Annotated in this window: 94 protein-coding genes; 54 read left to right on the top strand and 40 right to left on the bottom strand. The window is 66.7% G+C overall.

All coding sequences use genetic code 11. The features are described from left to right. Nucleotides 1-138: 138 nt before the first annotated feature. From glk to QRN34_RS07235, 3 genes are all read left to right on the top strand, one after another. Nucleotides 139-1,164 (top strand): glucokinase, encoded by a 1,026-nt coding sequence (gene glk, locus QRN34_RS07245; RefSeq protein ID WP_285403347.1) that lies wholly within the window; start codon nucleotides 139-141, stop codon nucleotides 1,162-1,164. A gap of 117 nt (nucleotides 1,165-1,281) precedes the next feature. Then, entirely contained in the window at nucleotides 1,282-4,014 is a 2,733-nt protein-coding gene (locus QRN34_RS07240) for a TonB-dependent receptor (protein WP_285403346.1), read from the top strand. A gap of 190 nt (nucleotides 4,015-4,204) precedes the next feature. Further along, a complete protein-coding gene (locus QRN34_RS07235) occupies nucleotides 4,205-6,481 on the top strand; it encodes a family 20 glycosylhydrolase (RefSeq protein WP_285403345.1) in 2,277 nt (758 codons plus the stop codon). A gap of 192 nt (nucleotides 6,482-6,673) precedes the next feature. On the opposite strand, the gene QRN34_RS07230 is transcribed toward QRN34_RS07235, so the two are convergent. Next, nucleotides 6,674-10,975 (bottom strand): DEAD/DEAH box helicase, encoded by a 4,302-nt coding sequence (locus QRN34_RS07230; protein WP_285403344.1) that lies wholly within the window; start codon nucleotides 10,973-10,975, stop codon nucleotides 6,674-6,676. 131 nt (nucleotides 10,976-11,106) lie between these two features. Between QRN34_RS07230 and QRN34_RS07225 the strand changes: the two genes are divergently transcribed. Beyond that, the gene (locus QRN34_RS07225) at nucleotides 11,107-13,326 is read left to right on the top strand and encodes a glycoside hydrolase family 3 C-terminal domain-containing protein (RefSeq protein ID WP_285403343.1); all 2,220 of its coding nucleotides are present in this window, start codon (nucleotides 11,107-11,109) and stop codon (nucleotides 13,324-13,326) included. Between the two features lie 47 nt (nucleotides 13,327-13,373). Here QRN34_RS07225 and QRN34_RS07220 read toward each other — a convergent pair whose 3' ends face one another. Both QRN34_RS07220 and QRN34_RS07215 read right to left on the bottom strand, forming a co-directional pair. Next, on the bottom strand, nucleotides 13,374-14,228 hold the full coding sequence (locus QRN34_RS07220; RefSeq protein ID WP_285403342.1) for a hypothetical protein: 855 nt from the start codon (nucleotides 14,226-14,228) through the stop codon (nucleotides 13,374-13,376). Then, the gene (locus QRN34_RS07215; RefSeq protein ID WP_285403341.1) at nucleotides 14,191-14,373 is read right to left on the bottom strand and encodes a hypothetical protein; all 183 of its coding nucleotides are present in this window, start codon (nucleotides 14,371-14,373) and stop codon (nucleotides 14,191-14,193) included. Before QRN34_RS07215 ends, QRN34_RS07220 begins: the two co-directional genes overlap by 38 nt. A 201-nt stretch (nucleotides 14,374-14,574) precedes the next feature. Here QRN34_RS07215 and QRN34_RS07210 point away from each other — a divergent pair, with 201 nt between their 5' ends. The 8 genes from QRN34_RS07210 (at nucleotide 14,575) to QRN34_RS07175 (ending at nucleotide 18,782) form a co-directional block, all read left to right on the top strand. Then, nucleotides 14,575-15,348, top strand: coding sequence for a transporter (locus tag QRN34_RS07210; RefSeq protein WP_285403340.1), 774 nt, complete (start codon nucleotides 14,575-14,577; stop codon nucleotides 15,346-15,348). A gap of 100 nt (nucleotides 15,349-15,448) precedes the next feature. Then, the gene (locus tag QRN34_RS07205; RefSeq protein ID WP_285403339.1) at nucleotides 15,449-15,829 is read left to right on the top strand and encodes a hypothetical protein; all 381 of its coding nucleotides are present in this window, start codon (nucleotides 15,449-15,451) and stop codon (nucleotides 15,827-15,829) included. Between the two features lie 154 nt (nucleotides 15,830-15,983). After that, nucleotides 15,984-16,397 carry an SMI1/KNR4 family protein gene (locus tag QRN34_RS07200; protein WP_285403338.1) on the top strand — a complete coding sequence of 138 codons (414 nt, stop codon included), beginning with the start codon at nucleotides 15,984-15,986 and terminating at the stop codon, nucleotides 16,395-16,397. Nucleotides 16,398-16,552: 155 nt separating this feature from the next. Next, nucleotides 16,553-16,741, top strand: coding sequence for a hypothetical protein (locus QRN34_RS07195; RefSeq protein WP_185754237.1), 189 nt, complete (start codon nucleotides 16,553-16,555; stop codon nucleotides 16,739-16,741). Nucleotides 16,742-16,819: 78 nt separating this feature from the next. Further along, entirely contained in the window at nucleotides 16,820-17,065 is a 246-nt protein-coding gene (locus tag QRN34_RS07190; protein ID WP_285403336.1) for a hypothetical protein, read from the top strand. Between the two features lie 57 nt (nucleotides 17,066-17,122). Continuing rightward, a complete protein-coding gene (locus QRN34_RS07185; RefSeq protein ID WP_285403335.1) occupies nucleotides 17,123-17,431 on the top strand; it encodes a hypothetical protein in 309 nt (102 codons plus the stop codon). A gap of 612 nt (nucleotides 17,432-18,043) precedes the next feature. Continuing rightward, a complete protein-coding gene (locus QRN34_RS07180) occupies nucleotides 18,044-18,397 on the top strand; it encodes a hypothetical protein (protein WP_285403333.1) in 354 nt (117 codons plus the stop codon). Between the two features lie 82 nt (nucleotides 18,398-18,479). Next, nucleotides 18,480-18,782, top strand: coding sequence for a hypothetical protein (locus QRN34_RS07175; protein ID WP_285403332.1), 303 nt, complete (start codon nucleotides 18,480-18,482; stop codon nucleotides 18,780-18,782). A 61-nt stretch (nucleotides 18,783-18,843) separates the two neighbouring features. On the opposite strand, the gene QRN34_RS07170 is transcribed toward QRN34_RS07175, so the two are convergent. The 3 genes from QRN34_RS07170 to mprF form a co-directional block, all read right to left on the bottom strand. Beyond that, nucleotides 18,844-19,011: a hypothetical protein gene (locus QRN34_RS07170; RefSeq protein WP_285403330.1), complete on the bottom strand. Its 168-nt coding sequence runs from the start codon at nucleotides 19,009-19,011 to the stop codon at nucleotides 18,844-18,846. Between the two features lie 627 nt (nucleotides 19,012-19,638). Beyond that, nucleotides 19,639-20,415 (bottom strand): AcvB/VirJ family lysyl-phosphatidylglycerol hydrolase, encoded by a 777-nt coding sequence (locus QRN34_RS07165; protein WP_285403328.1) that lies wholly within the window; start codon nucleotides 20,413-20,415, stop codon nucleotides 19,639-19,641. Nucleotides 20,416-20,435: 20 nt separating this feature from the next. After that, nucleotides 20,436-23,018, bottom strand: a complete 2,583-nt coding sequence (mprF, locus tag QRN34_RS07160) for a bifunctional lysylphosphatidylglycerol flippase/synthetase MprF (protein WP_285403326.1) — start codon at nucleotides 23,016-23,018, stop codon at nucleotides 20,436-20,438. Nucleotides 23,019-23,264: 246 nt separating this feature from the next. On the opposite strand from mprF, the gene QRN34_RS07155 reads away from it, so the two are divergent. Beyond that, on the top strand, nucleotides 23,265-25,226 hold the full coding sequence (locus QRN34_RS07155) for an alkaline phosphatase family protein (RefSeq protein ID WP_285403324.1): 1,962 nt from the start codon (nucleotides 23,265-23,267) through the stop codon (nucleotides 25,224-25,226). Nucleotides 25,227-25,296: 70 nt separating this feature from the next. Here the strand turns inward: QRN34_RS07155 and QRN34_RS07150 are convergent, their stop codons facing one another. Next, a complete protein-coding gene (locus QRN34_RS07150; RefSeq protein ID WP_285403322.1) occupies nucleotides 25,297-25,998 on the bottom strand; it encodes a pirin family protein in 702 nt (233 codons plus the stop codon). Nucleotides 25,999-26,191: 193 nt separating this feature from the next. Here QRN34_RS07150 and QRN34_RS07145 point away from each other — a divergent pair, with 193 nt between their 5' ends. Both QRN34_RS07145 and QRN34_RS07140 read left to right on the top strand, forming a co-directional pair. Continuing rightward, nucleotides 26,192-27,199, top strand: coding sequence for an LLM class flavin-dependent oxidoreductase (locus QRN34_RS07145; RefSeq protein WP_285403321.1), 1,008 nt, complete (start codon nucleotides 26,192-26,194; stop codon nucleotides 27,197-27,199). Between the two features lie 4 nt (nucleotides 27,200-27,203). After that, the gene (locus QRN34_RS07140; RefSeq protein WP_285403320.1) at nucleotides 27,204-27,656 is read left to right on the top strand and encodes a putative toxin-antitoxin system toxin component, PIN family; all 453 of its coding nucleotides are present in this window, start codon (nucleotides 27,204-27,206) and stop codon (nucleotides 27,654-27,656) included. Here the strand turns inward: QRN34_RS07140 and QRN34_RS07135 are convergent. From QRN34_RS07135 to QRN34_RS07125, 3 genes are read right to left on the bottom strand one after another with little or no spacing between them, the layout of a single operon-like run. Further along, nucleotides 27,631-28,278, bottom strand: coding sequence for a DUF6348 family protein (locus tag QRN34_RS07135; RefSeq protein ID WP_285403319.1), 648 nt, complete (start codon nucleotides 28,276-28,278; stop codon nucleotides 27,631-27,633). The genes QRN34_RS07140 and QRN34_RS07135 overlap by 26 nt on opposite strands. 27 nt (nucleotides 28,279-28,305) lie before the next feature. Beyond that, nucleotides 28,306-29,136, bottom strand: a complete 831-nt coding sequence (locus QRN34_RS07130) for a DUF72 domain-containing protein (RefSeq protein ID WP_285403317.1) — start codon at nucleotides 29,134-29,136, stop codon at nucleotides 28,306-28,308. A 20-nt stretch (nucleotides 29,137-29,156) separates the two neighbouring features. After that, a complete protein-coding gene (locus QRN34_RS07125) occupies nucleotides 29,157-29,654 on the bottom strand; it encodes a hypothetical protein (RefSeq protein ID WP_036138928.1) in 498 nt (165 codons plus the stop codon). 162 nt (nucleotides 29,655-29,816) lie between these two features. Between QRN34_RS07125 and QRN34_RS07120 the strand changes: the two genes are divergently transcribed. Then, the gene (locus QRN34_RS07120) at nucleotides 29,817-30,902 is read left to right on the top strand and encodes a PepSY-associated TM helix domain-containing protein (RefSeq protein WP_285403314.1); all 1,086 of its coding nucleotides are present in this window, start codon (nucleotides 29,817-29,819) and stop codon (nucleotides 30,900-30,902) included. A gap of 27 nt (nucleotides 30,903-30,929) precedes the next feature. Here the strand turns inward: QRN34_RS07120 and QRN34_RS07115 are convergent, their stop codons facing one another. Beyond that, nucleotides 30,930-31,826, bottom strand: a complete 897-nt coding sequence (locus QRN34_RS07115) for an acyltransferase (RefSeq protein ID WP_285403312.1) — start codon at nucleotides 31,824-31,826, stop codon at nucleotides 30,930-30,932. 80 nt (nucleotides 31,827-31,906) lie between these two features. Then, the gene (gene ligD, locus QRN34_RS07110) at nucleotides 31,907-34,531 is read right to left on the bottom strand and encodes a DNA ligase D (RefSeq protein WP_285403310.1); all 2,625 of its coding nucleotides are present in this window, start codon (nucleotides 34,529-34,531) and stop codon (nucleotides 31,907-31,909) included. 138 nt (nucleotides 34,532-34,669) lie between these two features. Here ligD and QRN34_RS07105 point away from each other — a divergent pair, with 138 nt between their 5' ends. The 7 genes from QRN34_RS07105 to QRN34_RS07075 all read left to right on the top strand — a co-directional run bounded on the left by QRN34_RS07105 (nucleotide 34,670) and on the right by QRN34_RS07075 (nucleotide 50,461). Next, nucleotides 34,670-35,638 (top strand): fimbrial protein, encoded by a 969-nt coding sequence (locus tag QRN34_RS07105; protein ID WP_285403308.1) that lies wholly within the window; start codon nucleotides 34,670-34,672, stop codon nucleotides 35,636-35,638. Nucleotides 35,639-35,730: 92 nt separating this feature from the next. Beyond that, entirely contained in the window at nucleotides 35,731-37,419 is a 1,689-nt protein-coding gene (locus tag QRN34_RS07100; RefSeq protein ID WP_285403306.1) for a copper resistance system multicopper oxidase, read from the top strand. Next, nucleotides 37,416-38,234: a copper resistance protein B gene (locus tag QRN34_RS07095; RefSeq protein ID WP_285403304.1), complete on the top strand. Its 819-nt coding sequence runs from the start codon at nucleotides 37,416-37,418 to the stop codon at nucleotides 38,232-38,234. The genes QRN34_RS07100 and QRN34_RS07095 overlap by 4 nt, the downstream gene beginning before the upstream one ends. 210 nt (nucleotides 38,235-38,444) lie before the next feature. After that, on the top strand, nucleotides 38,445-48,257 hold the full coding sequence (locus tag QRN34_RS07090; RefSeq protein ID WP_285403302.1) for a YDG domain-containing protein: 9,813 nt from the start codon (nucleotides 38,445-38,447) through the stop codon (nucleotides 48,255-48,257). 53 nt (nucleotides 48,258-48,310) lie between these two features. After that, nucleotides 48,311-49,993, top strand: a complete 1,683-nt coding sequence (locus QRN34_RS07085) for a ShlB/FhaC/HecB family hemolysin secretion/activation protein (protein WP_285403300.1) — start codon at nucleotides 48,311-48,313, stop codon at nucleotides 49,991-49,993. Nucleotides 49,994-50,058: 65 nt separating this feature from the next. Further along, nucleotides 50,059-50,217: a hypothetical protein gene (locus tag QRN34_RS07080; protein ID WP_285403298.1), complete on the top strand. Its 159-nt coding sequence runs from the start codon at nucleotides 50,059-50,061 to the stop codon at nucleotides 50,215-50,217. Next, nucleotides 50,195-50,461, top strand: coding sequence for a DksA/TraR family C4-type zinc finger protein (locus tag QRN34_RS07075; protein ID WP_285403296.1), 267 nt, complete (start codon nucleotides 50,195-50,197; stop codon nucleotides 50,459-50,461). Before QRN34_RS07080 ends, QRN34_RS07075 begins: the two co-directional genes overlap by 23 nt. Before the next feature lie 76 nt (nucleotides 50,462-50,537). On the opposite strand, the gene QRN34_RS07070 is transcribed toward QRN34_RS07075, so the two are convergent. Then, complete coding sequence (locus QRN34_RS07070) at nucleotides 50,538-51,305, bottom strand: DNA/RNA non-specific endonuclease (protein ID WP_285403294.1); 768 nt, start codon at nucleotides 51,303-51,305, stop codon at nucleotides 50,538-50,540. Between the two features lie 255 nt (nucleotides 51,306-51,560). On the opposite strand from QRN34_RS07070, the gene paoA reads away from it, so the two are divergent. From paoA to QRN34_RS07050, 4 genes are read left to right on the top strand one after another with little or no spacing between them, the layout of a single operon-like run. Then, nucleotides 51,561-52,193 carry an aldehyde dehydrogenase iron-sulfur subunit PaoA gene (gene paoA, locus QRN34_RS07065; RefSeq protein WP_285403487.1) on the top strand — a complete coding sequence of 211 codons (633 nt, stop codon included), beginning with the start codon at nucleotides 51,561-51,563 and terminating at the stop codon, nucleotides 52,191-52,193. After that, nucleotides 52,190-53,140, top strand: coding sequence for a xanthine dehydrogenase family protein subunit M (locus QRN34_RS07060; RefSeq protein WP_285403292.1), 951 nt, complete (start codon nucleotides 52,190-52,192; stop codon nucleotides 53,138-53,140). The genes paoA and QRN34_RS07060 overlap by 4 nt, the downstream gene beginning before the upstream one ends. A gap of 3 nt (nucleotides 53,141-53,143) precedes the next feature. Continuing rightward, a complete protein-coding gene (gene paoC / locus QRN34_RS07055) occupies nucleotides 53,144-55,342 on the top strand; it encodes an aldehyde oxidoreductase molybdenum-binding subunit PaoC (protein ID WP_285403289.1) in 2,199 nt (732 codons plus the stop codon). A 6-nt stretch (nucleotides 55,343-55,348) separates the two neighbouring features. Further along, entirely contained in the window at nucleotides 55,349-56,128 is a 780-nt protein-coding gene (locus QRN34_RS07050; RefSeq protein WP_285403287.1) for a YkgJ family cysteine cluster protein, read from the top strand. On the opposite strand, the gene QRN34_RS07045 is transcribed toward QRN34_RS07050, so the two are convergent. The 4 genes from QRN34_RS07045 to QRN34_RS07030 form a co-directional block, all read right to left on the bottom strand. Further along, nucleotides 56,091-57,872, bottom strand: coding sequence for a GGDEF domain-containing protein (locus QRN34_RS07045; RefSeq protein ID WP_285403286.1), 1,782 nt, complete (start codon nucleotides 57,870-57,872; stop codon nucleotides 56,091-56,093). The genes QRN34_RS07050 and QRN34_RS07045 overlap by 38 nt on opposite strands. Further along, nucleotides 57,869-58,471 (bottom strand): GGDEF domain-containing protein, encoded by a 603-nt coding sequence (locus QRN34_RS07040; protein WP_285403485.1) that lies wholly within the window; start codon nucleotides 58,469-58,471, stop codon nucleotides 57,869-57,871. Before QRN34_RS07040 ends, QRN34_RS07045 begins: the two co-directional genes overlap by 4 nt. 1,237 nt (nucleotides 58,472-59,708) lie before the next feature. Beyond that, entirely contained in the window at nucleotides 59,709-60,065 is a 357-nt protein-coding gene (locus QRN34_RS07035; RefSeq protein WP_285403284.1) for a hypothetical protein, read from the bottom strand. Nucleotides 60,066-60,144: 79 nt separating this feature from the next. Beyond that, on the bottom strand, nucleotides 60,145-61,011 hold the full coding sequence (locus tag QRN34_RS07030; RefSeq protein ID WP_285403483.1) for an SAM-dependent methyltransferase: 867 nt from the start codon (nucleotides 61,009-61,011) through the stop codon (nucleotides 60,145-60,147). Nucleotides 61,012-61,432: 421 nt separating this feature from the next. Between QRN34_RS07030 and QRN34_RS07025 the strand changes: the two genes are divergently transcribed. From QRN34_RS07025 to QRN34_RS07010, 4 genes are all read left to right on the top strand, one after another. Further along, on the top strand, nucleotides 61,433-63,802 hold the full coding sequence (locus QRN34_RS07025; protein ID WP_285403281.1) for a DNA polymerase II: 2,370 nt from the start codon (nucleotides 61,433-61,435) through the stop codon (nucleotides 63,800-63,802). Nucleotides 63,803-63,897: 95 nt separating this feature from the next. Next, nucleotides 63,898-64,032 carry a hypothetical protein gene (locus tag QRN34_RS07020; protein ID WP_255349632.1) on the top strand — a complete coding sequence of 45 codons (135 nt, stop codon included), beginning with the start codon at nucleotides 63,898-63,900 and terminating at the stop codon, nucleotides 64,030-64,032. Nucleotides 64,033-64,048: 16 nt separating this feature from the next. Further along, nucleotides 64,049-64,204 (top strand): hypothetical protein, encoded by a 156-nt coding sequence (locus tag QRN34_RS07015; protein WP_285403280.1) that lies wholly within the window; start codon nucleotides 64,049-64,051, stop codon nucleotides 64,202-64,204. A 76-nt stretch (nucleotides 64,205-64,280) separates the two neighbouring features. Next, nucleotides 64,281-64,928: a TetR/AcrR family transcriptional regulator gene (locus QRN34_RS07010; RefSeq protein WP_285403278.1), complete on the top strand. Its 648-nt coding sequence runs from the start codon at nucleotides 64,281-64,283 to the stop codon at nucleotides 64,926-64,928. Nucleotides 64,929-65,025: 97 nt separating this feature from the next. Here the strand turns inward: QRN34_RS07010 and QRN34_RS07005 are convergent, their stop codons facing one another. Both QRN34_RS07005 and QRN34_RS07000 read right to left on the bottom strand, forming a co-directional pair. Then, on the bottom strand, nucleotides 65,026-66,057 hold the full coding sequence (locus QRN34_RS07005; RefSeq protein ID WP_285403276.1) for an alpha/beta hydrolase: 1,032 nt from the start codon (nucleotides 66,055-66,057) through the stop codon (nucleotides 65,026-65,028). Nucleotides 66,058-66,383: 326 nt separating this feature from the next. Further along, nucleotides 66,384-67,262, bottom strand: coding sequence for a LysR family transcriptional regulator (locus QRN34_RS07000; RefSeq protein ID WP_285403274.1), 879 nt, complete (start codon nucleotides 67,260-67,262; stop codon nucleotides 66,384-66,386). A 122-nt stretch (nucleotides 67,263-67,384) separates the two neighbouring features. Here QRN34_RS07000 and QRN34_RS06995 point away from each other — a divergent pair, with 122 nt between their 5' ends. Continuing rightward, complete coding sequence (locus QRN34_RS06995) at nucleotides 67,385-68,260, top strand: NmrA/HSCARG family protein (protein ID WP_285403272.1); 876 nt, start codon at nucleotides 67,385-67,387, stop codon at nucleotides 68,258-68,260. Between the two features lie 93 nt (nucleotides 68,261-68,353). Here QRN34_RS06995 and QRN34_RS06990 read toward each other — a convergent pair whose 3' ends face one another. The 3 genes from QRN34_RS06990 to QRN34_RS06980 all read right to left on the bottom strand — a co-directional run bounded on the left by QRN34_RS06990 (nucleotide 68,354) and on the right by QRN34_RS06980 (nucleotide 70,853). Continuing rightward, nucleotides 68,354-69,034, bottom strand: a complete 681-nt coding sequence (locus QRN34_RS06990) for a type 1 glutamine amidotransferase domain-containing protein (protein ID WP_285403270.1) — start codon at nucleotides 69,032-69,034, stop codon at nucleotides 68,354-68,356. Between the two features lie 103 nt (nucleotides 69,035-69,137). Beyond that, on the bottom strand, nucleotides 69,138-69,749 hold the full coding sequence (locus tag QRN34_RS06985) for a TetR/AcrR family transcriptional regulator (protein ID WP_285403268.1): 612 nt from the start codon (nucleotides 69,747-69,749) through the stop codon (nucleotides 69,138-69,140). 84 nt (nucleotides 69,750-69,833) lie between these two features. Next, nucleotides 69,834-70,853 carry a zinc-binding alcohol dehydrogenase family protein gene (locus tag QRN34_RS06980; protein WP_285403266.1) on the bottom strand — a complete coding sequence of 340 codons (1,020 nt, stop codon included), beginning with the start codon at nucleotides 70,851-70,853 and terminating at the stop codon, nucleotides 69,834-69,836. A gap of 174 nt (nucleotides 70,854-71,027) precedes the next feature. On the opposite strand from QRN34_RS06980, the gene QRN34_RS06975 reads away from it, so the two are divergent. Together QRN34_RS06975 and QRN34_RS06970 are read left to right on the top strand one after the other, a co-directional pair. After that, nucleotides 71,028-71,726 (top strand): AraC family transcriptional regulator, encoded by a 699-nt coding sequence (locus QRN34_RS06975; protein ID WP_285403264.1) that lies wholly within the window; start codon nucleotides 71,028-71,030, stop codon nucleotides 71,724-71,726. Nucleotides 71,727-71,791: 65 nt separating this feature from the next. After that, nucleotides 71,792-72,733 carry a DMT family transporter gene (locus tag QRN34_RS06970; protein WP_285403262.1) on the top strand — a complete coding sequence of 314 codons (942 nt, stop codon included), beginning with the start codon at nucleotides 71,792-71,794 and terminating at the stop codon, nucleotides 72,731-72,733. A gap of 125 nt (nucleotides 72,734-72,858) precedes the next feature. Here QRN34_RS06970 and QRN34_RS06965 read toward each other — a convergent pair whose 3' ends face one another. Together QRN34_RS06965 and QRN34_RS06960 are read right to left on the bottom strand one after the other, a co-directional pair. Further along, nucleotides 72,859-73,932 carry an XVIPCD domain-containing protein gene (locus QRN34_RS06965; RefSeq protein WP_285403260.1) on the bottom strand — a complete coding sequence of 358 codons (1,074 nt, stop codon included), beginning with the start codon at nucleotides 73,930-73,932 and terminating at the stop codon, nucleotides 72,859-72,861. A 145-nt stretch (nucleotides 73,933-74,077) separates the two neighbouring features. Continuing rightward, the gene (locus tag QRN34_RS06960) at nucleotides 74,078-74,416 is read right to left on the bottom strand and encodes a hypothetical protein (protein ID WP_285403258.1); all 339 of its coding nucleotides are present in this window, start codon (nucleotides 74,414-74,416) and stop codon (nucleotides 74,078-74,080) included. A gap of 235 nt (nucleotides 74,417-74,651) precedes the next feature. On the opposite strand from QRN34_RS06960, the gene QRN34_RS06955 reads away from it, so the two are divergent. Genes QRN34_RS06955 through QRN34_RS06940 form a run of 4 tightly spaced genes read left to right on the top strand, consistent with a single transcriptional unit; the run spans nucleotide 74,652 to nucleotide 78,414 of the window. Beyond that, the gene (locus QRN34_RS06955) at nucleotides 74,652-75,506 is read left to right on the top strand and encodes a PA4780 family RIO1-like protein kinase (RefSeq protein WP_285403256.1); all 855 of its coding nucleotides are present in this window, start codon (nucleotides 74,652-74,654) and stop codon (nucleotides 75,504-75,506) included. A gap of 49 nt (nucleotides 75,507-75,555) precedes the next feature. Further along, complete coding sequence (locus QRN34_RS06950; RefSeq protein ID WP_285403254.1) at nucleotides 75,556-76,575, top strand: ATP-binding protein; 1,020 nt, start codon at nucleotides 75,556-75,558, stop codon at nucleotides 76,573-76,575. Further along, entirely contained in the window at nucleotides 76,568-77,962 is a 1,395-nt protein-coding gene (gene ntrC / locus QRN34_RS06945) for a nitrogen regulation protein NR(I) (RefSeq protein ID WP_285403252.1), read from the top strand. Before QRN34_RS06950 ends, ntrC begins: the two co-directional genes overlap by 8 nt. Next, entirely contained in the window at nucleotides 77,959-78,414 is a 456-nt protein-coding gene (locus tag QRN34_RS06940; RefSeq protein ID WP_285403250.1) for a GNAT family N-acetyltransferase, read from the top strand. The genes ntrC and QRN34_RS06940 overlap by 4 nt, the downstream gene beginning before the upstream one ends. Here QRN34_RS06940 and QRN34_RS06935 read toward each other — a convergent pair whose 3' ends face one another. Then, a complete protein-coding gene (locus QRN34_RS06935) occupies nucleotides 78,415-80,880 on the bottom strand; it encodes a GGDEF and EAL domain-containing protein (protein WP_285403249.1) in 2,466 nt (821 codons plus the stop codon). 75 nt (nucleotides 80,881-80,955) lie between these two features. Next, nucleotides 80,956-82,083 (bottom strand): hypothetical protein, encoded by a 1,128-nt coding sequence (locus QRN34_RS06930; RefSeq protein ID WP_285403247.1) that lies wholly within the window; start codon nucleotides 82,081-82,083, stop codon nucleotides 80,956-80,958. Between the two features lie 157 nt (nucleotides 82,084-82,240). Between QRN34_RS06930 and QRN34_RS06925 the strand changes: the two genes are divergently transcribed. Further along, nucleotides 82,241-83,527, top strand: coding sequence for an acetyl-CoA C-acetyltransferase (locus tag QRN34_RS06925; RefSeq protein ID WP_285403245.1), 1,287 nt, complete (start codon nucleotides 82,241-82,243; stop codon nucleotides 83,525-83,527). 22 nt (nucleotides 83,528-83,549) lie between these two features. After that, nucleotides 83,550-84,113: an energy transducer TonB gene (locus tag QRN34_RS06920; RefSeq protein ID WP_285403243.1), complete on the top strand. Its 564-nt coding sequence runs from the start codon at nucleotides 83,550-83,552 to the stop codon at nucleotides 84,111-84,113. Between the two features lie 17 nt (nucleotides 84,114-84,130). On the opposite strand, the gene QRN34_RS06915 is transcribed toward QRN34_RS06920, so the two are convergent. From QRN34_RS06915 to QRN34_RS06895, 5 genes are all read right to left on the bottom strand, one after another. Beyond that, nucleotides 84,131-86,071: a phospholipase D family protein gene (locus tag QRN34_RS06915; protein ID WP_285403240.1), complete on the bottom strand. Its 1,941-nt coding sequence runs from the start codon at nucleotides 86,069-86,071 to the stop codon at nucleotides 84,131-84,133. Between the two features lie 45 nt (nucleotides 86,072-86,116). Next, nucleotides 86,117-86,671 (bottom strand): YceI family protein, encoded by a 555-nt coding sequence (locus QRN34_RS06910; RefSeq protein WP_285403238.1) that lies wholly within the window; start codon nucleotides 86,669-86,671, stop codon nucleotides 86,117-86,119. Nucleotides 86,672-86,680: 9 nt separating this feature from the next. Then, complete coding sequence (locus QRN34_RS06905; RefSeq protein ID WP_285403236.1) at nucleotides 86,681-87,148, bottom strand: histidine phosphatase family protein; 468 nt, start codon at nucleotides 87,146-87,148, stop codon at nucleotides 86,681-86,683. Between the two features lie 57 nt (nucleotides 87,149-87,205). Beyond that, complete coding sequence (locus QRN34_RS06900) at nucleotides 87,206-87,838, bottom strand: ParA family protein (protein ID WP_285403234.1); 633 nt, start codon at nucleotides 87,836-87,838, stop codon at nucleotides 87,206-87,208. Between the two features lie 63 nt (nucleotides 87,839-87,901). Beyond that, complete coding sequence (locus tag QRN34_RS06895; protein ID WP_036139016.1) at nucleotides 87,902-88,099, bottom strand: hypothetical protein; 198 nt, start codon at nucleotides 88,097-88,099, stop codon at nucleotides 87,902-87,904. Nucleotides 88,100-88,274: 175 nt separating this feature from the next. Between QRN34_RS06895 and QRN34_RS06890 the strand changes: the two genes are divergently transcribed. Beyond that, the gene (locus QRN34_RS06890; protein WP_285403231.1) at nucleotides 88,275-89,318 is read left to right on the top strand and encodes a hypothetical protein; all 1,044 of its coding nucleotides are present in this window, start codon (nucleotides 88,275-88,277) and stop codon (nucleotides 89,316-89,318) included. 232 nt (nucleotides 89,319-89,550) lie between these two features. On the opposite strand, the gene speE is transcribed toward QRN34_RS06890, so the two are convergent. Continuing rightward, entirely contained in the window at nucleotides 89,551-90,408 is an 858-nt protein-coding gene (gene speE / locus QRN34_RS06885; protein WP_036139019.1) for a polyamine aminopropyltransferase, read from the bottom strand. Between the two features lie 296 nt (nucleotides 90,409-90,704). On the opposite strand from speE, the gene speA reads away from it, so the two are divergent. Continuing rightward, nucleotides 90,705-92,606: an arginine decarboxylase gene (gene speA / locus QRN34_RS06880; RefSeq protein ID WP_285403228.1), complete on the top strand. Its 1,902-nt coding sequence runs from the start codon at nucleotides 90,705-90,707 to the stop codon at nucleotides 92,604-92,606. A gap of 29 nt (nucleotides 92,607-92,635) precedes the next feature. Here the strand turns inward: speA and QRN34_RS06875 are convergent, their stop codons facing one another. The 3 genes from QRN34_RS06875 to radC form a co-directional block, all read right to left on the bottom strand. After that, on the bottom strand, nucleotides 92,636-93,385 hold the full coding sequence (locus tag QRN34_RS06875; protein WP_285403226.1) for an SPOR domain-containing protein: 750 nt from the start codon (nucleotides 93,383-93,385) through the stop codon (nucleotides 92,636-92,638). Beyond that, nucleotides 93,385-95,073 carry an arginine--tRNA ligase gene (argS, locus tag QRN34_RS06870; RefSeq protein ID WP_285403224.1) on the bottom strand — a complete coding sequence of 563 codons (1,689 nt, stop codon included), beginning with the start codon at nucleotides 95,071-95,073 and terminating at the stop codon, nucleotides 93,385-93,387. The genes QRN34_RS06875 and argS overlap by 1 nt, the downstream gene beginning before the upstream one ends. Nucleotides 95,074-95,541: 468 nt before the next feature. After that, a complete protein-coding gene (gene radC, locus QRN34_RS06865; RefSeq protein ID WP_285403480.1) occupies nucleotides 95,542-96,213 on the bottom strand; it encodes a DNA repair protein RadC in 672 nt (223 codons plus the stop codon). Between the two features lie 307 nt (nucleotides 96,214-96,520). Between radC and QRN34_RS06860 the strand changes: the two genes are divergently transcribed. The 8 genes from QRN34_RS06860 to QRN34_RS06825 all read left to right on the top strand — a co-directional run bounded on the left by QRN34_RS06860 (nucleotide 96,521) and on the right by QRN34_RS06825 (nucleotide 106,704). Beyond that, a complete protein-coding gene (locus tag QRN34_RS06860; protein ID WP_285403222.1) occupies nucleotides 96,521-97,006 on the top strand; it encodes a hypothetical protein in 486 nt (161 codons plus the stop codon). 116 nt (nucleotides 97,007-97,122) lie between these two features. Next, entirely contained in the window at nucleotides 97,123-97,629 is a 507-nt protein-coding gene (locus tag QRN34_RS06855) for a sigma-70 family RNA polymerase sigma factor (RefSeq protein WP_285403220.1), read from the top strand. After that, the gene (locus tag QRN34_RS06850; RefSeq protein ID WP_285403218.1) at nucleotides 97,622-98,731 is read left to right on the top strand and encodes a FecR domain-containing protein; all 1,110 of its coding nucleotides are present in this window, start codon (nucleotides 97,622-97,624) and stop codon (nucleotides 98,729-98,731) included. The genes QRN34_RS06855 and QRN34_RS06850 overlap by 8 nt, the downstream gene beginning before the upstream one ends. Nucleotides 98,732-98,831: 100 nt before the next feature. Then, nucleotides 98,832-101,318 (top strand): TonB-dependent receptor, encoded by a 2,487-nt coding sequence (locus QRN34_RS06845; RefSeq protein ID WP_285403216.1) that lies wholly within the window; start codon nucleotides 98,832-98,834, stop codon nucleotides 101,316-101,318. Between the two features lie 11 nt (nucleotides 101,319-101,329). Continuing rightward, on the top strand, nucleotides 101,330-102,568 hold the full coding sequence (locus tag QRN34_RS06840) for a histidine-type phosphatase (RefSeq protein ID WP_285403214.1): 1,239 nt from the start codon (nucleotides 101,330-101,332) through the stop codon (nucleotides 102,566-102,568). Between the two features lie 89 nt (nucleotides 102,569-102,657). After that, a complete protein-coding gene (coaBC, locus tag QRN34_RS06835; RefSeq protein ID WP_285403212.1) occupies nucleotides 102,658-103,869 on the top strand; it encodes a bifunctional phosphopantothenoylcysteine decarboxylase/phosphopantothenate--cysteine ligase CoaBC in 1,212 nt (403 codons plus the stop codon). Beyond that, nucleotides 103,866-104,321, top strand: a complete 456-nt coding sequence (dut, locus tag QRN34_RS06830) for a dUTP diphosphatase (protein WP_285403210.1) — start codon at nucleotides 103,866-103,868, stop codon at nucleotides 104,319-104,321. The genes coaBC and dut overlap by 4 nt, the downstream gene beginning before the upstream one ends. A gap of 25 nt (nucleotides 104,322-104,346) precedes the next feature. Then, nucleotides 104,347-106,704, top strand: a complete 2,358-nt coding sequence (locus QRN34_RS06825; protein ID WP_285403208.1) for a phosphomannomutase/phosphoglucomutase — start codon at nucleotides 104,347-104,349, stop codon at nucleotides 106,702-106,704. Nucleotides 106,705-106,729: 25 nt separating this feature from the next. On the opposite strand, the gene QRN34_RS06820 is transcribed toward QRN34_RS06825, so the two are convergent. From QRN34_RS06820 to QRN34_RS06810, 3 genes are all read right to left on the bottom strand, one after another. Beyond that, nucleotides 106,730-107,380 carry a DUF4124 domain-containing protein gene (locus QRN34_RS06820; RefSeq protein ID WP_285403205.1) on the bottom strand — a complete coding sequence of 217 codons (651 nt, stop codon included), beginning with the start codon at nucleotides 107,378-107,380 and terminating at the stop codon, nucleotides 106,730-106,732. A gap of 99 nt (nucleotides 107,381-107,479) precedes the next feature. After that, entirely contained in the window at nucleotides 107,480-108,127 is a 648-nt protein-coding gene (gene pyrE, locus QRN34_RS06815) for an orotate phosphoribosyltransferase (protein ID WP_285403203.1), read from the bottom strand. 11 nt (nucleotides 108,128-108,138) lie between these two features. Then, entirely contained in the window at nucleotides 108,139-108,639 is a 501-nt protein-coding gene (locus tag QRN34_RS06810; protein ID WP_285403201.1) for an N-acetyltransferase, read from the bottom strand. 58 nt (nucleotides 108,640-108,697) lie between these two features. Here QRN34_RS06810 and QRN34_RS06805 point away from each other — a divergent pair, with 58 nt between their 5' ends. The 3 genes from QRN34_RS06805 (at nucleotide 108,698) to QRN34_RS06795 (ending at nucleotide 111,162) form a co-directional block, all read left to right on the top strand. Next, a complete protein-coding gene (locus QRN34_RS06805; protein WP_285403478.1) occupies nucleotides 108,698-109,468 on the top strand; it encodes an exodeoxyribonuclease III in 771 nt (256 codons plus the stop codon). Further along, a complete protein-coding gene (locus QRN34_RS06800) occupies nucleotides 109,465-110,769 on the top strand; it encodes an MFS transporter (protein WP_285403200.1) in 1,305 nt (434 codons plus the stop codon). The genes QRN34_RS06805 and QRN34_RS06800 overlap by 4 nt, the downstream gene beginning before the upstream one ends. Nucleotides 110,770-110,850: 81 nt before the next feature. Then, nucleotides 110,851-111,162, top strand: coding sequence for a hypothetical protein (locus tag QRN34_RS06795; protein WP_285403187.1), 312 nt, complete (start codon nucleotides 110,851-110,853; stop codon nucleotides 111,160-111,162). On the opposite strand, the gene QRN34_RS06790 is transcribed toward QRN34_RS06795, so the two are convergent. Both QRN34_RS06790 and QRN34_RS06785 read right to left on the bottom strand, forming a co-directional pair. After that, entirely contained in the window at nucleotides 111,159-112,295 is a 1,137-nt protein-coding gene (locus QRN34_RS06790; protein WP_285403185.1) for an anhydro-N-acetylmuramic acid kinase, read from the bottom strand. The genes QRN34_RS06795 and QRN34_RS06790 overlap by 4 nt on opposite strands. A gap of 3 nt (nucleotides 112,296-112,298) precedes the next feature. After that, nucleotides 112,299-113,777, bottom strand: a complete 1,479-nt coding sequence (locus QRN34_RS06785) for a peptidoglycan DD-metalloendopeptidase family protein (protein ID WP_285403183.1) — start codon at nucleotides 113,775-113,777, stop codon at nucleotides 112,299-112,301. Between the two features lie 181 nt (nucleotides 113,778-113,958). On the opposite strand from QRN34_RS06785, the gene tyrS reads away from it, so the two are divergent. Beyond that, entirely contained in the window at nucleotides 113,959-115,164 is a 1,206-nt protein-coding gene (gene tyrS / locus QRN34_RS06780; RefSeq protein ID WP_285403181.1) for a tyrosine--tRNA ligase, read from the top strand. The last annotated feature ends 179 nt before the right edge of the window (nucleotides 115,165-115,343 follow it).

Raw genomic sequence — 115,343 nt, 5'->3', positions numbered from 1 at the left:
TACAGCCGCCCTGCGGCGCGGATCGTTCCTGTTGCAGCGCGTTATGGATTCCGCGTTGTCCTAGCCATTTGTCCTGTTGACAACGTTGTCATTTCACTCACAGACTCATGGCGAATCAGGGGCACCAAGGGGCACGGCGTGGGCGAATCGGCCAACCAGCGGGACATCGTGCGTGCGTCGCGTACCGGGGCGTTCATCGCCGCCGACGTGGGCGGAACGCATGCCCGCATCGGCCTGGTCCACCGGCCGCCGGGCGCGGCGACCATCGACGTACTGCATTACGAGCGTTATGCCTGTGCCGACTGGCCCAGCCTGACCGCGGTGCTGCAGGATTTCATCGGCCGTCTGGACGCCCGCGACGTCATCGAGCACTGCGCGGTCGCCAGCGCCGGCTACGTACTGGGCGATGCCATCGTCAACGAGAACCTGCCCTGGCCGGTGTCCATCGGCGATATCCGCGACACGCTGGGCCTGCACGGGCTGGCCGTGGTCAACGACTTCGAAGCGGTGGCCTACGCCTGCCAGTTCCTGCGCAGCCACGAGACCACGCCGATCATCCATACCGCCGCCGAGCCCACCGTGGGCCCGATCCTGGTCATGGGGCCGGGCACGGGCCTGGGCTCCGCAGTACTCCTGCCGGGATCGCCGCACGCGACCGTGCTGGCGACGGAAGCCGGACAGATCTCATTCGCGCCGGGTAACCCGCGCGAGGTGGCCATCCTCGGTGAGCTCGCCCGGGGCCGTGACTACGTGTCGTACGAAACCGCGCTGTCCGGCCCGGGCCTGGTCAATCTGTACCGCGCGACGTCGGCGCTGCGCGGATCGGTCGCGACGTTGACGACGCCGGCGGCCGTCACCGCTGCCGCGCTCGATGGCAGCGATGCCGCCGCGGTCGAGGCACTGGACGTGTTCTGCGGCGTGCTGGGCAGTTTCGCCGGCGATCTGGCCATGCTTTACGGCGCGCGCGGCGGTGTGTTCCTGGCCGGGGGCATCCTTCCCCGCATCCGCGACCACCTGATCGCCAGCCGTTTCGCCAACAGGTTTTTCAACAAGGGCGTCATGCGTCCCTTTCTCCAGCAGGTGCCGGTACGGCTGATGGACCACGGGCAGTTGGGCGTGATCGGTGCCGCCGGTCTCTACCTGCATGGTTCGAGCGTCCAGTGAAGGGTGGGAAAGGCAAGCAGGCTCGGCAAACCACGGGGTCGCAAGACCCTTCGATAGCAACGAAGCACGGCGCGGTCGCGAAACCCGTCGACGCTATTCCTCTGAGGGGAGGACACCATGTCGCATCGTAGAAACCTGCTCACGGCGAGCATCATCGCCGGATTGTGTTGTTTCACGGGTATGGCCGCCGCGCAGGACGCGCCGGCCCCGCCTGCGAAACCGCAGACCGCCCAGGAAAAAGCGGACGCCGAGAAGGCGGCGCAGCTCGAGGGCATCACCGTCACCGGCATCCGGGCCAGCCTCGAGAAGTCGCTGGACACCAAGCGCAACGCGGACGCCATCGTCGAGGCGGTCACCGCCGAAGACATCGGCAAGTTCCCCAATACCAATGTCGCCGAGGCGATGACGCAGATTCCCGGCGTCACCATCGACCGTCAGTTCGGCCAGGGCGACCGTGTGTCGATCGACGGCACCGACCCCAGCCTCAACCTCACCTTCCTCAACGGGCAGCCGGTGTCGCAGACGCCGTGGCAGTACGGCGCGCAGCCGAACCGCGGCTTCGACTTCACCATGCTCGCTCCGGAAATCGTCGGCCGCCTGGAAGTGTACAAGTCGCCCGAGGCCCGCCTGACCGAAGGCAGCCTGGGCGGCACCGTGCTGCTGCACACGCTCAAGCCGCTGGACCTGCCCGCCAACACGGTGCGCGGTTCGTTCGGCCTCAACTACAACGACCAGGGCACGCCGGGCACGCGCCCGAACGGCTCGGCGCTGTACAGCTGGAAGAACGATGCCAACACCTTCGGCATGGTCACCTCCATCCAGCATTACGAGGAGAAGATCGACCGCCAGGGCTTCGAGATCTTCAGCTACAGCCCGGTGTCCAAGTGGGCGGCCAGCCCGGCGGTCGCCGCCGGCATCGCCAACGGCTCGCTCGATCCCAACGCCAAGGTGCCCGACGAGATCAACTCGGCGTGGTTCCAGCAGAAGCGCAAGCGCGACACCGCCACGCTCGGCTTCCAGATCCGTCCGACGGACAACTGGGACATCGACATCAACAACCTGTTCGTGCGCGAGAACTTCGACAACTGGAACCAGTCGCTGTATCCGTTCACCGGCGCCACGCCGGGTAACGTGACCAGCTTCAACCAGGGCCCGAACGGCGTCGTCACCGGCGGCCATGTCTGCGGCAACGACGATCCGGCCTGCCCGGCCATTGCGCAGAACACCTTCGACAGCAACATCCGCAAGTCGGTGGTCCGCACCGTGGCCCACGACCTGAAGTCCACCTTCCACGGGGATGGCTGGCAGCTGGCGGGCGCGGCGGGTTACAGCAAGGCGCGCAACGACAACATCTCCCAGGCGGTGATGGAGCCGGTCTACGCGGGCGGCTACACCTGGGACATCAACAAGGGCTTCAACTTCGACAGCCCGGCCGCGGCGCGCAACCCGGCCAACTGGCACATGGGCGACGTGCCCGGCCTGGGCGGCTGGCCCGGCAACTACGGCGACTACTCGGCGCAGTCGCGTGACACGTACGGCCAGCTGGACTTCTCGAAGTACTTCGACGGCTTCTTCAACGAAGTGGCCGTGGGCTACCGCTGGAACCGTCACGAAGAAGGCATGCAGGCGCATGTCTACGGTGGCAACGCACCGACCAACCTCCAGGACCTCGGCTTCGGCGGCTACACCGACACGCTGGATGCGCTGGGTGGCCTGGACGGCTCCGCCAGCCACGTGATGCCCGACCGCAACGCCCAGTACGCCTGGGTGCGCAACACCAACGGCGGCAACGAGGACCCGGGCACGTACCTCAACGGCACGTACAAGCTGCTGGAGAAGACCAACGCGGCCTATGTGCAGGGCAACTTCGCCGGCGGCGGCTTCCACGGCAATATCGGTATCCGCTACGTGGACACCAAGACCGATGGCACCGGCTTCAACTACAGCGGCGCACCCGTGCTGCCGGCCCCGGCCGGTTCGTGGCAGACCTCGTCGCGCACGTCGAAGAACTGGCTGCCCAGCCTCAACGTGGCCTACGACCTCACCGACGAAGTGGTGCTGCGTGCCGCGGCGGCTAAGGTCATCGCCCGCCCGCCGTACAACATGCAGGTGAACAACCTGTTCCTCAACGACTCGGTGCTGACCGGCTCGGGCGGCAACCCGGACCTGAAGGATTACAAGTCGAAGAACTACTCGCTGTCCGCGGAGTGGTATTTCGCGCCGCAGTCGTATGTCGCGGTCACCGGCTTCCTCAAGCAGATCGACAACTACACCGTGGTCGATTCGGCCAACGAGCGGCAGTTCAACTCGGGCCTGGTCAACGATCCGACCACGTTCGCCCGCCAGGTGGCGCAGGGCCTGTGCACGGCCGACGGCTTCTGCACGTACTCCATCAGCCGGCCGCGCAACACCGGCTCGGGCAAGGTGCGCGGCGGCAGCATCAGCTACCAGCAGGCGTTCGGCGACACCGGTTTCGGCACGACGGCCAGCTACACCTACGCCAAGGGCACGCTCGATTCCGGCGGATCGCTGCCGTACAACTCGAAGAACGCGTACTCGCTCAGCCCGTACTACGAGATGGGTCCGTTCAGTGCCCGTGTCACGTACAACTGGCGCAGCAAGTACCTCGCCGGCGGCTACATCGCCGGTGCGCCGCCGGCCACGACGGCCGACTACGGCGACCTGGGCGCGACGCTGGGCTGGAAGCTCAACAAGAACGTGTCGTTCACCCTGGCCGGCATGAACCTGACCAACGAGACGTACAAGCAGTACCTCACGGTCACGTCGTTGCCGGTTGCCAAGTACACCACGGGCCGCCGCTACATGGCTTCGGTGCACTTCGACCTCTGATCGGCGGTAAATCTTCCGCGGCCATGGATGGCCGCCACCCTGATGCTTCATTCCCCTTCGGGCCCGACGACGCGACGTATCGGGCCCGTTTTTTTGGGTGACGTTTCCCCGAGGCTCGCCTCCACTTTCCACCGGCATCGGCGTTCGCCACAATCGACGATGCCGTTTCCCGCACCTTTCGGAGTCATCGATGCGCCGTACCCTCCTGCTCGTCCTGGTCGCCGGCCTCAGCGCCTGTGCCCAGCAGCCACCCAAGCACAATGTGGGCCCCATCGACGACACGCCGCTTTCCCTCATCCCGCAGCCCGCGCAGATGCAGCGGCTGCCGGGGCGCTACACGCTCGATCCGAAGGCCGCCATTACGGTGGCGCCGGGCGATACCGCGGCACGGCACGTGGCCGCCCAGTTGCAGGGGTGGGTGCGCCAGGCGCGTGGCATCACGCTCGCCATCGTCGAAGGCAAGCCGCGCGGCGGCGGCATCGTGCTGGCCACCAGCGCGGCGATCAAGGGCCGCGAAGCCTACACGCTGGATGTGGACGGCAGCGGTGTGCGCATCGCCGCCAACGACGAGACCGGTCTTTACTACGGCGCGGTGACCTATGCGCAACTGCTGACCGACCCCGCCGCCCAGGCCGGCGTGCCGGGCCTGCATATCGTCGATGCGCCGCGCTTCGAATGGCGCGGCCTGATGCTCGACTCCAGCCGACACTTCCAGTCGGTGAGCGAGATCGAGCACCTGCTCGACCAGATGGCGATGCACAAGCTCAACACGTTCCACTGGCACCTCACCGACGACCAGGGCTGGCGGCTGCAGATCACCAAATACCCGAAGCTGACCGAGATCGGTGCCTGCCGCAAGACGGTCGGCCCCGATATCGCGCTGACCGGTAGTGCCGATACACCGTACTGCGGCTTCTACACGCAGGACGAAGCGAAGCAGATCGTCGCCTATGCGGCCGAGCGACACATCACCGTCGTACCGGAAATCGAGATGCCCGGCCATGCGCAGGCCGCTGTCGCTGCGTATCCGAAGCTGGGCAACGGCAAGAAGCTGACCGTGTCGTCCGACTGGGGCGTCAACACCGCGCTGTTCAACACCGACGACGCCACCTTCGTGGTCCTGCAAGACGTGCTGGATGAGGTGATGGCGATCTTCCCGTCCACGTATATCCATGTCGGTGGCGACGAGGCGGCCAAGGACGAGTGGGAGCACTCGAAATCCGTGCAGGCACGGATGAAGACCCTGGGCATCACCGATGAAGAGAAAATGCAGGGCTGGTTCGTCGCGCGCATCGGCGACTACCTGGAAACGCACGGCCGTCGTCTGATCGGCTGGGACGAGATCCTCGACGGCAAGGTGCCGGCCAGCGCCACCGTCATGTCGTGGCGCGGTACCGCCGGCGCGATCAAGGCTGCCAATGCCGGGCACGACGTGGTCATGGCGCCGTCGCCCACGCTGTACCTGGATCGCCTGCAGTCCACGCTGCCCGACGAACCGGCAGGGCGTCCTTCGGGACAGACGCTAAAAACCATCTACGACTTCGACCCCGTGCCCGCTGGCATCGCGCCGGACAAGGCGCAGCACGTGCTCGGCGAGCAGGTCACCGTGTTCACCGAATACCTGCCGGACTGGTACAGCACGCAGCATGCGATCTTTCCGCGCATGGCGGCGGTGGCCGAGCGCACCTGGTCGCCCAAGGCCGACTGGAACAGCTTCATCGCGCGCCTGCCCGCACAGATGGCGCGCTACCGCGCGGCGGGCATCGTGCCGGCCGACGGCGTGTTCGCCGTGGCGATCGCCAGCGAAGCCACGGCCGACGGCAAGGCACGCGTCACTTTGTCCAACCAGAGCGGCTACGGCACGATTCGCTACACCACGGACGGCACCGCACCCACCTCGCAGTCCACCGCGTACACCGCGCCGTTCGATGTGGCGTTGCCGACGACCGTGCGCGCCAATACGTTCCAGAACGGCTTTGGCCTGGCCGGCCCACGCGACCGCAGCATCGACGCGGCGTCGCTCCTGCATCGCACCAGCGACGGACTCGACACCTGCACCGACAAGCTGGCGCTGCGGCTATCCGCGGTCAACGCGGTGGACGGTGTGCGCCCGGTCTACAAGGTGGACATCATGGACACCTGCTGGATGTGGAAAGGCGTGAACCTCGACGGTCGCTATGGCATCGACATCACGGTCGACCGCCTGCCCTACAACTACGCCCTGTGGAAGGACGCCGCCGGCATCGTTGCGCGCAAGGCGCGCTCGGCGGCCGGCGAGATCGAGGTCCACCAGGACACCTGCACGGGCCCGAAACTCGCCACGCTGCCGTTGGCCAAGGCGAAGGACGGCCGCGCCACCCTGCAAGGCACCCTGCCCAAGCGCGACGGTACGCACGACCTCTGCTTCGTCATCACCGGCAAGCCCGGCCCGAAGCTATGGGTGATCGGGGATGTACAACTGCGTTAAGAAGCAAGCATCCATGTAGGAGCGCACGATGTGCGCGATAGCCGTGCCGCACCGTCGAGCGATGAAGCGCGCCGTCGAACGATGAGGTTGAACGGTGGGGTCGCCCGATGGGGGGTTCCGCGTCGCCGCGTTGTTGGTTTTTCGCGCACATCGTGCGCTCCTACCTACGGCGGTAGGTAGGCGGTGGGCGGATCAGGCGTAGGCGGCGGGGAATGTCGCATGGCGTTGCAGGGCCTTGCGGGCGTCGCGCTCGTCGTCGCCTTCCAGCGGCGTGAGCGCGACGAACTTGCCGGCCATCATGGCGGCCAGCGGCACGCCGTCGCGGATGGCGATGCGGTTGCCGATCACCCCGGGCACCTTGGCGCCGGCGATGATGGCGCCGACCAGGTTGGCCGGGTCCGTGCCGGCGATGCAGACGATCTCGCCGTCGTGGTCGCGATGGCGGATCTGGCGAAGTGCCGGCAGGGCCTCGGGCAGGGCGAACTGCTCGCCGACCAGGCCGTCGACGAAGCGGCCGCCGCGGATCTCGCCGCGGGCTTCCAGGCGGTGGTACACGCGCCGCAACTCGCGCCACGACGGCAGCCAGCTGGCCTCGCGCTCCAGGATCTTCCAGCTGACCACGCCGTAACGCCGAAGCAGCGTGCGGGCGATGTGCTCCAGGCCGTCGGCGTCGTTGCGCTCGTCACGAGGGCGCCGCGCGAGCGCCCAGCGCCCGGCATCCTCGATGCCGCTGAGCATGTGCCGGCGGCTGCGTCGCTGGCGGCTGCCGTTACGCTTGGCGGCGGGCAGCAACAGCGCGCGCAGGCCGGCGAAGCTGTCGGCGGTGACGCGTCCGGCCGCCACCAGTTCGCCCAGCGCGTCTTCCAGTTCCGTGCGTAGCAGGCGGGTGGTCGTGGCGATCTCGTCGAAGAACAGGGCGCCGTCGTCGCGCAGTGCGTCGGCCACGGCCTGCGCACGCGACGACAGCGCGGTTTCGCCCTCGGCAAACGGCACGGCGGCGGACCAGATCGGCAACTGCCGCCGCGGCAGCAGCACGATGGGCGTGGCGCGTACCGGCCCGCCGCTGCCCGTGCCCCGGCGCAGCCGGCTCCACACCACGCGTCCGGCGCGGCACAGGTCATCCAGCCAGCCGATGCCGTAGTCGCCCACGCGCGCAGGCAGCAGTTCCGCTTCCCAGGCACCCGCGGCGGCTTCGAAACCCTCCAACTGCGCGATGACGCCGGCCAGCGCATCGGGGCCGGCCACCTGCGTGGCGCGGGTCAGGTGCTGCCAGTCGAGCAGGAAGCGCAGGTAGTCGCGTGGCGCGACCGGCTCGATCTCGCGTCGCAGCCGGCCGATCGTGTAGCGGTGGATACGGGCCAGCAGGTGGCGCTCGCACCATTCCGTCCCGGCGACACCGGGCGAGAACGGCCCGCGCATGACATAGCCCTCGGTTTCGAGCGAGGTCAGCGCGGCCTCCACGTCGCCCACGGCGACGCCCAGCGACGTCGCCAGCACGGCGGCCGGCACCGGGCCGAGCCCACCCAGGCGTCCGCGCACCAGGTCGATCAGCGCCGCGTCGGCCGTCCAGGCCTGGGCCGCGTAGTCCGCCGGCGCCACGATGGCCGGCATCAGCGTGGCCTGTGGATGCACCGCCTGCCACGCGGGCAAACGCTCCGCAGCGATCCACAGCGTCGTGCCGCCGATCGTCATCGCGGTGGCGCGGGCATCCTTCGCCAGGGCGGACAACAGCTTTTTCCAGCCCGGCTCGCGCGCGGCTTCGTCGGCCGTGACTGCGCCGAGCTGCACCAGCGCCTCATGCATTTCGTCCGCGCTGCGTGCTTCCGGCCAGGCTTCCTCGCGCACCGACGCGATGGCCTCGGCATCCAGCCGGCCCAGGTCGTCCGCCGTTTCGGCGGTGTTCCAGCGGCGCGACTGCACGGCCTGCGTCCGCCGTTCTTCCAGCGGCGCATCGTCGAGGAACGCGTACGGCGCGGCACTGAGTACTTCCGCCGCGAGTGGCGAGGGCGTGGCCAGGTCACGCGCGACCATGGCGATGGTGCCCGCTTCCAGGCCACGCAGGATGGTGAGCAGGCCTTCGCTGTCCATCGCCTCGTGCAGGCAGTCTTCCAGCGTCTGTTTGACCAGCGGGTGGTCGGGCACCTCGCGCTCGCCGACGAGGTTTTCGGCGCAGGCCACCTGGTCCGGGAACACGGTGGCCAGCAGATCCTCGCTCTTCATGCGCTGCAACTGCGGCGCGACCTTGCGGCCGCCGGTGAACCGCGGCAGTGCCAGCGCCGTCGTCGCGTTCCAGCGCCAGCGCACGCCGAACAGCGGCGCATCCAGCAAGGCCTGGATCAGCACATGCTCGGCCGAGTTCGAATGCAGGTAGCGGGCCACTTCGTCCAGCGGAAAACTGTGGCTGGTGGACAGCGACAGCACGATAGCGTCTTCCGTTGCGGCTGCCTGCAATTCGAAGTTGAACTTCCGGCAGAACCGCTTGCGCAAGGCCAGACCCCAGGCGCGGTTGATGCGGCTGCCGTAGGGCGTGTGGATGATCAGCTGGGTGCCGCCGGATTCGTCGAAGAACCGTTCCATCACCAGCGTCTCGCGCGTGGGCAGCGCGCCCAGTGCCGCGCGTGCACGGAACAGGTAGTCGACGATCTGCTCGGCCGCAGCTCGCGACAGGCCCAGGTCGTCCATCAGCCAGCGCAGCGCGCCGTCACGGCCGCCCTCGTCGAACTCCGCCGAGATATCCGTGCGCAACCGCGACACGCCGATCGAGAGTTCGTCCGTGCGCCCGGGCGCCTCGCCCAGCCAGAAAGGAATGTTCGGCGGCTGGCCCTGCGCGTCTTCCACGCGCAGGCGGCCCATCTCCACGCGCATGATGCGATAGGAGCGGTTACCCAGCTGGAACACGTCACCGGCCAGGCTCTCGACTGCGAAGTCCTCGTTGACGGTACCGACCACGGTGGACTGCGGCTCCAGCACGACGTTGTAGTCGCCCGTCTCGGGAATGGTGCCGCCGGAGGTCACGGCGGTGAGTCGCGCGCCGCGTCGTTCGCGAAGGCGCTTGTTGACCGCATCGCGATGGATATACGAGCCGCGTGGCCCGACCCGCGTGGTGAAACCGTCGGCCAGCATGCGCACGGTGTCGTCGAACGTCGCGCGTGGCAGGTCGCGGAACGGATACGCGCGGCGGAACAGGTCGAACAGCGCGTCCTCGTCCCATTCCTGGCACGACACCTCGGCGACGATCTGTTGCGCCAGCACGTCCAGCGGCTGGTGCGGCATGATCAGCGCGTCCAGTTCGCCACGGCGCACGCAGTCCAGCAGCGCGGTGCATTCCACCAGATCGTCGCGGGAGGTCGGGAACAGCCGTGCCTTCGGCGTACCGCCCACGGCATGGCCGGCCCGTCCGGCCCGTTGCAGGAAGGCAGCGATGGAGCGCGGCGAGGCGATCTGGCAGACCAGGTCGATGTCGCCGATGTCGATGCCCAGCTCCAGCGACGCGGTGGCCACCAGCGCGCGCAGCTGGCCCGCCTTCAGGCGTTGCTCGGCATCCAGGCGCTGCTCGCGCGACAGGCTGCCGTGGTGCGCCGTCACCGCGTCGCGACCCAGCCGCTCCGACAGGTGGCGCGACAGCCGCTCGGCCATGCGCCGCGTGTTGACGAAGATCAGCGTGGTGCGATGTTGCTCGATCAGGTTGGCCAGCCGGTTGTAGACCAGCTCCCACATGTCGTTGGACATGACGGCCTCGAGCGGCACGGGCGGCACCTCCAGTGCCAGGTCGCGCCGACGCGCGTGGCCGATGTCGACGATGGCGCAGTCGTCCGTGGCGCCGCCGGTAAGGAAGGCGGCCACCTTCTCGATCGGTTTCTGCGTGGCGGACAAGCCGATGCGCGTGATGCGTCGCTGGGCCAGCGCTTCCAGCCGTTCCAGCGACACCGCCATGTGGCTGCCGCGCTTGCTCGCCGCCATGGCGTGGATCTCGTCGACGATCACCTCGCGCACATGGCTCAGCATGGCGCGGCCCGAGGCCGAGCCGAGCAACACGTAAAGCGACTCGGGCGTGGTGACCAGGATGTGTGGCGGTCGCCGTTTCATCCGCTCGCGTTCGGACGACGGGGTATCCCCCGTGCGCACGGCGGTGCGGATCTCCAGGTCGGGCAGGCCCTGCTGGCGTAGTTGCTCGCGGATGCCGGCCAGCGGCGCCTCGAGGTTGATCCGGATGTCGTTCGACAAGGCCTTGAGCGGGGATACATAGAGGATGACGGTGCGGTCGCTCAGCCCGCCGTCGCGCACCCCTTCACGCACCAGCATATCGATGGCGGAAAGGAAGGCGGTCAGGGTCTTGCCTGAGCCCGTCGGCGCGGCCACCAGGGTGTGCCGCCCGGAGCGGATCGCCGGCCACGCGGCCACCTGCGCCTCGGTGGGCGCCGGAAAGGTCTGCGCGAACCAGCCGGCGACGGCGGGATGGAACGCGGCGAGCGGCGTCGACTTTTGTGAATTCATTGAACCACTTAAGTGGGGTCGCGAGGCAGGACGGTCAAGGTTTCAGCTTACGCCGTACGGGTCTCGTGGGTTGCGATGAAACCGTTACTTGGCGATGGTGTAGGCCTGTCCCCCGGATCGAATGGAAGATCATGTCCGCTACCCTGCGCCGCTCCGCCCTCGCCTTTGCCGTCGCCGCGGGCCTCACCGCCTCCGTTGGCGCGGCCACGCCGCCTGCCCGCCCCTGGATGGATCGCTCGCTGTCGCCGGATCGCCGCGCTGAGTTGCTGGTGGCCGCGATGAACGACGATGAGAAGTTCCGTATTATCCGCTCGGACTTCGGCCTGGCCAGCGACAAGCACGGCGTGCCCGAGGGCGCGGTGGGTGGCGCGGGCTATGTGCCTGCCCTGCCCCGGCTCGGGCTGCCTGCCATCAACGAGACCGACGCTGGCCTGGGCGTCAACAAGCCCGGCATCGACGGCAAGGGTGCGATTTCATTGCCGGCCGGCCTGGCGACCGCAGCAAGCTTCGATACCACGGTGGCCCACGCCGGCGGCCGGATGATCGGCGGCGAGGCGCGCGGCAAGGGTTACGGCGTGCTGCTGTCTGGTGGCGTCAATCTGGTACGCGACCCCCGCAACGGCCGCAACTTCGAATATGCCAGCGAAGATCCGGTGCTGGCCGGCACGATCGTGGGCGCCGCGATAAAAGGCATCCAGGAAGCGAAGATCGTCGCCACGGTGAAGCATTTCGCCATGAACGACCTGGAGACCGGCCGCAACACGCACAGCGCCGAGATCGACCCGGTCGCCATGCGCGAGTCCGACCTGCTGGCTTTCCAGATCGCCATCGGCCACGGCAACCCGGGCTCCGTCATGTCCGCGTACAACCGCATCAACGGCACCTACGCCGGTGAGGACGACTGGCTGCTCAACCAGGTGCTGAAGCAGGAATGGGGCTTTAAGGGCTTCGTCATGTCCGACTGGGGTGGCGTGCATAGCGCCGGCAAGGCGGCACTGGCCGGCATGGACCAGGAGTCGGCGGGCGAGGTGTTCGACAAGGAGTTGTACTTCGACCAGCCGCTGCGCAAGGCCATCGCCTCGGGCGAAGTGCCTAAAACGCGCCTGGACGATATGGCGAAGCGGATCATGCGCAGCCTGTTCGCCCACGGCGTCATCGACGATCCCATTCCGACCAAGGTCGTGACCCCGGTGCCCTACGTCGCCGACCGCCGCATCGCACGTGACACCCTGGAGGCCGGTGCCGTGTTGCTGCGAAACGAAGGCGGCCTGCTGCCGCTGTCGCGCAAGGGCCAGTCGGTGGTGGTCATCGGTGCGCATGCCGACAAGGGCGTGCTCGCCGGTGGCGGTTCCTCCACCGTCACCGACGAAGGCGGCGACCCGGTACCGGGTCTCGAGCCGACCGGTTGGCCCGGCCCCGTGCGCTACCACGCGTCGGCACCGCTCACCTTCATGAAGCAGCTGGGTGACAAGGTCAGCTTCGATGCCGGCACGGACCCGGCCGCCGCTGCCAAGGCCGCCGCGGCTGCCGACGTGGCGGTGGTCTTCGTGTCCAAATGGGCCGCCGAATCGTACGACGCACCGGACATGTCGCTGGCGCCCGCAGATGATGCGCTCGTCGCCGCCGTCGCCAAGGCCAACCCGCACACGGTGGTGGTGCTGGAAACCAACGGCGCGGTGAAGATGCCCTGGCTTAACCAGGTCGGCGGCGTCTTGCAGGCATGGTTCCCCGGCTCCGGCGGTGGCGATGCCATCGCGCGCCTGCTCTACGGCGAAGTCTCGCCATCGGGCCGCCTGCCGGTCACGTGGCCCAAGGACGAGTCGCAGCTGCCGCGCCCGACGATCCAGGCGGCCGGCCTGGCCAACAAGGACGCGCCCGCCGACACCATCGACTACAACATCGAAGGCGCCGACGTCGGCTACCGTTGGTTCGAGAAGACCCACCGCGAGCCGCTGTTCGCCTTCGGCTACGGCCTGACCTACTCGCGCTTCGACTACAGCGACTTCGCGGTGGACAAGGACGCCAAGGGCCAGCCGGTCGCCCACGTCACGGTGAAGAACACCGGCAAGGTCGCCGCGGCCGACGTGCCGCAGATCTACGTGACTGCCCCCGGTGCGCCGACGAAGCGCCTCGCGGGCTGGAGCAAGGTGGCACTGGAGCCCGGTGCCAGCCGCCGTGTCGACATCCCGCTGGAGCCGCTGGCACTGGCGCGTTACGACGCGAACGGCAAGCGCTGGCGCGTGGCCCCCGGCAATTACACCGTGCGCCTGGGCCGCTCGGCTACCGACATCGCCGGCGAGAAGACGGTGACGGTGGCGGAGAGCTTCCCGGTGCTTAAAGCGGCGAATTGAGATTTGGCGGGTGACAACGCGATGATGGGCGGCTGGGGTACGAATCTTCAGCGGATGCCAGGGCCTACCATCATCGCGGCGTCGTTGCGTTTTCTCGCTTGCGCCGCATCGACCGACTCGCACGGTCGAAAAATGGCCAGCGGCGTAATGCCATGGGCGCTGACAGGACGGCCGACGAGCTTCCGGAGTTCGTCAAAGATGGGGGCCATTGTCCCCATCAAGCCGGTATCGTCCAGCACAGGTCCGTAGCGCGGCCGGTCGGGCTCGGCATCCAGCACCCCAACGAGATGCCATTCCCCTTGGATCACCGAGCCATGCTTCAACCCCAGTGCATGGGTGTCGAGCGTCGAGTCGATATCGCCAAGAACGCCCCAAGCTTCGAGGCAATCGTGTGTTTGAAGGCTGAACTGCACAGCGGGCGGGAGTTGCTTCAAGGTTCGCCCCGCCATGTCCAGGCCTATCTGCTTGGCTTTGCGCTTGCCCGGCGGCTCATCGGCGACAAGCAGCCTTGCGAGGGGCGCCCACAACTGCTTCGCTAGTTCGATGTCCCGTATGGTCAGCTTGCCCTTGATGTGGACGATGCTGCCCAGCGGGGAGTTCAAACCCGCGTGCAGCATGCCCGACTCCTGCAAGACATGGAGCGCATTGCCGGGCAGAAGGCAGCGAGTGTCGAACGAGCGCTCCAGGGTCTCGGTAGCCGAGTCATTGGTCGTGCCGTCGACGCTGACGATAGCGGCAGCAAATTTTATCTTCCCTGCGTTGGAGCCCGTGTGCGATGACGTCTTTCGTGCCGCGATGACAACGCCATCGTCGCTTAGTTGAGCGAGCAGGGAACCGAGGCGGGCGTGGTCGACATAGACGAAATCAAAGACGGAAGCGTCCCTTCCCAGCTCTTGCGCCACGCTGTATGTCTCCCTTGATGCGCGTCATTTCCTTTTCGTGCTCGGCCATACGCTTGGCAATCGCGCTCACGGCCTCCGACAAAGTACTGCCGCCGGCCTTGGCGCCATTCTCATCAGCACTCGTATCGCCAACGATCTTCTCCATGTAGCTACTCATCTGACACCTCTCGTTCGACCCACTGCGGCTTAACGGACGGACAGTTTAAGTCACTGCACCAGGTCGCTCACATTTTGCCAGATGGGCGGCATCACCGATTTGGCGTAGGGGCACGGCTCGGCCGCCCCGCCATAAAGAGCGCAGGCGGTCGTCCACGCCGTAATGACGCTCCGCAGGCACAATGCCCGCATGAACCTACGCCCTGCCCTCACCGCCGCTTTACTCCTCGCCATCGCAGCGCCAGCTTTTGCCGATGCCCCCGACTTCGACCGCCCCGGTGCCGGCTTCGCCACCAGCGTGCTGCCCGCTGGCACACTGGCCCTGGAGCAAGGGCTGCCGTCGTACCAGCGGCAACGCCAGGACGGCTACCTCGATCGCACCTATACGGCCGACAGCGTCATCCGCATCGGTCTGGGTGGACCGGCGGAGTTGCAGGTGGCCGGCTCGGCCTGGAACCGGCTGGAAGAGCGCGGCATGGGCTCACGCCGGCACGCGGTGGGCCACGGCGACACCAGTGTCGGCCTCAAGATCGCCCCCGGTGGATCCAGCGATGCCGGTAACTTCAGCTGGGCGGCGCTGGGTAATATCACGTTCGCGAATGGCGACAAGGACTTCGGCAACGGCGCCCGAGAGGTCAGCCTCGGCGCCACCGGCCAGTGGCAGGTCGACGAGACCCATCAGAACACGCTGTATGCCAACGTGGACCGCCTGAAGGGTCGCAACAGCTGGACACTGGCACCCACCTTCGGGCGCAAGTTCGGTGAGAACTGGATGGCCTACCTGGAGGCGGATGCCATCCATGACGCCGAAGACGGCAACGAAGTGCAGGCGGGCGGTGGCGTGGCGTACACCATCGGTGACCATGCGCAGCTGGATGCCTATGCGTTGCACCGGATCGGTAGCCGTGGGCCTTCGGTGGTCGCGGGTCTGGGCGTGTCGGTGTACTTTGGCGGAAAGCGTTAACGTACACAGTCAAGCAGGAGTGCTGGCGGAACATCGCGAGATGAGAAACGCTCGCGCGTGCACGGAGGGCGAGTTCTTCGACTTTCGCTATGGAGCAGGAATGGAAAGTATCAGCTTGAGCGTAGATCACGGCATCCTCTTCGTTGTCGATCCAACGAACAGGGAAGCGATAGTCCCTGAATACGTAGAGGGTGAATTGGTTGCCGCGACGGATTCCTGTCTGTCGATCGCGGTCGACCCCTACGTCGATGGCGAGGTCGAGGTTTCATTGACGACAGAAGACGTGGTCACTACCGGGCTTCATCTGGCTGCGACCCATACCCTGGCCGTGCCGGGTGGAGTCGTAGCGATCGGTACTGCAGAAGTGGATCGCGCCCTCGAATATCGGCTGTCGCCCGGCAGCGTGGTCATTTCGGTTTGGGCGGATTCATTCGTGAGCGCCTCGCGGGTGGTCGTTGCCATAGCCGTGACGCGGCACTAGGAAGGCTCGATCCCTTCGGCAGCGCATCTGGATTGCATGAGTGATGCGTTGGTTGTGGCCATTTGTACTATTCGTCGTCTTGTTTTTTGATATGCGTCAAGCATGCCTGGATCGAAGTCCAGCTCTTGAGACGGTTGTTAGTGCGAGGTTTGTCATGGCCTTCGAGCGTTACCTTCATGAGTGGATCGATAAAGGTCCTTCCGAAAACGGCATTCCGGTGGAGTTGCTGAAAGCAGCGCCCGTTGGCCTGCCGGAAGACTATCTTTGCTTCATGGCGAAACGAAACGGCGGTGATGGATTCGTGGGGAAGAGTTACCTGGTGCTATGGCCGCTCGAGGAACTTGTTCCGTTCAACCGTGAGTATGAAGTTGCCACCTACGTACCCGGCCTTTTTCTCATTGGTTCCAATGGCGCGGGTGAAGGCTTTGGCTATGACCTTCGTCCGTCGTCTAAGCGGTCGTTGGTCATTGTTCCTTTCGTCGGGATGGACTGGAAGGAGGCGCTGCCGGTGGGTTCCAGTATGGCGGAGTTCCTCCGTGTGCTTTACAAGGGCAGGTTGTTTGAGTGAACCTTTCTTGAGGGCCAGCCTCGCCGTCTGTGCTCGCTGAACACGACGATCTGTAAGCTTTGTTCAAACGCTGTTTTTATAGCAACGAGAAGTAAAGGATGAGAGTGCGAATCAGCCAGAGGCAATACGAGCTTCTGAAGACGTCGGAAGAAACGATGACGTTACTTCCCTCATTCCTTGTCGCCGGCCCCGACCTCGTGTTGGAGGGAACAGGCTACGCCTTGTCCGAGTTTCGCGACGCATGCGAAGATGTTTTGATACGGCTTGGTCTGGACGAGAGCTATTATCCCAACAGCGATGGGGTCTTACTGGAAGACTTGATCGACAAGATGTTCGAAGGTTAGTCGAGCCATTCAGTCCATCGCAGCAGACTTATGGGTGGCCGCATACCGTCGGACATCCAAGGTGCCCGTACATCGATCATGAAGAATGTTCTACTGATCCTGCTGTGGCTTCCGATGATCGTGCTGGGTCACGTTCTGTCGGCACTGATCTTCAGGCAAGGGTCCTTGGTGAGCTATGTTTTCTTTATTGCGTGGCCAATTGCGAATTTCTGGGCTGCTTACAAGCTGTGTCGGAAGGGGTACGACATCCTGGTCATACGATTAGTATCCTTCTTCATGGTGGAGCTTGCGGCGCTAGTCGTCTTGCTCACCTATGCCGCATGAGGAGATCCGGTTTCGCTGGTTCGCTTGCGGTTCCGTTGAAGCGAGGACGTGTCAGTGATGAAATCCCAGCTCGTGCTCCGGTGGTGTGAACCGAACCTTCCGGACTTCGATCAGCTTATCGCCATCGAAGAGTCACTGATCGCTGTCATCGGTCAATATGGCGAGATTGACGGTCACGATGTTGGAGCGGCGGAGTGCGATATCTTCATCGAGACCCACGAACCGATGAATTGCTTCGACGCACTCCGGTTGGCATACGGTAGGGAGTCCTGGTTCGCTACGCTAACAGCGGGATATCGCCGCCTGGATGAGCGGGCTTACAAGCCTGTCTGGCCTGCCGGTATGGTCAGCTTCAAGTTGTCGTAGTCCATACGTACCCTCAATGTCTTTGCCGCATTCCATCGATTCGCTATGTCAAAAAACTTGATGTAAAAGAGCGCGGCCCTTTTCCATTTCACTCACCTCCATGAGTCTTCCTTGTTCACTGCACTGTTGTGGTATCGGTCATGAGTGCGCCTGACTACGGGGCATACGGAGTTTTTCTTGGAAGCGCACCTGGCATCGCTTACGGCTTATGGAACCTCTCTCGCGTTCAGCGGGTTGTGAGGGAAGCACAAAGGATCGCTCGCGATCACGGCGAGTGGTTGGATATCGATTCTTCCCCGTCGATTCGCTTCGACTACATATTCAGGCCTAAGCACTTCAGTCGCCCGGAAGACGGTGTTGGCGTTCGTCTGGCAAAGTCACGGCTGCTTTCGATTAGGCGCCAGGCGATGCGTCGCCATGTGGCCAGCGCGCTTTTCGCGGCCATCGGAGCCCTTTTGGGTGTCATGGCGGCTGTCGGCGTAGCATCCGGCCCATGAGGTAGATTATCTCCGGTCGCTCTCGCGATTCGTCAGATGCGCTGCGATGATACCCATCGACCATCGACCATCGAGGGAGCGGTCTGGCTTCAGATCACGAAGGATGTTTAAGGCAATGCAAATCCAAAGATTTCCATGGAAGGCCAGCCTGGCATTGGCAATCTCGTTCGTCGTTCACTACCTCGTCTACGCCTACCGATTCATGTGGTACTTGAGCTATCCGGATTTCGTCATGCTCATAGAGATCTACCTTGCCTTTATGGCGATTGTCGTCGCCGAATTCATCTTTGCTCCGACGTGGTGGCTCATGGGGTCTACAGCCTTTGCTTTAATGTTCATGCCAGCCGTCGCCCGTATCAACTACATACTTCCCGTCGGAATACTCTTTGGTGTAGTTGCGCTTGTATCGGCATGTCCATTCGTTGCAGTAGCTCTTTTGAGGAAGCGTAAACACACCGAAATTGTGTAGTCCTCCCCCGACAGACGTAAGCCAACCCCTCCTGAGAAAATAACCGTCGGCCCACCGGGCGGCCCCTGTCAGGAAGCGAACCGTGCATACGATGGATGAGATCGACTCAGGGGTCCTTACCCTCTTCGACGGTGGCCAGCCCGCTTGCCATGTCCTCCCGAGCAACCTCGTCGGCTGGACCAAGCAAGGCAACGCCCTGACGGTCATGTTGCGCGTAACCGGCGCGACGCGCGATATCGTCGAAGCGGTGCAAGTCTCCGTGGCCCCGGCCAACGCCGAGGCGCCTGCCGTGCTGGCATCGTGGATTCCGCCGGGCTCGCCCGATCAGCTTCGGCAGGCGCATGCCGAAGCGACCGTCGCCGCCCCAGGGTCGCGCCAGGCCTGACCGGCATCGTCAGCGTCGCTGACGAATCACTGAAACCCGGCAGGCATCGTGGACCCACGGCCTAGCCCGGTCGGTTCGCCCGCCGCATCGCGCGAATGACCAGCGCCGTGCCGGCCAATCCGATCACCAGACCCACGCCACCGCCCCAGAGCGAGCCGGGACGATCGTCGATGAGGTAGCCCAGCCCGAAGCCGAGCAGCGCGAAGAGGGGAATCGGTAGGCAACCCATCGAGCCATGCTACAAAAAAACATGGCCCTCGCGCTCACGCGGAGGGCCATGACGACCGTCCCTGGGTCGGGTGGTCAGACCACCAGGACGCGGCCCGGCGAAGCCGGCGCAGCGTCACCGCCGATGAAGGGGGGGATCGATCCTGATTCTAGGGACAGACGGCATCCTGCCGTCGGATCGGTCATCGGCGATACGTTGGCCCGCCGGTGTGGGCCGGTGGGCGTAACGCTATCTTCCTTGGCTGGTCCGATGACGGATATAGGAGGATTCTTAAAGTTGGCTGCTATTTTCCCTACAAGAGGGCCAGCTCAGACTTACGTAGAAGCGCGCTTACCGCGATTCTGCAGGCCCGGTGCAGCGACACGGCTGCCCTCCGGTCGATCCTTGTGCTTGCTGCCTGCGGGCCTCGCTTGGGGCGAGGAAGGCGGCAGACCGCGGCTGGCCAGGCTGCGCAGGTGGGCGCAGTCGGAGGAGCCGTAATCGCGTTTTCCCGGTGTGCGTCGCATAAACCTTCTCCAGTCGGACTCCCCGCCTTACGAGCAAGTTGCACCGAAAAGACGAAAGTTTGAGTGGCGTGCCGGTGAAGGTTCCGTGACAGCCGAAAACGTGCCAGACGCCTTAAAAAAGTTAAGGCGACGTGGAGGCCTTCGGCGGCATGCGCTGCAGTAGCTCGGTGGCTAGCGCTTCGTAGTTCTCGTCGAAGTGGTGCGAGCCCGGCTTCTTGTACACGGTGACGAACGACGGCAGTTTGGGATCGGTGCAGCCGCTGTCGTCCGCGTCCTCGGTGCCGTAGTAGCAGGCCATCGGTGGCCGGCCGCCCAGCGCCAGGATCGGCGGTATGGCGTCCGTGTGCACCACCGGGTTCAGCCACTGCAGGAAGTTGTGGGTGTGGGTGGTCCACCAGCCCTGCTGCATGTAGCCCTCGAGTTCGATCTCGAAATTCACGTCGCGGCTGGCCGACAACAGCACCAGCTGGGCCAGCTTCGCCCGGTTGTCGGGGCGTAGCCGGCCCACGATGGTCGGCAGCACGTCCGCACCGAACGAATAGCCGATCAGCAGCACGCGCTGCTTGTTCCACTGTTTGGTATAGCGATCCAGCAGGCCGTCCAGGTCGTGGGCGGATTCCTCCGGCGAGCGGTAACGCCAGAAATACTTGAAGGTGCTGACCCCGGCCACGGGAAGGCCCCGGCCGGTGAACACCGCGCCCAGGCGCTGGTCCAGATCCCACCAGCCGCCGTCGCCGGAATAGATGACCACCAGCAGGTCTTCCTGTCCGGCCGGCGCTGCGGCCAGTGCCGGCAGCTCCACGGTGGATTTCTCCATCGATGCGTGGGTCCAGGGGTGCCAGGCCAGCAGGGCCAGCACGATGGCACCGGCCACGCACGACAGCACGATACGCAGCACGTTCCTCTTCTTTGGCGTGCTCACCGGCGCACCACTCCACCCAGGCCACCGGAAATGAGGCTGGCCACGTTGGCCAGCGCCAGCGGCAGCGCGATGCCGCCGGGCACCGCGATATAGCGCGGCTCCCACTCGGGGTCGAACTTTTCCTTGTAGCGATGCAGGCCACGGAAGTTGTAGAAGCGCTCGCCGCGGCCGAACACCATGGCGCCGAAGCGGCTCCACAGGGGCGCGGTACGACGGTTCTGCAGGCCCGACAGGGGGGCCATGCCGAGGTTGAACCAGCGGTAGCCCTGGGCCTTGGACCAGGACATCAGCTCGATAAACAGGAAATCCATGATGCCGGAAGGGCCCTCGGGAAGGTGGCGCATGAGGTCGACGGACGCTTCTTCCATCGACGCGGTAAGGAACATGTTGGCGAAGGCTACCGGCTGGTCGCCCTGCCACACCACGGCCATCGGCGTGCGGGATAGATAGCGTTCATCGAACAGGCCCAGCGAGAAGCGCTTCTCGCGTACCTTCTTGTCGCCCATCCAGGCATCGGAGATGACCTTCAGGCGAGGCAGCAGCGCGGGCACGTCCTCCACGGGCACGATCTCCATGCGCAGGCCGTCGCGTTGCAGCTTGTTGACCGTGCCGCGCAGCGTCTTCTTCGACTTGCCGTCCAGGTTGAAGGTCTCCAGGCGGACGCGCGCTTCCTCGCCGATCTTAAGCAGGCTCATGCCCACGTCGAGGTAGAGGTCCAGGTCGGCCGGGCGCACCTGGTAGAACAGCGGCCAGCCGCCGGCTCGCTCGCATTCTTCGCGGAAGCTCCAGACCAGTTCGCGGCGGGCGTCTTCGTCGGTGCCTACGGGGTCGCCCATGGCCACCCAGCTGCGTCCTTCCACGTCGTACATGATGAAGGCACGGTCGTCCGGCGCGAAGCGCAGCATCTTGTCGCCGACCAGCGCCAGGTGGGCCTGGGCGGAGTCGAACGATTTGACCAGGGGCAGCACGCGGGCCAGTTCGGCGTCGCCGGGGCGCGTGCGGCGGGCGCGGGCCGGGCGGATCAGGTTGGCCAGGCCGAACAGCAGCAGCGCGGCGGTAGCGCCGACCAGCGCACGCAGCGCGCGGGGCGCGCCGCCATGGTGGAAGCTGAACTCCCACCAGAGGTTATTGCTGTATTCGACGTGCTTGAAGCTGAAGAACACCAGCCAGGTGGAGCAGGCCAACACCGCACCGATGGCCAGCACCCAGCCCGGCGAGAAGCTGGCACGGAACAGCGAGGCCCGGCGATAGAAGTGCCGGTGGGCCGGCGCCAGGGCCAGGGCCAGCAGCGACAGCAGGGTGGCTTCCTCGTAGTCGATGCCTTTGAGCATCGAAAGGATGGCGCCGAGCAGTAGCAGCACCAGCGTCAGCACGTAGGCGGCGTCCAGCCGTCGTTGCAGGCCGCGGGCCAGGATCAGCAGCATCATGCCGACCACGCTGGAGAGGAAGTGCGATACCTCCACCAGCGGCAGCGGCACGAACCCCCGCAGGATCTCCATGCGGCCCGGAATGGCCAGCGTGGCGCCGGAGAACAGCAGCACCGCGCCGGCGACCAGGGTCAGGCCGGCGAAGAACGGCGGCAGCAACCCGCTGAACCAGGGGGCGATCATGGCTGCGTGGCGCAGTGCGCGTATCTCGCGCCAGATCACCAGCACGGTGGCCACGCCCAGCGGAAGCAGGTAATAGACCGCGCGGAACGCCGCCAGCGAGCCGAGGATGGGCGCTTCCAGCCCGTGGTTGCCGGTGGCGCCAAAGCCGGCCAGCATCACCGCCTCGAATACGCCCAGGCCGCCGGGTACGTGGCTGATCAGGCCCGCCATCTGGGCCAGCACGAAGATGGCCAGGAAGTGGCCGAAGCCGCCGGAGATCGCCTCCGGCATCAGCACGTAGAGCACTCCCGAGGCGAGGCCCCAGTCCAGCGCGCCGATCAGGATCTGCCGCGCGGCCATGGCGGGCGTGGGCGTGGCGATCTCCCAGCGCCACAGGCGGATGGGCCGGCGCACGGTGAGCGACACCACGAACCACGCCAGCGGCACCAGCGACAGCACGATCGCCAGCGGAATCCGCAGGCCCGACAGGGGCACATCGGGCGGGATCGGCACGAGCAGCAGGGTGACGCCCGTGATCGCCGCCAGGCCCAGCCAGAAGCTGAGGGTGGTGTAGAGCACCACGCGGGCGATCTCGCCGGGGGTCAGCCCGGCCTGCACATAGAAGCGGTAGCGGATGGACCCGGACACCAGCAGCGACATGCCCAGCGCATTTGAGAAGGCATAGCTGATGAAGGAGATCAGGCCGACCCGGGTGGCCGGCAGCCGCTTGCCCACGCTGGCCAGGCCGAACCAGTCGTAGAGCGTCATCACCGCGAACCCGGCGCCGGTCAGCAGGATGGCAAGGGCGATGTCGCTGTTGGGCAGCGCATGCACATAGCCGCCGATCTGGCGATAGGTCACCTCGCTGGCCATGGCCTTGAGCGCCCACAGCGCCAGGCACAGCAGCACGACGGACAGCAGGGGACCGCCAGCGCGACGGAACAGGGTCACATAGAGCGCAGGCTTGCCGGCTAGCGGCTGGTCGTTCATCGGGAGCTCCGCCCTCGTTTCTTCTCCCACGGTGCCGTGGCTCCCACAGATATGGATCGTAAGGCCGGGTAGGGTGCCACAAGGCGCGTTCGCGCGGCAGATCGGCTTTTCCTACGGGGCCACGATAGCCGACATTCGGGGCCGAAGCTCAATCTAAGCTTCGGGAAAGCCTTACGTAAGCCCACCTGCTTACCCTCGTGCTCGAACCCGGGCGTATAGGCGACCGGCCTTTTCCTGCGAGGCGTCATGACTTCTGTTTCGTCGGCCCCCGGTGCGCTGCGCCAGCGCTTCCGGCCGTTGGTCTGGTACGGCATCCTGTTCGTGGGCGTGGCGTTCCTCGTCCGTCTCATCCTGCTGGTCAAGACGGGGCACGAGATACCGCCGAGCCCGGGCAAGTGGCTTTACCTGTTCCTGGTCGGCTTCGGCTACGACGTGGTCGAGTACGTCTATTTTGCCTGGCCGATGCTGCTGGTGCTCTGGCTGCTGCCCCGGCGCGCCTATGTGTCCCGCTGGGGCCACCGCATCTTCCTCGGTTTCTGTTTCATTCTCGCGTTCGTCGTGCTTTACCTCGGCGCGGCGGAGCTGGTGTTCTGGGGCGAGTTCAGCGCGCGCTTCAACTTCATCGCCGTGGATTACCTGGTCTACACCCACGAGGTGGTCGGCAACATCCGCGAGTCGTACCCGATCGTCACCTGGTCGCTGATGCTGCTGGCCGCGACCGTCGCCGTGGTGTTCTTCAGCCGGCGCATGCTCGCCGCGCGTGACGATGGCTCGCGTTTCGGCGCGCGCAGCCTCGTGGTGGCCGTATGGCTGGTGCTTACCGTGGTGGTCAGTTTCGCCGTCGATGGCACCATGAAGGATCGCTCGGACAATAACTACGTGAACGAACTGGCCGGCAACGGCCCGTACCAGTTCGTCGCCGCGTTCCGCGAAAACGAGCTGGATTATGCGAAGTACTACCCGACCCTGCCGGATACGGCCATGTTCGCCAACCTGCGCAAGCAGCTGAAGACGCCGGACGCCACGTTCGCCAGCGACGATCCGATGGACATCACGCGGCGCATCGCCGGCGACGGTACGGAGCAGAAGCTCAACGTGGTGCTGATCAGCGTCGAAAGCCTGTCGGGCGATTACGTCGAGGGCCTGGATGTCAGCAAGCACAAGCACCTGACCCCCAACCTCGACGCCCTGGCGTCGAAAAGCCTGTTCTTCAGCCAGTTGTACGCCAACGGCACCCGCACGGTGCGCGGGCTGGAAGCGCTGGCGCTCTCGGTGCCGCCGACGCCCGGCGAATCCATCGTCAAGCGCCCGGACGACGAGAACCTCTGGTCGCTGGCCGACGTGTTCAACGGCAAGGGCTATACCTCCGAGTTCCTCTATGGGGGTTACGGCTACTTCGACAACATGAACCATTTCTTCGCCAACAACGGCTACACGGCGGTGGACCGCAACGCCATCGACAGCAAGGACATCCATACCGAGAACGTCTGGGGCGTGGCCGACGAGGACCTGTTCTCGTTGGTGATCAAACGCATGGACGCCTCCTACGCGAAGGGCAAGCCGTATTTCGGGCACGTGATGACCACGTCCAACCATCGCCCGTTCACCTTCCCCGAAGGGCGCGTGTCACTGCCGCAGGGGCGTCGCACCGCTGCGGTGGCGTACACCGACTGGGCGCTGGGCGATTTCCTGAAACGCGCGGCGACCAAGCCATGGTTCAAGGACACCGTGTTCGTCATCACCGCGGACCATTGCGCCACCAGCGCCGGCAAGACCAGCCTGCCCGTGGATCGTTACCACATCCCGCTGTACATCTACTCGCCCGCGCACATTGCGCCGGGGCGAGTGGACCGCCTGATGAGCCAGATCGACATCCCGCCGACCGTGCTGGGCCTGCTGCACTTCAGCTACACGTCGCGCTTCTACGGCTACAACCTGTTCAAGCTGGAGCCCGGGCGCGAGCGCGCCTTCATCAGCACCTACCAGGAGCTGGGCTACCTGCGCGGCGACACGCTGACCTCGCTGGTGCCGCGCCAGCCGGTGAAGCAGATGCTGCCGCAACGCGATACGGGCGATGCCACGCCCGTCACGTCCGTCAACCAGGCCGATGCGGACGCCGCGATCACCTATTACCAGTCGGCGGCCTATCTGTTCACCAAGGGCCTGATGAAGCACGGCGCGCCGCACCAGACGGCGGCCACGCCTTAGCCAGGCCAAGCCGCGGTACGGCTACGCATGCCGTGGGTCGTCACGATCCACGGCATGCCTGCCGAGCCGGTTACGCCGCCGTATCGACCAGCACCAGCTCCGCATCCGTCGTCGCCGTGATGCTCAGCCGCGTCTCGTCGCGGATCGCCGCGCCGTCGCCCTTGTCCAGCACCTGCCCGTTGACCTGCACCGAACCGAAGGCCGGCACCATGTACGCATAGCGGCCCTCGCCCAGGGCGTACTCGATGGTCTCACCCGCCTTGACGCTGGCGCCGAGCACGCGGGCATCGGTGCGGATCGGCAAGGCTTCGCCGTCGCCCGGCATGCCGCTGGCCAGCGTGATGAACTGGCCCGAGCGCTCTCCCTTCGGGAACGGACGGGTGCCCCAGGACGGTGCCTTGCGCTCGCCGTCGGGAATGATCCAGATCTGGAAGATGCGCGTTGTCTCGTTTTCCGCGTTGTATTCCGCGTGGCGGATGCCGGTGCCGGCGCTCATCACCTGCACGTCGCCCGCTTCGGTGCGGCCCTTGTTGCCCAGGCTGTCCTCGTGGGTGATGGCGCCTTCGCGCACATAGGTGATGATCTCCATGTCCGAGTGCGGGTGCGCCGGAAAGCCGGCGCCCGCGGCGATGGTGTCGTCGTTCCAGACGCGCAGCGCGCCCCAGCCCATGCGTGCCTCGTCGCGGTAGGACGCGAACGAGAAATGGTGCTTCGCATCGAGCCAGCCGTGGTTCGCGCCACCGAGTGTGGCAAAGCGGCGAATGTCGATCATGTCGTGCTCCCCCGGCAATACCGGACTGGATGAGTGGATGGGTGCATTTTCCTCCTCCGCGCGCGCCACGGCGCATCGCTGGCCGGAACGGACTGTTTCCGTGGTGAGCCCGTGGGTTGCAATCCGGGCGTCCGCCGCCCATCTGGAATCATCGGCGGTTCGTCCGCCCCCCTTATTGTCGAGGTGTGCTCGGATGATTCCGTTTTCGGTACTGGACCTTTCCCCCGTAGCGCGTGGTTCCACGCCGGGCGACTCGTTGCGCCACTCGCGCGACCTGGCCCGGCACGCGGAGTCGCTGGGCTTCCACCGTTACTGGCTGGCCGAGCACCACAACATGACCGGTATCGCCAGCGCGGCGACGGCCGTGGTGATCGGCTATATCGCCGAGGGCACGCACAGCATCCGCGTGGGCTCGGGTGGCATCATGCTGCCCAACCACTCACCGCTGGTGATCGCCGAGCAGTTCGGCACGCTGGCGTCGCTCTACCCGGGGCGGATCGACCTGGGCCTGGGCCGTGCACCCGGCACCGACCAGGGCACGGCACGCGCGCTGCGCCGCTCGATGGGCCCCAGTGACGACCGCTTCCCCGACGATGTGCAGGAACTGCAGATGTACCTCGGCCCGCAGCGGCCCGGGCAGACCGTGCGCGCCGTGCCCGGCATGGATACCAACGTGCCGCTGTGGCTGCTGGGCTCCAGCCTGTTCAGCGCCCAGCTGGCGGCGCACCTGGGGCTCCCCTTCGCCTTCGCCTCGCACTTCGCGCCGGACATGATGATGAAGGCGCTGGAAGTGTACCGGCACATGTTCCGGCCGTCCGAGGTGCTGGACAAGCCCTACGCGGCGCTCGGCATCAACGTGGTCGCCGCGGATACGGACGCGGAGGCCCGTCGCCTGTTCACGTCGCAGCAGCAGGCATTCTGGAACCTGCGCCGCGGCGCGCCGGGGCAGCTGCCGCCGCCGGTGAACTCGATGGACGGCGTGTGGACGTCCATGGAGAAGGCCCAGGTGGACCATGCGCTGTCCTGCGCCGTGGTCGGCTCGCCCGACACCGTGCGCGACGGCCTGGCCGCGTTCATCGCGCGCACCGGCGCCGACGAGCTGATCATCACGGCGCAGGTCTTCGATCACGAGGCGCGCAAGCGTTCGTACACCCTCGTGGCCGAGCAACGCGCCGCCCTGGCCGAACGCGCCGCGGCCTGAGCGCGTGCGCGTCGTGCTCGACACCAATGTGTGCCTGGATGCGTTCGTTTTTGCCGACCCGAACGCGGCGGCGCTGGTCGGGGCCATGGTGTCGGGCACGCTGCACGCCGTGACGCGTCCGGATTGCCGGGACGAGTGGCTGAAGGTGCTCGACTACCCTGCGTTGAAGCTGGACCCCCCACGCCGGGCCGCCGCAGCGGCCGCGTTCGATCGTCTGGTCACGCTGTTGCCGCATGAAGCCACGGCCACGCGGCTTCCGCGCTGCCGCGACCCGGACGACCAGAAGTTCCTGGAGCTGGCGTCGACCGCCGGCGCGGGCCTCCTGTTCTCGCGCGATGCGGAAGTGCTGAAGCTGGCACGACGCGCCGCGCGCGACAGCGGGTTCCGGATCCTGCGTCCGCAGGACTGGGCGCCGGAACCCCTGCCTGGCCTTAGTCCCGCGGAACCAGCGCGATGAGGTTGCGCAGGCTGTAGTAGTGGTCGTGCCGTGGCCAGTCCACGGAGGCGATGGCCTTGTGCCCCGCGGCCCACGGCTCGTTGTCCAGCAGCACCTCGATCTTGCTGCTGCCGTCGCCCACGTTGCCGTAGAACACGCGGATCCAGTGCACGTCGCCGGTCAGCGGGGCCGTGGCGATCGCGGCCTCCAGTGCGGAGAACCCCTCCTCGGGAATCTCCACCGGTGCGTCCTTCTCGCCGCGCACCGTGAAATCGCCCACGTAGAGGGTAAAGCGCTGCGTGCCGGCGGACACCTCGCGCACGTCCAGCTTGTCCTTGTCCACGGTGTGCCAGCAGGCCGCCAGCACCACGTAGAAATCGTTGCGCGCGAAGCTGTCCAGCGCGTCGCGGCAACCGGCCTTGCCGCCGCCGTTGCCACCGAAGCTTTCCTCGATGGTGCGTTCCTCGTCGAGGACGATATCGATGTCCAGGCGGCCCATGCCGCCCTCCTTGCCCTCGTGCCAGATGCCGCGCAGCGCCGGGTAATCGTCGCCTTCGGTAAGCAGCCAGTCCTCGTCGGGCTCGAGCGGGATCGCGTGTTCGGCAAAAAGGTCGATCAGGTGGTTCTGGATAAGACGGTCCATGGGTCGTCCGGTGGGGGAATGGGAGGATTATGCGTCTTCGACGCGCTTGCCGAGTGCGACAGCCGCAGCGGGGTTGCGTTCCTTCGCGGCGGAAATGAAATACACGAACACGTCGCGGCCTGGGCCGGGCGCCAGCGCCTCGCACACGTGTGGCAGGTCGGTCGGATCGCCGCCGGCTTGCCAGTCGCTCGCATGCGACGCCCATGCCTTCAGCTCCCTGGCGGGATAGCCGTTCGTCTCCTTCGCCCGGCTGCGCATCAGACGCGCGTACACGAAGGGCCCCGTGAGGTCGGCGAACGACGGATGGTCGGGCGAGTCGGTGAACACGGTGGCGACACCGCGCTGGCGCGCCAGGGCCAGCCAGGCCGGGTCCATGAAGCTGTCGTGGCGCACTTCCACGGCATGGCGCAGGGCCAGGCCGCCGTGGCGGTCGGGCAGGAGGTCGAGGAAGGCGGTCATGTCGTCGGGATCGAAACGCCGCGTCGGCAGGAACTGCCAGAGCACGGGGCCCAGTCGATCGCCCAGGCCCACCGCACCGTCGAGGAATCGGCCGATGCGCTCACCGGTGCCCGCCAGCGCGCGGCTCTGCACGATGTGCCGCGGCGCCTTCACCGAGAAGACGAACCCGTCAGGGGTCTCCGCCGCCCAGCGCCGGTAGATATCGATCCCGGGCGAGCGGTAGTAGGTGCCGTTGATCTCGATGGTGGACACCTGCCGACTGGCGTACTCCAGCTCGCGCTTTTGCACCAGCTCGTCGGGATAGAACAGCCCGCGCCAGGGCACGTAGGTCCAGCCACCCATGCCCGTGCGGACATGGCCGGAGGCCCGCGGCGTCGCGGGGGAACGTCGGGTCGCCATGGTCGGAGCCTCCGGGAGGGTCAGCTCAGCGCGGTGGGCTGCTCAAACGGCAGGTCGATGGCGCCGGTGGCGCGGATCTCGCGCTGCGACCGTTCCAGCGCATCGCCCTCGCCGTCCACCACCACGAGGATGCGGCCCGCCTCGATCTCGCCCTCGAATTTCTGGCGCACCGGGTCCGGTGCGGAGGCGCCCATCAGCGCACTGGTCCATGCGCCGACCAGGGCGCCCGCCGCACCCGCCGCCACCGCGCCGGCGATGGTCACGCCAAGCGGGGGGATCGCCATGGCGACCAGGCCGGCCAGGATGCCGGTGGCGCCACCTTCGGCCAGCCCACGCGCGGCAGCGGGGGCGAAGTCGGAGTGCTCGTCCTTGCGGTGCTCGGGAATGGCATCCAGCTCGATGTCGTGCCGCGCGATGAGCGACAGGTCCGCGTCCGGAATGCCCGCATCGCGGGCGGCGCGCATGGCTGCGCGCGCCTGATCCAGACCGGACGTGCTGTAAACGTGGCGGGTCTTCATCGCATGTTCCTCGGGCACGTGGGTTGGCCATCCTTCCGCCCGTGGGGTCGACCCGGTGTGATGGGAGGGTCAATCGCCGGGTTCCCGCGTGTTGGTGGTGTTTGATTCGAGAATCATTCGCACTTACGATGGCCGCCTTTCCCGCCCCGTCGGACCGACACCATGGCAGCTCACCCGCGCCGGCTACGCCGCTGGCTGAAGACGCTGCACCTGTGGCTGGGCCTCACGCTGGGGTTGCTCCTGGCGCTGGTGACCCTGTCGGGCAGCGTGCTGCTGTTCGAGCAACCGCTATTCGCGGCCACGCACCCCACCCTGGTGGCGCGTCCCCTGCCAGACCTGGCGACACAGGGCCACTCGCTGTCCGCGATGCTCGCCACGCCCGCCGCCAGGGGGTGGCGCGGGGTGTCGCTGCCCGATCATGACCTTCCCGTATGGCAGGCCCAGGAACGTGGCGGCAACCGTGCGTATTACGACGCCACCACCGGCGCGCTCCTGCTGCGGCGCCCGCAGGCCGGCGACCCCTTGCTGGTGCTGCTGGACTGGCATACGCACCTGCTCGGCGGTGAGCTGGGTGAAACGGTGCTCGGTGTGGTGGCCTGCACGGGGCTGTTCATGCTGTTTTCGGGCGTCTGGCTGTACTGGCCCGGCCGCCAGCGCGCGTTGCGGCACCTCCGGCCGCACACCCAGCCGCCGCTGCTGCGCTGGGCGAGCTTCCATCGCGCGGTGGGTGTGGTCGCCCTGCCCCTGCTGATCGTGATGATCGGTACCGGCACCACGATGGCGTACCGGGGCGCCGTGCGTAACGGGCTGGCGGCGGCCTTCGCCGAGCCGGCGCGCCCCCGGCCGCCGAAAACCGCGCCGGTGCAGGGGCCGGTGGACTGGGCGGCCGTGCTCGTGGCGGCCCAGGCCGCTGCGCCCGATGCGGCGATCACCCGGCTGATGCTGCCCTCGAAGGACAACGGCACGGTGGTGGCGCGCATCCGTCGCCCCGGCGAATGGAACCCCGCCGGGCGCAGCGCCCTGTGGATCGATCCGCGGACGGCCACGGTGATCGGGGGCGACGACGCCACGACGCTGGGCACCGGCAGCCGGCTGGCCAACGCCCTGTTTCCGATCCATTCCGCCGCTGTGGGTGGCCTGACATGGCGCATCGTGGCCTGTGTCGGCGGGCTGCTGCCCACCTTCCTGCTGGTTACCGGGGTGCTGTTCTGGCGCCGTCGGCTGAAACGCCCCGCCGCCACGGGTTGACCGCGGACGCCGCCGGTCGGCGCGCGATCAGCCTTGCGCGGCCAGCGTGGCCGCGATGCGTGCATCCTTCTCGGCCCACAGCGTGTTGATCCACGCCTGGAACTGCGCGCGGAACGCGGCGTCGCCCTCGTAGTCGCCGCGCATGGCGGCGGGAATGGGCAACCGGCGAATGTGCACGCGTACCTCGCGGATGCGGCCGGCGATCATGTCCATCATGGAGGTAGGGCCGTCCGGATAGACGATGGTCACGTCGAGGATCTGTCGGATCGCCTCGCCCATGGCATCGATGACGAACGCCACGCCGCCCGCCTTCGGGCGGAGCAGGTGCGTATAAGGCGAGCCCTGCGCATCGTGCTTGGTGCGGGTGAACCGGGTGCCCTCGGTGAAGTTCATGATCGCCACGGGCAGGTGACGGAATTTCTCGCAGGCGCGACGCGTGGCTTCACGATCCTTGCCGCGCAGTTCCGGACGCGCTTCGATCTCCTGGCGCGAGTGCCGCTTCATGAACGGAAAATCCAGCGCCCACCAGGCGGGCCCCAGCAGCGGCACCCAGATCAGCTGGCTCTTGAGGAAGAAACGCATGAACGGAATGCGCCGGTTGAACACCTTCTGCAGCGCGGGGATGTCCACCCAGCTCTGGTGGTTGCATACCACGAGGTAGTTCTCGCGCGGGCTGAGGTCCTGGTCGCCTTCCACGCGCCATTGCGTGCGGGTGAACACGCCGAACATCCAGCCGTTCACGCCCAGCCAGCTTTCCGCGATCCCCACCAGCACGCGCGACACGGCGTGACGGAACCCGCGCAGCGGCACGATGAGTCGGATCACCGTCAGCAGCAGCAACGGCGTGACGTGCAGCACCGTGTTGACGAGCAGCAGCAGGCAGGCGAGAGGAATGCGCAGGAAGGCGGGAAGCGAGGCGAGCATGAAGGGCCGGCTTGGTGAGGATGCCGCAGTTTACCCCGTGCACGCCCGTGGGTAAGTGACCCCGCGCAGGTCAGGGTGGGTCACTTGCCGGCGAGTTTGCGGCTGACGGCGGCGAGGTCCTGGCGAAGTGCGTCGATCCCATCCCAGGGGTCCTTCTTCAACCGGGCCAGGCGCTTGGGCACCGAGTGGATATCGAATGCCGCACCGGAGCGCACCTTGCCCAGTTCCTCCCAGCGTAGCGGCACGGCCACCGGCGCGCCGGGGCGGGACCGCAGCGAATAGGACGCCACGGCGGTGGCGCCCCGTCCGTTGCGCAGGTAATCGACGTAGATCCTGTCCTTCCGGAGCCGCTTGGCGGCGGTGGCGACGAACTCCAGCGGATGCGCCTCGGCCAGCGCGTCGGCGAAGCCCCGCGCGAACGCCTTGACCTCCTTCCAGCCCGCGCCGGGACGCAACGGCACCACCACGTGCAGGCCCTTGCCACCGGTGGTGCGTACGAACGAGGTGAGGCCCAGTTCGGCCAGGAAGCCCCGGGTCATGCGTGCCGCCGCCACGACGCGCGCCCAGGCCACGCCGTCGCCGGGGTCCAGGTCGAACACCACGCGGTCCGCGCGGTCGGCATCGTCCACGTGCGAGCCCCACGGGTGGAATTCCACGGCACCGAACTGCACCAGTTCGATCACGCCCGCCGCATCGCGCGGGTAGAGGTAATCCGCGGTGGCCCCGGTTTCTTCCTTCAGTCGCGCGACCCCGACGTGGTCCAGGCCGGCCATGACGTGCTTCTGGAAAAAGCAGGGTGAATCGATACCGCCGGGGCAACGGATGGTGGACGTGGGGCGATCGTGAATGCCCGGAAGCAGCCACGCCATCACGGCCTTGTAGTAATCCACGACGTCCTGCTTGGTCAGCCCGTCGGCAGGGAACACCTTCCGATCCGGATGCGTGATGACGACGGTATCGGTATCGGCGGCCGGAGGAGGGGCATGCCCGGTGCGTCGCTTCGCTGCCGGTTTCTCCGTCGCCCGCGTGGACGGCTTCGTGGCCTTCTTGGCGGTGGCCTTCTTTGCGGCGGCCTTCGTGCGGGTAGCTTTCGGCGCGGCACGATCGCTGTCGCGAAGGTCGTCGGGTGACTTGTCCATACGCAGTGTCCTCAAGCTGGGCTGGCGCAGCAGATCCTTGTTGCCGATGCCGCGGTAGTACACCTCGGCCACCACGGTGGGCGGTACCCACAGGGCGCCGCGGAGCATGGGATCCACCGCATCGATGCGGACCGTCGGTGTCTTCGACCCACCTTTGGCAAGGGTGTCGCCCAGTTCACGCAGCATCGCGTCGGTGAAGCCGGTGCCGACACGGCCCGCGTACGTCCAGCCGCCGTGCGGATCGGGGCGGGCCAGCAGCAGCGAACCGAATGACAGCCGCGATCCCTTGGCCGGGGTGTAGCCGACCACGGCGAATTCGTCGCTCTCCAGCCGCTTGATCTTCTGCCAGTCGTCGCCGCGACCGCCGCGATAGCCACCGTCGACGCGCTTGGCGACGATGCCTTCCAGCTTCTGTGCCATCGCCATGGCGAACACGTCGTCGCCGTGGCCCACGGTATGCGAACTGAGGTTGAGGTGGGCCGGCGCGTGGGCGAGCATGCGCGCGAGCAGCGCCTTGCGTTCGATCAGCGGCACGCGGCTGAGGTCATGGCCCTGCAGGTAAGGCAGGTCGAACACCATGTACACCAGCGGGGCATGCGCCTCGCCCGACAACGTGCGTTGCAGGGCGTTGAAATCGCTGCGGCCCTCGCTGTCCAGGGCGATCAGTTCGCCGTCCAGCCGCGCACTGTCCAGGCCCAGCGCATCGATCGCCTGGACGATCTCCGGCACGCGATCGTTCCACGGCAGGCCGTTGCGCGACCACAGGTGGGTGGCGCCGTCGGCCACGGCGGCCACGATGCGGTAGCCGTCCCATTTCACCTCGTGCAGCCACGCCTCGCCCTGCGGTGGGGATTCGCGCAGCCGGGCGAGTTGCGGGGGGAAGAAGTCGCCCGACGCCCTGGCCTTGCGCGCGCCGTCCAGCGCGGCCGCCGCCTTGGCAAGGGTGGCCACGGAGACGCGGCGCGTCGTGGGCGTGGCCTTCCGGCGCGCCGTGGAGCGGCTCGCGGCGGCACGGGTGGCGGGTGTCTTCGCCGCCCGCCGGGTGCTTTCGCGCATCGTGGCGTCGAGCAGGTCGTCGGCTTCCACCTCGCCGGCATAGGCGTCGTCAGCCTTGATCAGGAACCACGCCGGCTGGCGCTCCTTCCTGCCGCTGCGGACGAGGTGCCAGCGGCCCTTGAGGCGTTCGCCGAACAGTTCGAACTCCAGGTGGCCCTTGGCCAGCTGGGCTTCCGCATCGCCACGCGTGGCCCAGACGCCCTTGTCGAACAGGTCGACGTGGCCCTTGCCGTAACCTTCGTCGATGTCGCCCTCGAAGTCCGCGTACGACACCGGATGATCCTCGACTTCCACGGCCAGGCGCTTGACCTTCGGGTCGTAGCTGGGCCCCTTGGGCACCGCCCAGCTGCGCAGGGCGTCACCCACCTGCAGGCGGAAATCAAAATGCCGGTGCGATGCGTGATGCAGCTGCACCACGAAGATGGCACGGCCGCCGCGTGCCGAGTCTTCCGGCGCGGGTTCACGGGTGCGCCCGAAGTTCCGCTTGCGCTTGTACTCGTGCAGGCTCATGCCTGGATCATTGGTGAGCCCCGGTGAATGAGCCGTGCAGCGAGCGGAACGCCGACATCCCGATTTCAGAACCGTCGTATGGGGTGGCCCGGGGCACGCGAGCACAGTTACGGGAGCCCTCTTCCACGCGGTGCACCCATGTCGACCCGTCCTGCTCCTGCTTTCGTCCTCGCCCCTTTCGCTACCGTCTCCTTTGCCTTCGTCTGCCTCGTCGTCTCGCCGGAAGCTTTCGCGGGCTGCCTGTCGCATCCCTCGCAGGGCATCGCGCAGCCGTTGTCCTTCGGCACCGTGTCCGTCGCGGCGGATGCGCCCGTCGGCGCGGTGATCGCCGAACGAACCACGGCCGCCTGGAGTTCGCCCGCCTTCAAATGCGTCAAGCCGAGGCGAACGGGCAGCCTGGCCCTGTTCAACACGCCGGCCGCGGGGGGCGATAACGTCCACGCCACCAACCTTCCCGGCGTGGGCATCCGCGTCTACTTCTACAACAGCAACTATGGTGAGCGCGTACTGCCAGAGCGCGAATTCATTCCCTGGACCTTCAAGGCCCAGCTGACCAGCGCGCATTTCCGCGTGCAATTGATCAAGACGGGACCCATTCCCGACGGCGGCAGCCTCCTCTACGGCACGCTGGCCCACGCCGGCTACGACGACCAGGCGCAGGTCCGGGTCGACCTCGTTCAGGGCCGCGTCGAGCCGCAACGCCCCACCTGCGCCTTCGCCGCCAAGCGGCTGGTGTTCGCCCTGGGGAAGGTGGATGCGCGCGATCTCGCCGTGGCCGGCAGCAGCGCATGGGCTACGCAGTCGCTGGTGGTCACCGGCTGCACGGGTGCCACCCAGATACTGATGACCTTCCGTGGCACGCCCGATGCGCGGCAGGCGTCGCTGTTCCAGCTCGATGGGCCCGGGGCGGCGGGCGGGGTGGCGGTGGAACTGCGCAGTGTCGATCCCGATGTCCAGGCCATCCCCAACGATCCCGCGCCCCTGGTGTTGCCCGCACCGAGCGAGGGGCAGGCGTTCGGTTTCCGCGCCCGCTACCGCACCACGGGTGCCGCGCTGGTGCCAGGCACCGCCAACACTCGCATCACGGTCAACGTCGCCTACCGATAACCCCGCGGCGGCGCGCGGAGCCACGTCCAGAGTTGTCGCCACGCGCCCGCCGTGGCTAGGCTGGTCCTTCGATCGCCACGAAGCCCCCGCCCATGCGCCGTCCCGCTGCTCCCGCCGTGCACCTGCCCCGCCGCCGTTTCGTGCAGGGGCTGACCGTCGCCGGCATCGGTTTAGGTGCCGGCATCGTTCGGCCCGTATCCGCCACCCGCGCAATGGCACCGGTGGCGCCGCTACGCGGCAGCACGATGGATCTTGACGTGCGCGAGGCGGCGGTGGACTTCACCGGCCGCGCGCGTCGCGCCGTCACCGTCAATGGCGGCGTGCCCGGCCCTACCCTGTACTGGAAAGAAGGCGACACGGTGCAGCTGCGCGTGCACAACCGGCTGGACGTCGTGACGTCCATCCACTGGCACGGCCTGGTCGTGCCGGCCGACCAGGACGGCGTGCCGGGCCTGAGCTACGACGGCATTCCCGCGGGCGGCAGCTTCACCTACCGCTTTCCGCTGAAACAGTCGGGCACCTACTGGTACCACTCGCACAGCCGCTTCCAGGAACAGAGCGGACTGTACGGTGCCATCGTCATCGCACCCAGGGACGGCGAACGCCATGCGGCCGAGCGCGACCACGTCCTGCTGATCAGCGACTGGACCGACGAAGACCCGGAGCGGGTCTACGCGAAACTGCGCACGCGCAGCGACGTCTACAACACCGGTCGCCCCACGGTGGGCGACTTCCTGCGCGACGCGCGCGAGAAGGGTTTCGGCGATGCCATGGCCCTGCGCCGCATGTGGAACCGCATGCGCATGAACATGACGGACCTGGCGGATGTCTCCGGCGCCACCTACACCTACCTGATCAACGGTGCGCCGCCCGCCGCCAACTGGACCGGCCTGTTCACCCCCGGTGAGCGCGTGCGCCTGCGTGTCGTCAACGGGTCGTCCAACTCCATCTTCGACCTGCGCATCCCGGGGCTGCGCCTGCGCGTGGTCGCTGCCGACGGGCAAGACGTGGTGCCGGTCGAGGTGGACGAGCTGCGCCTCTCGGCGGCCGAGACCTATGATGTCATCGTCACGCCCACGGATGATCGCGCGTACACCATCGTGGCGCAGTCCATCGACCGCTCCGGCTACGCGCGCGCCACCCTGGCGCCGCGCCAGGGCATGATCGCACCGGTGCCGCCGCTGGACCCCCGGCCCCGGCTGGCCATGCGCGACATGATGGGCGCCATGGCGGACGACGCCGACCAGGGCGGCGACATGGTCATGGCCGAGCACGCGCGGTCCGAGTACGGCCCGGGTGTGGACATGCGGGTGGACATGCCGCGCACCAACCTCGACGATCCCGGTGTCGGCCTGCGCGAGCGTTCCCATCGCGTGCTGACCTATGCCGACCTGCATACGCTCGGTGGTGCGCTGGATACGCGCGAGCCCGGGCGCAGCATCGAGCTGCACCTTACCGGCAACATGGAACGCTACACGTGGTCGTTCGACGGGCTGCCGTACTCCGCGGCAAGGCCGGTGCACTTTCGCGCCGGCGAGCGACTGCGCGTCACGCTGGTCAACGACACGATGATGAATCACCCGATCCACCTGCACGGCATGTGGAGCGAGCTCGAATCGCCCTCGGGCACCTTCCAGGTGCGCAAGCACACCGTCAACGTGCAGCCGGCGCAACAGGTCAGCTATGCCGTCACGGCGGACAACCCGGGGCGCTGGGCGTTCCACTGCCACATGCTTTACCACATGGAGGCGGGCATGTTCCGCGAGGTGGTGGTCTCGTGACGCGGTGGATCGTGGGGTCGCTGCTCGCCCTCGCCCCGTGCCTGGTCCAGGCGCAATCGAGCATGGGCGACATGTCGATGGGCTCGATGCAGGGCGGTAGCGCGCCGGCCACCGCGCGTAGCGGCGACTGGTCCGACGAGGTAGCGCCGATGTCCGCGCATGGCATGTCGATGATGGACATGGACGATAACGCGTCCGCGGGCACGCTGCTGCTGGACCGCCTGGAATCGTTCGCGGGCCAGGGCGCGCATGGGCAGTCGTGGGAGGCCCAGGGCTGGTACGGCAACGACCGCGACAAGCTGGCCTTTCGCAGCGAGGGCGATCGCGCCGACGGTTCCACCAGCGGCGACGCCACGCTCGCGTGGAGCCACGCGGTAGCCGCCTTCTGGGATGCCCAACTGGGCGTCCGTCACGATATCGGGGCGGGACCGGAGCGTAACTGGCTGGCTGCGGGTGTGCAGGGACTCGCCCCGTACTGGTTCGAGATCGAGGCCACCGCCTACGCGGGCCCCGGCGGGCGCACGGCCGCACGCTTACGCGCGGAATACGAACTGTTGTTCACCCAGCGGCTGATCCTGCAGCCCGAGATCGAAGTGAACGCGTACGGCAAGGATGACAAGGCTCGCGGTATCCGCGCGGGCGTGTCGGGTGTCGAAGCAGGCCTGCGGCTCCGCTACGAAATCCGCCGCTCGGTGGCGCCTTACGTCGGCATCGCCTGGGAACACCTGACGGGCGGCACGGCGGATCTAGCCGCCGGCCAGGGGCGTCGTGTCACCGATCGACGATGGGTGGCCGGCATCCGCCTGTGGTTTTGATCCGGGTATAAATCCTGGCTTTTGGATGCCTTCACAATTTATTTGTGACGTGGATCACATTCGTAACTTAATATTGCCGCAAAGGCGCTGACTCGTTCGAACGAGCCGCGCCGAGTCCAGGGGGGCTCCCGGATATCCGTCGTTCTGCTCGGCTTCCTTGCCGGGTGCGCCCCTGCGTGTGCATGCGCCCCGAAACCAAGGTTGCCCGAAATGAATCGTATCTATCGCCTGTGCTGGAACGTCGCCACCTCGCAATGGGTGGCCGCCAGTGAGCTCGCTCGTGGCAGCCGCCCCGCCGTGCCGGGTACGACGACCCGGACAATCGGTCCGCGAGCGTCGTCGATCGCCCTGGCCATCGCCCTGGCGCTGGGCGCCGGCGTGGCGCATGCCGGCCAGACGGGCGGCCAGGTGGCAGCGGGTACCGGTGTGATCCACCAGGACGGCGCGGTCACGACAGTCAACCAGACCAGCCAGCGCTTGTCGCTGAACTGGCAGAGCTTCGACATCGGCGCGAACGAAACAGTCAACTTCGTGCAGCCGGGCCGCGATGCCATCGCGGTGAACCGGATCCTCGGCAACAAGGCGTCCGACATCTACGGCCACCTCAACGCCAACGGGCAGGTGTGGCTGATCAATCCCAACGGCGTGCTGTTCGGGGAAGGCGCGCAGGTGAACGTGGGCGGCCTGGTGGCCTCCACGCTCGACACCTCCGACGACGCTCCCGGAACCTCGTTGCGCCGTTTCAGCGGCGACGGCAAGGGCAGCATCGTCAACAAGGGCAGCCTGCGTGCTGCCAGCGGTGGTTACATCGCCCTGCTGGGCAATACCGTCTCCAACCAGGGGACGGTGTCGGCGCAGCTGGGTACGGTGGCCATGGGTGGTGGCAGCGCCGTGACCCTGACCTTCGACGGCAGCCGCCTGATGCACCTGCAGGTGGACCGCAGCACGCTGGATAACCTGGTGGAAAACCGCCAGCTGGTGCAGGCCGATGGCGGCCGGGTGTTCATGACCGCCGGCGCGGCGGATTCGCTGCTGGCCAGCACGGTGAACAACACCGGCGTGGTACGCGCGCAGACGGTCGAGAACCGCCACGGCCAGATCGTCCTGCTGGGCGGTATGGCCGCCGGCCATGTCGAGGTGGCCGGCACGTTGGACGCCAGCGCCCCGCACGGCGGCGACGGCGGCAGCATCGAGACGTCCGGCGCCTTCGCCCACATCGGCGCGGCCACCATCACCGCCGCCGCGCCCAAGGGCACCGCGGGCGCGTGGCTGGTCGATCCGTACGACCTGACCATCGACAGCACGGCAGCCGGCACGATAGCCAGCACCCTCAACGGCGGCACCAGCGTCACCGAGCAGACCACCGCCACGGGTGCCAGCGGCGCCGGCGTGCAGAACGCCTCCGGTGCCGGTGACATCACCGTCAACGCCCCGATCAGCTGGAATAACGCCTCGGCCACGCTCACGCTGGACGCGTACCGCGCGGTGAACGTCAACAGCGCGATCACCGGCGCGGGCACCGTGGTCATCAAGGCCAACGGCAACGGCGGCAACGGCAACATCACGCTGGGCAGCTCGGGCACGATCGCCGGTGGCGCGGGCGTCACGCTCACGGCCGCGAACAACTTCGTCAACAACGCGGGCTCCGCCGCGCTCTCCTCGGCCTCCGGCACGTGGCGCGTCTACTCCGCCAGCCCGTCGACGGACACCCGCGGCGGCCTCACGCCGCAGTTCATCCAGTACAACGCGACACCCGGCACCACGGTGCAGGGCGCGGGCAACGGTTTCCTCTACGCGCTGGCGCCCACCGTGGCGATCACCGGCCTGACCGGTACGGTGGAGAAAACCTACGACGGCACGACGTCCGCGTCGCTGGCCGATGCCAACTTCAGCAAGACCGGCCTCGTCGACGGCAACACGATGGCTGTCGTGAGCGGCACTTACGCCGGCAAGGATGCGGCCAGCGGCATCCAGGTGACTGCACCCTCGGCCACCTCGGCCTATACGTTCACCGACGCCACGGGTGCGGTGCCCGTCTATGGGTACACCGTGACCGGCACCGGACAGACCGCCGCCATCGGCGTCATCGATCCGCGACAGCTCGGCATCGCCATCGTCAACAACCCGACCAAGACGTACAACGGCACGCGCACCGCGACGCTGGTGGCCGGCAACTACCAGACCAGCGGACTGGTGTCGGGCGAGGGCATCAGCTTCAGCCAGCCCAACAGCGTGGCCTACGACGCGGCCAGCGCCGGCGCCACCAACGTCACCGCCAACTTCGTGGCCTCCAATTTCGTGGCCGCCAACGGCACGAAGCTGTCCAACTACGTGCTGCCCAGCGTCGCCACGGGCATGGGTACGATCAACAAGGCCAAGGTCCAGCTGTCCGGCCTGATCGGCACCGACAAGACCTACGACGGCAGCACGGCCGACACGCTCGACATCTCGCACGCCACCATTTTCGGTGTGATCTCGGGTGACACGGCGGATGCCACGCTCGATACCGCCGCCGGCAGCGGCGCGTTTGCCGATGCCAACGTCGGCAACGGCAAGGCGGTGGGAGCCATCGGCTTCCGGCTGGCCGGCAACAAGGCCTCCAACTACGACCTTGTGCTGCCGACGGACATCACTGCGGCGATCACGCCGCGCACCCTGACAATCCAGGGCGTGTCGGCCACGGGCAAGGCGTACGACGCGACGACCTCGGCGGCGCTTGCGCTCGCCAACCCGCAGCTGATGAACCTGGTGGCCGCCGACCAGGGCGCCATCTCGCTGGTGACCACCGGTGCCACCGGCAACTTTGCCACGAAGAACGTCGGCACCGGCATCGCCGTGGCCGCGAGCGGTTTCTCGCTGGCCGGCAACAGCCTGGGCAACTACACCCTCACCCAGCCCGCCGGCCTGACGGCGGACATCACGCCGCGCCGCCTCGACCTGTCCATCGTCAACAACCCCACGCGTACCTACAACGGCACCACCACCGCCAACCTCGCCGAGAGCAATGTGCAGGTGGCCGGGCTTCAGGGGGGCGAGACCGCCAGCGTGAAGCAGGCATCGTCGGCGTCCTACGATAGCGCCAACGCCGGTGCGCGCACGGTCACCGCATGGCTCGAAGGGTCCGACTTCACGCTGGGCAACGGCGCGTCGCTGTCCAACTACACCTTCGACAGCACCGTCGTCGGTGCCGGCAGCATCGCGCAGGCACCGCTGACCTGGACCATCGTCGGCAACCCCGCGAAGCAGTACGACGGCACCACGGCGGCGACGCTCGACACGAACAACTACCGGGTCTACGGGTTCATCGCCGGCGAAGGCGCCACGGTGACGCAGACCGCCGGCACCTACAGCGACAAGGACGTAGGCACGCGCGGCGTCACGGCCACCGTGGGTAGCGGCGACTTCGCCGCCACGGGCGGCACGCTGCTCTCCAACTATGTGCTGCCGACCAGCATCAGCGGCTACGGCACGATCACCCCGCGCGACCTGGGTGCGCTGTCGGTGGTGATCAGCGGGCACCCGACCCGGGCCTACGACGGCACCACCGTTGCCACCCTGATCGCCGGCAGCGCCAACAGCAGTGGCGATTACACCCTCACGGTGAACGATTCCTCCAAAGCGTTCGCGCCCGGCGAAGGCGTCTACATCACCAAGACCACGGGTACCTACGCCAGCAAGAACGTCGGCAAGCAGCCGGTGTCGGTGTCGCTGGCCGACAGCGACTACACCCCGTACGGCGGCACCAGCTTGTCCAACTACACGCCGCTGCCGACCTCGGCGTACGGCACGGGCGAGATCACCCCGGCGCAGCTGACCGCGGCGATCATCAACACGCCGACCAAGGTCTACAACGGCACCACGTACATGTCGCTGGCGGCCACGGATTACGCCATCTCCGGTTTCGCCAACAACGAAGGCGCACAGATCGTGCCGTCCAAGCTGGTCGCGTTCGATACGAAGAACGTAGGCACCGGAAAAACCATCACGGCGCAGATGGCGACCACGTCCTATCTGGCCAACGCGGGTACGGACCTGTCCAACTACACGCTGGACTTCACCGCCGAAGGCCCGGGATCGATCACGGCTGCGCCGCTGTACATCCTGGGTGTATCGGCGCAGAACAAGACCTACGACACGACCGCCGCGGCCACGCTCAATAGTGCCGGGGCATCGCTGCTGGGTCTGGTCTCCACCGACACCGATACCGGCAAGGTCACGCTGGCCAAGGGCACCACCGGCACCTTCGCCACCGGCGATGCCGGTACCGGCATCGCCGTAACGCCGAGCGGCTTCTCGATCTCCGGCAGCGAAGCGGGCAACTATGCGTTGCAGCCGTTGACCGGCCTTACCGCCACCATCAGTCCGTATACGCTGTCGATCAGCGGTGTCTCGGCCGTCAACAAGGTCTACGACGCCACGACCGCGATCGGCCTGGATACGAGCAACGCGGCCCTGCACGGTGTGTTCGCCAGCGACGCGGGCAACGTGGCGCTGGATACCTCCAGCGCCGGCGGCAGCGTGCGCTCGGCGAACGCCATCTCGGGTCAGGCGGTCACCGTCTCCGGGCTGGGGCTGAGCGGTAGCCGTTCCGCCAATTACCGCGTGGACCAGGTCGGTGGTCTGACTGCCGATATCGCCAAGCGCACGGTGACCGCGTCGATCACTGGTAACCCGACCAAGCCGTACGACGGTTCGAATTCCGTCACGCTGCTTGCTTCCGACTACACGCTTAATGGTTTCGTCGGCATGCAGAGCGCGACCATTCCGCAGTCGTCGACGGCGAACTACCTCGACGTGAACGCAGGCAGCAATGTCGGCCTGAGCTCCACGCTCTCGGTCTCGGACTTCGTCGCCGGCAGCAACACCAACCTGGCCAACTACAGCCTGCCCACCGCCGCCAGCGGCACGCGGGGCACGATCACGCCGTTCATCGTCAACCTCATGGGTACGCGCGTCTACAACGCCACCGTGCATGCCGATGCGTCGCTGTTCACCAGCGGCGGCACCGTGGCCGGCGTCAACGGCGAGACACTGACGCTGACCGGCTCCGGCAACCTGGTGACGAAGAACGTGGGCGCGCAGCGCGCGTTCGCCGACTTCGGCACGCTGGCACTGGGCGGTAACGGTGGCAGCACCGCCAGCAACTACACGCTGGCCGGCGGCATCGATTGGGTGACGATCACCCCGGCCGCGCTCACCGTCATCAATACCACCGCGGCGGACAAGGTGTACGACGGCAACACCTTGGCGCAGCTCAGCGGTGCACAGCTGGCCGGTGTGCTCGGCAGTGACACCGTGAGCCTTGATGGCGCGACCACGGCGACAGGCACGTTCGCCAGCAAGAACGTCGGCACGCGCAACGTCACCACCGCCATGCAGGTCACCGGCAGCGACGCCGCCAACTACGTCGTGATACAGCCCACCGGGATCTCGGCAGCGATCACGCTCAAGAGCATCACGGCCACGGCCACCGCGCAGAACAAGCAGTACGACGGCGGCACCGCGGCGACGACGGCGCTGGCCTCGTCCGGCGTGGTTGCCGGCGACAGCGTGACCTTCGGCAGCAGCTCCAGCACCTTCGATGGCAAGGACGTAGCCAACGGTCGCACCGTCACCGTGTCCGGCATCACCGCCGGCGGCGGCGACGCCGGCAACTACACGCTGGGCAACACCTCCGCGACCACCACGGCCGACATCACGCCGCGCGTGCTCACGCTGACCGGCAGCCGCGTGTACGACGCCGGTACGACCGCGGCCGCGGGCACCCTGGCACTCGGCAACCTGGTGGCGGGCGAGTCGCTGGTACTGGGCGGCGCTGGCGCGCTGAACAGCAAGAACGTGGGTGTGTACCGCAACGGGGCCGGTTTCGATAACAGCGGACTGACGCTTGCCGACAATGCCGGCCTCGCCTCCAACTACACGCTGGCCGGCGGCGTCGACCGCTACACCGTGAGCAAGGCGGCACTGACCGTCAGCGGCACGACGGCGACGAGCAAGATCTACGACGGCAACCGTAACGCGGCCCTGCAGGGCTCGCACCTGGACGGCGTGCTCGGCAGCGACGATGTCAGCATGACCAACACGGGGCTGGGTACGTTCGACACGAAGAACGTCGGCACGAATAAGGCCGTGACCACCGCCATTGGCCTCGCTGGCGGTGACATGGGCAACTACACCGTCTCGCAGCCGACCACCGTGCGTGCCGACATCACGGCCAAGGCGATCGCCGTGGCCGCGACGGGCGTCACCAAGGTGTACGACGGTACCACCGCCTCCGCCGCGACGCTGTACAGCAACGACCTCGCTGCCAACGACAACGTCAGTTTCAGCGCCGGCACCAACGTCTTCGACAGCAAGGACGCAGGCACGGGCAAGACGGTGTCACTGACCGGTATCGTCGCGAACGGAAGCGATGCGGCCAATTACACCCTGTCCAACACCTCGACCACGACGGCCGCGAATATCACGCCGTTCGTCATCGGCCTGACCGGTACCCGTGTCTATGACAGCACCACCACCGCGGCGGCCTCGTTGTTCGGAAGCAGCGGTGTAGTGACTGGTGCCAATGGTGAGACGCTGACGTTGAGCGGCAGCGGCGTAACCCATGCGAAGAACGTGGGCACGTACAACCTGGCCGCCAATGGCACGGGTACGTTGTCGCTAGGCACCCTCGCGCTGACCGGTAACGGCGGTGCCAGCGCCGGCAACTACACGCTGACCGGCGGTGTGGATCGCCTCACCATCACGCCGTATGCGCTCACAGTGGCGGCCACGGGGGTGGACAAGGTCTACGATGCCAGCCTCAATGCGACGGTTACCCTGGCTTCCGGCGGCGTGTTCGGCGGCGATACGGTGAACTTCGCGTACGGCACGGCGCTGTTCGGCGACAAGAACGCAAGCGTCGGCAAGACCGTGTCGGTCGGCGGCATCTCCGCATCGGGGACCGACGCGGCCAACTACACCGTCAACACCACCGCTACCACCACGGCCACCATTACGCCGAAGGCCATTGCCGGCAGCATCGTGGCGGACAGCCGCACCTACGACACGACGACGAACGCCACCACGCACGGCAGCCTGGCTGGCGTGATTGCCGGCGACAGCCTGTCGTATGCGTCCACGACGGGAAGCTTCCTCGACAAGGCCGCGGGCACCGGCAAGACGGTCGATGTCTCCGGCGTGCTTACCGGCGCCGACCGCAACAACTACGTGGTGACGGCCAATACGACAACGACGGCATCGATCGCCAAGGCCGCCATCGTCGTCGGCACCACGGCCAGCAACAAGGTATACGACGGCACGTCCGGCGCCGTCACCTCGCTCGGCAAGAGCGGTGTGCTCGGCAGCGATGTCGTCGACTTCACCAGCACCGGCGCCAGCTTCAGCGATGCCAACGCCGCCAACGGCAAGACGGTGACCACCGGCGGTATCGCAGGCAGCGGCGCCGACGCGGGCAACTACACCTGGAACGCCACCTCGACCACCACCGCCAACATCACGCCCCTGGTCATCAACCTCGTCGGTAGCCGCGTGTACGACGGCTCCAACGCGATCGCCGCGGGGGTGCTGTCCTTCCAGGGCATGGTCTTCGGCCTCAACGGCGATGCGCTGGCGCTGTCGGGTACCGGTGCAGTGGCCGACAAGAACGTGGGCAACACCAGGCCGCTGACGTCGCTGGGTACGCTGGCGCTGGCCGGCACCGGCGGCTCGATCGCGACCAACTACACCCTGGTCGGCGGCACGCACACGGCCAGTATTACGCCCAAGGCGATCACCGGCAGCATCGTCGCCGATGGCCGCACCTACGACACCACGGCCCTGGCCACCACGCACGGCAGCCTGTCGGGTGTGGTCGCCGGCGACGATCTTCGCTACACCAGCACGAGCGGCAGCTTCGCCGACAAGAACGCAGGTACCGGCAAGACGGTCACGGTGTCCGGTGTGCTCGGCGGCGGCGATCTCGGCAATTACACGATCGCCTCCAACGCCACCACGACGGCATCGATCGCCCGTGCGGCGATCCAGGTGAACACGATCGCCGCGGACAAGGTCTACGATGGCGCCGATACCGCGACCACGGTGCTGGCACCGGCCGGCGTACTTGGTGGCGACGTGGTCACCTTCAGCAGCACGGGCGCCCGCTTCAGCGATGCCAACGCGACCACGGGGAAGACGGTGACCACGTCGGGCATCGCGGCATCCGGAGCCGATGCGGCCAACTACCTCTGGAACGCGGCCTCCACCACCACGGCGTCCATTACGCCCTACGTGATCAGCCTGCAGGGCACGCGCATCTACGACGGCTCCACTACCGTGGCGGCGGATAGCTTCGGGCCCGGCGCGCAGGTGGCCGGGATCAACGGCGACACGCTGACCCTGTCGGGCATCGGTGCCGTCGGCGACAAGAACGTCGGCACGCAGAAGGCGGTGACGTCGCTGGGCACGCTGGGCCTGCAGGGCAACGGCAGCGCGCTCGCCGGCAACTACACGCTGCTGGGTGGCACGCACACGGCCACGATCACGCCGAAGCAGATCGTCGTCGACGCTACCGGCTCCACCAAGGTCTATGACGCCAACACGCTGGCGACGGCCGCGTTGTCGTCCACGGGTATCGTGTCGGGCGATCAGGTCGCCTTCTCGGCCACCAGTACGCGTTACGACACGAAGAACGTCGGTAACGGCAAGGCAGTGACGGTGGACGGCATCGCCGCCTCGGGAACCGACGCGGGCAACTACGCGATCAACACCGCGACGGTGACGACCGGCGACATCACGCCGCTGGCGATCACCGGCACCATCGCCGCCGACGGCAAGACCTATGACGGTGGCACGGCCGCGCAGACGCATGGCACCTTCGGCGGCACGCTGGCCGGTGACGACCTGGGCCTGGTGACCCAGGGGCAGTTCGTCGACAAGAATGCCGGTAACGGCAAGCGTGTCGACGTGGGTGCGCAGTTGACCGGTGCCGACGCGGGCAACTACGCGCTCACCGCCAACACGACCACCATGGCCGATATCCGCAAGGTCGTGCTCGACCTGTCCGGCAACCGTGTTTACGACGGCACCGCCGGCGCAGGCGCGGGCATGTTCGGCGAGCGTGGCGTGCTCGACGGCATCGCCGGTGAGTCGCTTACGCTCTCCGGCAGCGGTGTGCTGGCCAGTCGCAACGTGGCCACCGACCGTCCGCTGGCATCGCTGGGCACGCTGGCGCTGACCGGTAACGGCGCTACGCTGGCGGACAACTACACGCTGGCCGGTGGCCGCGACGTCGCCACGGTGACGCCGCTGGGCATCACGGCGGCGGTCACGACCGACGACAAGGTGTACGACGGCAACGCCTCAGCCATCACCCGCGGTTCGCTGGGTGGCGTGGTGGCGGGTGACGATGTGCGCCTGTCCACGCTGGGCCAGTTCGTCGACAAGAACGCCGCTAACGGCAAGTCGGTGACCGTGGCGGGGCGCATCGACGGTGGCGACGCCGGTAACTACGTGCTGTCCTTCAATCCGCTCACCACTGCCAGCATCGTGAAGCGGTCGGTGACGGTGGCCGCGCAGGGGACTGACAAGTTCTTCGACGGCAGCCGCAACGACACGGTGCGCCTGAGTGCCGACGGCATCCTGCCGGGCGACCAGGTGGGCTTCGCGGCGGGCAGCGCGACGTTCGCCGATCCGACAGTCGGCCTTGGCAAGTCGGTGCAGGTGAGCGATATCGCCGCAAGCGGCGCGGATGGTGGCAACTACGCGTTCAACACCACCACCCAGACCCAGGCGAGCGTCCACCAGAACGCGTCGCAGGGTGCGTCCGCCACTGCGCTGACCCAGATCGATGCGGTGCTGAACCCGGAGTCCATCGCCACCCCGTATGGCGTGGCCTCCAATGTCACCGTCGGCCAGTACTCGGGCAACCACAAGAAGACGCGCCAGCCCGTGGAGAAGAACGTGCAGCGTGCGGATTTCACGCCCGGTCTTTCCCTCCAGGTGGTGGAAGGCGGCGTGCGCCTGCCGGCGGATGCGATGCACTGATGCATCGCATCGCCACCGCCGACCCCATTCAACCCCTTCGTACCGGTCAATCGATGAACACTGCTTTGCTTCCCTCTCGCACCGTGAACCTCCTGGGCGCGTGCATCCTCTTCGCCCTTACCGGCGGCGTTCATGCGCAGTCGTCCCGCGCACCGCAGGCTGGCGACCTGCTGCGGCAGGTGCCCACGGCGCCGCAGCCCGCCCGGGGTAACGACACCGGCCTCGAGGTAGCGCCTGCCGCCGCCGTGGCGACCGCAGACAGCGCCCCGTTTCACGTCACCACCATCGAAGTCACCGGGGCCACGCTGCTGCCCGCTGCCGAACTGCATGCCCTGGTAGCGACCGGTGAGGGCAGCGATCTCACGCTGTCCCAGCTGCAGGCGCTGGCGGCGAAGATCACCGCCGCCTATCGCGAAAAAGGCTACCCGCTGAGCGTGGCCTATGTGCCGGCGCAGACGTTGTCCGGCGGCACCGTGCGCATCGCGGTGCAGGAGGCGCGGCTGGGCAAGGTCACGCTGGAAAACCACAGTCGCACGCACGACGCACCGTTGCAGGCCACGCTCGATCCGCTCACCTCGGGCATGCCGATCTCCACGCACGGTTTCGATCGCAGCCTGCTCCTGCTCGGCGACGTGCCCGGCGTGACGGAAACCTCGGTGCTGCGGCCCGGCGACCAGCCGGGTACCTCCGACCTGGCGGTGCGTACCGATGACCGGCCGCGCTACACCGGCCTGGTGGCCCTGGACGACTACGGCAACCGTTACACGGGCCGCGTGCGTGCCACCGGTACGTTCAGCGTCAACAGCCTGCTCCACCAGGGCGACGTGCTGGACCTGACTGCGCTGAGCGCCGGCGCCAACATGAATTACGGGCGCGTGGGGTATCGCTACCTGCTCAACGGCCAGGGCACCGTGGTCGGTGCCGCCGTGTCCACGCTCGATTACAAGCTCAAGGGCGACCTGCGTGTGCTCGACGCGCATGGCACGGCCCAGGTGGCCAGCGTGTTCGTCAGCCACCCCTTCATCCGCAGCGCCCAGGGCAATCTGTACGGCCAGCTGGGTTACGACCGTCGCCGTCTCAACGACATGGTGGACGTGGTCGCGGTGCGGACCCGGCGGCACACACAGGGCTGGACGGCGACGCTTGCCGGCGACCAGCGCGACGCCCACGGCGTGACCAACTTCAACCTGGCCGCCACCTACGGCATGCTCGGCTTCGACGACGCGTTCGCCGAATTCGTCGATGCGGTGAGTGCGCGGACCAAGGGTCATTACCTGAAGTATTCGTTCTCCATCGCGCGGTTGCAGCAGCTGTCCGAGAACAACGCGCTGTACGTCGGCTTCCAGGGTCAGTGGGCCAACCGGAATGTCGACACGGCCGAGCAGTTCTATCTCGGCGGCGCGAACAACGTGCGCGGCTACGATACCGGTGCGCTCGCCGGTACTCAGGGACAGATGGTCAACCTTGAGTATCGTCGTACGCTGAACATTGGCGCGCCGGGCAACTGGGTGGCCCTGGCCTTCGTCGACGGCGGCCGCGTGTCGATTTACAAGGATACGTTCGCGCCGGGTACCAACAGCGTGCACATGCAGGATGCCGGCCTCGGCCTGCGCTGGCTGGGCGACGACCAGTGGTCGGTCAGCGCCGATGTGGCGCATCCGATCGGGGCGCGGCCGGCCATCCTCGCGCAGACGCACGATGTCCGCGCCTGGGTGCAGGTGCAGAAGGGCTTCTGACGGGCTGGACGCGCTGTTGACGGGGTAGGTGGTCTGCTGGGCGTCCTGCCTCGTGGAGCACCGCCATGCACCAGCGCGATCCCGACGACGAGCCCACCACCGGCTCGGGCGACCCCCAGCACCGCACGCCCGGCGCACCGGAGGAACCGGTCACCACCGGCTCCGGTGATCCACAACACCGCCCCGAACAGGAGAATCGCCATGGCGACCGGCTGGGCGGGTGATACCGCCGTACAGGACCAGATCGACGCCACCGTCGAGGATGCGGTCAAGCGGGCGCGCAGCCATCTGCCGAAAGGGCCCAGCCTGACGCACTGCGAGGAATGCGATGCGCCGATCCCCGAGGGTCGGCGCAAGGCCATCCCCGGGGTTCGCCTGTGCGTGGCCTGTCAGGAGAAGGCCGACCGCGGCGAGGCCGTGGCCACCGGCTACAACCGGCGCGGCAGCAAGGACAGCCAGTTGCGCTAGCGTTTGGGTGTTGGCCTGCCCGGGCGGATCGATGGATCGCCCAGGCAGGCCGGTACGGCCGTTTCCCCGACGAACGTCAGTTCGGCAGCGGCAGCGAGATGGCTTTCTGCTTGATCGCGGCACTCAGGGCCGGGAACGGGTCGATACCGGTCTCGTCCGTGATCGCCTTGACCGACATCACCGTGCACACCGTCGCATCGACATTGCTGCAGCGCCACACGGCCGCACCACCTTCCGCCGGAATGTAAACCGCCTTCCAGGTGTAGTTCGGTACGATGACTGCGTCCGCGCCGATAGTGCTGGGCGTCGGGCCGTCGAAGGCCGGGCCGGTCACGACCCAGGCTTCGCCGTCGTTCGTCACCATCGTGCGCAGGCTGGTCTCGATGCGCTCCCACTTGCCCGTATTCAGCAGGTGGTCCTGCGGCACCATGTTGGCCAGCGAGAAGCTCTGGCGCTGCGCGGTGGCGTTGGGCTCGTCACCCGACGGGGTCATGTGGCCGCGGTCGTAACCGCTGCCCTTGTAGTCGGCCAGCTGCGAGCGATCTTCCGCGGGAATGGCCGTTTCCGGATGGAAGGCGTCCTTGCGCGGCGTGTTCTGCGCGCTGGCGATCTGCGTGGCGGTCAGGTGCTCCGCGGACCACAGCGGACCCTTGGTCACGCCGGAGGCGATCAGCGCATAGGCGTCGTTGCACACCACGGTGGTGCGCTCGGCCAACGAAGTGTCGATCAGGTCCGGGGCCTGCTGGCCCTGGAAGAACTGCGGGCAGGCGGTATCGGACGCATGCACCGTGCCGGCGACGGCGAAGATGACGACGGCAACGGCACTCAAAAAGCGGTTTTGCATGATGTTCCCCAAGCGAATGGCAGTTCCCCTGCTCGCGAGCCCGGGTATTGTTGCCACGATCCATGACAGGAGTGGGACACCCGCGGGCGTGAAGTGAGACCTGGGTCGCACTTCGTATTCATGAAATCCACACACCGTTTCCTTTGATTCTTGCTATGAATCCCGCGTTACCTTCCGCCGGACCCTCGGCGGGCAAGGCAGGCCATCCCGGTCGATCGCATCGACGCAGACTACAGGCCCACCCAAGTGGACACGATAGACACACTGAAGATTTCCCGTCGCGGCTTCCTCAAGCTGAGTGCCGCGACGGCCTCCGCCGGCGCCGTGCCGCCGCTGGTCGCCAAGGCCGCGGCTCCTGCCGCGCCGCGTCCCCCGGTGACCGCCACGGTTACCCTGCACGTCAACGGCAAGCCGCAGACGCTTACCCTGGACACGCGCACCACGCTGCTGGATGCCTTGCGCGAGCACATGCACCTCACCGGCACGAAGAAGGGCTGTGATCACGGGCAGTGCGGTGCCTGCACCGTGATCGTCGACGGCCGCCGGATCAACAGCTGCCTCAGCCTGGCGGTGATGCACGAAGGCGCCCGGGTCACCACGATCGAGGGCCTGGGCACGCCGCAGGCCCTGCATCCGATGCAGGCGGCCTTCGTCAGGCACGACGGTTACCAGTGCGGCTATTGCACGCCGGGCCAGATCTGCAGCGCCGTGGCGGTGCTGGACGAGATCCGCGACGACATCCCCAGCCATGTCAGCGGCGACCTGGGCGTACACGCCACGCCCAGCCCGCTGGAAATCCGCGAACGCATGAGCGGCAACATCTGTCGCTGTGGCGCCTATTCGAATATCGTCGAGGCGATCGCCGAGGTAGCCGGGAGCAAGGCATGAAACCCTTTACCTACGAGCGCGCCACCAGCCCGGCCGCCGCCGCGGCGGCCGCGGTACGCCAGCGCAACAGCCGCTTCATCGCCGGTGGCACCAACCTGCTCGACCTGATGAAGATCGAGGTCGAGCAGCCCGAGCACCTCATCGACGTCAACGGACTGGACCTGGCCGCCATCGCGGCCACGCCGGAGGGCGGCCTGCGCATCGGTGCGCTGGTACGCAACACCGACCTGGCCGCGGACGCCCGCGTGCGTCGCGACTACGCCCTGCTTACCCGCGCGCTGGTGGCCGGCGCCTCCGGCCAGCTGCGCAACAAGGCCACCACCGCGGGCAACCTGCTGCAGCGTACGCGCTGCCCCTATTTCTACGACACCAACCAGGCCTGCAACAAGCGCCTGCCCGGCAGCGGTTGCGCGGCCATCGGCGGCTTCAGCCGTTCGCATGCGGTGATAGGCGCCAGCGCCTCGTGCATCGCCACGCACCCCAGCGACATGGCCGTGGCCATGCGCGCGCTGGATGCGCGCGTCGAGACCGTGCAGCCCAACGGCACCACCCGGCAGATCCCCATGGCGGATTTCCACACGCTGCCCGGCAGCACGCCGCAGGTCGAGACCACGCTGGTGCCCGGTGAGTTGATCACCGCCGTGACCCTGCCCCGGCCGCCCGGCGGCACGCACATCTATCAGAAGGTACGCGACCGCGCGTCCTACGCGTTTGCACTGGTGTCCGTCGCTGCGGTGGTACAGAAGGACGGTACGGGGCGGGTGGCCGTGGGTGGCGTAGCGCACAAGCCGTGGCGGCTGGAAGCGGCCGAGGCGTCGCTGCCGCAAGGTGCCAGGGCGTTCACGGCGCAGCTGCTGGCCGGCGCCACGCCGACCGAACAGAACGCCTTCAAGATTCCTCTGGTCGAGCGCACGCTCGGCGCGGTACTCGCCGAGGCAAAGGGCTGAGCCATGAAATTCGACACGCCCGCCACCACCAATCCCATCGATCGCATGAAGGTCGTCGGCCAGCCGCATGACCGCATCGACGGCCCGCTGAAGACCGCCGGCACCGCGCCCTACGCGTACGAACAACACGCCGCCACGCCCGACCATGCGTACGGCTACATCGTGGCGTCGTCCATCGCGCGCGGCCGCATCGCCGGCATCGACACCCAGGCCGCACGCCGTGCGCCCGGCGTGCTGGCCGTCGTCACCGCCGCGGATGCCGGCAAGCTGGGCAAGGGCAAGTACAACACCGCCCGGCTGCTCGGTGGCCCGGAGATCCAGCATTACCACCAGGCCGTAGCCGTGGTGGTGGCGGAGACCTTCGAGCAGGCGCGGGCGGCCGCGTCGCTGGTACATGTGGACTACGTGCGTACGCCGGGACAGTTCGACCTGGCGGCCGTCAAGGCCGGCGCGGTGAAGCCCGACGACGCCGACGCGGACAGCGCGCACGGCGACTTCGCGGCGGGGTTTGCCGCGGCGCCAGTGACGCTGGATGCCACCTACACGACGCCGGACCACGCGCACGCCATGATGGAGCCGCACGCGTCCATCGCGAAGTGGGACGGCGACAAGCTCACCCTGTGGACATCCAACCAGATGATCGCCTGGGGCAAGGGCGACGTGGCCACCACGCTGGGCATGCCGAAGGAAAACGTGCGGCTGATCTCGCCCTACATCGGTGGCGGTTTCGGCGGCAAGCTATTCGTGCGCGCCGACGCCCTGCTGGCCGCGCTCGGCGCGCGTGCGGCGAAGCGCGCCGTGGCCGTCACGTTGCCTCGCCCGGTGATGTTCAACAACACCACGCATCGCCCGGCCACCATCCAGCGCATCCGTATCGGCACCGACACCGCCGGGAAAATCCAGGCGATCGCCCACGAAAGCTGGTCCGGCGACCTGCCCGGCGGCGGGCCGGAAACGGCGGTGCAGCAGACCCGCCTGCTCTATGCCGGGGCCAACCGCATGACCGCCACGCGGCTGGCCGTGCTCGACCTGCCCGAGGGCAACGCCATGCGCGCGCCGGGCGAAGCGTCCGGCCTGATGGCGCTGGAGATCGCCATCGACGAGATGGCCGAGAAGCTGCGCATGGACCCGGTGCAGTTCCGCATACTCAACGACACCCAGGTGGACCCGGAACATCCGGAGCGCCCGTTCTCCCAGCGCCAGCTGGTGAAGTGCCTGCGCGACGGCGCCGACCGGTTCGGCTGGGGCAAGCGTGGCACGGCGCCGGGCAGCCTGCGCGACGGCCGCTGGATGGTGGGCATGGGCGTGGCTGCCGCCATCCGCAACAACCTGGTGATGACCTCCGCCGCGCGGGTGCGCCTGGGTACGGATGGCCACGCCACCGTCGAAACCGACATGACGGACATCGGCACGGGCACCTACACGATCATCGCCGCCACGGCGGCCGAGATGCTCGGGCTGCCGCTGGAGGCTGTAAAGGTGGTGCTCGGCGATTCTTCGCTGCCGGTCTCCGCCGGCTCCGGTGGGCAATGGGGCGCCAACAGCTCGACCGCCGGTGTCTACGCTGCCTGCGTGAAACTGCGCGAGGCCATTGCGGGCAAGCTGGGCCTGGATCCGGCCACGGCCGTGTTCGAAGACGGCAAGGTCACCGCCGGGGGCCGCAGCCTGCCGTTGGCGCAGGCTGCACGCGACGGCGAACTGGTGGCCGAAGACAAGATGGAATACGGCAACCTGGCCAAGAAGTACCAGCAGTCCACCTTCGGCGCGCACTTCGTCGAGGTGGGCGTGGACGCCGCCACCGGCGAGATCCGCGTCCGGCGCATGCTGGCGGTGTGTGCCGCCGGCCGCATCCTCAACCCCAAGTCCGCGCGCAGCCAGGTCATCGGCGCCATGACGATGGGTGTCGGTGCGGCCTTGATGGAGGAGCTGGTGGTCGACAAGCGCCTGGGCTTCTTCGTCAATCACGACCTGGCCGGCTACGAGGTACCGGTGCATGCCGATATCCCGCACCAGGAGGTGGTGTTCCTCGACGAAGCCGATCCCATCTCCTCGCCGATGAAAGCCAAGGGCGTCGGGGAACTGGGCCTGTGTGGCGTGGCGGCGGCCCTCGCCAATGCCGTGCACAACGCCACCGGTGTGCGTGTGCGCGATTACCCCGTCACGCTGGACAAGCTGCTCGATCGCCTGCCGGCGGTTGGCTGACCCCGCATGGTCCAGTTCGATTGCACGATGTGCGGCCGCTGCTGCCATGGCCTGCGTCTGCCGCTGAGCCTGGCGGAGGCCATGGGCTGGCTGCGCGACGGGCACGACGTGCAGCTGTTCTGCGAGGCGATTCCCTGGCCGTCCGAGCCTCCCGAGGACAACCTGCCCGCGATGCACAAGCGGCGCCGCTCGTTCGAGGCCATGAGCGGCACCCTGCCGGTGCGCGTGATCGCCACGCTGATGGCTTCCTTTGACGGCCCGTGCCCCAACCTGCAACCGGACATGCGTTGTGGCATCTACGACCGGCGCCCCGCCACCTGCCGGATCTACCCGGCCGAGGTGAACCCGTTCATCCGCCTGGACCCGGCGGTGAAGCTCTGCCCACCCGAGGCGTGGCAGGGCGAGACCACCATCCTTGCGGACGACGGCCGCTGGGCGAATGCGGACCTGGCCGCCACCATCGTCTGCGCGCGGGATGCCGATGCCTACGACGCGGTGCTCAAGCGCCAGCTGTGTGCCGCGCTGGGCTGCGCCACGGCGGCGTTGTCCAACGAGGGCATGGTGATCTTCTCGCCATCGCGTGAAGCGGCCCTGGCGGCCTTGAGCGACACCCTCGGCAGCGATGGCGACGAGCGCCTGGCCACCGACATGTCCTGGCAGCTGGTGAGCAACCGGTCGCAGACGCTGGGCGCGTTGCTGGATTCGGGCTCGTCGTGCGCCACGCCGGCCACGATGGGCGCCGCGGGGCTCAGCTACCTGGGGTACTTCGAGACGGAGGTGGCGTGAGCGACTCCGGCTCGACGACGACCCGGTTGCGGCCTTCCCGCTTTGCCCTGTAGAGGGCGTCGTCCGCTGCGCGACTGAGCCGTTTGGGGTCGTAGCCGGTGGCGTCGGTGCAGGCCACGCCGATGCTGGTCGACAGGGACACGACGGCGTCTTCCGACGTCAGCGGCGATGCGTTGATCGCCAGGCGGATACGCTCCGCGATGGCGCCGCCGCGTTCCCGCGTAGTGCCGGGAAGGAAGATGCCGAACTCTTCGCCGCCCAGCCGGCCGAACAGGTCGGTTGAACGCAGCTGGCTCTTGCATACGGTGACGACATGGCGCAGCGCGGTATCGCCGACGGTGTGCCCGTGCGTGTCGTTCACCGCCTTGAAATGATCCAGGTCCAGCGCGAGGAAACAACCGTGGACGGACCGCCGTTTCAGGGTATCGAGGCTACGCTTCAGCTCGGCGATGAAATGCGAGCGGATGAAGATATCCGTCAGTCCGTCGTGGGCCGACAACCGTTTGTAGCGGAGTTGCGAGCGCCGCAAGCGCACCAGCCCCCAGGTCACCCCCAGCAATACGAGCACCAGCAGCCCGATACGCAGCCGCTCGGTTTCCAGCGCCTTGCCGTCCATCTCGCGTTGCAGCCGCAGGATCTCGTTTTCCCTTAGCAGGCTGGCAGCCTGCATGCGTTGCGCGGCGACGTGCTGGCGCGCCGCCTCGTAGGCGAGGGTTCGCGCGCTCTCGTCGCGCCGGTAGCCCTGGTCCTGTGCGACATAGTGCTCGTGGTACGCCAGGGCGGCAGCGGCATGGCCGCTGGCCTTTTCCACCTCGTAGAGCACCTGGTAGGCATCGCGCAGCCATTCGTTGACATCGCCGGGGTGGCTCATCGCCACGGCACGGCTTGCCCACTCACGTGCCTTAGCCAGCTTGCCCAGCTGCTGGTACGCCTGCGCGCGTTGCTTGGTCACCGCCACGAGCGCCGGGAAATACGTGCTGGCCTGGATGCCCGGCTCGATACGGTCGAGCAGCGCCATTGCCTTGGCCGGTTCGTGCTCGTCCAGGTAACGGTCCACCAGGATCAGCGACAGGGCGTTGGCGAAGACCGGCTGGCCGTCCTTCGTGCACTCGTCGATGGCGCCGGTCAGTTCGTCGCTGTGGGAGGAGAGTTGCCTGAGCCCTTCCAGCGCCGCCACCTTCATATAGCGTGCAGGACAGGGCGTTTCCCCGGCGGGTGTCGCTGGCACCATCATCTGTGCGTATTTCAGGGCCAGGTCGTGTTGCCCTGCGAAGTTCAGTGTCTGCGACAGATGGGACAACAGCGTGAAGCGGGCCAGCGGATCGGTGGTGCCCGGCAACAGGTCGGTGGCCTCGTTCGCCTGTACATAGGCGTCGGTATAGCGCCCTTGCAACACCAGGTTGTCCATCAGCAACGCGGTGGCCTTGGCGCGGAGGGCCGGGGCGCCCGAGTGCGCGATGACGTCGCGGAACACGGCCTCGGACTCGGGGTAGTGCCCTTCGAACATGCTTTCCCATGCATCCATATAGCGCAGGTGCCAGGACTGCGCCGCGTTCATATGCGTGCCGTCCTGCCGAAGCTCGCCCAGCATGGCCAGGAAGCGTGGATGATCCTTCGTGCGGATCGCCTCGGCGTGCGTCAGGCGTGCGTCGATAGCATCGGCCGCCGGCGTCGCAGCCGATACCGCGGTGAAAAGCGAACACCCCATCCACGCCAGCGTGGCGAATGCCCGTCGCAGGGTCATGCCATGCCGTGGCGCGTGGGATGGGGAAAGGGAAGGGGCAACGGCAAGCTGCCGGTGTCGCCGGCGTGGCCATCGAGCACGACTCGATTGCGGCCGGCACGCTTCGCCTGGTAGAGCGCGGCATCCGAAGCACGACAGAGTTGCGAGAGGTCGTAGCCCACCGTCTCCGTGCAGGCCAGCCCGATGCTGGCGGAAAACGGAACGACGAGGTCGTCCAGGACCAGCGGCGAGGCCTCGAACGCCGCACGCAACTGCCCGGCGATCACCGAGCCCTGCAGGCAAGGCGCATCCACCAGTAGGATGCCGAACTCTTCTCCGCCCAGGCGCCCGAAGATATCCAGGCGACGCAGCTGCGCCTGGCAAATCGCCACCGCGTGCTTCAGCACCGCATCGCCGATGGCGTGACCATGCGTATCGTTGACCTGCTTGAAATGGTCGAGGTCGAACGACACCAGGCAACCCGCGCCGCCGCGCCTTTCCAGGGCGTGCAGCGCCCTCGCGGCTTCTGTCATGAAATGCTGGTGGTGGAAGATGCCGGTAAGACCGTCGCACGCCGACAACCACTTGAAGCGAAGCTGCGACCGCTTGATGCGCACCATCCAGAACACGATCGACAGCAGTGCCAAACCGAGCACTACGATATAGAGCCGGCTGGTTTCGACGGCCTTGGCGTCGAGCGCCTGCTGGAGGCGGAGGATGCTGTTCTGCTTGCTGAGGCCTTCGGTTTCGAGCTTTTCGGCGAGGAAGTGCTGGCGGGCAGCTTCGTAGGCGACGTTGCGTACATTGGCATCGCGGAGGTAGCCCTGGTCCTGCACGACGTAATGTTCGTAGTAATTCAGCGCCGAGGCATGGTGCCCTTGTGCTTTTTCGATGGTGTAGAGCACGCGATAGGAGATACGGAGCGCTTCGTTGACATCACCGGGATGGCTCATGGCCACCGCATCCAGTGCAGCGGTCCTTGCATCGGTCGACTTGCCCAGTTGTTCGAAGATCTGCGCTCGCTGACTGGCCAGGCTCAGCGCGTGCTGGTAATAGCCGGTGGCCAGTACGTCCGGCGTGATCCGCTCGTTCGTCGCCAGTGCATCGTCCAGCCTGTGCTCTTCAAGCAAGCGGTCGATGAGGATAAGCGCCATGGTATGCGCGAACACTGGTTGATGGTCGTTCGTGCAGGTACTGATCGTGCTGAGCAGCTCAGGGCTTTGCGAGGTGAGCTTTCTCGATCCCTCGAGTGCCGTGACTTTCTGGACCATGGCCTGGCAAAGAGACTGCCCTGCGGGGGTCGCCTTGAGCATCATGTCGGCATATTGCAGGCCCAGCTCCGGCTGGCCTGCGAATGTAAGCATCTGCGAGAGGTTCGCCAGGAGTACGAACCGCGCGAGCGGGTCGGTTACGCCTGGCAGCGTGTCCGCGGCTCGCGTCGCTATGGCATAGGCTTCTGCGTACTTACCTTGCTCGTTGAGGTTGTTCATGAGCAGAGCTGTGGCACGCGTTGCCAGGGCATCATCGTCCGCGTGCGCCATGACATCGCGAAGTACGACCTCTGCTTCCGGATAACGTCCTTCGAAGTTCAACTGATAGCCGTCGAGGTAGCGAAGGTGCCACTTCTCGCTGGTCGTCAATAGCGCAGTGTTTCGATGCAGTTCCGATAGTGCCTCGACGAACCGCGGATGGTCCTTCACCCGTATGGCGTCGACATCCGCCAGCGATGGTTTGACGCTTCCGGCCGCATGCGCCTTATCGGCACACGCGGGGACAGCGTGCATGCAGAAGGCCAGGGCCACCAGGATCGGCCAGGAGTGCAGGCAGCGGCCACGGAAGCGAGTCACCCAGGGGAACTCAGTCCGCAGGCGTATCTTTGGGTTCGGCGGGTCGCGGAGTTGGCTTGTGCTCCTTATCGCCGCCGTGGTCGTCGTCGTGCTTGGGATGATCGGGGTGATGCGGATGAGGCGGGTGATGCGGGTGATGATGCTCTTCATCACCTTCGTGGCCACCGGTCTGGCTCTGGTGCTCGACGTGCATGTGCACGAGCCCGAGCTCAGCCGTCAGCGCCGTGCTGTCGCCGTGATTGACCATTTCAAGCAGGCCCTTCGACGCGTCCGCTTCCTTGAGGGCCTTGGCAAGCTCTTCGGGCGACGCGTGCCGCAGATGGGCGTCCCGACCGATGGCTTCCAGTAGTTCGACAGTATCACGCATGTTTTTCCCCTGGTTTTCGAGCTTGACGCCCCGTTTTTAGCGGACGCAGTTTCCACCACGCTGAAGCAGTAGCGGCAGGCTATATCTTTTCTTTAACCGCGATGGTCGGGGACGCGGGCTCGATGCCCGAGCCATGCTCGGCATCCAGTGCATCCAGCCGTGCGCGCATCACGAGGTTGGGCTTGAGCGGGTGTAGCGGCGGGAGCACGAGTGTCTCCTGCCCCGTGAACTCCGCACCGACGAACTCACCAAGCGTCATTCGCTGGATGTGAGGCCCTTCGATCGGAAGCGTGGGGGCACGGTAGACGATGACACCATGATCGGCGGGATAGTCTTCGCGCAGGCGCTCTACGAGAAGCTCCCTGTACGCATCCGGCGTTCGGAAGCGACCCAGCGACCTGTCACCCACGACGCCCAGTTGCCAGAGAATCACGTGCGCCGTGGTATCCAGGTTCCGCTCGAAGAAAAGCAGCTGGCTGGCCTCCAGGTGCTGGCAACCCACGCGGCCCGGGTCGATACCGAGATCGGCGTAAAGGCAATCTTCCGCGGAAATGCCTGCTTCCATATGCGCCTGGTACCCTTCGGCGCGCGCGACTTCGATCACCTTGTGCGGCGACCAGGCAAAGATGCCGGGGTGACCGTAGAACACGGCGCAGACGCGTTTGCCCGCGCGGACTTCCACCATCATGAGGTCGACCCACTCGCGGTAGGTCTTCATGCGCGACTTGCCAGGCTTGTAGTACGGCTGGAGGCTGCGGACGTCCGGATTGAGTCGCTGGAGCCAGAGCTCGACCACGTGATCCGATAGCGCCGCAAACACGACGTCGGCCTGCTCGATATGGCTTCTGGACAGAGGCGTCAGATGGGAGCCGAGCGTGATACCCATGCCGACGCAGGCAATGCTGCCGCGCGGCTCGTTTTTTGCGGGTTCAACGTCTGTGTTCATGGCGTGATAGTAGGCGAAATGCTGGCGCCCGGTGTAGCGGGGTGGGAGTGCTACGAGGTTCACTGCAAACTCCCGCTTTGGCAGCAAGTTCGGTTCGTAGACCGCCTGTTTGTAACTTTTTATAAAACAAATACTTACGTCTGATTCGGGTATTTTTTCGTCACCTCAAACGCGTGGGCTCTCGCTACTACCGATTGACATCCAACGGATTGGCCGCGCCTGGGTGTCAAGCGCCTCTGGTCGGCGCCATCTTTAAAATGGCGTCCGTCCGTGAGGTCCGCAGGATTTGTCTTCCTCCATCATGGGGCGCGAGCAGGTCGACTTTTCCGGCTCGCTATTCGACTTCTCCATCGGTATGCCGAGGGCGAGTTGGAGTGACCGCAGCCTGCGGGCCAAGTCGAGCCTCGGATAAACTAAGGGGGTGACCACCCCCACCCAGAACGGCTACATCCTGACGCGCCAATGGCGGGACACGCGGGAAGGTAGCGAGGTCGAACTGTGGGTGGCCATGGAAGGCGGCGCCCGCCGCGTCGTCCTCACCGGGCAGCGCAGCGTGGCCTTCGTTGCCGCTTCCGCTCGGGAAACCGTGGAATCCGCGATCCGGCGCGATGCCGCCGTCGAGCTGGCACCCCTGCCGCTGAAGACCTTCGCGCAGGAGCCGGTGCTCGGCGTCTACACGCGCGGGCATCGGGTCATGCAGGCGCTGGAGAAGCAACTCTCGGAGCGGGGCGTCGTGCTGCATGAGGCGGACATCCGCCCCGACGACCGTTACCTCATGGAGCGCTTCATCACGGCGTCGGTGACGATCGAGGCGGCGGACGCCGATGCCGCCACCCTGGTCAATCCGCGCCTGCGTCCCGGAGAGCGCTACCGGCCGTCGCTGCGTACCGTATCGCTGGATATCGAAACCAGCGCGGAGGGCCAATTGTATTCCGTGGCCCTGGAAGGCTGTGGCCAGCGGCAGGTCTACATGCTCGGCATCCCTGCGGCGGGCGACGAGGTGCCGCACGATTTCGACCTGGCCTATGTCGACGACCACGCGGCGCTCATCGTCGCGCTGAACAACTGGTTCCGCCACCACGATCCGGACGTCATCATCGGATGGAACCTGATCCAGTTCGACCTGCGCCTGTTGCAGGCCTGTGCGGATCGTTGCGGCCGCGTGCTCACCCTCGGGCGCGGCGGCACGCCCATCGACTGGCGCGAACACCGGCATCGCGATCATTACGTGTTCGCGTCCATCCCCGGCCGCCTGCCGATCGACGGCATCGAGGCGCTGCGCTCGGCCTCGCTGAGCTTCGCGTCCTTCAGCCTGGAGGCCGTCGCCCGCGAGCTGCTGGGTGAAGGCAAGGACATCGACGATCCGTACAGCCGCATGGACGAGATCGAGCGGCGGTTCCATCACGACAAGCCGGCGCTGGCGCGTTACAACCTGCACGACTGCGAACTGGTGACGCGGATATTCCAGAAGACGCGCCTGCTCGAGTTCCTGCTCGAGCGCGCCGACGTGACCGGCCTGCAGGCCGATCGCTCCGGCGGCTCGATTGCCGCGTTCACCTATCTCTACCTGCCGCGCATGCACCGGGAGGGGTACGTCGCCCCACGTACCGGCCGCGCCACCGGCGAATCCTATCCGGGTGGCTTCGTGATGGAGAGCCGTCCCGGTATCTACGATTCGATCCTGGTACTGGACTACAAGAGCCTCTACCCGTCGATCATCCGCACTTTTCTCGTCGATCCGATCGGCCTGGTGGAAGGCATGCGGGCGGTCGATCCCGATGCCTGGATACCCGGTCCGCTGGATACGCGCTTCTCGCGGACGACGCATTGCCTGCCTGCGCTCATCGCGCAGTTGTGGACGGGTCGCGATGCCGCGAAGGCGCAGGGCAACACCCCGCTCGCACAGGCATTCAAGCTGCTGATGAACGCGTTTACCGGGGTGCTGGGCGCCCCGGATGCGCGCTTCTTCGATCCCCGGCTGATCTCCGCCATTACCCTGCGTGGCCACGAGATCATGCAGCAGACACGTGCATGGATCGAGGCCGACGGCTACGAGACGATCTACGGCGATACGGATTCGATCTTCATCGGCCTGGGACGTGCGCACGACGAAGCCGAAGCGCAGGCGGTGGCCGATACGCTGGTCGCGCGCATCAACACGTCATGGGCCGCCAAGCTACGCCAGGAGATGGTGATCGACTCCTACCTGGAGATCGAGTTCGACACGCATTACCGTCGGTTCTTCATGCCAACGGTCCGCGGCAGCGAGACGGGCAGCAAGAAGCGCTATGCGGGGCTGGTGCGTGACGGCGACGATGAACAGCTCGTGTTCCGCGGACTGGAAGCCGTTCGTAGCGACTGGACACCGCTGGCCAGGCAGTTCCAGGAAGAGCTGTTTGGCATGATCTTCCGGCGGCAGCCTTACGAAGCGTACATCCAGGCTTATGTGCGCGACCTGCGGGAAGGCCGCCTTGACGAACGCCTGGTCTATCGCAAGCGCCTGCGCGGCAAGCTGGACTCGTACGACCGCATGACGCCACCCCAGGTCCGGGCCGCCAGGCTGGCCGACGAGCACAATGCGCGGCTCGGCCGGCCCCTGCAGTACCAGGGCGGCGGCTGGATCCGCTACGTCATGACCCTCAACGGGCCGGAACCCATGGAAGCGCGTCGCGCCGCCATCGACTACGACCATTACGTGGAACACCAGCTGCGCCCGCTCGCCGATGCGATCCTGCCCCTGGTCGGCGGCCGGTTCGATACCCTGGTGTCGCAGCAGAGCCAGCTGTTCTGAATCAACGCCTGTCGTGCCGCGGTCTTCACGTGCACTCGACTCCGCCTTACAGGGCAAGGGGGAAGCTGGGCCTTCCCACCGCACCGGAGCCAGCCATGGCCGAGTCGAACGAATCCACGAAACCGAAGAGCCCGCGCGAGTACGACGCCGGCACGAGCGACCGGGTTGAGAAGAACCCCAAGACGCCGGAGTCGCCCCAGCAGCAGCACGACAACGAAGACCACGGTTGAACCGGGAGTAGCCCTTATGGCCGATCAAGAGCACAAGCCGCAGTCCGGCGATCGCAACAACGACTATGTCGCCCGCAACGACCAGCCCCAGCAGGTCAAGCGCGACAAGGCGATCGAGGAAGGTGAGCGAAAGATGGACGAGATATCCAAACGTGACGAAGGCGTGCGCTAGCCGTTGGTAGTGTTGCCGCCCCACGCACTTCACGCTCTAATGCGCCATTGAATCCCGCACCTTGCTACCCGACACAGTGACCGTTTCCTCCCAGACCCTCGATTTCCGCGCCCGGCGCCGTCTCGTCACGCGTGACACTATCGCCCGTGAAGCGAGGCGGCTGTTCCTCGAGCGGGGATTCGACCAGGTGACGATCGAAGAAATCGCCGCGGCCGCCGAGGTGGGGCGGATGACGGTGTTCAATCATTTCCCCCGCAAGGAGGACATGTTCTTCGAACACGACGAGCCGGGCAGGGAGCTGATCCGCGAGACCATCCGCCGATACGATCCGGCCATCGGGCCGCTGGAAACGATGCGCCTGTTCGCCCATGAACTGGTGGGGCAGGGAAGTCCGTATATCCGCTTCACCTCGGCGCGGCAGAACTATGTCCAGACTATCGAGGCCAGCGAGACCCTGAAGTCGCGCATTCGTGCCATCCGTGACGAGATCGCCCAATTGATCGCGGTGGGTCTGGCGGAACGCGTTGGCCGCGATCCGGCCGATGCCGAGGCCCACCTGGCTGCCGACATGCTGCTGGCCACTTACACGGTGGCGATGTGGCAGGCCCACCGGCGTTATCGCCAGCATCCCGACGCCGGAGAAGCCGCAGCCACCTTCCTTCGCCTGGTCGACCAGGGCACCCGGGGCATCCAGGCCGCGCTGGTCGGCACGCCCTACGCCTGAAACGTCCGCAATCGGGACGGCCAAGCCTCTAAACGGAAGAACCCGGGGATAACTGGATCCCCGGGTTCGTCGTCCCGCTTTGCTTCACGTCCGGCGATCAGACACGTCCGAAAGCCTGCCGCAGGCGTTCACCCGACCAGACTTGCGCTTCTTCCGCCTTCTTCACCACCGCCGCCGCGCCGAAGAACTCGTGTGTCACACCCGTGTAGATCCGACGCTCGACCGGCACGCCGGCTTCCTTGAGCTTGTCTTCCAGGATGCCGCCGTCCGAGCGCAGCGGATCCAGGGTCGCGTTGACAATCGACACCGGCGGCAGGCCACGCAGATTGGCGTGCTCCAGGTCCAGGCGCGAATCCTTCTTGTCGTCGTCCGAGCGGACCAAGTGACCGACGAACCATTCGATCATCGCCTTGTTCAGCGGCTTGGCGATGGCGTTTTCGATATACGACTCGGTGTGTAGCGAGCCGGTCTGTCCCACCGGATAGACGGCCAGGACGTGCAGCGGTGCCTGCAGGCCCGCATCCCGTGCCGCGACCGCCGTGGCAAGGGCCAGATTGCCGCCCGCACTTTCACCCGCCAGGGCCAGGCGGGTGGGATCGCCACCTAGCGATGCGGCGTTGGCGATAACCCACTTGTAGCTGGCCAGGGCGTCGTCCCACGCGGCAGGGAATTTGTGCTCCGGCGCCTGGCGATAGTCCACGGACACCACGATGGCACCGGCCTGCTTGGCCAGGCCGCGTGCGCCCGCGTCGTACACATCGGCATTGGCGATGGCCCAGCCGCCGCCGTGGAAATAGAGAATCACCGGCGGATTGACGATGCCGGTCGGGGTGAATACGAACGCGTTGAGCGCGCCGGCAGGTGTGTCGACCACGATGGTGCGACGGATGACGCCGGGTACGAGCACTTCCGGCGTGGCGTCACGGTTCTGCTTCTTCAGCAGGTGGTTCACCGCATCCTTCATGGTTGGCTGGGTGCGTGCTTCCGCCGGCGTGAGTTTTTCGATGGCTTTGGGTTCGAGTTCGTTGAAGGCGATCGCCACCTCATGCATGTCGTGTTCGGCACGAATGGCGCCGACGGCGTCGGCGAGTGCATTCTTGATGGGGTTGGGCTTGCCATGGTCTGACATAAGGTCTCCAGTCGTCGGTACGGGGATCGCACCTGACTGAAGATACGTGGCGTCCAAGCCGCCAGACGATGTGGCAGCGATATCGAGTTAAGCACGATGCACGCAGTTGAAGCCGCCTCGGACCTGGATGTGACATGAAAGTCACCGATGTGAATCCCGGCTGCCTCGCCAGCACTAACGGCGTTCAAGCGATCATCGAAAGGTAACGCTGTAACGTCGGTCCTACATAGAAGGCCATAACAGGCATCGTCAGTTATCGCCATGTCGTTCGGTGGTGCCGCCGAACCTAACGTGATGCGCCGTTTTGCGTCATTGCCAGAGGCGCGTCACGCCTGTGCGATGAACGAGCCGTCGGGATACTGGCTTGCCATGAAGTCCACGAAAGCCCTGACCTTGGGGCTTTCCAGTCGCCGCGACGTGTGCAGTACCCAAAGCTCGACATCGTCACCGGCAATGCCCCATGTCACTAATTGTCCGCTGTCCAGCATGCCGCCGACGATCGATCGGGGCAGCAACGCCGCACCTGCGCCAACGGCGACGGCATCGCGCACCATCAACAGCGAAGACAGGCGCAGCACGGGTTGCGGCACGATGGCGCGCCCGTCGCGTGTCTTCCATATATCGCCGTCGCGATGGCTCGACATCACGACGGCGCGCACCGGCAAGGGATCGCCATCGCTGTCACTGGGTCTCGCGATCGACGGTGGCGTGACAAGCAGCAACCGGTCGTGCGCGAAGCAACGACCGACGAGGTCGGAGTCCTTGCGTGGGTTGATCCGGATGGCGACGTCGAAGCGTTCCTCGACAAGATCGACGACGCGATCCTCGGCGACGGCCTCTATCTGCACGTCGGGATAAAGCGCGATGAAGTCCGCCGCCAACCTCGCCAGCGCCACCTGCGCGAACAACTGCGGTGCGGCCACGCGCAGCAGGCCCCGGGGTGTGTCCATCCCGTCCCGCGCCGCCGCCAGGGCCTCGGCCACCTCGTGCATCGGGCCTTCCGTCCGGCTGAGCAGGCCACGTCCCGCCGCGGTCAGGGCCAAGCTCTGGCCGCCCCGTTCGATGAGCCGCACCCCCAGGGCTTCCTCCAGGTCCGCCACTCGCCGTGACAGCGTGGCCTTCGAGCGACCGCTGGCCCGGCTGGCCTTGCCGAAGCCGCCGTGCCTCGCCACCAGCTGGAAGTCCTCGAGCGCGCTCAGGTCCATGGTGTCTCAATAATGATACGGATGGTCTCGATCTTAGCGTCTGTGTTTCTTATTCACTACCACCTATTGTTCTTTCCACGCAACCACCCCACGGCCGTCCCGGCCATTCAAGGAGTCATGTCATGACCATTCTCGTTACCGGTGCCACCGGCCAGGTCGGCCGCGAAGTCGTCAATCAGCTCGTCCGTCGCGGTGCCGACGTGCGTGCCTTCGTCCGCGATCCGTCGAAAGCCGAGCTTCCCGCCGGCGTGGACGTCGCCAAGGGCGACCTGCTCGATGTGGATGCCCTGCGAAGTGCCTTCCAAGGCGTATCGACGCTGTTCCTGCTCAACGCCGTCACCCCCGACGAATACACCCAAGCCATCGTGACGCTCAACGTCGCCCGCGAAGCCGGTATCGAGCGGATCGTGTATCTCTCGGTCATCCACAGCGACCGCTACGTCAATGTGCCGCACTTCGCCGGCAAGTTCGGTGTCGAGCGTATGCTCGAAACGATGGGCATGCACGCCACCATCCTGCGGCCGGCGTACTTCATCGGTAACGACCTGAGCATCAAGGATGTGATCACTGGCCATGGCGTGTATCCCATGCCGGTCGGCAGCAAGGGCCTGGCCATGATCGATACGCGCGATCTGGCCGAGATTGCCGCACTCGAACTGCTGCGTCGCGAGAACGCCGCGCAACCGTTGCCGCTGGAGCGGATCAATGTGGTGGGGCCGGATACCCTCACCGGTACGGCCATTGCGCAGATCTGGAGCGATGTACTGGGCCGGCCCATCGCTTATCCGGGCGAGGACTTCGCGGGTTTCGAGGGCAACCTGCGCCAGTTCATGCCGTCGTGGACGGCGTACGACATGCGCATGATGACCGAGCGTTTCGTCAGCGACGGCATGCAGCCGGAGCAGGGCGATGTGGCACGCTTGACGGCCATGCTGGGTCGGCCGTTGCGGTCGTATCGCGAGTTTGCCGCCGATGTGGCGGGCCATTCGGCGACGTGATGCTTCGTCCGAACGCATTCGTGGCGGCTCACGTTTCCGTGAGCCGCCACGATGTGTTTTCACTGCACTGCCCGAGGTCGTCCGGGCGTGTGCTCAGCCGGCGAGGTGCTTCATCAGTACCGTGGCCGCTTCCGACGACGACGCGGGGTTCTGACCTGTGATCAGCGGGCCGTCGGTCACGACGTACGAGCCCCAGTCCGGACCTTTCGAGTAAACGCCGCCCTTGGCCTTGAGCTCGTCCTCGACGAGGAAGGGCACCACCTCGGTGAGGCCGACGCCGTCTTCCTCGGTGTTGGTGAACCCGGTGACCTGCTTGCCCGCGACCAGCGGCTTGCCGTCGGAGGCCTTCACGTGGCGCAGCACGCCCGGCGCATGGCAGACCAGGGCGACCGGCTTGCCCGCCTCGATGAACGACTCGATCAGCGCGATGGAGTGCGCATCTTCCGCCAGGTCCCACAGCGGGCCGTGGCCACCCGGATAGAACACGGTATCGAAGTCGGCCTGCGATACGGTGTCGAGGCGAACGGTGTGGGCGAGCTGGTCCTGCGCCGTGGCGTCGCCCTCGAAGCGACGGGTGGCATCGGTCTGGGAAGACGGCTCGTTGCTCTTCGGATCGAGCGGAGGCTGGCCACCCTTGGGCGAGGCCAGGACGATCTCGGCACCGGCATCCTTGAAGGTGTAATAGGGTGCGGCGAGCTCTTCGAGCCAGAAGCCCGTCTTTTTGCCCGTGGTACCGAGCTGGTCGTGGGAGGTGAGGACGATGAGGACTTTCATGGTGACTCCTTGGGTTGCCGATAAGTAGACCGGTCGTCTAATCAAATGGGTATTAGAGAACACACGACGTGTATGAAGCGTGCGGTTCAACGGCGTCGCCCGCTCAGGTCGTCGGAAAGTGCAGGATCTGGCGAGTGGTGGTCATGGCCTTGTGGAACGGTTCGACGTTGCGGACGATCTTGACCATGACGCTGGCGCCGAGCCAGAGCTGGTAAAGGCTCTGCGCCACGTCTGACAGTGGATCGTCGACAGACAGCGACCCATCGGCCACACCCGCTTCGATCGCCTGGGACAGGTGCGTCACGATGCCTGCGGTGCCGCGCTTCATCGACGCACGCATCGCCTCGGACAGGTCGGACACCTCGGCACCGAGCTTCACCGCCAGGCACTTGCCCTGGCAGTCCTCGAACGACTGGTTGTGTTCCCAGGCCTGGAAATAGTGCTCCAGCCGCTGCGCCGCCGTGCCGCCGGCCTGCCGGAGCATGCGATCCATGTCCGCAAGGTAATCCTGGAAGTAGGCCTCGAGCATGGCCTCGCCGAAGGCTTCCTTGGACGCGAAGTAGTGATAGAACGAGCCCTTCGGAACGCCAGCGGAGGCGAGCACCTCGTTGAGGCCGACCGCCGAGAAGCCCTTGCCGCCCATGATGCGCTGGCCGGTGGCGAGGATCTTCTCGCGGACGTCGGAGGTTTCGATGGTGGCTGTGGCAGGGCTCATGGGTAAAGACGATACATGGAATTAGACCAGTCGTCTACTACGCATTCTGGCGCGAATGATCGACGCGCTCGTGGCGTACCGTCCTCACTTGTCTGGCCTGACGAGCACCAGCTTCCCGAGCATGCTGCCAGCTTCGAGCTGCCGGTGCGCCTCGATCAGACGTGCAGCATCGATACCGTCGATGCGCTGCGTCAGCGTATGCGTGATGTCGCCCCGGTCGACCAGCTCCGCCACCCGCCGCAGCAAAGCATGCTGGCGCGCCATGGTGGCCGTGCCGAACATGGCACGGGTAAACATGAGCTCCCAGTGGATCGCGATCGACTTGCCCTTGAAGGGGCTGATATCGAGGCCGACCGGATCGTCGATCAACGCGAACTGCCCTTCCGGAACCAGGACGTCGGCGATCTGCGGCACATAGGTCGCACTGTGGTTGAGGCCGACGACGTAGGCGACGCCATCGATGCCCAGCTTCTGCAACTGCGGTTTCCATGGCTGGTGGTGGTCGATCGTGTGATGGGCCCCGTGACTCATTACCCAGTCGCGCGTTTCCGGGCGGGACGCCGTGCCGACGATCGTCACGCCGGTAAGCCGACGGGCAAGCTGGGTCAGGATGGAGCCGACACCTCCCGCGGCGCCCACCACCAGCAGGACGCGGTGCTCCGTGGGGTCCGCTTCGTGCACTCGCAGCCGGTCGAACAGGAGTTCCCAGGCGGTGATCGCCGTCAAGGGCAGCGATGCGGCCTCGTCAAAGTCCAGCGAAGCAGGCATGGGTCCGACGATGCGCTCGTCCACGGCCTGACGTTCCGCGTTGCTGCCCGGGCGCGTGATATCGCCGGCATACCACACGCGGTCACCGGCCTTGAAGCGCGTCACGCCCGGGCCGACTTCCCTGACCACACCGGCGGCGTCCCAGCCCAGGATGCGCGGCTGCCCGGCCGGCACATCGCCATGGGCACGGACCTTGGTATCCACCGGATTGACCGACACGGCGCGCACGTCGACTAGCAGGTCGTGCTCGCGCAGCTCCGGCTCGGGCACGTCGATGTCCTGCAATGCCTGGGGCTGGTCGATGGGAAGGTTCTTGAAGAAGCCGACGGCTTTCATGGGGTGTGTTTCTCCGTGACGGGTGCGGAAGTGATGATTCTATTCTTGCCTGGTCTGGGGTCGCTTACGTGTATATGCGCCGTTTTGCTTGAGCAGGACGAGCTTGTCTTACCGCGGAGGCAGGCGAGTTGGCCGTGCCTTGTTTGACGACCTGACGCAGCGCAGAATTTGCGCATGTCGCCGTCGGCCATCCATCTTCGCAGCTACCAGGCATCCACTGGCCTCGATCGCCACGATGAGATTCAGTGGGTCTTCTCGTTGCAGGGCGAGATGGCGTTCGAGGTGTCCGGTCGTGGCGGACGCCTGAGTCGTGGTCAGGGCGTATTCGTCGCTTCGGGGGAGCGCCACGACCAATCGGCGCGTGAGCCCAATCGCTTTTTGGTCATCGACTGCCCATCGGGCGCGATCGACGACGCGACGCACGAGGCCCTGTTGCGACAGCCGTGGTTGGCCGTGCCGGACGGACTACTCGAAGACCTGATGGCGTTGGCAGGGCAGGGGGCCCGTGCCAACGTCCTGCCCGTGTTGCTCGCCCATTTTTCCCCGGACGGCGAGTACGCACGATTGCATGAACTCTGCGCGCGCGTCGAACACTCACCCGGCGCGTCGTGGACGGTAGGAAGCATGTCGGCGTTGGCGGGGCTGAGCATCAGTCGTCTGCATGCGGTATTCCGCGCTTACTTCGGCATGACGCCGATGACCTGGCTTGCTACCTGCCGTTTGCGGCACGCCAGGCATGCGCTGGAATCCTCGGCGGCGTCGCTGAGCGACATTGCGTTGCACCTTGGCTATTCCGAGCAGAGCGCACTCACCCGTGCCTTCCGTCGGGATGTGGGCCTGCCGCCTGGCGCGTGGCGAAGGCTGCGGCAGTAGGCTGGGTCAAGACCGCTGGGTCGAGTCTGGCTACGCTGCTCGCCTGTCACGGACACAGGCCAGTCATGAACCGATACATCCCCTGGGGCATCGCCAACGGCGCCGCCGCCGGAGCCCTCTGGGGCATCATTTTCCTCGTGCCAGCGGTGCTCCACGGCTTCAATCCCTTGCAGCTCGCGCTTGGGCGCTACCTTGCCTATGGCGCCCTTTCCCTTGCCGTGCTCCTGCCGCGGATCAGGCACCTGTCGCGGCGGCTCGTCGCTCACGACTGGCTCAGCCTCTTGTGGCTGAGCCTCACCGGCAACCTGGTGTACTACGCCCTGGTGGCGTTCGCCGTGCAGAGCGCGGGCGGCGCAGCGACGTCGCTGGTGGTCGGCCTCGTCCCGGTCGTCATCGCGCTGGCCGCATCGTCCGCACCTGGCGCGGTTCCCTTGCGACGGCTAGCCGTCGCGCTGTCGTTGAGCGTGGTAGGCGTCTGCCTGATCGCCTGGCAGGCGCTGTCCAGCGAGACCATGAGCACGCCATGGGCCGCGCGATGGCTGGGCCTGTTCTGCGCTGCTTGCGCGCTGGTGTCCTGGTCTGCCTACTCCATCGGCAACAGCCGGGCACTGGCCCGCCTGCCTGACGTAACGGGCCACGACTGGTCGCTGCTTACCGGACTCATGACCGGATTTATCGCGCTCCTGTGCTCTCCGTTGGCATGGGTGTGGCAGGGAACCGCGCATACCGGCGGTGACTGGTCGGTGTTCTGGCTTACGTCCACCGGCGTCGCAGTCCTTGCCTCCATCCTCGGCAGCGCCTGCTGGAACCGCGCCAGTCGCATCTTGCCTCTTTCGTTATCGGGGCAGATGATCGTCTTCGAGACGCTATTTGCGCTGGTGTATACGTTTGCCTGGCAGCGCCGGTGGCCTACGGGAATGGAATACGTGGCGATGGTGTGTTTGCTGGCGGGGGTGGTGTTGTGTGCTCGGGCGCACCGCCGACGCACACCATGCCGTCATCTCTGACGGTCGCATGCTTACCCGGTTTTTGAATATCCATCCGGGGTGACGTCATGTGCATACGAGCCTTGCCGGCTATTCGCCCTCGACCGCCGAGACCAGGAGTGACAGGAGTATGTGCCGTCGGCCTATTACACCAGTCGAGGCGATGCGATAGCCGTCTCGCCGGGCGTCATGTCATGTTGCTTCGATTGCTCGGCGACAAGCTGGGTGTTTGTCTCCTGAAGCTTGCCATTACTGACTTCGACGGTTTGCTGCACTGCCGTTGCAACATCCACACTGGATCGCCTGCTCCAAGGCGCGCTGATGTCTTGCGTGTCTACGGCAAAAGCACGCGACCGGTCGTCATTCATGACGATGTGATGGATGGTATCGAGCCCATCTGCCTTACTTTGAGCTGTCACGGCGGCGGCCAGTCGTTCACTGTGCTCGTCGGGCGTCCGTCCCATGCCTCGATCAATCTGAGTCACGTGCTGATAGGCCTGGACATACATCGCATGGTCTCGATGGGTTGGGTCGCGCATATCTGAACCAGCGTGCCTATTTGCGGCATCGTGGTGCTCAGGGGTAGAGCCGCTATCAAACGATCCTTTAGATGGTTTGTTGCCCGCTTCGATGGGCACCGTGGGCCCATCCCCCTGCGGAGGTTTGATCTTTTGTCCATCGTCGTTGCACCACTGCTTGCCATCGAAGCGGTTGCCGCTTCGGTGTGAAGCCAGGCCAACGTCCTTGTATAGGTCTTCACCAAAGTCCGGTGCACGTACTTTCTCGCCATTCTTGTCTGTCGGCAGGTCAGGCTTGATGTCGACGGTCTTCAGTAGATTACTGGTCACGCCGTTACTATTGTTGTTGAGCGGCGAGTACTCCAGCTTCGCATTGTTGATTTGCTGTGCGGCTTCGAGCGCCGCATGCAGTTTTTCATCCAGTTCGGCATCCGACCCGTTCCATACCGTCAGCCGCTCATGATGCTCGTTGGGGCCGGGCCAGTCGGGCGAGACATGCTCCTGCGTAATCGGCTGTCCGTTCGCGTCGCGCACCAAGGAAGGATCATTGATGTCTGCACGATCCGCATGAAGCGGTGTGAGCGAGCCATTCTTTTCGCGCCGATAGACGGCCTCATAAGGAGGCTCATAGGGACTTGAGTCCACACGGATGTTGCCGAACTTGTTTGATCCAAGGACGGTGCTTTCGGCGAAGTTTGCCAAATCATTTCCTTCGGACCGGCCGTCGGGGCCGCCTCGGACGACCGTGCGGGAGCCATCGGCGCGTTCGAACAGAAGGTATGTATGACGCCGATCACCCGCAACCTCGCTGGCTCCAACTATTATTTTCGCTTGTCCATCCGCCACTTCAGCCTCCGATATCCTCGGGCAAACGCGCGACCTGTGCTTCGCTCAGCTTTGTGCCGTCGCTTGAATTGAGTGTGATAAACCAACTCACTGGCGCGCCGGGCGCCGTCAATCGCTGCGCTGGCGCAGGCGGCGGCTGCAGCTTGAACCGGCAGAGTATCGAGGCGCGTGTCTCTGATCCGGCTGGCTTCGCTGGCTGACACGAAAAGCCGTGTCGCTCTAATGCGTCGACTGCGTCAGCAAGCGCGATGCCATTCGGAATCCATCGCTCAACCTGAGCCTTCGCCTCGCGCGCTGATTGCTGCGGCTGAAAGGTGTCGTTTGGATCGTTTCCGCTCATGGCGTTACATCCTTGGATGGCGAAGGAGAGAGGAAAGATACAAATCAATAGCGTTCGGGTCGATCTTGTCACGACGCCATACTCCCTGGCGATGTGGGTATCGCCGTCTGGATGATGACATTACGTGATCTTGGCCAGGTTCTGAACGACCGCTTGGCGGGTTGGCGCTACGCTCAGGAAAATGTAAAAATCAAGGGTTGAACACCTCCTTCATGCCACCGGTCCCCGAAATAAATTGAAGACCCCCCAAGGCCTGCAGCCGTTGATCGATGACGGTATCATTGACGACGTGCTCCGGCCACTCAAGAGCGGCAAGGAGGCGGCGGTGTACGTTGTCCGTTGCGGCAACGACGTCCGCTGCGCCAAGGTCTACAAGGACATGGCGCACCGAAGCTTTCAGCAGCGCGTGCAGTACCAGGAAGGCCGCAAGGTGAGCAGCAGCCGCGAGGCGCGCGCCATCGGCAAGGGCAGCAAGTACGGGCGCAAGCAGCAGGAAGTCGCCTGGAAGAACGCTGAGGTTGATGCGCTTTACCAGTTGCGCGATGCCGGTGTTCGCGTGCCCGAGCCGTTCGGCTATTTCCACGGCGTGCTGGTGATGGAACTGGTCACGGACGCCGATGGCCTCTCCGCGCCCCGCCTGGGGGAGGTCGACCTCAGCGCCGATGAGGCCCGGGAATACCATCGGATTCTCGTGCGGCAGGTCGTGCTTATGCTGTGCGCCGGACTGATCCACGGTGATCTTTCCCCGTACAACGTCCTTGTCGGCCCGGATGGCCCGGTCGTGATCGATTTTCCGCAGGTCGTCAGTGCGACGGGAAACAATGCGGCGCGCACCATGCTGCTGCGTGACGTCAACAATCTCACCGCCTACCTTGGACGCTCGGCGCCCGAGTTGCTGGAGACGTGGTACGGCGAGGAGATGTGGTCCTTGTTGCAGGCCGGCGATCTCCGTGCCGATACGGAACTGACCGGTCATTTCGAGCCGGATGAATCCGAGGTCGATCTGGACAGCATTCGGCAGTCCATCAATGACGCGCGAGAAGAAATGCTTATCCGGCAGCAGGGACGTGAGGCGGCGGAAGAAGACTAGGGGTTGAGGCGCCATTGCATCCACCCCACCCCTTCCCTAAATTGGTGCAATGCAAGCACCAACCCAAGCCGACCTCCTGACGCTCCTGGGCACCGGCCTCGCCGTCGTCTCCACGGCCGGCCGCGTCACCTGGATCAACCCAGCCCTAGGCGAACTCCTCGACGTCGGCCCCCGCACCGCCCCCGGTCAGGACCTGACCGCCCTGATGCGCAACCCGGCCCTGGCGGCGCAGCTTGACCGCGTCGCCCTCGAACGCCGCGCCTACAACCTCCGCGCCGTCACCTTCGGCGTCGCCCGCGGCCGTGAACTCACCGCCGACCTGATCCTCCAGCCCCTGGACGACGGCAGCATCCTCGTCGAGGTCCATCCGCTGGCGCCCGAACTCGCGGCGGCCAGCGCCGGCACCCCGCTCTCCGCCACGCTGCGCGGCTTCGCCCACGAGGTAAAGAACCCCCTCGCTGGCCTGCGCGGCGCCGCCCAACTGCTGGAGCGCCGCGTCGTCGACAAGGACCTGCGCCAGCTCGCCGCCATGGTGATCGCCGAGGCCGATCGCCTTGCCGCCCTGGCCGACGGTCTGCTCCGGCACGGCGGAGCGCCGCGTCTGGGTCCGGTCAACCTCCACGAATTGCTGGAGCGCCTTGAAGGTCTGGTCGTCGCCGAAGCGAACGCCCCGCGTGTGCGCCATGACTTCGACCCCAGCCTGCCGGACACCCTGGGCGACGCCGATCGTTTGCTGCAGGTGCTGCTCAACCTCACCCGCAACGCCGGCGAAGCGGGGGCGTCCATGCTCACCCTGCGCACCCGCGTGGAGCATGGCGCGCGCGTCGGCGAGCGCACCGTCCGCGCCGCCTTACGCGTGGACGTGATCGACGACGGCCCCGGCGTGCCTGACGACCTGCGCGACACGCTGTTCCAGCCGCTGGTGTCCGGTCGCCCCGATGGCACCGGGCTGGGGCTGGCGCTGTCACGCGAGATCGCGCTCGAACACGGCGGCGACCTTCGTTACACCAGTCGTCAAGGCGAGACCGTCTTTTCCCTTTACCTCCCGATGGAGCGTCCGCATGACTGAGATATGGATCGCCGACGACGATCGCGGGGTGCGTTTCGTGCTGGCCGAGGCCCTGCGCGATGCCGGTCACAGCGTGCGCGAATTCAGCGCGGGCGATGCGGTGCGCGCGGCGCTGCACGAAAGCCGCCCGGCCTTGCTCGTCACCGACGTACGCATGCCCGGTGAGAATGGATTAAGACTGCTCGAAGACCTCACCCGGCGCAACATCGGCCCGGTGATCGTCATGAGTGCGTTCACCGATGTCGCCACGACGGCGGCGGCGTATCGTGCTGGCGCTGCCGATTACCTGGCCAAGCCGTTCGACCTCGACCGGGCGGTGGAGGCGGTGGGTCGCGCGCTGGCCGCCGCCCATGAGGAAGTCATCGCGCCCGCGCCGCGCGAGGACGAACACGCGCTGCTCGGCGAGAGCACCGCCATGCGCGAGGTATTCCGCCTCATCGGCCGTGTCGCGGCCAGCGACCTCAACGTGCTGATCACCGGCGAGACCGGCACGGGCAAGGAACTGGTGGCGCGCGCGCTGCACGAGGAAAGCGCACGGCATGGCAAGCCCTATGTCGCGCTGAACACTGCCGCCATTCCGTCGGAGCTGCTGGAAAGCGAGTTGTTCGGCCACGAGGCCGGCGCGTTCACCGGCGCCACGCGGCGGCAAGCCGGGCGGTTCGAGCAGGCCGAAGGCGGCACGCTGTTCCTCGATGAAATCGGCGACATGCCGATCGGCCTGCAGACGCGCCTGCTGCGCGTGCTGGCCGGTGGCGAGTTCTATCGCGTGGGTGGGCGCGAGGCGATCCGCAGCAACGTGCGCATCGTCGCCGCCACGCACCAGGACCTGGAGGCGCGGGTGGAGCAGGGCCTGTTCCGCGCGGACCTCAAGCATCGGCTGGATGTGGTGCGCATCCAGCTGCCGTCGCTGCGCCAGCGCAGTGGCGACATCCCCTTGCTGGCCCGGCATTTCCTCGCCCGTGCGGCGGCCGAACTGGGCGTGCCGCCCAAGCGTTTCTCGCGTGGCGCGATGAAGGCGGTGGAGCAGCGCGATTACCCGGGCAACGTGCGTGAGCTGGAAAACCTCTGCCGTCGCCTTGCCGTGGTGGCGCCGGGCCTGGAAATACTGGCCAGCGACCTGGGCAGCCTGCCAGCGCGGGAGACACGCGGCGTGGAATGGACGGATGCCCTGCGCATCTGGACGCAGGATGCGCTGGCGCAAGACGAGCCGGATATCCATGCGCGTGCCCGCGAGGCACTGGACAAGACCCTGTTGCAGGCGGCCCTGCTGGCCAACGACGGCCACCGGCAGCACGCCGCGGCGGCGCTCGGTGTCGGCCGCAATACCCTCACACGCAAACTCGGTGCGTCGCGCAAGCGGCGGCCGTCCATCGGACAACCCACATGAGCCTCGACATTCGTCGCGCCGGTCCTGCCGACGCGGATAACCTGGCCCGCTGGAACACCGCCATGGCCTGGGAGACCGAACAGAAGCGGCTCGATCCCGCCACGGTGGCGCGCGGCGTGCGCGCCGTTCTCGACGAGCCACGTCGCGGCTTCTACCTCGTGGCGGAGCGGGATCGCGTGCCGGTGGGCTGCCTGATGGTCACCTATGAATGGAGCGACTGGCGCTGCGGTGACTTCTGGTGGGTGCAGAGCGTGTATGTGGAAGCCGAAGCGCGCGGCACCGGCGTGTTCGGCGCCCTCTACCGCCAGGTGAAAGCGATGGCTGAAAGCGCCGGTGCCGTGGGGCTGCGCCTGTACGTGGAGCTTGAGAACGAACGCGCGCAACGCACTTACAGCGGGCTGGGCATGCAGCGCTGCCATTACCACATGTACGAGGCCCCGCTAGGAGATTGATCAGCCGACCAGCAGGCGCAGCTCGCCCGTATCCACGGCTGCGATGCGTGCCTCGAACTGGCGTGCCGACATGGCCTTGCCGAACAGGAAGCCCTGCATCTGCGGGCAGCCCGCATCGCGCAGGAAACGGGCCTGCTCGCCGCTTTCCACGCCTTCGGCCAGCACTTGCTTGTTCATGCCCCGGCCCATCGCGATGATCGCGCTGACGATGGCTGCGCTGTCGTTGTCCCAGGCCACGTCGCGGATGAAGGCGCGGTCGATCTTCAGCGTGTCGATGGGGAAGTGCTTGAGGTACGACAGGCTGCAATAGCCGGTACCGAAATCGTCCAGGCTCAGCGACACACCCAGCGACTTCACGCGGTGCAACAGTCGGGCGATGTGGTCGCCGCCCTCCATCACCGTGCGCTCGGTCAGCTCCAGCTCCAGCAGGGTGGGATGGATGCCGCTGTCCGTGATGATGCTGCTGAGCGCTTCGAAGAAGCGCGTGTGCTGGAACTGCAGGGCGGACACGTTGACCGATACGGAGAGCGGTCGGTAGCGCCGCGTCCACAGCTCCGCCTGGCGGCAGGCCTCGCGCAGCGCCCACTCGCCGATCGGCACGATCAGTCCGCAGTCTTCCGCCACCGGGATGAACTGCTCGGGCGTATAGACGTCCACGCCATCCACCTGCCAGCGCAGCAGCGCCTCGGCACCGACGATGGCACCCAGGTCGACATCCACCTTGGGCTGGTAATGCAGGCAAAGCTCGCCGCGCGCCAGCGCCTTGCGCAGTTCCACCTCGATCCGCACACGGGCGGCATTGCGCTCGTTCATGCTGGGATTGAAGAAGCGGTAGCCGTTGCGGCCCTGCATCTTCGCCTCGTACATGGCGGCGTCGGCGTGGCGCAACAACGACTCCGCATCCGCCGCGTCCTCGGGATACACGCTGATGCCGATACTGAAACTGATGGCCAGCGCGGCGGCGTCGACGCTGACCGCCCGGCTGCAGGCGGCCAGCACCTTCTCCGCCACGACGCTGGCATCCACCGGGCCATCGATCACCGGCAGCAACACCACGAACTCGTCGCCGCCCAGTCGGCTTACGGTGTCGTCCGCGCGCACCGCCGCGCGGATACGTCGCGCCACCTCTTGCAACAGGGCGTCGCCGGCGGCATGGCCCAGGCTGTCGTTGATCTGCTTGAAATGGTCGATGTCGACGAAGAGCAGGGCGGCACGCTGGTTGCGTCGCGTGGCCGCCGTGGTGGCGAACTCCATGCGCGATTGCAGCAGGGCGCGGTTGGGCAGGCCGGTCAGGGTGTCGTGGTGGGCCAGATGCGCCATCTTCAGCGCCAGCGCGCGCGTCTCGCTCACGTCGTGGAACACCACCACCCCGCCGACGACGTTGCCGGCATGGTCGTGGATGGGCGCGGCCGAATCCTCGATGGGGCTTTCGAAGCCGTTACGGTGGATGAGGATGGCGCCGGTGGTGAGGCCGACGATGGTGTGCCTCTCCACCGCGGCCCGCAGCGGATTGGCCAGCGGCAGCCCCGACACGGGCTCGCGCAGCTGGAACACTTCGTCCATCGGCCGGCCGACCGCTTCCTGGCTGGACCAGCCGGTCATGGCTTCGGCGATGGGATTGAGCGAGGTGACGACCAGGTTCGTATCGGTGGTGATCACGGCATCGCCGATGGACTTCAGCGTCACCTGCGCCAGTTCTCGCTCGCGGAACAGCGCGTCCTCGAAGGCCTTGCGCTCGGTGATGTCCTGCACCTGCGAAATGAAGTAAAGCGGCTCGCCGTGCTCGTCACGTACCAGCGAGGCGCTGAGCAGGCCGTGCACCGTGTGCCCATCGCGATGCACGTAGCGTTTTTCCAGCAGGTACGACGGGCGTTCGCCGGTCAGCAAGGTATCGACCAGCGCCAGGTCGCCTTCCAGGTCGTCCGGGTGGGTCACGTCCTGGAAGGCGGTGCTGAGCAGTTCGTTCTCGGTATAGCCCAGCATGCCGCACAGGGCGTCGTTCACCTGCAGCCAGCGGCCGTCCGGCCAGACCAGCGCCATGCCGATGGAGGCGTGGCGGAACGCGAGTGAAAAGCGACGCTCGCTTTCGCGCAGCCGCCCTTCGAGCAGCCGCCGGCTGGAGATGTCGGCGAGCACGATGGACACACCGATCGGCTGTCCGGTGTCGTCCTGGTCGAGGGTGAAGGTGGCCTGGGCGTAGCGCCCCGCGGTATTGGCCATGCCCTGGTCGAAAAACGGCCGGGAGGCCAGCGCGTCGCGGATGCCGTCGGCGATCAGCGCACCGATCGGCGCGGGCAAGGCATCGTCCGCACGGCGGCCGACCAGCGAGGCGCCGTCCGATCCCATCCATGCGAGGAACGCCGGGCTCGCATAGCGAAAGCGCATATCGGCATCGACGTAGGCCAGCATCGCCGATGAGCGATCCAGGAGGTAGGCGGGCCAGTCGGTGGGATGATCGTTGTTCACGTCATCCCACTCTAGTCCGTCCGTCTACGCTTAACTATGCGAAGACGTCCTAATCGTGGGGCCGTACCGGCAGGGTCAGTGCAGCGCGGGTGCCGGGGCCGTCAGTGCGCCTTCGCCGTCCAGCATCACCCGGCCCAGGGTCTGCACTTCGCTGGCGGCGCCGTAACGCTCGGCCAGCGTTTCCAGCAGCGGCACCAGGGCATCGGGTGCCAGCGGGTAACCATGGGCCAGGATGCGCGCCTTGCCGGGTACCGGCTGCGCCACGGTGATCGCGGCCATGCCCAGGCCGGGCGCCTCGTGGGCATAGAGGCGCGGCGCCTCGGCCGCGGGGTCGGCCTCGGCCAGCGCCTCGACCAGGTAACCGGCGGGGCCGGGCGGCATGCCGTCCATATCGAGGGGCACGTGATGGGCCGTCAGCAGCGCCGCGTATTGGCGCAGCTCGAACAGGGTGCCGGCAAACTCGTGCGCGGCGTTGCCGCCCTTGCTCGCATCCCTGGCAAACCAGTCGGCGAGGCCGGGAATACCGACCCGCCCCTCGGCGTAGCGCAGGGGCAGGCCCCGCGAGCCCAGCGCGGTCTCCTGCTTGTACGGCGTAAGCAGCGCGGCTTCCAGCATCGTCCACAGGGGCGCCAGGTTGACGTGCTCGTATTGCACGCAGGTGAGTGCCAGCAGGTCGTCGCGGCTGAGGTAGCGCGCGTGCTCCAGTCGCATGCCCAGCGTGCGCATCAGGAAGTCGGCCGTGGCCGTGCCCGCCTCGCCCTTGGCGGCCAGTTCGCGCTCCATCGCCTGCGACAGGTCTTCGGCCTGGTCGGCGGGTGCCAGCAGCATCCATGGCACCAGGCGCATCGGGCCGCCGGCGTAATGCGGGTCGGGCACCAGCGGCTGGGCGGGCATGTGCCCCTCGTGCGAGCCGAACGCCACCACGCCACCGGCGGTGACCACGCGCGGCACGCGGCGGGCCAGTTCCTCCAGCGTGGCGAACACGGGGAAACCCGGACGGAGCAGCTCCACCCCGTCGAACAGCGCACCAGCCAGCGCGAAACGCGAGGCCTCGACGCCGGGCAGCAGGGTGCGCAGGTCGTCGGCCACCAGGCCGGCCAGGGCCTGCGCCTCGTCGCGAGTCAACTCGAGCCGGTCGGGCATCTCGCCATCGGCCAGCTCCAGGGCGAGGACGGCAGGACAGGCGATCAGCGACTCGTTCACGGCGGGGATTTCCGAACGGCAAAGGAATGCGATTCTACCATCGGGGTCTGGCGGGGTTTCCCCGGGACAGGATGCGGGTTAGCCTTGCCGATACGCGTTCGTCGGCGATCGTCGGCGTCCGCGATCCCTTCGCCTTCGATCCGGTCCTTTATAAAGCATGGAAAAGACGCAAAAGCGTGTGGGTGTGGTCGGCGGCGTCCGCATTCCTTTCTGCCGCAACAACACCGCTTACGCCGATGTCGGCAATTTCGGAATGTCGGTGAAGGTGCTGGGTGCCCTGGTCGAGAAGTTCGGCCTGCATGGCGTGGAACTGGGCGAAGTGGCCATGGGTGCGGTCATCCGCCACTCGTCGGACTGGAACCTGGCGCGTGAAGCGCTGCTCTCGTCCGGCCTGGCGCCGACCACCCCGGGCATCACCTCGGCGCGCGCCTGCGGCACCTCGCTGGACAATGCCATCGCGATCGCCAACAAGATCGCCACGGGCCAGATCGAGGCCGGCATCGCCGGGGGCTCGGACACCACCAGCGACGTCCCCATCGTCTACGGGCAGAAGCTGCGCAAGCGTCTGCTGGCGCTCAACCGCGCCCGCTCGCTGAAGGAAAAACTGCAGGCCGCCACCCGCGGCTTCTCGCTCAAGGAACTCAAGCCCTCGTTCCCCGGGGTGGCCGAGCCGCGTACCGGCAAGTCCATGGGCGACCACTGCGAGCAGATGGCGAAAACCTGGAAGATCGGCCGCGTGGAGCAGGACGAACTGGCCCTGGCCAGTCACCGCAACCTGGCCGCCGCCTATGACTCCGGTCTGCTGGACGACCTCGTGGTGCCGTTCCGTGGCCTCAAGCGCGACGGCTTCCTCCGTGCGGATTCCACCCTCGAAAAACTCGGCTCGCTCAAGCCGGCGTTCGACAAGACCTCGGGCCAGGGCACGCTCACGGCCGGCAATGCCACGGGTTTGTCCGATGGCGCCGCCGCGGTGCTGCTGGCCAGCGACGAGTGGGCCGCGGCCCGCGGCCTGTCCATCCAGGCCTATTTCACGCATGCGGAAGTATCGGCGGTGGATTTCGTCCACGGCGAGGGCCTGCTGATGGCCCCGACCGTGGCGGTGCCGCGCATGCTCAAGCGGGCGGGCCTGACCTTGCAGGATTTCGACTTCTACGAGATCCACGAGGCGTTCGCTGCCCAGGTGCTGTGCACATTGCGTGCATGGGAGAACGACGACTATTGCCGTACCCGGTTGGGCCTCGACGGTCCGCTGGGTTCGATCGATCCGGCCAAGCTCAACGTCAACGGCTCCAGCCTCGCGTCCGGTCACCCGTTCGCGGCCACGGGGGCACGCATCGTCGCCACCCTGGCGAAGATGCTGGAAAAGAAGGGTTCGGGCCGTGGCCTGATCTCCATCTGTACCGCAGGCGGCATGGGCGTCACGGCGATCCTCGAACGTCCCTGATCCTGTCCGTTCCCGAGACCGCATGCTCGCACTTCGTACCAGCACGTCCCTCAGCGCCCTCGGGCTCGTCATCGGCATTGCCGGCACCAGCTGGCTCACCGCCCTGACCTACGAACGGGCGCCGGCCACGCGGCCGTTCGCGGAAATCGTGATGCCCGGCACGGGCCATGGCCTGCCGCGGCCGGCGGCCCGGTCGGCACGCACCGATGCGGCGGATGCCGTCACGGAGAACCGTTCGTTGCGGGAGCGGCCCCGTGCTGCGCCGGTTGTCCGGCCGTCCGCCCCGCGCGTCGCGGCGACGCCCCGGCAGGCACCGAACGACCTGGTACCCGTCTACACCCCGTCGCCGCGCTATCCGATGTCGGCCTTGCGTGCACACCGCGAGGGCCAGGTGGTCCTCAGTGTCACGGTGACGCCGGAGGGTGGTGTCGCGGATGTCGCCGTGGGACGTTCCAGTGGCGACACGGACCTGGATCGCGCCGCCGAAGAGGCCGTGCGCAACTGGCGCTTCGCCAGCGCGGAAGACCGCGGGCCGCGCTATACCGCCGACCTGCCGGTGCGCTTCGAGCTCACCCGCCCCGACTGATCCTCAGCGGCAGCCCGTCACAGGATGCCCGCGGCCGATGAGCCGAAGGCCGTGATCATGCGCGTGTAGATCAGCTTCAGCGACACGTCCACTTCGGGAAAGTCGCCCACGGCCTCGTAGCAGTCGAAGAAGCGCGGGTCTTTCCAGCGCATCGGGATGCAGCCGGGCTTGAGCTGGTAGCTGGTGGCATAGCGGAACGGCCACAGATCGAAGAACGGCAGGCGCTCGGAGACGTCGCCGATGAATTCGTTGACCGACGACAGCACGGGGATGGTTTTCTGTCGCGGACCGATCGACCAGGCGTTCTCCGGGCGGATGTCCTGCATGATCGAGTCACGCAGGCGGTCGGAAAAACGCTTGTCGTAGATGATCACGCCCGATTCGGTGTTGTAGTGGTCCGAGCGCGGGTCGAAGTTGTGCGTGCCGACCATGGCGAAGGTGTCGTCCACCACGATCGACTTGGCGTGCAGCCCGAAGCGCACGCCCTCGGTCAGCAGCGGTGCCGGGCGGGATCGCGGCCCCTGGTGCGGACGGCGACCGCCGAAGGCCATGAAGCCGGCGGATTCCGAGGGCGCCGCCTCGGGCAACGCACGGCGGCCACTGCGCCGTCCCGACTTGCTGGCGCCGCTGCCGCTCCCGCTGGCGGTCAGCAGGGGGGGCGACGGTTCCTCGCCGGTCTGCCATTCCCGTGCGTCGGGATCGCCATTGGCCGGGTGCGGCTTCATCTCGTAGATCTCGAAGCCGTAGTCGATCAGGTAACGCTTGCGATGCTTGTATGACATGGCATACACCGCGAACGCATCGGTGGAGGCCAGCGAATTGGTCGAGACCACCACGCGCGGCGGTGACGGCTTGCGTTGCAGCGTGCTGAAGATCTTCTTCGCCGGCTTGCTCATCACCAGGTACGGCGTCTGCAGGATCACCTCGCTGTGCGCGTTACGCACCAGGCCCATGATGTGGCGGGTGAGCGCACGCGCCTCGCGCCGTTTCGGCTCGTCGGTCTTGCCGGGCAGGTCGGACAGGTATTCGACGCGGTTCATGCGCAACGTGTCGCGCTGGATACGGTCGGCGATCCACTCGGGGTTTTCCGCATCGGCGACGATGTCGACCACGCGCTCGGGGTGCTCGTAGGTCGGCGTGGTCCAATGGCGCGGGTCGTCGGTGTCGCGCACCAGTTCCTTGTTGACGTCGCGCAGGTGCGTGAGCTGCACGGCACGCTTGTGGTTCCAGAACTGGGCGAAGCTGGCGCCCATGGCCCGGGCGGCGGGGCCGCCGATCATGACGTCGCGGTCCACGTAGTCGAACGTGCCGTCCCAGTCGAAATAGCGATCCTCGTAGTTGCGGCCGCCGGTGATGCCGATGACGTCGTCCACCACGATCAGCTTGTTGTGCATGCGCTGGTTGAACTTGAAGAAGCAGCACACGATGCCTGCTGCGAAGGCCATCGGTGTGGTGTGCGCGCTGTGGAAGGTGGGGTTGTAGAGGCGGATCTCGAGGTGGTCGCTGGCGCGCGCCAGCCCGGCCAGCAGGCCGGCATCGCGGAAGGAGAACAGCTGGTCGGCCAGGATGCGCACGCGGACGCCGCGGCGGGCCGCCCGCACCAGTTCATCGAGGACCAGCTTGCCCGCGTCGTCCTGCTCCCAGATGTAGGTCTGCACGTCGATGGTCTGCGTTGCCGCGCGGATCAGGTTGATGCGCGCGGCCATGGCGGTCTCGCCGTCTTCCAGCAGCGTGGCCACGTGCACCGGCCGCGTGTCGGTGGATGCCGCGTCCGCTTCCCGGGCCGCGTCCACCAGGGTGGACGGCGCGGCGCAGTGCTCCGCCTGGGCGCAACTGCTCTGCCGGTCCACCGTCAGCGCGACCACGGCATCGGCCTTCCGGATGCGCTGCGCGGACAGCGAACAGCCCGAAACCGCCAGGACGGCGATGATGAGAAAGAGTAGGTGGTGGCGTCGCATGGCGGGGATCATAGGTGACCCGTCACAACGCGACGTGAGTGCCCGTCAGGGCGGGCTGAGGACGATCGCCATGCCGAGGTTCACCCGGTCGGACAGCGCACCCCGGCGCCCGCGCATCTCGAAGTCGGTGCGGTCGATCATGCCTTGCAGCTGCAGCACGCAACCGGCCAGCGCGTCCGGCGGGCAGCGGTTGGCCTGGAGGTGGAAGGTCGCGGGACGGGTGATGCCGCGCATGGTCAGCTGGCCCTTCACGTCGCCGCCCTGGCTGATGAGGTCCAGCGGTAACGGCTCGGACACGAACTGGATCTGCGGGTAATGCACAGCGTCGAAAAATTCCGGCGCCAGCACCCAGCGCCGCAGTCGGGCCGATTCCATGGTGATGCTTTCGGTGGCCAGGTCGGCGCGCACGATGGCCGTGCGCGCCTCATGGTCGATGGCCAGCTCACCCCGGATGTTTTCGAAGCTGCCGGAGACCGTGCTTACCCAGAGCAGGCGAACGCTGAACTCGGCCCGCGAACGGGTCGGGTCGATCCGCAGGTCGGCGGCCGACACCGGCATCGTCGACAGCAGCAAGGCGATCGCCCAGAGCAGGTGGCGCATTCATGGGACTCAGTTGGGAGGGGACCAGAAGGTCTCGAGTTTGGCCTTGCCCGGTTCCAGTCCATCACTGAATACCAGTCGGGCCATGCCACCCGGCGGCATGCCGCGATAATCCTCTGACCTGCCTTCGACAAGAAAGGCGACCAGTTGTTCAATGCCGGGGTTGTGCCCGACCAGGACTACGCGCTCCACGTCGGCTTGCTGGTCCAGCAGGTCGTAGAGGTCGCCCGGTGTCGCGTCGTAGATGTCTGCCTCGTAGGAGGGCTCGACCTGGCCGAGCGCCAGGGCGGCGGTTTCCTTGGTGCGCTCCGCCGGGGAGCAGAGGATGCGGTCGTATTTCACGCCGTGGCTGGCCAGCCATTCGCCTGCGGCGCGCGCTTCGTTGCGGCCGTGCTCGGTCAGTTTTCGCTCGCGATCGTCCTTGCCGTCGGTGCCGGGCTCCGCCTCGGCATGGCGCAACAGGATGAGTTCGTGCATGGGTACCGTCCTCCGCTAGGCCACGTGTGTGGCAGGTCATGACGCGTCCCAGTCGGCTCAGGTGCTCCGCTTGATCCAGCGCAGCAGCTTTCCCCAGTCGTCCTGGTGTCCGCGTACGTTTTCCGAGTGGTAATCGAAGATGCCCTTACCGAGCGCTGTGAGCAAGACGTACGCCTGCGAGTCGCGAAGTTCCGCCACGACGGGAAACGGCGCGCGTTCGCCCAGCTCGGCGATGGCGGCCTGGCTGGCGTTGGTCCACGGCTTGAGGCGATTGCCCACGAGGCCCACCGGCAGCTTGCCGCGTTTCACCCGCGGGATCGCGCGGAGCACGGCCAGGAAGTCGAGGGTGGCATCGAGGTCGAAATGCGAGGGCAGCACCGGCACCAGGATGACGTCGGCCTTGTCCAGGTAGGGTTCGAGATCCTTCTCGGTGACCCCGGCGGGGGTGTCGACGATCACCCGCTGGATGGTCTCGGGCAGGCGATCGAAGGCCTTGCGGCTGCCTTCGACGGCGGTGACGGCCGGTACGTTTTCCGGCCGCCGGGCGGTCCAGCGCAGGCTGGACTGCTGTCGATCCGCATCGATGATGGCGGTCTGCTTGCCGGACTGGGCCCAATGGGTGGCGAGCTGGGTGACCAGTGTGGTCTTGCCGCAACCCCCCTTGCTGCTTGCCACGAGCGTCGTAAGCATTTGCGCGCACCTGCTTTGGGCTGTTCCCTAGCCTACACACCCGTGGGCCACAGGCAAGAGCGATCAGAACAGTTTATTGCGGACCTTGGGCATGACCACGAGGATCAGCGTGGCGATCGGTCCGAGGAACAGCGACAGCAACCACCAGGCCAGGCCACCGCGGTTCTTGCCTTGGGCCAGGCCGGCGTTGATAAGGGAAAGTGTGCCCCAGCCAACAAAGAAGCCAGCGCGTTCGCTGGCGAAGAGTGCGAATTGGTCCATCGTAAACTCCTGTTCTATCGCAGGATTGTGCAGCGGTCATGCTGACATGAGATCGGCGGTCCCCCCGCATCGGAGGCCGATGGTAGCAATGTCCTTCGTCGACCGGGCCGAAACGGCGCAGGCTGCGTTCATGGTCGAACCGTATTCTTGTCGTTTTATTTCATGGAGATGGCTGATGCGCGGATGTCGCGTGCTGACCCTGGCCCTTGCGGGCCTGCTCTCGCTGCCGGCTTTCGCGGCAACGCCATGGGCGGGTGCCCAGGGCCCCGCGCAAGGTCCCGTCAAGGGGCCCGCGGTGCAGAAAGACCAGACCAAGGCCTTGCTGCAGTTCCAGAAAGACCTGGCCAGCGTGCTGGCACTGCGTACCGAAGCCGAGCCCCTGCTGGGCGCGGCCCTGCTGGCGCGTCCGCTGACCAACCCGCCCGCCGTGCTCAGCTATCACGCCCTGCTGGAGCGCGCGTCGCGTAACGCGGACGCCGGCCCGGCCGTCACCTGGGCCCTGCTGGCCGACTGCGATGCGAAGGCCGGCGCCTGCCCGAACACGGAAGCCCTGGCCACCCTGCAGAAGCAGGCGCCGGACAACGCCGCCGTGTGGTTGCTCAAGCTCGGCGTGGACGAGCACAACGGCGCGAGCAAGGACGTGCGCAGCGACCTCACCCGCGCCGCCAATGCCAAGCTCTACGACGACTACCTCGGCTCCAGCCTCAAGGCGCTGGCCAACTCGGTCAGCCAGCTGCCGCCTCCCGCGGATACGTTCAACCCGTTGCAGGGTGCCGGCGCGGCTGGCGTGCAGATGGTCATCGTCTACGGACTGGCCAGCTCGCAGCCGTTGCCCGGCTTCCAGGTCACGGCCAAGTACTGCGAAGACAACAAGGCCGACGCCGGCATCGTGGGCGACTGCCTGAAGCTGGCCAAGGTGCTGGAATGGGGTAGCAGCCCGCTGGGCCGCTCACTGGGCCTGCACCTGCGCGAGACCCTGTCGACGGATACCGCCGACCAGCAGTCCGCGAAAACCGCGCGGATGAACCTGATCTGGCAGATGCAGCGTTTCGCCCAGCTCAACATCCAGGCCCAGGGTGACAAGGCCACGGCACAGAAGCTGCTCTCGCTGGCCCGCAGCGGCGGCACGGAAATGAGCGTGGTGCTGGCCGCGCTGCGCACGTACGGCATGCCGGCGGAAGCACCGGCCGGCTGGGAGCCGGCCAAGGTCGAGCAGTAGTCCCGTATCGGACTCTGAGCCATTCCGGACTTCCAGACGTATCGGACCTCCGAAACGTTGTAGGAGCGCACGATGTGCGCGACATGTTTTAAGGCCAAACCCCGGAGCTGGCGCGCCAGCCCCTAGGTTTCGCGAAAACATGTCGCGCACATCGTGCGCTCCTACATCAACATCCAGCGTTGTTAGCCGTCCAGCGGCGTCAATCGTCCAGCGCCGTTGATCGGGGCGGCGTTCAGTCGCCCAGCTGCTCGCGCATGAACTCGGGCTGGGCCAGGGCGCCCTTGTGGATGTCGGCGTTGTAGTACTTCGTGGGGAAGCCCTTGCTGATGGCGCCGCGCTCGCGGAAACCGGACAGGTCGCCGTCCTTGCGCGCCATGGTGCAGCTCCACCAGCCGGTGGGGTAGCACGGCTGCGGGAAGGGCAGGGTGCGCACGGCCTTGAAGCCCGACGTACGCATGGCCGAACGCATGGCCTTGATCAGCTCGATGTGCGCCAGCGGCGACTCCGACTGCTGCACCAGGATGCCGCCGTGACGCAGTGCCTTGTAGCAGCTGGTGTAGAAGGCGGCGTTGAACAGGCCTTCGGCGGGGCCGACCGGATCGGTGGAGTCGACGATGATCAGGTCGATGGATTCCGGGTCCGCCTCGGCCATGTACTTGATGCCGTCGATGAAGAGCAGCTCGGCGCGCGGATCGCCATTGGACTCGCACAGTTCGGGGAAGTATTCCTCGGCGAGGCGGGTGACGCGCTCGTCGATCTCCACCTGGGTGGCCTTCTCCACTTCCTCGTGCTTGAGCACCTCGCGCAGCGTGCCGCAGTCGCCGCCGCCGATGATCACCACGCGCTTGGCCCGCGCATGCGTGAACAGCGCCGGGTGGGTCATCATCTCGTGGTACAGGAAGTTGTCGCGGCTGGTCAGCATGACGCAGCCGTCGATCACCATCAGGTTGCCCCAGTCGGTCGTCTGGTAGATCTCGATGGTCTGGAATTCGGTCTTTTCGGCGTGCAGCAGGCGCTCGACGCGGAAACCGATGGAAGAGCCCGATGCCTGATGGGCTTCGGTGAACCAGGTGAGCTGCTGTTGCGACATGACTCGAATCCTGAAAGGAGGTAGGGGGCCAAATCAGGGATTGTACCGGCTCCCGGCCCGAAATCGGCCAAGTCGCCGCCCTGCCAGGCCGGTAGGCGCGATACACGGATGTCATCCGGCGCCGTTACACTAGGAGGTCTGTCCCGCCCTAACCGGCGGGGCGGGCCCAGTCTGGTCGGCCCCGCGGCGTGCGAGGCTCCCGGTCGCCAGACCCGCTTCAGGTCAAGGTTCGCCGCTGCGACTGTTCCGCGCCCCCCACGGGGACACGACACAATCACTTGGAGATCGTCGCCACCATGACGAACTGGACCACCGAACGCGCGAAGCTGACCTACGCCATCCCGCACTGGAGCAATGGCTATGTCGATGTCGCGGCCAACGGCCACCTGCAGATGCGCCCGCGTGGCGACGAGGGCCCGACCCTCGATCTGCCCGCCATCGTCGAACAGGCCACGGCCGAAGGACTGCGGCTGCCGCTGCTCGTCCGTTTCCCGGACATCCTCGCCGACCGCCTCGCCCGCTTGCAGGAAGCCTTCGCCAAGGCGATCGACGATGTGGACTACGCCGGCTCCTACACGGCGATCTACCCGATCAAGGTCAACCAGCAGCGCGGCGTGGTCAGCGAGCTGGTCGCGGCGGGCGAAGAAGGTTTCGGCCTCGAAGCCGGTTCCAAGCCCGAGCTGATGGCGGTGCTGGCCTACGCCCGCCCCGGCAGCATGGTGGTCTGCAATGGCTACAAGGATCGCGAATACGTCCGCCTCGCCCTGATCGGCCGCAAGTTGGGCCTGCGCGTGCACATCGTGATCGAGAAGCTGTCGGAGCTCGATCACGTGTTCGCCGAGGCGAAGGCACTGGATGTCGAGCCGCTGCTCGGCGTGCGCGTGCGCCTGGCCTCGATCGGCGCCGGCAAGTGGCAGAACACCGGTGGCGACAAGGGCAAGTTCGGCCTCAGCCCCGGCCAGGTGCTGGAGCTGATCGAGCGCCTGGAGGCCGCGGGCCTCAAGCACACGCTGAAGCTGCAGCATTTCCACATGGGCTCGCAGATCTCCAACGTTCGCGATATCGCGGCTGGCATGCGCGAAGCGGTGCGTTACTTCGTCGAACTGCACCGGCTGGGCGTGCCCATCGACGTGGTCGATGTCGGCGGTGGCCTGGGCGTGGACTACGAGGGCACGCGCTCGCGCAGCTACAACTCGATCAATTACAGCCTGGGCCAGTACGCCGCCAGCATCGTGCAGCCGCTGGCCGAGGCCGTGGCCGAACACGGCATGCCGGCGCCGACCATCTTCACCGAGTCCGGTCGCGCCATGACCGCCCATCACGCCGTGATGGTGGTGAACGTGTCGGAAGTGGAGCCCGTGCCCGAGGGCGCCATACCCGAACCGCGCGCGGACGAGCCCACGGTGCTGCGCCACCTGCGCGAGACCCATGCCGAACTGGATACCCGCCCGCCGCTGGAGCTGTTCCACGAGGCGCAGCACCATTTCGCTGAAGGCCAGGCGCTGTATGCACTGGGCCAGCTGGACCTGCGTGACCGCGCAAAGCTGGACGACCTGTTCTACGCCATCGCCAATGCCGTGCGCCCGCGCCTGCTGCCGGCAGAGCGTGCCCATCGCCAGGCGCTGGACGACCTGGACGAGAAGCTGGTCGACAAGTACTTCGTCAATTTCTCGGTGTTCGAATCGGTGCCGGATATCTGGGCGATCGACCAGATCTTCCCGATCGTGCCGATCTCGCGCCTGGACGAGGAACCGACGCGGCGCGGCGTCATCGCCGATCTCACCTGCGACTCGGACGGCCGTATCGACCACTACGTGGATGCCGAAGGCGTGGACGTCAGCCTGCCGCTGCACGCGCTGCGGGACGACCAGTCGTATCGACTGGGTATCTTCATGGTCGGCGCCTACCAGGAGACCCTGGGCGACATCCACAACCTGTTCGGCGATACCGATGCCGTCAACGTCCGTGCCACCGCGGGCGGCTACGAGTTCGACCACATCCGTCATGGCGACACCACGGATCTGATGCTCGATTACGTCGGCTACGACCTGAAGCAGCTGCGCCAGTCCTACGCCGACCGTCTTGCGGCCGCCGGCATTACCGGCGAAGAAGCGGAGGTATTGTCGGCATCGCTGGACAAGGGCCTGACCGGCTACACCTATCTGGCGGAGACCGTCGGCAAGGACGCCCCGAAGTAAGGGGCGTTACCCGTCATGGCTTGCGGGGTTTAGCTGCCTTCCTTCAAGGCAATGGCGCTGATCCCCGCCGACTGCAACCGCTGCTTGGTGCCTTCCAGGTCGGTCGCCGACTTGAACGGCCCCAGGCGCACGCGGTTGTAAGTCTGGGCGCCGACCTTTACCGACTGCACGTTGGCGACGAACCCCTGCAGGGCCAGCTTGGCCTTCAGGGCTTCGGCGTCAGCCGCGCTCGGGAACGCGCCCACCTGCAACAGGTACCCGGAACCGCCCGACGCCGCAGGCGCGGCCGGCTGGGCGGGAACGGCGGTCACGGTCTGCGTGGCGGCCTTCGGCAGGTTCGCCGCGGCCTGTTGCGCCTGTGCCTGCTGCTGTTGCGCGGCGGCGGCCTGCTGGGCCTGCGCCTGCTGCGTGGCCTGCAACTGCTGCTGTTGCTTCTGCTGCTGGGCTTCGGCGCTGGCCTGGGCGCGGATCTCCGCATCCGGAATGCGGACTTCCTTCTCCGACAGCACGGAGTAGAAGTCGTACGACGGCTTCTTGGGCTTCTCCGGCGCGGTCTGCTCGACCACGCCCGGATCGCTGCCCTTCTGGGCGGTGGCCTCGGGATTCGGCGCCGGCCCCTGCTGCTTCTGCATCATGGGGATCAGCGTGCCGCGCATCGCGAAGGCCATCAGCAGTGCGCCGGCCAGGATGCCGATCAGTGCCCAGCCCCAGCCGGGCATGCCGCTGGAACCGTTGCGGACGGCCTGACGGCCCTTCGTCGCCTTCTTGCGTGTCGCCATTACATGCTCTCCGGGGCGGAAATGCCCAGCAGATCCAGGCCGTTGCGCAGCACCTGCTGTGTTGCCGCCACCAGGGCGAGGCGGGCGTCGCGCAGGTCGGCGTCGTCCACGATCCACTTGTGCTCGTGATAGTAGCTGTGCAGCGCGCCGGCAAGCTCGCGCAGGTATTGCGCGATCAGGTGCGGTTCCAGGTTGGCCGCCGCGGACTCGACCATCTCCGGGTACCGCGACAGTTCGACCATCAGTGCCGACTCATGCTCGGTGGCGAGCAGGTCGAGCTTCGCCAGCCCGTTGCCCCGATCCGTCGACAGGCCACGATCGGCCAGTTCGCGGAAGACGCGGCAGGCGCGGGCATGCGCGTACTGGATGTAATAGACCGGGTTGTCGTTGCTCTGCGAGCACGCCAGGTCGATATCGAAGACCAGCTGCGAGTCGGCCTTGCGGGCGATCAGGAAGTAACGCGTGGCGTCGCGCCCGGCCTCGTCGATGAGGTCGCGCAGGGTGACGTAGGAGCCGGCGCGCTTGGAGATCTTCACCTCTTCGCCGCCGCGCATCACCGTCACCATCTGGTGCAGCACGTACTCGGGCCAGTGCTTCGGGATGCCCGTGTCGAGCGCCTGCAGGCCGGCTTTCACGCGGGCCAGCGAGCCATGGTGATCGGAACCCAGCTCGGTGATGGCGCGCTCGTAGCCGCGCTGCCACTTGGTGCGGTGGTAAGCCACGTCCGGCAGGAAGTAGGTGAACGTGCCATCGGACTTGCGCATGACGCGGTCCTTGTCGTCACCGAAATCCGTCGAGCGCAGCCAGAGCGCACCGCCTTCCTCGTAGGTATGGCCGTGGGCGACCAGTTCCTTCACGGTCTCGTCGACCTTGCCCTCGCTGTAGAGCGACGACTCCAGGAAATAGACGTCGAAGCCGACACCAAACGCCTTCAGGTCCAGATCCTGCTCGTGGCGTAGGTAGGCCACGGCGAAACGGCGGATATCGTCCAGGCTGTCCGCATCGCCGCTGGCGATGACGGTCTCGCCATCGGCGTCGACCGATTCCCGGGCCAGGAAGGCCCGCGCCACTTCGGCGATGTAGTCGCCGCGGTAGCCAGACTCCGGCCAGCCGGCCTCGTCCGGGGCGATGCCCCTGGCGCGCGCCTGCGTGGACAGCGCCAGGTTGGCGATCTGCACGCCCGCGTCGTTGTAGTAGAACTCGCGGAACACCTTCCAGCCGCTGGCGGCCAGCAAGCGGCTGAGGCTGTCGCCGATGGCCGCCGCGCGACCGTGGCCTACATGCAGGGGGCCGGTCGGATTGGCCGAGACGAATTCCACGCCCGCCGTGCGGCCGCCACCATCGCGGTTGTGGCCGTAGCGGTCGCCTTCGGCCAGCGCCCTGTCGATCTCGGCATGAAAGGCCGCCGGGGCCAGGAAGAAGTTGACGAACCCGGGACCGGCGATGTCCACCTTGCCGACCAGCGGGGATGCCGGCAGCGACTCGACCAGGTCGGTTGCCAGGTCGCGGGGCTTACGGCCGGCGGCCTTCGCCATCATCATCGCGACATTGGTCGCAAAATCGCCGTGCTCGCGGCTGCGCGTGCGTTCGATCACGAACGTCGGCGCGACGAAGTCGGACGGCAGCTTGCCGGACTCCCGCATGGCCCCGATGGCCTGCAGGACGAGTTGTTTAAGCTGTGCTTTCACGGGATGGGCGACGCGGATATGGAACCGGCAATCCTATCAGAAGGGGCACGAAACCCGGTCGCGGGTATCGCCATCGGCCTGCGCCAGCCTGTGGATAAGTCTGTGGGCAATAAGTGCTGCCGGCATGCCACAAGGCCACGACGGCCGTCTGACACGTTTGCGTAACAAGAAAAGACCATCCAAAACAATTGGTTGAGTCACTCTCCTGTGCCAGGACAGCAAGTGTGACGTCCAAGTGGCAATTCTTCGGAATGTGCATAAGTCGAATCGCGCAAGTGCCCCGGGGTGTCGTCATGGCCCGTGATGCAGGGCGTCATGTCGTTGTCATCGCGCTTGGCCACACTTCTTTCCGTGCCCCGGCGTCTCCCCGGCCCAAGGGCACATGGGCTCACCGCGCCCCTCCCTCGAAGTGGTGACCCCCAACGGCGCGAGCGGCACTCGCGCCGTTTTTTTGCCTGTCATCCTGGCCTACAACAGCCCGATAGCGGCCATCGAGACCGGTGCCCCGTGGCCGATAACCAGGTGATCCAGCACCCGGATATCCATCAGCGCCAAGGCGTCCACCAGCACGCGGGTGATCTCGCAGTCCGCCCGGCTGGGCTCGGCGGCGCCCGAGGGGTGATTATGGGCGAGGATCACGGCACCGGCGTGGTAGCGCAGGCACGCACGCACCACCTCTCGTGGATAGACGCTGGCGCCGTCCAGCGTCCCACGGAACAGTTCCTCGTATCCGAGCACCCGATGACGACTGTCCAGGAACAGGCAGGCGAACACTTCGTAGGGTAAGTGCCTCAACCGCGCTGTGAGGTAGTCCGCGCTGTCCTCGGGGGAGGTGATCGCCGGGAGGTCGGCCAGCTTCTCGCGCAGCGACCGGCGTGCCAGTTCGATCGTGGCGACCAGCCGCGCGCGTTTGGCCGGCCCGACACCGGCCAGCCTGGGCAGGTGGTCCGGGTCCGCCAGCAGTCGCCCCAGGCTGCCCGCCTGCGCCAGCAACGCCCGGCCGGTGGCGACGGCATCGCGCCCGGGCACGCCGTTGCCCAGCACGACCGCCAGCAGCTCTGCGTCGGACAGCGCCGCCGCGCCGTGGGCATGCAGGCGCTCGCGCGGCCGATCGCCCACCGGCCACTGCCGGATGGTCAGAGCGGGCGCCGCCCGCGTAACAAAAACCGGTGTGCCGTCGCGCACCGCCGAGTGAGGGTGATGGCCCTGCTTCATGGGCTTGGTTTCCGTAGGCCGACCGATGGCTGGCGTGATCTCCACGTTAGGCGTGTCGGGTTCCGGTGGCGATAGAACGATTCTGAAAAATGGCTTCTTCACGCATTGCCGAGGAGGCGGCACCGCGCCGTGCGAGCGACGGCGGGTTCGGCATGTAGGTGATTGCAGTGCGTACCATGCGGGCAGCAGTACCCTTTGATCCTCGACCCTGGCATGCATGACGGACGGCTTCATGAGCCTTACCTATGAAAACCGACGGAACATGAGGGCCTCCGAATGGCAGGAGGTCGCTCGGCTCGTGCCGGTACTTTGCGGTATGGCAAGGTTGGGCAACCCCGTCCTTATAAAGATCGACGGCTATCGCGATGTGTCAGGCAGATATACGGTCGTGGTGCATGGGGGTGTCGATGAATTCCCGCTATTCCGGCGCGACGCATCGAGCTTGCCTGCGCTTCTTGCCGAGGCGGTTCACGTCTGTGGCCTGTCGGACGCCACTGTTGAAGAGGGTGGCGCAGCCAGCGAGCTGGCCGATGCATTCCGCCTGGCAGACGCTGCCGTTCACGACGAGTCGTTTCTGGCTGTGTGCGCGCAGCAGTCTTCGCACCAGCCCTATTTCAACTTGGTCTACGGGGAATCGTCCGGCCTGAAGCTTTGTGTCGATGGTGACGACCTCGCTTCCATGCTGCCGGGCATCTACGCGAAGACGTCATTTCCGTAGCTGCCGTAACGTCCGCTCCGACGTCATATCCCGGTAACCAACCCTACCTACGCTCAGCCTCCCAGGCTCTGCCGAGGCGTAACCGCCTCACGCGCCGCTCCGCCCCTGTGAGTTCGATGTCCGATTCCCCCAACGGCCTGGCCCACGTCCTGCTCGAACAGGACGGGCCGCTGCATCGCTACGTCCGCAGCCGTACCGGCCATGCCTGGGATGCGCAGGACCTGGTCCAGGAGACCTACCTGCGCCTGCTGTCCGCCGACCCGGAGAGCATCCGCAACCCGGAGGCCTACCTGTTCACCGTGGCCACCAACCTGCTCCGCCAGCGTGCGTGCGGTCGGCAGCCGGGCGCGCGGGAGGACGTTGGTCGCGACGACCTGCTGGAGCGCCTGGCGACGCCGTGCCATGCCGAAGCCGACGTGGACCGCGATGTGCGCAGCAAGCGACTGCTGGCGCTGATGGAAAGGCTGTCCCCGAAGTGCCGGGCGGTGATGCTGCTGCATTACCGCGACGACCTGAGTTACCGCGACATCGCCGACCAGCTCGATCTGTCGGTGCACATGGTGAAGAAGTACATCGTCAAGGGACTGGCCGCATGCCGGCAAGGAATGGCGCGTTATGCATGATCCGACCACGCTCGCGGCCCGGCGTATCGCCGAGGAAGCCGGCCAGTGGCTGCTTGCCAGTCGCGAGGGGCTGGACGAAGCCTCGCGCGTCGCCTTCGTGAACTGGCTGCGCCACTCGCCGGCGCACGTCGCCGAATACATGGCCACGGTGCAGCTCGACCAGGACATGAAGGAGGCCGCCGCCCGTGAGCCGGTCGCCGCGTCGGTTCTGGTCGCGCAGGCCGCCTGCGAGCCGGCCGTGGTCGTGTTGCGGCCGGGTGCGGTGGACCCTGCCCGCCGCGCGCGGCCACGCCACGCCACGAGACGCATGCGTCACTGGCCGTGGATCGCTGGCGCGTTAACCACGGCCGTCGCCATCGCGTGGGTCGTGCTTGCCACATGGCCCCGGCAGGACGCGCCGCCCGGCATCGTCTACACCGCGCCGATCGATGCCGTGCGCAGCATCGACCTGGCCGACGGCAGCCGCATCCAGCTCGATCGCGGCAGCCGTATCCGCGTGAACCTGGACGCCGCCCGCCGCGACGTCGCCGTCCTCGACGGAACGATGCTGCTCGACGTGGGCCACCGTTCCGACGCGCCGCTCACGGTGACCCTGGGGCGTACCACGCTCCGCGACATCGGCACCGTTTTCCAGGTCACGGCCACACCCCGTGCGGGCGAGGTCATCGTGCTGAGCGGGCAGGTCGACGTGATGGCGCCGCACGAAGACCGACCATGGTCGTGGACGGCGAAAAGCGCTCCCCAGGTCGTCGCCCACCTTAGAGCCGGCGAACACGCCACCCTGGCCAGCGACGGCAGCCTCACCCATCTGGAGCCGCACGCGGACCTGTCGAGCGACCTCGCCTGGTTGCCCGCGGAGATCGATTTCCACGATGCGCCCGTGGCGGACGTCGCCCGGCGCTTCAACCACTACGGCCAGCCGCCCCTGCTGATCGACGATGCGCAGGTGGCCGGGACGCGGATCAGCGGACGCTTCCACGCGCGTGACCCGTCCGGTTTCATCGCCTATCTGCAGACGCTTCCGGGGGTGGAGGTGCACCGTGACGGCGAGGGTATCCACATTGCCCGCCGCGGGCATGGCGGCGCCGCGGCGCGGCTGTAAGAAAAGATTCACGAAGAAAACGGTACCCGACCTGGTTCCCCCTGACTCGTATGTGACATGCGCCACGTTGCGCCCTGTCTCCCTTCACGAGCTCTCCCGCATGCGAAACACACTCGCCTTCTCCCTTGCCGTGCTGCTCGGTACGCTGCCGCTGTCGGTCCTTGCGGCGCAGGTCGCCAACGAGGCGCCGATCGCCGCGCTGCCGCTCGATCAGGCCCTGGACACGTTCGCGCGCCAGACCGGCCTGCAGGTGGTGTATACGCCGGATGCCGTGCACGCCCTGCGCAGCACGGCGGTTCCCGCCGGCCTCGAACCACGGGGGCAACTGCATGCGCTGCTGGCGGGAACGGGGCTGGACTATCGCTTCGTCACCGCCTCCACGGTCACGCTGGTGCCGGCAGGCCATCCCGACAAAAGCGTCGCGGCCGCTCGCCGCGCCGACACGCTCCCCCCGATCGATGGGGCCGAAGGCACACCGCGCGACCTCGCTCCGGTAAGCGTGCAGGCCAACACCGTCGATACGCTCGCGCCCAGCGCGCCGCCGCTGGAAGCCACGCAGCCCACCTCGGTGATCGACGAGCGCTTCATTCGCGACGGCCTGCGCTTCAACGCGAACTTCGACGACATCATCAAGTACTCGCCCAGTGTCACCGTTACATCGCCGGAAGGCCCGGGCATGGGCAAGAACGAAGGCATCAGCATCCGCGGCTTCCAGGACGGCCAGTTCAACATCACCTTCGACGGCATTCCTTTCGGCGACGCGAGTGACCTGCATCACACCACCTCGGCCTACTTCAATAACCACGTGCTGGGCCAGGCGGAGATCGATCGCGGTCCGGGCGGTGGCGCCACCCTCGGTAACGCCACCTTCGGCGGCACGGTGGGCCTGCGTTCGCGCGATCCCGCCAAGGTCGACGGGGTGACGCTCTATACCACCGCAGGTAGCTGGAACACGCTGGCCGGCGGCGTGAGCGCCGACGAGACCATCGGCAACACGCGCATCTTTGCCGACATCTCGAAGGAAAAGAGCGATACCTACCTGAAGGGGGTGGACGACGAGCGCGAGCATGCGTTCATCAAGACCCTCACCACGCTGTCGCCGGGTACCACGCTTACCTTCGTCAGCAGCTACAACCGCGAACACCAGAACACGGTGCAGGGCGCCACGAAGCAGCAGATCGACCAGTTCGGCTGGCGTCGCGGCCTGACCGACGATCCGTTGCTGCAAAGCTACAAGGGCTACAACAACGCCGCGTACTACTCCAGCTTCACCTACGTGGGTCTCGTGACGCAGCTTGGCGCGTGGACCATGGATAACAAGGCCTATCTCAATACGTTCGATCACTGGGCCCGCAAGACCACCGACGCGACCGACGACAACCCGGCGGATAACGGGGTGACCGTGTACAACGCGGCGGGCAAGAAGGTTTCCACGCTGAAGCACGACGTGCCCGGCAAACTGTCCGACTCCGGCTTCCATGCGTTCGGTGACGTGCTGCGGTTCGAACGCGAACTGGGCCCTGGGCAGTTGCAGACCGGTGCATGGCTGGAACGCAGCCAGGACGCCCGTTACCAGTACCCGCTCGACCTGACCACCGGCGTGGCGACGGGCACCAAGTACGGCTCGACGTATAACTATCTCTTGCGCGACCGCACCGACACGTTCCAACCCTATGTGCAGTACGACTGGTCGATCACCGATGCCCTCACCCTGAGCCCGGGTGCGCGCTACAGCACCGTCACGCGGCAGATGAGCGCGCCCGTCAGCAAGCAGAATGCACGGGTATCGCAGTACGACTCCGCCAACTACAACGCCCTGTTGCCGTCGCTCAGCCTGCACGACAGCTTCAGCGATCGGTGGGCCGGCTATGCACAGGTGGCGAAGGGCTTTCTTGCGCCACCCATCGACGTGATCGAACTGTCGGGCTCGCGCAAGCTGGATCCGGAAACCACCACGAACTACCAGATCGGCACGGCGTATGCCGATCGCGGGCTGACCTTCGGGGCCGATGTCTATTACATCGACTTCCGGAACTACCTCGCTTCCACGCTCGTCAACACGGATGTGGGTCAGCAGCCGACCTACCTGAATGCGGGCGGCGCGATCTACAAGGGCGCCGAAGTGGAGGGCACCTTCGCGCTGACGCCGGCGCTCAGCCTTTATGGCAATGCGACCTACAACGAGGCGACCTACAAGCACACCGACACGCGCATCGCCGGTACGCCGAAGCTCACCGCCGCGCTGGGTGTGCTGTACAGCAGTCCGCTCGGCTACTACGGTTCGGTGATGGCCAAGTTCATCGGTGCCCAGTACGGTAGCGACAACGCGACCGACGGCAGCGGCAATACGGTGTTCGTCGACGACCACCGCCTGGCCGCGTACGTTTCCACCGACGCCGCCCTGGGCTATCGCAGTGCCGACGGCGGTCCGACCGGCAAGGGCTGGTCCGTCAGCATGGACGTCAACAACCTGTTCAACGTCCACAAGTTCATCGGCTACGCGGGTACGCAGAGCGTCAGCGGCGACGCCCTCTACTGGGGCCTGCCCGGGCGCGGCGTCTTCCTCGACCTGTCGTTGAAGCTGTGAGGGCGCCGACCGTGTGGCGCCTGCTGGCCGTGGTCGCGGTGCTGGGCCTTTCCGCACCGGCGGCCGGGGCCGTGGACGCAGGCACGTCGCCGCGCGTGCTTGAGCGGGTGATCCTGATGCGCCATGGCATCCGCTCGCCGACCAAGGCACCGGCGGATCTGGCCCGGTATGCCAGCGATCCCTGGCCCTCGTGGCCGGTGCCGCCTGGACAACTCACAGACCATGGCCGCGACACCTTGCGCTCGCTCGGTGGACGCCTGAGTCAGGACCTGCGCGACGCGGGGCTGCCTCACGACAGTTGCAAGGGCGAGGTGCGGGTGATCGCGGACAGCACCGCGCGTAACCAGGCCAGTGCCGTGGCGCTGCTGGCGGGCCTCTCCCCCGGCTGCGCGCCCGTTTACCAGGCGTTTCCCGTGGGCCAGGACGATCCGCTGTTCCGCGGCGCGGCCGCCGGCGATGACGACGATGGCGGTGGCATCCAGGCCGCGGCCATCGACACGCCGATCCTTCAGACCCTGGCCGTCTTGCAGCAGGTGCTGCTGGGGTGCCACGACGACGCCTGCCTCGCCCGGGCGAAGGCCGGGGGCAAGCAGGTGCTGCTGGGGGGTGACGCGGCGAAGGCCCTGAAGACGGCGGGCTCGCTGTCCGAGAACATCATGCTCGGCTATGTGGAAGGCATGCCCGCGGCGCAGTACGGCTGGGGCCGACTCGACGCCCCGGGCGTCGCGCGCCTCATCGGACTGCACAATGCGTCGTTCCGGCTGGCGCATGCCACGCCCGCCGCCGCCTCGCGGTCGCGTGGCGGCACGATGCTGGCGTATGTCACGGCGACGCTGGCGCAGGCGGCCGCCCAACCGACCTCGGTCAAGTCCCTCGTGGCGCCGGGCACGCGCGTGCTGGTGCTGCTCGGTCACGATACCGACCTGGCGGCGCAGGCGGGCGTGCTCGGGCTGGACTGGCACGAGGCCACGCGGGCTGACGACTACCCGCCCGGCGGTGCCCTGGTCTACGACCTGGTGCAGACGCCCACCGGCAAGGCCGTTCGCCTCACGGTCGCCATGCCGACACTGGATGCGCTGCGAGCCGGAAACATGACGGCGGCCGGTGCCCTGGTGCGACAGGTGCTGGCACAGCCGGCGTGTGGCGGCGTGACGCTCTGCCCCGTGGACCGGTTCGTTGCGGTCGCCGCCAGCGCGGCGGGAAGCGCGGTCTCGGCCCACGCCGGCGACGAGCCTGTGGTAAAGCCGTGAGGCGAGGTATCTCGCAAGGCCTTTCTCGCGCCGCCTGCTGCGCGGAAATCCGCTAAGCTGACCGACCCCCGCCACCGCGCCGTTCCGCCATGAGTCTTCATCAGCGTCGCATCCTGATCGGCGTCACCGGCGGCATCGCCGCCTACAAGATCTGCGAGCTCGTTCGTCGTCTACGCGACCTGCAGGCCGAGGTACGCGTGGTGATGACCGAGGGCGCCACGCACTTCGTCACGCCGACCACCTTCCAGGCGCTCTCGGGCCAGCCCGTGCGGGTCAGCCTGTGGGATGAACAAGGCGAGGCCGCGATGGGCCATATCGAGCTCGCCCGCTGGGCCGAGCGCGTGCTGATCGCACCGGCCAGTGCGGACACACTGGCGCGGCTGGCCCATGGGCATGCGGACGACCTGCTGACCACCGTGGTGCTGGCCACGGCGGCGCCCGTCTACGTCGCGCCGGCCATGAACCAGCAGATGTGGGCCCATCTCGCCGTCCAGGCCAACATCGGTACGCTGCGGGTCCGCGGTGTCGAGGTGCTGGGCCCGGCCGATGGCGACCAGGCGTGTGGCGATATCGGCTCCGGCCGCATGCTGGAGCCACACGAACTGCGCGACATCCTCGTCGCCTCGTTCGGCGAGCAACCGTTGCGCGGCCGTCGTGTCGTGGTCAGCGCCGGCCCCACGTACGAAGACATCGACCCGGTGCGCTTCATCGGCAACCGCAGCTCCGGACGCATGGGTTTCGCCGTGGCCGCCGCGGCGCGGGACGCCGGTGCGGAGGTCACCCTGGTGGCGGGCCCCGTCGCGATGACCACGCCCGCCGGCGTGCACCGCGTGGACGTGCGCAGTGCACGGCAGATGCACGATGCGGTGCTGACCGCGGCGGACGGCGCGGACATCTACATCGGCGCCGCCGCGGTGGGCGATTACCGTCCTGCGGAGCTGGCAGGGCACAAGCTGAAGAAGACCGCCGGCTCGCCGCTGCGTCTCGAGCTGACGGAAAATCCCGACATCATCGCCGCGCTGGCTGCGCGCCCGGTCCATCCCTTCCTGGTCGGCTTCGCCGCCGAAACGCGCGATGTGGCCGGGTACGCGCAGGACAAACTGCGGCGCAAGGGCCTGGACATGATCGCCGCGAACGACGTGGGCGCGGGCAAGGGTTTCGAGGTGGCGGACAACGCCCTGCATCTCTACTGGCACGATGGCGACATCGCGCTGGCCCGTACGGCCAAGACCGAGCTGGCCCGTCATCTCATCGCGCATGTCGCCCGACATTTCCTCGCCGGACACGGAAGCACCCCTTGATCGACATCGAACTGAAACTCCTCGACCCGCGCCTGGGCACCAGCATTCCCCTGCCGGAGCCGGCCACGGCAGGCAGCGCGGGCATGGACCTGCGCGCGGCGGTCGATGCCCCGGTCACGCTCGCGCCGGGCGAAAGCCAGCTGGTGCCCACCGGCCTGGCCATCCACATCGGCGACCCCGCCTGGTGCGCGCTGATCGTGCCGCGTTCGGGCCTGGGCCATAAGCAGGGCCTGGTCATGGGCAACTTGGTCGGCGTGATCGATGCCGACTACCAGGGCCCCCTGATGATTTCCTGCTGGAATCGCGGTAACGCCGATGTCACCATCGCACCAGGCGATCGGGTAGCACAGTTGCTGCTCGTGCCGGTGGGGCGTCCACGCTTGCGCGTGGTGGAAGGGTTCACGCCGTCGCAGCGGGGCGAAGGCGGGTTCGGCTCGACCGGTATCGGCTGATTCGCCAGGGGAAACGAGGGGCACCATGGCTGGGAAAAAGGGCGGGGAAGGGCGGGCATCCCGCGCCGATCTGCGAGGTCTGCTACCTCTGGCCGGCGCGACGCTGCTCATCGTGGTGGGCGCGTTCTGTGCCTGGCAGGCCTGGCTGATCGCCGATGAGGGTGCCGCGGCGGAGCGCACGCGCGACGCGCAGCGCCAGGTCGTGCGCGATCTCGGCCAGCTCTATGGCGCCAAACGCCAGCAATTCCTGCAGGCGACCGCCGCCCCCGCCGTCCAGGCGGCGATCGACGATCACGCCGCCGCGGCCGCGCAACTGCATGCGTTGCTGCCGGCCGCCGCCGTGGTCGAGGTATACAGCGCCGGCCTGGACGAGGTCGTTCGAGCCAATTTCCGTGAGTTCGGTTACGCCAAGGCGGCGCAGTTGCTGGCCGCGCTGGGCTCGTCCGAGCCGCCCGTCGCCGCCACCGCCGTACGCGGCAATCGGCGCTTCCTTTCCGTGGCCGAGCCGATCGCCGTCGGCGGCACGCTGCGCGCCTGGGCCTGGCTGGAGTACCCGTTCGACGACATCGTGGCGCGCTTCGACGCCGCCTCGCCCGGCGGCGGTCGGCTCTCGCTCCGGCAGGGCAGCGGGGAAAGTGGCATCACGTTGCTGGCCAAGGGCTCGACCTCGGTCGATTCGGATGGCCAGGAGACGGTCGTCCCCGGCACGTCCCTGTATGTCGTGGCGGCCATGCCGCAGGCCTTCATCGTCATTCCGCACTCGGTGCCGCTGGCGGCGCTGCTCAGCCTGATCGGCCTGGGCGCGGGTGGGTTCCTGCTGTGGTCCAGCCGGCGCCGTCCGGTACGGATCGAGGCGCCCGCGGAGCCCGAACTCCTGGTGGCCGAGGTGCCGCGCAAGCCGCGCCTGCCGCCCGCATCGGTCCACCCGGGCGATGCCCCGGGTGAGCGGGCGCGGGTCGCACCGGCGCCGCCGTCTACCCCGGCCATGGCGACGGCGCTCGACGCGTCGATGTTTCGCGCCTACGACATTCGCGGCGTGGCCGGCACCTCGCTCACGCCGGATGTAGCCCATCGCATCGGCCAGGCGATCGGCGGCCTGATGGCCGAGCGTGGCCTGCACGAGATGGTGGTCGGGCGTGACGGCCGGCTGTCCGGGGAGTCGCTGGCGCGCGGCCTGTCGGAGGGCCTGCGCGCCGCCGGCATCGACGTGATCGATATCGGCCTGGCGCCGTCGCCGCTGGTGTACTTCGCGGCGTTCCACCTGGGCACCGGCTGCGGCGTGGCGGTCACCGGCAGCCACAACGCAGCCGACCACAACGGGTTCAAGATCGTGGTCGGCGGCGAGACCCTGGCCGAAGCGGCCATCGCCGACCTGCACCGCCGGATCGTCGAGGGTCAACTGCGCGACGACGGCGTCGGCACCTGGCGCGAGCAACCCGTGCTCGATGCCTACGTGGCCCGCATCGTGGGTGACGTGTCCGCCGAGCGGCGCCTCAAGGTCGTCGTGGATGCCGGCAACGGCGTGGCCGGCTTGGTGGCGCCTCGCGTCCTCGAAGGGATCGGCTGTGAAGTCATCCCGCTGTATTGCGATGTCGACGGCACGTTCCCCAACCACCACCCCGATCCGTCCGATCCGCGCAACCTGGCTGACCTGATCGCGGCGGTGCACGCCCTCGGCGCGGACCTGGGCGTCGCCTTCGATGGCGACGGCGACCGCCTCGGCGTGGTCACCGCCAAGGGTGAGGTCATCGACGCGGACCGGCTGCTGATGCTGTTCGCCGGCGATGTGCTTTCCCGCAATCCCGGCGCCACGGTGATCTACGACGTGAAATGCACGGGGCACCTGCGCAAGGTCATCCAGGATGCCGCGGGGGTGCCGCTGATGTGGCGCACCGGGCACTCGCTGATCAAGGCGAAGATGCGCGAGACCGGCGCCGCCCTGGCGGGCGAGATGAGCGGCCATTTCTTCTTCGCCGACAACAACCGCTGGTACGGTTTCGACGACGGCATCTACGCCGCGGCGCGCCTGCTGGAGATCGTCGCCGGCGACCCGGAAGAACGCAGCGTCGCCGAGCTGTTCGATACCTTGCCCCGGAGCGTATCCACCCCCGAGCTGAAGTTGCCGGTGGCGGAGGAAGGCATGGCGTTCCGCTTCATGGACGCGTTCCGCGCCGGTGCGACGTTCGACGACGCCCGGGTGACGACGATCGACGGGGTCCGCGTGGACTGGCCCGACGGCTGGGGACTGGTGCGTGCATCCAACACCTCGCCCGCACTGATCTTCCGTTTCGACGCGGACAGTGGGAAGGCGCTGGAGCGCATCAAGCAGGCCTTCCGCCAGCGCCTGCTGGCGGTGGCCCCGGATCTGCCCCTGCCGTTCTGACCGGCGGGTTCCGGTCGGGGCGGGATCAGCGGCCGGACGAGTCCGCGGCCTTCAGTTCGCGATAGTGCTTCAGCTGCGCATCCATGTTCACCTGGGCGGCATCCTTGGCGGCCTGCTGCCGTTGTAGCGCCGCGCGCAGTCCGGCCACCGTGTTGCGCTGCTCGGTGATCCGGTCGTTCAGGTAAGGCGGCACCGGCTGCTTGCTGCGCTCGAGGTCACCGGCGCGGTTGAGAAGGTCGGCCAGCGCCTTTTCCTGGCCCTGCAGGTTCATGCGCGTGGTGCGGGCGGCCTGCTCGACGTTGTCCAGCTCGGCTTGCTTGGCGGTCGAGAATGCCGTTTCATCGGGATACGCATTGAGCAACTGGGCATCGTCACGCTTGCGCTGGTCGGCTGCCGCCTGGACGGCGGCCTGCTGCTCGGCCACCTTGCGTGCGGCCTCGCGTTCGTCGGCCGTCAGCTGGCGATCCACATGGCGCACCGTCACGCCCTGCGCGTTGACCACGTCGTAGCCCGACTTCATCGCCTCGGGGGTCAGGCTGTCGCTGAAGAACGAATGGCCACCGGCGTCCTTCCACTTGTAGCGGAAGTTGTTGTTGTTCGTGGTGTTGGCCTGGGCCAGCGCGGCCGTGCCGAAGCACAGGGCCGTCGCCGCCATCATGTAACGCACTGCTCGCATGGTGTCCCCTCCTGTGCAAGGAGTATAGCCAGCCGGGAGTGACAGGCTACGCCCGCCTCCCCAAGGCTGGACACCGACGGCCATCCTGGCCGGATACGCTCAGGCCTGGACGCCGTATCGCTCGCGGTAGGCCAGCAGTCGCTGGTGTTCCGTCGCCAGATCGGGCCGCTCGCCGGCATAGGTCAGCACGTCGGCCAGTGTGGCGATGGCAACGACCGGGATGCCGAACTGGGCGGCCACTTCCTGCGCCGCCGACAGCTCGCCTTGCCCGCGTTCCTGCCGGTCGAGCGCGATCAGCACGCCGGCGGGTTCCGCGCCCTGGGCACGGATCAGCTCGAGGGATTCGCGCACAGCCGTGCCGGCGGTCATCACGTCGTCGACGATGAGCACGCGGCCGGTCAGCGGCGCGCCGACCAGGTGGCCGCCTTCGCCGTGATCCTTGGCTTCCTTGCGGTTGTACGCCCACGGCACATCCCGCCCCTGGGTGTCGGCCAACGCGATCGCCGTGGCGGCGGCCAGGGCGATGCCCTTGTAGGCCGGCCCGAACAGCATGTCGAACGGTACGCCCGAGCGGGTGGCCGCGGCCGCGTACGACCGGCCGAGACCGGCCAGGGCGGCACCGGAATCAATCCGGCCCATGTTGAAGAAATACGGGCTGCTGCGCCCCGATTTCAGCGTGAAGTCGCCGAAGCGCAGCACGTCGCGGGTCAGGGTGAGTTCGATGAATTCGCGCTGGTAGTCGTACACGGGGGGATCTCTCAGTGGGTCCAGGGGTGCAACGGGCGCCACATCACGTATTGCGGGCCGGCCGGACCGCCATGGTACAGCTCGTCGTCTTCGCGATAGCCCGCGCGGCGGTAGAGGTGCACGGCGGCCTCGTTGCGCAGGTTCACCGTCAACACGATGCGCTCGCGGTCGGGATGGCGGCCTTCCGCATAGGCCTGGATGGCATCCAAGGCGCGGCGGCCGAGGCCCTGTCCCTGCCGGCCCGCGTCGATCATGAAAGAGCGCAGCGCCACCGCGCCATCCGCCAGCGGATGATCGCCCAGGGCCGTCGCGCGCCGGTCGATGCGGACGTAGCCGACCACCGCCTCGTCGACCAGCAGCGCCAGTGCCTCGCTGCCCGGGCACACCGCGGCATCGGCCAGCGAATCGGCGGTGCGCCCGGCAAACGGCACCTGCCCGGGATGCACGGCCACCGCGAGGACGGCGGCGCGAAGTTCGGCGGTGACGGGCGTGACGCGGACAGGCGGGCTCATGCGCGCATTGTAGGCGCAGGTATGATGGACGGGTCATCGAATGCCCGATCAAGGTCCCATGCGCATCATCTCGCTCAACGCCAACGGTATCCGTTCCGCCGCCACCAAGGGTGTCTTCGAATGGTTGCGCACGCAGGAGGCCGACGTGGTCTGCCTGCAGGAAACCAAGGCCCAGGAATACCAGCTCACCGACCCGATGTTCCGGCCCGACGGGCACCATTGCTTCTACCACGACGCGCGCAGCAAGAAGGGCTACAGCGGTGTTGCGATCTACTCGCGCCGTGAGCCGGACGAAGTGCGCGTGTCGCTGGGCCGCGAGGATTTCGACTGCGAAGGTCGCTACATCGAGGCGCGCTACGGCAACCTCAGCGTGGTGTCGTTCTACATTCCGTCGGGTTCCTCGGGCGACGAGCGCCAGCAGTACAAGTTCCGCGTGATGGAGTGGCTGACGCCGATCCTCCGCGAATGGGCGGCCAGCGGACGCGACTACGTGCTCTGCGGCGACTGGAACATTGTCCACACCAAAAACGACATCAAGAACTGGACCTCCAACCAGAAGAACTCCGGCTGCCTGCCCGAGGAACGCGCCTGGCTCGACCTCCTGTTCAAGGAGATCGGCTGGGTCGACAGCTTCCGCGCGCTGAAGCCGGAGGCGGTCGAGTACACCTGGTGGTCCAATCGCGGCCAGGCCCGCGCCAACAACGTGGGTTGGCGGATCGACTACCAGATCGTTACCCCGGGCCTGCGCGATCGCCTGCGCGACTGCTCGATCTACCGCGACGAGCGCTTTTCCGACCACGCGCCCTTCATCGTGGACTACGCCGAGTGAGCGATACCGCCGCGGCGCCACGCTACAAGGGCTTGCGTGGTATCGCCGCCGCGTTCGCCCAGCCGGGCGCCGTCACCCTGCTTTTCTTCGGTCTGGCGTCCGGGTTGCCGTTCCTCCTGGTGGGCAACACGCTGTCGGCGTGGCTCAAGGAATCGGGCGTCGATTACGGTGCGATCGGCGTCGCCAGCTACGTCACGTTTGCCTATAACTTCAAGTTCCTGTGGGCGCCGCTGGTCGACAAGTGGCGCCTGCCACTGTTCGGTCGCCTTGGCCTGCGTCGCGGCTGGCTGATGTTCGCCCTGCTGTTGCTGGGTGTCGGCCTGCTCGGCATGGCCGCGTTCCCACCGACGCTCTCCCTGGCGCGCTTCATGGCGGTCACCCTGGTGGCCGCCTTCGCCGGCGCCACCATCGATATCGTGGTGGATGCCTATCGCGTGGAGATCGCGCCCCCCGAGGCCCAGGGCGCGCTGGCCGCCACCTATACGCTCGGCTATCGGTTGGGGCTGATCGCCGGCGGTGCCGGCATCCTGATCGTCGCCGACGCGCTCGGTTGGCAACGCGGCTACGTGGCCATCTGCGGCCTGCTGGTCATCCCTGTCATCGCCGTGCTGCTGGCCCGCGAGCCGGAACACCGCGTGCGCGAGCGTGTGCCCATGCGGGTAGCGATCCAGGAGGGCTTCGTCGGGCCGTTCCGCGATTTCCTCTCGCGCTACGGTCTGGGGCTGGCGCTGGCCCTGCTGCTGTTCGTCGCCCTGTTCCGCCTGCCGGACCAGATGCTCGGGGTCATGGCCTATCCCTTCTACCTGGACGCCGGTTTCAGCAAGACCCAGATCGCCGAGGTGTCGAAGGTGTACGGCGTGATCGTCGGCATCGTCGGCGCACTGCTGGGCGGCTGGGCGGTCACCCGCTTCGACATGCGCCGCCTGCTGGTGATCTCCGCCATCGGCGTCGCGGTGTCCAACCTGCTCTACCTGCTGATGGCGATGAACCCCGGGCAGACCTGGGCGTTCGTGGCCACCCTGTCCGGCGACAACTTTGCCCAGGGCTTTGCCGGGCCCGTGCTGGTGGCCTTCATGTCGGGGCTGGTCAACCGCCGGTTCACCGCGACGCAGTACGCGCTGCTGAGCGCGCTGGCCAACCTGCCGGGCAAGCTGCTGGGTGGGCTCTCGGGATTCCTGGTCAAGGATTCGGGCTACGCGGCGCTTTTCATCGTCAGCACCGTGTCCATCGTGCCCACCCTGGTCCTGCTGGCGCTGCTGTGGCACCGGATGCCGCGCCCCATGGCTGTCGAAGCGACGTAGGCCGCACGGCCGGTTTTGGTCACCGGCCGGATGTGTGTAAGATTTCCGGCACAGGGGGCATGCGCGAGGAGTAAAACGCACGTGCCAGATATCATCGTGAGACACATCGACGAGCAGATGGCCGAGCGGATCAAATCGCTCGCGCGCGAACGCCGCTGGTCGATCAACGAAGTGATCCTCCACGCATTGCGCTACGGGCTGGGTTTGAGTCCGGGCGACGTGTTCAGTGAACTGCTGATCGAGCCCGGCGACATCGCGCACCTCACCGGTGCCTGGGATGCCCAGGAGCAGGCCGCCTTCCAGGAGGCGCTGTCCGCGTTGGCCCAGGCCTCGCCGTCATCGCTGGCGGACGCGGCAGCGCGTAGCGAAGCAAGCCCCGCCGAGCGGGTCTAGCCGTCGAGCGGTCCGGGTGCAGGCGCCGCATAGAGGGCGCCCAGTAGTCGAGGGCCGCGCGCCCCGGTCACGACCGGCAGGTTGCCCGGTTCGCCCCGCAGGCGGCGATACGCCAGCCAGGCGAACGCCATGGCTTCCAGCATGTCGGGGTCGATGCCGAAGTCGGTGCTCATCCGCAGCCGAGGGCCGTCCAGTCGATCGGCAATGGCCTGCATCAGGCCTGCATTGTGCACACCACCCCCGCAGGCGACGACGTCGATGGCGTCGGGCGCGTGCCGTTCGATCGCTTCCACCACGCTGACCGCGCTCAGTGCCAGCAGCGTGGCCTGCACATCCTCGGGGGGCAGTTCGCCCACGCGGGGGTGTGCCGCCAGCCAGGCGAGGTGGAAGTGTTCACGTCCCGTGCTTTTCGGTGGCGCGAGCGCGAAATACGTATCGGCCAGCAGTTCGCGCAGCAACGGCGCGTCCACACGGCCGGACGCGGCGAAGCGTCCGTCACGGTCGAAGGCTTCCCCGCGGTGGCGCAGGCACCAGGCGTCCATCAGCCCGTTGGCGGGGCCGGTGTCGAAACCGGTCACGCCGCCGTCGGCGCCCAGCAAGGTGATGTTGGCGATGCCGCCCAGGTTGAGCACCACGCGCGCGCCGGACACGGGGCGCAGCACCGTGGCGTGGAAGGCCGGTACGAGCGGAGCCCCCTGACCACCGGCAGCGACGTCCGCGCGGCGGAAATCGGCCACGGTGTCGATGCCGGTGCGTTCCGCAATCACCGAGGCGTCGCCGATCTGCAGGGTGAAGGGGTGGTCACCGCCGGGGCGGTGGCGGATCGTCTGGCCGTGCGAGCCGATCGCGGTAACGTCGGACCGGGCCACGCCGGCTCGTGCCAGCACGGCCTGGGCCGCATCGGCGAAGGCCACGCCCACGGCCACATCGAGCCGTCCGTAGCGGTCCAGGTCGAGGCGTTCCTCATCCTGCGCCACGGCCAGGATCAGCTGGCGCAGGGCGTTATCCCAGGGATACGTGAGCCCGGCGACGAGGGCCGGGCGTTCGTTCTTGAAGCGGACCAGCGCGGCGTCGATGCCGTCGGCGCTGGTCCCTGAAATGAGGCCGATGTACAGGCCGTCGGCACGCGCCATCGATCAGTCGGTGCCGTTCGCGCCGGTTTCGACACGGGCGAGCTTGGTGCTGTTGTCGATCTGCTTGAGGCGAGCCAGCTGCGGTCCGACCACGTCTTTCCGGAACTTCGCCAGCTGGGCGGCCGGCAGCGGCTCCGGCTTCGGCAGCGTTACCGTCTGCGGATCGCGCTGGACGTTGTTGACGCGGAATTCGTAGTGCAGGTGAGGGCCGGTGGCGAGGCCGGTCATGCCGACAAAGCCGATGGTGCTGCCCTGGCTGACCCGCTGACCTACGCGCAGGTTGGCGAACTTCGACATGTGGCCGTACGCGGTGCTGATGGTGGCGTTGTGCTGGATCACCACGAAGTTGCCGTAGCCGTTCATCCAACCGCGGAACTTGACCACGCCATCGCCCGCGGCATGAATCGGCGTGCCGGTGGGGGCGGCGTAGTCCACGCCCTTGTGCGCGCGCATCTTGCCCAGGATCGGATGCATGCGTCCGGCGCTGAACTGCGAGGAGATGCGGGTGAAGTCGACCGGGATACGCAGGAAGGAACCGGTGAGCGGCCGCCCTTCCTCACTGTAGTAGCTGTATTTGCCGTCGCCGTTCTTGTAGCGGTAAGCGGTATAGCGCTTGCCCTGGTTGACGAACTCCGCGGCGGAGATATCGCCGTCGCGCAGGAACGAGCCGTCGCTGTACACGTCGTCGTAGATGACGGTGAAGCTGTCGCCGACGCGCAGGTCCTGCACGAAGTCGATGTCGAACTTGAACACCTCGGCCAGCTTCAGCACCATCGCGTTGCTCATGCCGGCCTGGGAGGCCGCGCCGAACAGGGAACCGTCGATGACGCCGTGGACGATGTGCTCGCGATGCTGCACGTCGCGCGTCTGCGTCGTCAGCTGGGGCTTGTCGCCGTCGATGCGCAGGGTGGCGATGTTGGCTTCGTCCTGGTCGAAGCGCACGCCCTTGAGGGTGTGGTCGTCGCCGACGAGGAACTGGAACTCCTGGCCCGGCTTGATCTGGTGGAAAACCTTTGCGCCGCCGGCACCGTCGATCACGTGCTGCAGGTCGTTCATGGTCAGGCCCTGCGCCAGGAAGATGTCGGCGAGGGTCTGGCCCGGCTTGACCTGCACCGTCTGCCATTCTTCGATCGGGGCGATCGGCTTGATGGACGCGGGGTCGATCTTCGGCAGGGCCAGCGGAACGACCGCGTGGGACTTCGACAGGGCCATGGGCACGGTGACCGCGGAACCGGTGACCGTCGTCTGCTTCTTCATCGCACCGGCCCAGGCGGGGATGACCAGGGCGGAGAGGATGACCAGGAGGAACGCCGTGCCGGCGAGAATCCAGCGCTCACGGCTCCAGCTCAGCGGCTCGGCCGAGGCGTTACGACTGAACGACCAATGGGCACGCGAATCGTAGAAGTGCGAATGCCTGCGCTGTGCCTTGCGCCGGATGGCCTGCTTGCGGGCGCTGTGCGCCCTGCGGTTTGCGTCACTCATCGTCTTTGTCTATCCGCTCGCCCCGAGTTGTCGCGTACCATAACGGCCGCGTGTAAAGGCCGTCAACGCCTTTTCCATCAAGGCTTTGCAACACATCGTGGGGTTAACGCACAATTAACCCCCACGCCGTCTTCACTGACAAATGTGAAGGACGCTGACTTACAGACTATAGAGAGAAAGCATGAACGAGCTGGAGCAGGCCCTCGCGCTGATCGCGCGTGGCGCGGACGAGATCATCAAGAAGGACGACCTCGAGGCACGGCTCAAGACGGGACGCCCCCTGCGGATCAAGGCCGGATTCGACCCCACGGCCCCCGACCTGCACATCGGCCACACTGTGCTGCTCAACAAGATGCGCCAGTTCCAGGACCTCGGGCACCAGGTCATCTTCCTGATCGGCGACTTCACGGGGATGATCGGCGACCCTACGGGCAAGAACGCCACCCGCAAGCCGCTGACCCGCGAGGACGTGCTGGCCAATGCCGAGACCTACGCCGAGCAGGTCTTCAAGGTGCTGGACCGGGAGAAGACCGAGCTGCGCTTCAACGCAGAGTGGTTCGGCAGCATGGGGGCCGCGGACATGATCCGCCTGGCCGCTACCCATACCGTGGCGCGCATGCTGGAGCGCGACGACTTCGCCAAGCGGTACAAGTCGGAGCAGCCCATCGCCATCCACGAGTTCCTCTATCCGCTGGTGCAGGGCTACGACTCGGTGGCCCTCAAGGCGGACGTCGAGCTGGGCGGTACCGACCAGCGGTTCAACCTGCTGATGGGGCGCGCCCTGCAGGAGCACCACGGGCAGCCGCCGCAGATCGTCCTGACCATGCCCCTCCTGGAGGGCCTGGACGGGGTCAACAAGATGTCCAAGTCGCTGGGCAACTACATAGGTATCAACGAACCGGCCATCGACATCGTCACCAAGACGATGAAGATCGGCGATGACCTCATGTGGCGCTGGTTCGAACTGCTCAGTTTCGACGTATCGCTGGATGAGCTGGCCGCCATGAAGGCCGACGTCGCCTCCGGCACGCTCAATCCCAGGGAAGCCAAGCTCCGCCTGGCCCGTGAACTGGCCACGCGCTTCCACGATGCCGGCGCCGCAGAACAGGCGATCGCCGGCTGGAACGCCGTGGTAACGGGGCAGGGCGATACCAGCCTGCTTCCGCTCGCAGAGATCGCCGTGCCCCCTGAAGGGTTCCGTCTGGCCTCCCTGCTTACCGCCGCAGGCGTCACGCCCAGCAATTCCGAGGCGAACCGCAAGCTCAAGGAGCGCGCCGTGCGTATCGACGGCGAGGTGGCGGAAGATGCTTCCCGCACGTTCGTGGCCGGTTTCGAGGGTGTGCTGCAGGTCGGCAAAAGAAATTTCGCCCGTATCCGCCTGATTTAACGGCGCTTTCAAAAATAATTCACGAAAGGGGGTTGCAGCCCTTTCTGAAAACCGTATTATTCGCCTCCCGCAGCGGCCCACGCCGAAAGGCAAACGCTACGGCAGCTATATCGCTTCGGCGACAACCTCGAAAAAAAGCTTCACGAGGGTGTTGACGGAAACGAAAAACGATATAGAAT

The sequence above is a fragment of the Luteibacter sp. ME-Dv--P-043b genome, assembly GCF_030209605.1.
In the GTDB taxonomy this organism is placed as follows: domain Bacteria; phylum Pseudomonadota; class Gammaproteobacteria; order Xanthomonadales; family Rhodanobacteraceae; genus Luteibacter.
Note: the sequence above shows the minus strand (reverse complement) of the source record. Positions and strands in the feature narration are given on the sequence as shown.

Coding starts and splice junctions, on each gene's coding strand:
- QRN34_RS07070 (WP_285403294.1), bottom strand. CDS start 51,305: ATGCAAAACCGCTTTTTGAGTGCCGTTGCCGTCGTCATCTTCGCCGTC.
- QRN34_RS06850 (WP_285403218.1), top strand. CDS start 97,622: ATGCATGATCCGACCACGCTCGCGGCCCGGCGTATCGCCGAGGAAGCC.
- QRN34_RS07225 (WP_285403343.1), top strand. CDS start 11,107: ATGTCCGCTACCCTGCGCCGCTCCGCCCTCGCCTTTGCCGTCGCCGCG.
- QRN34_RS07230 (WP_285403344.1), bottom strand. CDS start 10,975: ATGAATTCACAAAAGTCGACGCCGCTCGCCGCGTTCCATCCCGCCGTC.
- QRN34_RS07190 (WP_285403336.1), top strand. CDS start 16,820: ATGAAGAATGTTCTACTGATCCTGCTGTGGCTTCCGATGATCGTGCTG.
- tyrS (WP_285403181.1), top strand. CDS start 113,959: ATGAACGAGCTGGAGCAGGCCCTCGCGCTGATCGCGCGTGGCGCGGAC.
- QRN34_RS06860 (WP_285403222.1), top strand. CDS start 96,521: ATGAGCCTTACCTATGAAAACCGACGGAACATGAGGGCCTCCGAATGG.
- QRN34_RS07120 (WP_285403314.1), top strand. CDS start 29,817: ATGGCAGCTCACCCGCGCCGGCTACGCCGCTGGCTGAAGACGCTGCAC.
- QRN34_RS07035 (WP_285403284.1), bottom strand. CDS start 60,065: ATGCGTGATACTGTCGAACTACTGGAAGCCATCGGTCGGGACGCCCAT.
- QRN34_RS07085 (WP_285403300.1), top strand. CDS start 48,311: ATGAACACTGCTTTGCTTCCCTCTCGCACCGTGAACCTCCTGGGCGCG.
- QRN34_RS06805 (WP_285403478.1), top strand. CDS start 108,698: ATGCGCATCATCTCGCTCAACGCCAACGGTATCCGTTCCGCCGCCACC.
- QRN34_RS06900 (WP_285403234.1), bottom strand. CDS start 87,838: ATGCTTACGACGCTCGTGGCAAGCAGCAAGGGGGGTTGCGGCAAGACC.
- QRN34_RS06940 (WP_285403250.1), top strand. CDS start 77,959: ATGAGCCTCGACATTCGTCGCGCCGGTCCTGCCGACGCGGATAACCTG.
- QRN34_RS06925 (WP_285403245.1), top strand. CDS start 82,241: ATGGAAAAGACGCAAAAGCGTGTGGGTGTGGTCGGCGGCGTCCGCATT.
- ntrC (WP_285403252.1), top strand. CDS start 76,568: ATGACTGAGATATGGATCGCCGACGACGATCGCGGGGTGCGTTTCGTG.
- ligD (WP_285403310.1), bottom strand. CDS start 34,531: ATGAGCCTGCACGAGTACAAGCGCAAGCGGAACTTCGGGCGCACCCGT.
- QRN34_RS07170 (WP_285403330.1), bottom strand. CDS start 19,011: ATGGGTTGCCTACCGATTCCCCTCTTCGCGCTGCTCGGCTTCGGGCTG.
- QRN34_RS06970 (WP_285403262.1), top strand. CDS start 71,792: ATGAACCGATACATCCCCTGGGGCATCGCCAACGGCGCCGCCGCCGGA.
- QRN34_RS06820 (WP_285403205.1), bottom strand. CDS start 107,380: ATGCGAGCAGTGCGTTACATGATGGCGGCGACGGCCCTGTGCTTCGGC.
- QRN34_RS07180 (WP_285403333.1), top strand. CDS start 18,044: ATGCAAATCCAAAGATTTCCATGGAAGGCCAGCCTGGCATTGGCAATC.
- QRN34_RS07030 (WP_285403483.1), bottom strand. CDS start 61,011: ATGAACACAGACGTTGAACCCGCAAAAAACGAGCCGCGCGGCAGCATT.
- QRN34_RS06910 (WP_285403238.1), bottom strand. CDS start 86,671: ATGCGCCACCTGCTCTGGGCGATCGCCTTGCTGCTGTCGACGATGCCG.
- QRN34_RS06845 (WP_285403216.1), top strand. CDS start 98,832: ATGCGAAACACACTCGCCTTCTCCCTTGCCGTGCTGCTCGGTACGCTG.
- QRN34_RS06825 (WP_285403208.1), top strand. CDS start 104,347: ATGGCTGGGAAAAAGGGCGGGGAAGGGCGGGCATCCCGCGCCGATCTG.
- QRN34_RS07075 (WP_285403296.1), top strand. CDS start 50,195: ATGGCGACCGGCTGGGCGGGTGATACCGCCGTACAGGACCAGATCGAC.
- QRN34_RS06790 (WP_285403185.1), bottom strand. CDS start 112,295: ATGGCGCGTGCCGACGGCCTGTACATCGGCCTCATTTCAGGGACCAGC.
- QRN34_RS07210 (WP_285403340.1), top strand. CDS start 14,575: ATGAACCTACGCCCTGCCCTCACCGCCGCTTTACTCCTCGCCATCGCA.
- QRN34_RS06855 (WP_285403220.1), top strand. CDS start 97,123: ATGTCCGATTCCCCCAACGGCCTGGCCCACGTCCTGCTCGAACAGGAC.
- QRN34_RS06980 (WP_285403266.1), bottom strand. CDS start 70,853: ATGAAAGCCGTCGGCTTCTTCAAGAACCTTCCCATCGACCAGCCCCAG.
- QRN34_RS07020 (WP_255349632.1), top strand. CDS start 63,898: ATGGCCGAGTCGAACGAATCCACGAAACCGAAGAGCCCGCGCGAGTAC.
- QRN34_RS06785 (WP_285403183.1), bottom strand. CDS start 113,777: ATGAGTGACGCAAACCGCAGGGCGCACAGCGCCCGCAAGCAGGCCATC.
- QRN34_RS07080 (WP_285403298.1), top strand. CDS start 50,059: ATGCACCAGCGCGATCCCGACGACGAGCCCACCACCGGCTCGGGCGAC.
- QRN34_RS07045 (WP_285403286.1), bottom strand. CDS start 57,872: ATGACCCTGCGACGGGCATTCGCCACGCTGGCGTGGATGGGGTGTTCG.
- QRN34_RS06950 (WP_285403254.1), top strand. CDS start 75,556: ATGCAAGCACCAACCCAAGCCGACCTCCTGACGCTCCTGGGCACCGGC.
- QRN34_RS06895 (WP_036139016.1), bottom strand. CDS start 88,099: ATGGACCAATTCGCACTCTTCGCCAGCGAACGCGCTGGCTTCTTTGTT.
- QRN34_RS07195 (WP_185754237.1), top strand. CDS start 16,553: ATGACGTTACTTCCCTCATTCCTTGTCGCCGGCCCCGACCTCGTGTTG.
- QRN34_RS06810 (WP_285403201.1), bottom strand. CDS start 108,639: ATGAGCCCGCCTGTCCGCGTCACGCCCGTCACCGCCGAACTTCGCGCC.
- QRN34_RS06960 (WP_285403258.1), bottom strand. CDS start 74,416: ATGAGCGGAAACGATCCAAACGACACCTTTCAGCCGCAGCAATCAGCG.
- QRN34_RS07185 (WP_285403335.1), top strand. CDS start 17,123: ATGAAATCCCAGCTCGTGCTCCGGTGGTGTGAACCGAACCTTCCGGAC.
- QRN34_RS07135 (WP_285403319.1), bottom strand. CDS start 28,278: ATGGACCGTCTTATCCAGAACCACCTGATCGACCTTTTTGCCGAACAC.
- QRN34_RS07115 (WP_285403312.1), bottom strand. CDS start 31,826: ATGCTCGCCTCGCTTCCCGCCTTCCTGCGCATTCCTCTCGCCTGCCTG.
- QRN34_RS07040 (WP_285403485.1), bottom strand. CDS start 58,471: ATGGTGCGCATCAAGCGGTCGCAGCTTCGCTTCAAGTGGTTGTCGGCG.
- QRN34_RS06915 (WP_285403240.1), bottom strand. CDS start 86,071: ATGCGACGCCACCACCTACTCTTTCTCATCATCGCCGTCCTGGCGGTT.
- QRN34_RS07105 (WP_285403308.1), top strand. CDS start 34,670: ATGTCGACCCGTCCTGCTCCTGCTTTCGTCCTCGCCCCTTTCGCTACC.
- speE (WP_036139019.1), bottom strand. CDS start 90,408: ATGTCGCAACAGCAGCTCACCTGGTTCACCGAAGCCCATCAGGCATCG.
- mprF (WP_285403326.1), bottom strand. CDS start 23,018: ATGAACGACCAGCCGCTAGCCGGCAAGCCTGCGCTCTATGTGACCCTG.
- QRN34_RS06875 (WP_285403226.1), bottom strand. CDS start 93,385: ATGGCGACACGCAAGAAGGCGACGAAGGGCCGTCAGGCCGTCCGCAAC.
- QRN34_RS07150 (WP_285403322.1), bottom strand. CDS start 25,998: ATGATCGACATTCGCCGCTTTGCCACACTCGGTGGCGCGAACCACGGC.
- QRN34_RS07100 (WP_285403306.1), top strand. CDS start 35,731: ATGCGCCGTCCCGCTGCTCCCGCCGTGCACCTGCCCCGCCGCCGTTTC.
- coaBC (WP_285403212.1), top strand. CDS start 102,658: ATGAGTCTTCATCAGCGTCGCATCCTGATCGGCGTCACCGGCGGCATC.
- QRN34_RS06995 (WP_285403272.1), top strand. CDS start 67,385: ATGACCATTCTCGTTACCGGTGCCACCGGCCAGGTCGGCCGCGAAGTC.
- QRN34_RS07015 (WP_285403280.1), top strand. CDS start 64,049: ATGGCCGATCAAGAGCACAAGCCGCAGTCCGGCGATCGCAACAACGAC.
- QRN34_RS07050 (WP_285403287.1), top strand. CDS start 55,349: ATGGTCCAGTTCGATTGCACGATGTGCGGCCGCTGCTGCCATGGCCTG.
- QRN34_RS07090 (WP_285403302.1), top strand. CDS start 38,445: ATGAATCGTATCTATCGCCTGTGCTGGAACGTCGCCACCTCGCAATGG.
- QRN34_RS07155 (WP_285403324.1), top strand. CDS start 23,265: ATGACTTCTGTTTCGTCGGCCCCCGGTGCGCTGCGCCAGCGCTTCCGG.
- QRN34_RS06990 (WP_285403270.1), bottom strand. CDS start 69,034: ATGAAAGTCCTCATCGTCCTCACCTCCCACGACCAGCTCGGTACCACG.
- QRN34_RS07125 (WP_036138928.1), bottom strand. CDS start 29,654: ATGAAGACCCGCCACGTTTACAGCACGTCCGGTCTGGATCAGGCGCGC.
- QRN34_RS06890 (WP_285403231.1), top strand. CDS start 88,275: ATGCGCGGATGTCGCGTGCTGACCCTGGCCCTTGCGGGCCTGCTCTCG.
- QRN34_RS07200 (WP_285403338.1), top strand. CDS start 15,984: ATGGCCTTCGAGCGTTACCTTCATGAGTGGATCGATAAAGGTCCTTCC.
- QRN34_RS07130 (WP_285403317.1), bottom strand. CDS start 29,136: ATGGCGACCCGACGTTCCCCCGCGACGCCGCGGGCCTCCGGCCATGTC.
- QRN34_RS07205 (WP_285403339.1), top strand. CDS start 15,449: ATGGAAAGTATCAGCTTGAGCGTAGATCACGGCATCCTCTTCGTTGTC.
- QRN34_RS07240 (WP_285403346.1), top strand. CDS start 1,282: ATGTCGCATCGTAGAAACCTGCTCACGGCGAGCATCATCGCCGGATTG.
- QRN34_RS07235 (WP_285403345.1), top strand. CDS start 4,205: ATGCGCCGTACCCTCCTGCTCGTCCTGGTCGCCGGCCTCAGCGCCTGT.
- QRN34_RS07005 (WP_285403276.1), bottom strand. CDS start 66,057: ATGTCAGACCATGGCAAGCCCAACCCCATCAAGAATGCACTCGCCGAC.
- speA (WP_285403228.1), top strand. CDS start 90,705: ATGACGAACTGGACCACCGAACGCGCGAAGCTGACCTACGCCATCCCG.
- QRN34_RS06920 (WP_285403243.1), top strand. CDS start 83,550: ATGCTCGCACTTCGTACCAGCACGTCCCTCAGCGCCCTCGGGCTCGTC.
- QRN34_RS06905 (WP_285403236.1), bottom strand. CDS start 87,148: ATGCACGAACTCATCCTGTTGCGCCATGCCGAGGCGGAGCCCGGCACC.
- QRN34_RS06985 (WP_285403268.1), bottom strand. CDS start 69,749: ATGAGCCCTGCCACAGCCACCATCGAAACCTCCGACGTCCGCGAGAAG.
- paoC (WP_285403289.1), top strand. CDS start 53,144: ATGAAATTCGACACGCCCGCCACCACCAATCCCATCGATCGCATGAAG.
- QRN34_RS07060 (WP_285403292.1), top strand. CDS start 52,190: ATGAAACCCTTTACCTACGAGCGCGCCACCAGCCCGGCCGCCGCCGCG.
- QRN34_RS07145 (WP_285403321.1), top strand. CDS start 26,192: ATGATTCCGTTTTCGGTACTGGACCTTTCCCCCGTAGCGCGTGGTTCC.
- QRN34_RS07000 (WP_285403274.1), bottom strand. CDS start 67,262: ATGGACCTGAGCGCGCTCGAGGACTTCCAGCTGGTGGCGAGGCACGGC.
- QRN34_RS06975 (WP_285403264.1), top strand. CDS start 71,028: ATGTCGCCGTCGGCCATCCATCTTCGCAGCTACCAGGCATCCACTGGC.
- QRN34_RS07215 (WP_285403341.1), bottom strand. CDS start 14,373: ATGGAGAAGATCGTTGGCGATACGAGTGCTGATGAGAATGGCGCCAAG.